Annotated in this window: 104 protein-coding genes, 3 pseudogenes and 1 riboswitch (1 of these 108 cut by a window edge); of the genes and pseudogenes, 55 read left to right on the top strand and 52 right to left on the bottom strand. The window is 72.8% G+C overall.

What is annotated here, in order from left to right; genetic code table 11:
- Positions 1-119: 119 nt before the first annotated feature.
- Positions 120-1121 (top strand): pyridoxal-phosphate dependent enzyme, encoded by a 1002-nt coding sequence (locus ACN9M0_RS02020; protein ID WP_426402995.1) that lies wholly within the window; start codon positions 120-122, stop codon positions 1119-1121.
- Positions 1122-1157: 36 nt separating this feature from the next.
- On the opposite strand, the gene ACN9M0_RS02015 is transcribed toward ACN9M0_RS02020, so the two are convergent.
- A complete protein-coding gene (locus ACN9M0_RS02015) occupies positions 1158-2126 on the bottom strand; it encodes a helix-turn-helix transcriptional regulator (RefSeq protein WP_366037805.1) in 969 nt (322 codons plus the stop codon).
- Positions 2127-2653: 527 nt separating this feature from the next.
- Between ACN9M0_RS02015 and ACN9M0_RS02010 the strand changes: the two genes are divergently transcribed.
- The 5 genes from ACN9M0_RS02010 (at position 2654) to ACN9M0_RS01990 (ending at position 12430) form a co-directional block, all read left to right on the top strand.
- The gene (locus ACN9M0_RS02010) at positions 2654-3706 is read left to right on the top strand and encodes a substrate-binding domain-containing protein (RefSeq protein ID WP_399695282.1); all 1053 of its coding nucleotides are present in this window, start codon (positions 2654-2656) and stop codon (positions 3704-3706) included.
- Between the two features lie 230 nt (positions 3707-3936).
- A complete protein-coding gene (locus tag ACN9M0_RS02005) occupies positions 3937-5517 on the top strand; it encodes a sugar ABC transporter ATP-binding protein (RefSeq protein WP_426402994.1) in 1581 nt (526 codons plus the stop codon).
- On the top strand, positions 5514-6554 hold the full coding sequence (locus ACN9M0_RS02000; RefSeq protein ID WP_366037802.1) for an ABC transporter permease: 1041 nt from the start codon (positions 5514-5516) through the stop codon (positions 6552-6554). The genes ACN9M0_RS02005 and ACN9M0_RS02000 overlap by 4 nt, the downstream gene beginning before the upstream one ends.
- Positions 6555-6602: 48 nt before the next feature.
- Complete coding sequence (locus tag ACN9M0_RS01995) at positions 6603-9938, top strand: glycoside hydrolase family 2 TIM barrel-domain containing protein (RefSeq protein ID WP_426402993.1); 3336 nt, start codon at positions 6603-6605, stop codon at positions 9936-9938.
- Positions 9939-10027: 89 nt separating this feature from the next.
- Positions 10028-12430 (top strand): ricin-type beta-trefoil lectin domain protein, encoded by a 2403-nt coding sequence (locus ACN9M0_RS01990; protein ID WP_366037800.1) that lies wholly within the window; start codon positions 10028-10030, stop codon positions 12428-12430.
- A gap of 503 nt (positions 12431-12933) precedes the next feature.
- Here ACN9M0_RS01990 and ACN9M0_RS01985 read toward each other — a convergent pair.
- The gene (locus tag ACN9M0_RS01985; protein WP_399695276.1) at positions 12934-14988 is read right to left on the bottom strand and encodes an NPCBM/NEW2 domain-containing protein; all 2055 of its coding nucleotides are present in this window, start codon (positions 14986-14988) and stop codon (positions 12934-12936) included.
- Positions 14989-16204: 1216 nt separating this feature from the next.
- Between ACN9M0_RS01985 and ACN9M0_RS01980 the strand changes: the two are divergent.
- The 4 genes and pseudogenes from ACN9M0_RS01980 to ACN9M0_RS01965 all read left to right on the top strand — a co-directional run.
- Positions 16205-16261: pseudogene (locus ACN9M0_RS01980) on the top strand (hypothetical protein); the annotation flags it as partial.
- 462 nt (positions 16262-16723) lie between these two features.
- Positions 16724-16924, top strand: coding sequence for a DUF5988 family protein (locus ACN9M0_RS01975; protein ID WP_366037799.1), 201 nt, complete (start codon positions 16724-16726; stop codon positions 16922-16924).
- 100 nt (positions 16925-17024) lie between these two features.
- The gene (locus ACN9M0_RS01970; protein WP_426402992.1) at positions 17025-17300 is read left to right on the top strand and encodes a DNA polymerase thumb domain-containing protein; all 276 of its coding nucleotides are present in this window, start codon (positions 17025-17027) and stop codon (positions 17298-17300) included.
- Positions 17301-17794: 494 nt separating this feature from the next.
- Positions 17795-19453, top strand: coding sequence for a phytoene desaturase family protein (locus ACN9M0_RS01965; protein ID WP_426402991.1), 1659 nt, complete (start codon positions 17795-17797; stop codon positions 19451-19453).
- Between the two features lie 204 nt (positions 19454-19657).
- Here the strand turns inward: ACN9M0_RS01965 and ACN9M0_RS01960 are convergent, their stop codons facing one another.
- The 3 genes from ACN9M0_RS01960 to ACN9M0_RS01950 form a co-directional block, all read right to left on the bottom strand.
- On the bottom strand, positions 19658-20389 hold the full coding sequence (locus ACN9M0_RS01960) for a flavodoxin family protein (RefSeq protein WP_366037796.1): 732 nt from the start codon (positions 20387-20389) through the stop codon (positions 19658-19660).
- 237 nt (positions 20390-20626) lie between these two features.
- Positions 20627-20890 (bottom strand): DUF6296 family protein, encoded by a 264-nt coding sequence (locus tag ACN9M0_RS01955; protein ID WP_366037795.1) that lies wholly within the window; start codon positions 20888-20890, stop codon positions 20627-20629.
- A 10-nt stretch (positions 20891-20900) separates the two neighbouring features.
- Positions 20901-21734 carry an N-formylglutamate amidohydrolase gene (locus ACN9M0_RS01950; protein WP_426402990.1) on the bottom strand — a complete coding sequence of 278 codons (834 nt, stop codon included), beginning with the start codon at positions 21732-21734 and terminating at the stop codon, positions 20901-20903.
- A gap of 189 nt (positions 21735-21923) precedes the next feature.
- Between ACN9M0_RS01950 and ACN9M0_RS01945 the strand changes: the two genes are divergently transcribed.
- Both ACN9M0_RS01945 and ACN9M0_RS01940 read left to right on the top strand, forming a co-directional pair.
- The gene (locus ACN9M0_RS01945) at positions 21924-22499 is read left to right on the top strand and encodes an HPP family protein (protein WP_366037793.1); all 576 of its coding nucleotides are present in this window, start codon (positions 21924-21926) and stop codon (positions 22497-22499) included.
- Positions 22500-22721: 222 nt separating this feature from the next.
- The gene (locus ACN9M0_RS01940; RefSeq protein WP_426402989.1) at positions 22722-24215 is read left to right on the top strand and encodes a SulP family inorganic anion transporter; all 1494 of its coding nucleotides are present in this window, start codon (positions 22722-22724) and stop codon (positions 24213-24215) included.
- A 24-nt stretch (positions 24216-24239) separates the two neighbouring features.
- Here ACN9M0_RS01940 and ACN9M0_RS01935 read toward each other — a convergent pair whose 3' ends face one another.
- The gene (locus ACN9M0_RS01935) at positions 24240-24668 is read right to left on the bottom strand and encodes an ATP-binding protein (RefSeq protein ID WP_366037791.1); all 429 of its coding nucleotides are present in this window, start codon (positions 24666-24668) and stop codon (positions 24240-24242) included.
- A 208-nt stretch (positions 24669-24876) separates the two neighbouring features.
- Here ACN9M0_RS01935 and ACN9M0_RS01930 point away from each other — a divergent pair, with 208 nt between their 5' ends.
- On the top strand, positions 24877-25722 hold the full coding sequence (locus tag ACN9M0_RS01930; protein ID WP_366037818.1) for an RNA polymerase sigma factor SigF: 846 nt from the start codon (positions 24877-24879) through the stop codon (positions 25720-25722).
- A 143-nt stretch (positions 25723-25865) separates the two neighbouring features.
- On the opposite strand, the gene ehuA is transcribed toward ACN9M0_RS01930, so the two are convergent.
- The 10 genes from ehuA to ACN9M0_RS01880 all read right to left on the bottom strand — a co-directional run bounded on the left by ehuA (position 25866) and on the right by ACN9M0_RS01880 (position 34038).
- Complete coding sequence (gene ehuA / locus ACN9M0_RS01925; RefSeq protein WP_399695265.1) at positions 25866-26663, bottom strand: ectoine/hydroxyectoine ABC transporter ATP-binding protein EhuA; 798 nt, start codon at positions 26661-26663, stop codon at positions 25866-25868.
- Positions 26653-27288 carry an ectoine/hydroxyectoine ABC transporter permease subunit EhuD gene (gene ehuD / locus ACN9M0_RS01920; protein WP_366037817.1) on the bottom strand — a complete coding sequence of 212 codons (636 nt, stop codon included), beginning with the start codon at positions 27286-27288 and terminating at the stop codon, positions 26653-26655. The genes ehuA and ehuD overlap by 11 nt, the downstream gene beginning before the upstream one ends.
- Entirely contained in the window at positions 27288-27962 is a 675-nt protein-coding gene (gene ehuC / locus ACN9M0_RS01915) for an ectoine/hydroxyectoine ABC transporter permease subunit EhuC (protein ID WP_366037789.1), read from the bottom strand. Before ehuC ends, ehuD begins: the two co-directional genes overlap by 1 nt.
- Before the next feature lie 12 nt (positions 27963-27974).
- Positions 27975-28892 carry an ectoine/hydroxyectoine ABC transporter substrate-binding protein EhuB gene (ehuB, locus tag ACN9M0_RS01910; RefSeq protein ID WP_366037788.1) on the bottom strand — a complete coding sequence of 306 codons (918 nt, stop codon included), beginning with the start codon at positions 28890-28892 and terminating at the stop codon, positions 27975-27977.
- On the bottom strand, positions 28889-29785 hold the full coding sequence (gene thpD, locus ACN9M0_RS01905) for an ectoine hydroxylase (protein WP_366037787.1): 897 nt from the start codon (positions 29783-29785) through the stop codon (positions 28889-28891). Before thpD ends, ehuB begins: the two co-directional genes overlap by 4 nt.
- Before the next feature lie 53 nt (positions 29786-29838).
- A complete protein-coding gene (locus tag ACN9M0_RS01900; protein WP_426402988.1) occupies positions 29839-30261 on the bottom strand; it encodes an ectoine synthase in 423 nt (140 codons plus the stop codon).
- Positions 30262-30298: 37 nt separating this feature from the next.
- Positions 30299-31564, bottom strand: coding sequence for a diaminobutyrate--2-oxoglutarate transaminase (gene ectB / locus ACN9M0_RS01895; RefSeq protein ID WP_399695691.1), 1266 nt, complete (start codon positions 31562-31564; stop codon positions 30299-30301).
- A gap of 66 nt (positions 31565-31630) precedes the next feature.
- Complete coding sequence (gene ectA, locus ACN9M0_RS01890) at positions 31631-32161, bottom strand: diaminobutyrate acetyltransferase (RefSeq protein WP_366037784.1); 531 nt, start codon at positions 32159-32161, stop codon at positions 31631-31633.
- A gap of 331 nt (positions 32162-32492) precedes the next feature.
- Positions 32493-33296, bottom strand: a complete 804-nt coding sequence (locus ACN9M0_RS01885) for an endonuclease I family protein (RefSeq protein WP_366037783.1) — start codon at positions 33294-33296, stop codon at positions 32493-32495.
- Between the two features lie 277 nt (positions 33297-33573).
- Positions 33574-34038, bottom strand: coding sequence for an Lrp/AsnC family transcriptional regulator (locus tag ACN9M0_RS01880; RefSeq protein ID WP_366037782.1), 465 nt, complete (start codon positions 34036-34038; stop codon positions 33574-33576).
- A gap of 118 nt (positions 34039-34156) precedes the next feature.
- On the opposite strand from ACN9M0_RS01880, the gene ACN9M0_RS01875 reads away from it, so the two are divergent.
- From ACN9M0_RS01875 to ACN9M0_RS01865, 3 genes are all read left to right on the top strand, one after another.
- On the top strand, positions 34157-35278 hold the full coding sequence (locus tag ACN9M0_RS01875) for an asparaginase (protein WP_366037781.1): 1122 nt from the start codon (positions 34157-34159) through the stop codon (positions 35276-35278).
- 512 nt (positions 35279-35790) lie between these two features.
- Positions 35791-37224, top strand: coding sequence for an aspartate ammonia-lyase (locus ACN9M0_RS01870; protein ID WP_426402987.1), 1434 nt, complete (start codon positions 35791-35793; stop codon positions 37222-37224).
- Positions 37225-37367: 143 nt separating this feature from the next.
- Complete coding sequence (locus ACN9M0_RS01865; RefSeq protein WP_366037779.1) at positions 37368-39017, top strand: GMC oxidoreductase; 1650 nt, start codon at positions 37368-37370, stop codon at positions 39015-39017.
- Between the two features lie 59 nt (positions 39018-39076).
- On the opposite strand, the gene ACN9M0_RS01860 is transcribed toward ACN9M0_RS01865, so the two are convergent.
- The 3 genes from ACN9M0_RS01860 to ACN9M0_RS01850 form a co-directional block, all read right to left on the bottom strand.
- The gene (locus tag ACN9M0_RS01860; protein WP_366037778.1) at positions 39077-39565 is read right to left on the bottom strand and encodes a carboxymuconolactone decarboxylase family protein; all 489 of its coding nucleotides are present in this window, start codon (positions 39563-39565) and stop codon (positions 39077-39079) included.
- Positions 39562-40641, bottom strand: a complete 1080-nt coding sequence (locus tag ACN9M0_RS01855; protein ID WP_366037777.1) for an NAD(P)H-dependent amine dehydrogenase family protein — start codon at positions 40639-40641, stop codon at positions 39562-39564. The genes ACN9M0_RS01860 and ACN9M0_RS01855 overlap by 4 nt, the downstream gene beginning before the upstream one ends.
- Positions 40642-40722: 81 nt before the next feature.
- Positions 40723-41163 carry a GNAT family N-acetyltransferase gene (locus tag ACN9M0_RS01850; protein ID WP_366037776.1) on the bottom strand — a complete coding sequence of 147 codons (441 nt, stop codon included), beginning with the start codon at positions 41161-41163 and terminating at the stop codon, positions 40723-40725.
- Between the two features lie 155 nt (positions 41164-41318).
- On the opposite strand from ACN9M0_RS01850, the gene ACN9M0_RS01845 reads away from it, so the two are divergent.
- A complete protein-coding gene (locus ACN9M0_RS01845; protein WP_426402986.1) occupies positions 41319-42104 on the top strand; it encodes a hypothetical protein in 786 nt (261 codons plus the stop codon).
- A 13-nt stretch (positions 42105-42117) separates the two neighbouring features.
- Here the strand turns inward: ACN9M0_RS01845 and ACN9M0_RS01840 are convergent, their stop codons facing one another.
- The gene (locus tag ACN9M0_RS01840) at positions 42118-43500 is read right to left on the bottom strand and encodes an NAD(P)/FAD-dependent oxidoreductase (RefSeq protein ID WP_366037774.1); all 1383 of its coding nucleotides are present in this window, start codon (positions 43498-43500) and stop codon (positions 42118-42120) included.
- Positions 43501-43642: 142 nt separating this feature from the next.
- Here ACN9M0_RS01840 and ACN9M0_RS01835 point away from each other — a divergent pair, with 142 nt between their 5' ends.
- The gene (locus ACN9M0_RS01835; protein WP_366037773.1) at positions 43643-44215 is read left to right on the top strand and encodes an NADPH-dependent FMN reductase; all 573 of its coding nucleotides are present in this window, start codon (positions 43643-43645) and stop codon (positions 44213-44215) included.
- Positions 44216-44221: 6 nt separating this feature from the next.
- Here ACN9M0_RS01835 and ACN9M0_RS01830 read toward each other — a convergent pair whose 3' ends face one another.
- From ACN9M0_RS01830 to ACN9M0_RS01820, 3 genes are all read right to left on the bottom strand, one after another.
- Entirely contained in the window at positions 44222-45415 is a 1194-nt protein-coding gene (locus ACN9M0_RS01830; RefSeq protein ID WP_426402985.1) for a YncE family protein, read from the bottom strand.
- A gap of 186 nt (positions 45416-45601) precedes the next feature.
- A complete protein-coding gene (locus tag ACN9M0_RS01825; protein WP_366037771.1) occupies positions 45602-46183 on the bottom strand; it encodes a dienelactone hydrolase family protein in 582 nt (193 codons plus the stop codon).
- Between the two features lie 88 nt (positions 46184-46271).
- Positions 46272-46544, bottom strand: a complete 273-nt coding sequence (locus ACN9M0_RS01820) for a hypothetical protein (RefSeq protein ID WP_366037770.1) — start codon at positions 46542-46544, stop codon at positions 46272-46274.
- 191 nt (positions 46545-46735) lie between these two features.
- On the opposite strand from ACN9M0_RS01820, the gene ACN9M0_RS01815 reads away from it, so the two are divergent.
- From ACN9M0_RS01815 to ACN9M0_RS01785, 7 genes are all read left to right on the top strand, one after another.
- Entirely contained in the window at positions 46736-47944 is a 1209-nt protein-coding gene (locus tag ACN9M0_RS01815) for an RNA ligase (protein ID WP_426402984.1), read from the top strand.
- A 2-nt stretch (positions 47945-47946) separates the two neighbouring features.
- Positions 47947-48864: an AAA family ATPase gene (locus ACN9M0_RS01810; protein ID WP_366037768.1), complete on the top strand. Its 918-nt coding sequence runs from the start codon at positions 47947-47949 to the stop codon at positions 48862-48864.
- A 67-nt stretch (positions 48865-48931) separates the two neighbouring features.
- Positions 48932-49633 carry a ribonuclease H family protein gene (locus ACN9M0_RS01805; protein ID WP_366037767.1) on the top strand — a complete coding sequence of 234 codons (702 nt, stop codon included), beginning with the start codon at positions 48932-48934 and terminating at the stop codon, positions 49631-49633.
- Positions 49634-49921: 288 nt separating this feature from the next.
- Complete coding sequence (locus ACN9M0_RS01800; RefSeq protein ID WP_399695246.1) at positions 49922-50605, top strand: GNAT family N-acetyltransferase; 684 nt, start codon at positions 49922-49924, stop codon at positions 50603-50605.
- Between the two features lie 44 nt (positions 50606-50649).
- Positions 50650-51225, top strand: coding sequence for a hypothetical protein (locus ACN9M0_RS01795; protein ID WP_426402983.1), 576 nt, complete (start codon positions 50650-50652; stop codon positions 51223-51225).
- A 311-nt stretch (positions 51226-51536) separates the two neighbouring features.
- Positions 51537-52649 (top strand): enoyl-CoA hydratase/isomerase family protein, encoded by a 1113-nt coding sequence (locus ACN9M0_RS01790; RefSeq protein WP_366037764.1) that lies wholly within the window; start codon positions 51537-51539, stop codon positions 52647-52649.
- Positions 52646-53569 (top strand): glutaminase, encoded by a 924-nt coding sequence (locus ACN9M0_RS01785; RefSeq protein WP_366037763.1) that lies wholly within the window; start codon positions 52646-52648, stop codon positions 53567-53569. Before ACN9M0_RS01790 ends, ACN9M0_RS01785 begins: the two co-directional genes overlap by 4 nt.
- 25 nt (positions 53570-53594) lie before the next feature.
- Here the strand turns inward: ACN9M0_RS01785 and ACN9M0_RS01780 are convergent, their stop codons facing one another.
- Positions 53595-54203, bottom strand: coding sequence for a TetR/AcrR family transcriptional regulator (locus ACN9M0_RS01780; protein WP_366037762.1), 609 nt, complete (start codon positions 54201-54203; stop codon positions 53595-53597).
- A gap of 94 nt (positions 54204-54297) precedes the next feature.
- On the opposite strand from ACN9M0_RS01780, the gene ACN9M0_RS01775 reads away from it, so the two are divergent.
- Entirely contained in the window at positions 54298-54705 is a 408-nt protein-coding gene (locus ACN9M0_RS01775) for a DUF4345 domain-containing protein (protein WP_366037761.1), read from the top strand.
- 15 nt (positions 54706-54720) lie between these two features.
- Here the strand turns inward: ACN9M0_RS01775 and ACN9M0_RS01770 are convergent, their stop codons facing one another.
- Complete coding sequence (locus ACN9M0_RS01770) at positions 54721-55446, bottom strand: lysophospholipid acyltransferase family protein (RefSeq protein ID WP_366037760.1); 726 nt, start codon at positions 55444-55446, stop codon at positions 54721-54723.
- Positions 55447-55628: 182 nt separating this feature from the next.
- Between ACN9M0_RS01770 and ACN9M0_RS01765 the strand changes: the two genes are divergently transcribed.
- Together ACN9M0_RS01765 and secD are read left to right on the top strand one after the other, a co-directional pair.
- Positions 55629-56183 (top strand): hypothetical protein, encoded by a 555-nt coding sequence (locus tag ACN9M0_RS01765; protein ID WP_426402982.1) that lies wholly within the window; start codon positions 55629-55631, stop codon positions 56181-56183.
- A 144-nt stretch (positions 56184-56327) separates the two neighbouring features.
- A complete protein-coding gene (gene secD, locus ACN9M0_RS01760) occupies positions 56328-58610 on the top strand; it encodes a protein translocase subunit SecD (protein WP_426402981.1) in 2283 nt (760 codons plus the stop codon).
- Between the two features lie 52 nt (positions 58611-58662).
- On the opposite strand, the gene ACN9M0_RS01755 is transcribed toward secD, so the two are convergent.
- The 6 genes and pseudogenes from ACN9M0_RS01755 to ACN9M0_RS01730 all read right to left on the bottom strand — a co-directional run bounded on the left by ACN9M0_RS01755 (position 58663) and on the right by ACN9M0_RS01730 (position 62999).
- Positions 58663-59061: a DUF4440 domain-containing protein gene (locus ACN9M0_RS01755; protein ID WP_366037757.1), complete on the bottom strand. Its 399-nt coding sequence runs from the start codon at positions 59059-59061 to the stop codon at positions 58663-58665.
- A gap of 9 nt (positions 59062-59070) precedes the next feature.
- The gene (locus tag ACN9M0_RS01750) at positions 59071-59766 is read right to left on the bottom strand and encodes an ATP-binding cassette domain-containing protein (RefSeq protein ID WP_426402980.1); all 696 of its coding nucleotides are present in this window, start codon (positions 59764-59766) and stop codon (positions 59071-59073) included.
- Positions 59763-60230: an oligopeptide/dipeptide ABC transporter ATP-binding protein gene (locus tag ACN9M0_RS01745; RefSeq protein ID WP_399695689.1), complete on the bottom strand. Its 468-nt coding sequence runs from the start codon at positions 60228-60230 to the stop codon at positions 59763-59765. Before ACN9M0_RS01745 ends, ACN9M0_RS01750 begins: the two co-directional genes overlap by 4 nt.
- Positions 60231-60239: 9 nt before the next feature.
- Positions 60240-60302: pseudogene (locus tag ACN9M0_RS01740) on the bottom strand (hypothetical protein); the annotation flags it as partial.
- A complete protein-coding gene (locus ACN9M0_RS01735) occupies positions 60299-61738 on the bottom strand; it encodes an ABC transporter substrate-binding protein (RefSeq protein WP_426405268.1) in 1440 nt (479 codons plus the stop codon). The gene ACN9M0_RS01735 and the pseudogene ACN9M0_RS01740, both read right to left, overlap by 4 nt.
- Before the next feature lie 70 nt (positions 61739-61808).
- Complete coding sequence (locus tag ACN9M0_RS01730; RefSeq protein WP_426402979.1) at positions 61809-62999, bottom strand: FAD-dependent monooxygenase; 1191 nt, start codon at positions 62997-62999, stop codon at positions 61809-61811.
- Positions 63000-63076: 77 nt separating this feature from the next.
- Here ACN9M0_RS01730 and ACN9M0_RS01725 point away from each other — a divergent pair, with 77 nt between their 5' ends.
- Positions 63077-63637 (top strand): TetR/AcrR family transcriptional regulator, encoded by a 561-nt coding sequence (locus tag ACN9M0_RS01725; protein WP_366037754.1) that lies wholly within the window; start codon positions 63077-63079, stop codon positions 63635-63637.
- 33 nt (positions 63638-63670) lie between these two features.
- Here ACN9M0_RS01725 and ACN9M0_RS01720 read toward each other — a convergent pair whose 3' ends face one another.
- On the bottom strand, positions 63671-64651 hold the full coding sequence (locus ACN9M0_RS01720; protein WP_426402978.1) for a LacI family DNA-binding transcriptional regulator: 981 nt from the start codon (positions 64649-64651) through the stop codon (positions 63671-63673).
- A 268-nt stretch (positions 64652-64919) separates the two neighbouring features.
- Here ACN9M0_RS01720 and ACN9M0_RS01715 point away from each other — a divergent pair, with 268 nt between their 5' ends.
- The 4 genes from ACN9M0_RS01715 to ACN9M0_RS01700 all read left to right on the top strand — a co-directional run bounded on the left by ACN9M0_RS01715 (position 64920) and on the right by ACN9M0_RS01700 (position 72083).
- On the top strand, positions 64920-66893 hold the full coding sequence (locus tag ACN9M0_RS01715) for a ricin-type beta-trefoil lectin domain protein (RefSeq protein ID WP_426405267.1): 1974 nt from the start codon (positions 64920-64922) through the stop codon (positions 66891-66893).
- Positions 66894-66985: 92 nt separating this feature from the next.
- Positions 66986-67753: an NPP1 family protein gene (locus ACN9M0_RS01710; protein ID WP_366037751.1), complete on the top strand. Its 768-nt coding sequence runs from the start codon at positions 66986-66988 to the stop codon at positions 67751-67753.
- 96 nt (positions 67754-67849) lie between these two features.
- Complete coding sequence (locus ACN9M0_RS01705; protein ID WP_426402977.1) at positions 67850-69928, top strand: CASTOR/POLLUX-related putative ion channel; 2079 nt, start codon at positions 67850-67852, stop codon at positions 69926-69928.
- A gap of 94 nt (positions 69929-70022) precedes the next feature.
- Positions 70023-72083, top strand: coding sequence for a pectinesterase family protein (locus ACN9M0_RS01700; protein ID WP_426402976.1), 2061 nt, complete (start codon positions 70023-70025; stop codon positions 72081-72083).
- Positions 72084-72202: 119 nt separating this feature from the next.
- Here ACN9M0_RS01700 and ACN9M0_RS01695 read toward each other — a convergent pair whose 3' ends face one another.
- Complete coding sequence (locus tag ACN9M0_RS01695; RefSeq protein ID WP_366037748.1) at positions 72203-72979, bottom strand: class I SAM-dependent methyltransferase; 777 nt, start codon at positions 72977-72979, stop codon at positions 72203-72205.
- A gap of 78 nt (positions 72980-73057) precedes the next feature.
- Between ACN9M0_RS01695 and ACN9M0_RS01690 the strand changes: the two genes are divergently transcribed.
- From ACN9M0_RS01690 to ACN9M0_RS01680, 3 genes are all read left to right on the top strand, one after another.
- Entirely contained in the window at positions 73058-74041 is a 984-nt protein-coding gene (locus tag ACN9M0_RS01690) for a hypothetical protein (RefSeq protein ID WP_426402975.1), read from the top strand.
- Positions 74038-74319 carry a helix-turn-helix domain-containing protein gene (locus ACN9M0_RS01685; RefSeq protein WP_426402974.1) on the top strand — a complete coding sequence of 94 codons (282 nt, stop codon included), beginning with the start codon at positions 74038-74040 and terminating at the stop codon, positions 74317-74319. The genes ACN9M0_RS01690 and ACN9M0_RS01685 overlap by 4 nt, the downstream gene beginning before the upstream one ends.
- Before the next feature lie 158 nt (positions 74320-74477).
- Positions 74478-75677: an alpha-hydroxy-acid oxidizing protein gene (locus tag ACN9M0_RS01680; protein WP_426402973.1), complete on the top strand. Its 1200-nt coding sequence runs from the start codon at positions 74478-74480 to the stop codon at positions 75675-75677.
- On the opposite strand, the gene ACN9M0_RS01675 is transcribed toward ACN9M0_RS01680, so the two are convergent.
- Positions 75640-76917, bottom strand: a complete 1278-nt coding sequence (locus ACN9M0_RS01675; protein WP_366037745.1) for an FUSC family protein — start codon at positions 76915-76917, stop codon at positions 75640-75642. The genes ACN9M0_RS01680 and ACN9M0_RS01675 overlap by 38 nt on opposite strands.
- Positions 76918-77134: 217 nt before the next feature.
- Positions 77135-77332, bottom strand: a pseudogene (locus tag ACN9M0_RS01670) (aldo/keto reductase); the annotation flags it as partial.
- Positions 77333-77475: 143 nt separating this feature from the next.
- On the opposite strand from ACN9M0_RS01670, the gene ACN9M0_RS01665 reads away from it, so the two are divergent.
- Positions 77476-78078, top strand: a complete 603-nt coding sequence (locus ACN9M0_RS01665) for a TetR/AcrR family transcriptional regulator (protein WP_366039649.1) — start codon at positions 77476-77478, stop codon at positions 78076-78078.
- A gap of 210 nt (positions 78079-78288) precedes the next feature.
- A complete protein-coding gene (locus ACN9M0_RS01660; RefSeq protein ID WP_426402972.1) occupies positions 78289-80190 on the top strand; it encodes a CocE/NonD family hydrolase C-terminal non-catalytic domain-containing protein in 1902 nt (633 codons plus the stop codon).
- A gap of 55 nt (positions 80191-80245) precedes the next feature.
- Here the strand turns inward: ACN9M0_RS01660 and ACN9M0_RS01655 are convergent, their stop codons facing one another.
- The 3 genes from ACN9M0_RS01655 to ACN9M0_RS01645 form a co-directional block, all read right to left on the bottom strand.
- The gene (locus ACN9M0_RS01655) at positions 80246-81610 is read right to left on the bottom strand and encodes an NtaA/DmoA family FMN-dependent monooxygenase (protein WP_426402971.1); all 1365 of its coding nucleotides are present in this window, start codon (positions 81608-81610) and stop codon (positions 80246-80248) included.
- On the bottom strand, positions 81607-82728 hold the full coding sequence (locus tag ACN9M0_RS01650) for an LLM class flavin-dependent oxidoreductase (RefSeq protein ID WP_426402970.1): 1122 nt from the start codon (positions 82726-82728) through the stop codon (positions 81607-81609). The genes ACN9M0_RS01655 and ACN9M0_RS01650 overlap by 4 nt, the downstream gene beginning before the upstream one ends.
- A 114-nt stretch (positions 82729-82842) precedes the next feature.
- Entirely contained in the window at positions 82843-82962 is a 120-nt protein-coding gene (locus ACN9M0_RS01645; RefSeq protein WP_366042911.1) for a putative leader peptide, read from the bottom strand.
- A gap of 240 nt (positions 82963-83202) precedes the next feature.
- Between ACN9M0_RS01645 and ACN9M0_RS01640 the strand changes: the two genes are divergently transcribed.
- Entirely contained in the window at positions 83203-84390 is a 1188-nt protein-coding gene (locus ACN9M0_RS01640) for an alpha/beta hydrolase (RefSeq protein ID WP_426402969.1), read from the top strand.
- A gap of 18 nt (positions 84391-84408) precedes the next feature.
- On the opposite strand, the gene ACN9M0_RS01635 is transcribed toward ACN9M0_RS01640, so the two are convergent.
- The 4 genes from ACN9M0_RS01635 to ACN9M0_RS01620 all read right to left on the bottom strand — a co-directional run bounded on the left by ACN9M0_RS01635 (position 84409) and on the right by ACN9M0_RS01620 (position 87697).
- Complete coding sequence (locus ACN9M0_RS01635) at positions 84409-84993, bottom strand: nucleosidase (protein ID WP_366042263.1); 585 nt, start codon at positions 84991-84993, stop codon at positions 84409-84411.
- A 72-nt stretch (positions 84994-85065) separates the two neighbouring features.
- On the bottom strand, positions 85066-85275 hold the full coding sequence (locus tag ACN9M0_RS01630) for a DNA-binding protein (protein WP_426402968.1): 210 nt from the start codon (positions 85273-85275) through the stop codon (positions 85066-85068).
- 59 nt (positions 85276-85334) lie between these two features.
- Positions 85335-86726: a VWA domain-containing protein gene (locus tag ACN9M0_RS01625; protein WP_426402967.1), complete on the bottom strand. Its 1392-nt coding sequence runs from the start codon at positions 86724-86726 to the stop codon at positions 85335-85337.
- Positions 86727-86827: 101 nt separating this feature from the next.
- On the bottom strand, positions 86828-87697 hold the full coding sequence (locus ACN9M0_RS01620) for an AAA family ATPase (RefSeq protein ID WP_366042266.1): 870 nt from the start codon (positions 87695-87697) through the stop codon (positions 86828-86830).
- Between the two features lie 182 nt (positions 87698-87879).
- Between ACN9M0_RS01620 and ACN9M0_RS01615 the strand changes: the two genes are divergently transcribed.
- Together ACN9M0_RS01615 and ACN9M0_RS01610 are read left to right on the top strand one after the other, a co-directional pair.
- The gene (locus ACN9M0_RS01615; protein ID WP_426402966.1) at positions 87880-89070 is read left to right on the top strand and encodes a PP2C family protein-serine/threonine phosphatase; all 1191 of its coding nucleotides are present in this window, start codon (positions 87880-87882) and stop codon (positions 89068-89070) included.
- Positions 89071-89206: 136 nt separating this feature from the next.
- Positions 89207-89572 carry a luciferase family protein gene (locus ACN9M0_RS01610; protein WP_245727810.1) on the top strand — a complete coding sequence of 122 codons (366 nt, stop codon included), beginning with the start codon at positions 89207-89209 and terminating at the stop codon, positions 89570-89572.
- A gap of 22 nt (positions 89573-89594) precedes the next feature.
- Here ACN9M0_RS01610 and ACN9M0_RS01605 read toward each other — a convergent pair whose 3' ends face one another.
- Positions 89595-90086 carry a PaaI family thioesterase gene (locus ACN9M0_RS01605; protein ID WP_366042268.1) on the bottom strand — a complete coding sequence of 164 codons (492 nt, stop codon included), beginning with the start codon at positions 90084-90086 and terminating at the stop codon, positions 89595-89597.
- A gap of 98 nt (positions 90087-90184) precedes the next feature.
- Between ACN9M0_RS01605 and ACN9M0_RS01600 the strand changes: the two genes are divergently transcribed.
- Entirely contained in the window at positions 90185-90661 is a 477-nt protein-coding gene (locus ACN9M0_RS01600; RefSeq protein WP_366042269.1) for a winged helix-turn-helix transcriptional regulator, read from the top strand.
- Positions 90662-90786: 125 nt separating this feature from the next.
- Positions 90787-91644 (top strand): YhjD/YihY/BrkB family envelope integrity protein, encoded by an 858-nt coding sequence (locus tag ACN9M0_RS01595; RefSeq protein ID WP_366042270.1) that lies wholly within the window; start codon positions 90787-90789, stop codon positions 91642-91644.
- Between the two features lie 3 nt (positions 91645-91647).
- Here the strand turns inward: ACN9M0_RS01595 and ACN9M0_RS01590 are convergent, their stop codons facing one another.
- Together ACN9M0_RS01590 and ACN9M0_RS01585 are read right to left on the bottom strand one after the other, a co-directional pair.
- On the bottom strand, positions 91648-92490 hold the full coding sequence (locus ACN9M0_RS01590; RefSeq protein ID WP_366042271.1) for an ABC transporter permease: 843 nt from the start codon (positions 92488-92490) through the stop codon (positions 91648-91650).
- Entirely contained in the window at positions 92487-93395 is a 909-nt protein-coding gene (locus ACN9M0_RS01585; RefSeq protein WP_366042272.1) for an ABC transporter ATP-binding protein, read from the bottom strand. Before ACN9M0_RS01585 ends, ACN9M0_RS01590 begins: the two co-directional genes overlap by 4 nt.
- A gap of 134 nt (positions 93396-93529) precedes the next feature.
- Between ACN9M0_RS01585 and ACN9M0_RS01580 the strand changes: the two genes are divergently transcribed.
- The 3 genes from ACN9M0_RS01580 (at position 93530) to ACN9M0_RS01570 (ending at position 96149) form a co-directional block, all read left to right on the top strand.
- Complete coding sequence (locus ACN9M0_RS01580; RefSeq protein ID WP_426402965.1) at positions 93530-94855, top strand: sensor histidine kinase; 1326 nt, start codon at positions 93530-93532, stop codon at positions 94853-94855.
- Positions 94852-95532, top strand: a complete 681-nt coding sequence (locus ACN9M0_RS01575; RefSeq protein WP_366042274.1) for a response regulator transcription factor — start codon at positions 94852-94854, stop codon at positions 95530-95532. The genes ACN9M0_RS01580 and ACN9M0_RS01575 overlap by 4 nt, the downstream gene beginning before the upstream one ends.
- Before the next feature lie 113 nt (positions 95533-95645).
- The gene (locus ACN9M0_RS01570) at positions 95646-96149 is read left to right on the top strand and encodes an NUDIX domain-containing protein (RefSeq protein WP_366042275.1); all 504 of its coding nucleotides are present in this window, start codon (positions 95646-95648) and stop codon (positions 96147-96149) included.
- A gap of 37 nt (positions 96150-96186) precedes the next feature.
- On the opposite strand, the gene ACN9M0_RS01565 is transcribed toward ACN9M0_RS01570, so the two are convergent.
- Entirely contained in the window at positions 96187-96711 is a 525-nt protein-coding gene (locus tag ACN9M0_RS01565; protein WP_426402964.1) for an AMIN-like domain-containing (lipo)protein, read from the bottom strand.
- Between the two features lie 109 nt (positions 96712-96820).
- Between ACN9M0_RS01565 and ACN9M0_RS01560 the strand changes: the two genes are divergently transcribed.
- From ACN9M0_RS01560 to ACN9M0_RS01550, 3 genes are all read left to right on the top strand, one after another.
- Positions 96821-97462 (top strand): DUF6629 family protein, encoded by a 642-nt coding sequence (locus ACN9M0_RS01560; protein WP_426402963.1) that lies wholly within the window; start codon positions 96821-96823, stop codon positions 97460-97462.
- 30 nt (positions 97463-97492) lie between these two features.
- Positions 97493-97708, top strand: a complete 216-nt coding sequence (locus tag ACN9M0_RS01555; RefSeq protein ID WP_366042278.1) for a hypothetical protein — start codon at positions 97493-97495, stop codon at positions 97706-97708.
- Positions 97709-97832: 124 nt separating this feature from the next.
- Positions 97833-98330, top strand: a complete 498-nt coding sequence (locus ACN9M0_RS01550; protein ID WP_366042279.1) for a peptidylprolyl isomerase — start codon at positions 97833-97835, stop codon at positions 98328-98330.
- Positions 98331-98482: 152 nt separating this feature from the next.
- On the opposite strand, the gene ACN9M0_RS01545 is transcribed toward ACN9M0_RS01550, so the two are convergent.
- The 3 genes from ACN9M0_RS01545 to ACN9M0_RS01535 form a co-directional block, all read right to left on the bottom strand.
- Positions 98483-99319 carry an SDR family oxidoreductase gene (locus ACN9M0_RS01545; RefSeq protein ID WP_426402962.1) on the bottom strand — a complete coding sequence of 279 codons (837 nt, stop codon included), beginning with the start codon at positions 99317-99319 and terminating at the stop codon, positions 98483-98485.
- A 128-nt stretch (positions 99320-99447) separates the two neighbouring features.
- Complete coding sequence (locus ACN9M0_RS01540; RefSeq protein ID WP_366042281.1) at positions 99448-99696, bottom strand: type B 50S ribosomal protein L31; 249 nt, start codon at positions 99694-99696, stop codon at positions 99448-99450.
- 157 nt (positions 99697-99853) lie between these two features.
- Positions 99854-102373: a SpoIIE family protein phosphatase gene (locus ACN9M0_RS01535; protein WP_426402961.1), complete on the bottom strand. Its 2520-nt coding sequence runs from the start codon at positions 102371-102373 to the stop codon at positions 99854-99856.
- 210 nt (positions 102374-102583) lie between these two features.
- Here ACN9M0_RS01535 and ACN9M0_RS01530 point away from each other — a divergent pair, with 210 nt between their 5' ends.
- From ACN9M0_RS01530 to ACN9M0_RS01520, 3 genes are all read left to right on the top strand, one after another.
- The gene (locus ACN9M0_RS01530; protein ID WP_426402960.1) at positions 102584-103348 is read left to right on the top strand and encodes an alpha/beta fold hydrolase; all 765 of its coding nucleotides are present in this window, start codon (positions 102584-102586) and stop codon (positions 103346-103348) included.
- Between the two features lie 34 nt (positions 103349-103382).
- Positions 103383-103541 carry a hypothetical protein gene (locus tag ACN9M0_RS01525; RefSeq protein WP_366042284.1) on the top strand — a complete coding sequence of 53 codons (159 nt, stop codon included), beginning with the start codon at positions 103383-103385 and terminating at the stop codon, positions 103539-103541.
- A gap of 112 nt (positions 103542-103653) precedes the next feature.
- On the top strand, positions 103654-104958 hold the full coding sequence (locus tag ACN9M0_RS01520; protein ID WP_366042285.1) for a phosphoribosyltransferase family protein: 1305 nt from the start codon (positions 103654-103656) through the stop codon (positions 104956-104958).
- On the opposite strand, the gene ACN9M0_RS01515 is transcribed toward ACN9M0_RS01520, so the two are convergent.
- Positions 104955-105842, bottom strand: coding sequence for a LysM peptidoglycan-binding domain-containing protein (locus ACN9M0_RS01515; protein WP_426402959.1), 888 nt, complete (start codon positions 105840-105842; stop codon positions 104955-104957). The genes ACN9M0_RS01520 and ACN9M0_RS01515 overlap by 4 nt on opposite strands.
- 2 nt (positions 105843-105844) lie before the next feature.
- A riboswitch (cyclic di-AMP (ydaO/yuaA leader) is annotated at positions 105845-106003 on the bottom strand.
- 394 nt (positions 106004-106397) lie between these two features.
- Here ACN9M0_RS01515 and ACN9M0_RS01510 point away from each other — a divergent pair.
- Positions 106398-107000 carry a DUF6197 family protein gene (locus ACN9M0_RS01510; protein WP_426402958.1) on the top strand — a complete coding sequence of 201 codons (603 nt, stop codon included), beginning with the start codon at positions 106398-106400 and terminating at the stop codon, positions 106998-107000.
- Positions 107001-107128: 128 nt separating this feature from the next.
- Here the strand turns inward: ACN9M0_RS01510 and ACN9M0_RS01505 are convergent, their stop codons facing one another.
- Entirely contained in the window at positions 107129-109153 is a 2025-nt protein-coding gene (locus ACN9M0_RS01505) for a phosphocholine-specific phospholipase C (protein ID WP_366042038.1), read from the bottom strand.
- A 157-nt stretch (positions 109154-109310) separates the two neighbouring features.
- Positions 109311-110111 (bottom strand): DeoR/GlpR family DNA-binding transcription regulator, encoded by an 801-nt coding sequence (locus ACN9M0_RS01500; RefSeq protein WP_366042037.1) that lies wholly within the window; start codon positions 110109-110111, stop codon positions 109311-109313.
- 175 nt (positions 110112-110286) lie between these two features.
- Here ACN9M0_RS01500 and ACN9M0_RS01495 point away from each other — a divergent pair, with 175 nt between their 5' ends.
- Together ACN9M0_RS01495 and ACN9M0_RS01490 are read left to right on the top strand one after the other, a co-directional pair.
- Entirely contained in the window at positions 110287-111210 is a 924-nt protein-coding gene (locus ACN9M0_RS01495; protein WP_366042036.1) for an SIS domain-containing protein, read from the top strand.
- Between the two features lie 39 nt (positions 111211-111249).
- On the top strand, positions 111250-112009 hold the 5' portion of the coding sequence (locus ACN9M0_RS01490; RefSeq protein ID WP_426402957.1) for a class II fructose-bisphosphate aldolase. 74 nt of this gene lie beyond the right edge of the window; 760 of the gene's 834 nt are visible here — the first part of the coding sequence; it begins with the start codon at positions 111250-111252; its stop codon lies off the right edge, out of view.

Genomic DNA, 112009 nt, shown 5'->3' with positions numbered 1-112009 from the left:
GGGCTACGACGGCCCGCCTGGCCGCCCCGGAGGTCCCGGGTCCTGATCTCGGCCGTGGCGTCTCCACGAGGCTTGCCGGAGGTGGAGACGTCGTCGAGCGGGTGCTCTACTGTGCCCCCATGCCAAGCCGTCCCATGCTCCACCGGAACTGGCCGGTCCTCGCCGATTCACTGCCGTACCTTCCGCTGGGAGACGGGCCGACACCGGTGCGCCTCCTGGACGAGCTCGGCTTCCGGTCCCCGGTCTGGCTGAAGGACGAGAGTGGCTACGGCAGCGGTGGCTGGGGCGGGAACAAGGTCCGCAAGCTGGAGTGGCTCCTGCCCCAGGCGCGGCGCCGGGGTTCCCGGACCATCCTCACCGTCGGCGGGCTCGGTACGAACTGGGGCCTGGCGGCCGCGCTCTACGCTCGCGAGCAGGGCCTCGACGTCGCTCTCGCGCTGATCGACCATCCGGTCGACGCGCATGTCCGGGCGCAGCTCCAGCGGCTGCGCGCCTCCGGCGCCGTGCTGCACTTTCCGCGGACCAAGACCCGGCTGGTCCTCTCGTTGCCCTGGCTGGTCGCCCGGCACACACACGGCTTCACGCCCCCGTACGTGCTCCCGGCCGGCGGGTCCTCGCCGCTGGGGACGCTGGGGTACGTCGAGTGCGGGCTCGAGCTGGCCGATCAAGTGGCGCGGGGGCTGCTGCCCGAGCCCGGCTGGATCGTGGCGGCGGTCGGATCGGGCGGTACGGCCGCCGGTCTGGCCCTCGGCCTGAGGCTTGCCGGCCTGCGGACGCGGGTGAGGGGAATCGTCGTCAACGACACCCTCCGCCTGGACAGTGCGGCGCTCGCGGGACTGGCGGGGAAGTCCGAGGCACTTCTGCGGGCGCGCGGGGCGGACCTCCCGCAGGCCGGGCTCGGCCCTGCCGACGTCGTCACGGAGCGCGGCTGGCTCGGCGCCGGTTACGCCCACCCGACCGCGCCCGGAGCGCGTGCGCTGCAGCGAGCGGCGTCCGAGGCCGGTCTGGAGCTGGAGTCGACGTACACGGCCAAGGCGCTCGCGGCGCTCATCGCCCTCGACGCGTCGGGGCGCTTCGGTGGCGAGCCGGTGGTGTTCCTCAACACCTTCGGTCCCAGGTAGTAGCGGGACGGGGGGCTATCGCGGGGGATCCTGTCCTCAGAGCCAGCCGTGACGGCTCGCCTGGACGCCGAGCTGGAAGCGGGTCCGTGCGCCCAGCAGCTCCTGGAGGCGGGTGATGCGGCGGCCCACGGTCCGTTCGCTGACGCCGAGTTCGCGGGCGATCGACTCGTCGGTGAGGCCGGCGCTGAGACAGGTGAGGAGCTGACGGGTCTCGGCCGTGGGGGGCGCACCGGTGTCGTCCGCCGTGTCGAGGGCGTTGGGCAGCGGGACGGCGATCTGCCAGTACGACTCGAAGACGCCGATCAACGCCTCCAGGAGGTCCGATCGCCGCACGACGATGTGGTGACGGCGATCCCAGTCGCCCGCCGGGGGACACACGAGGGCGAAGCGGTCGTCGCAGATGCCCATGTTCAGAGGGACGCCGGTGAAGACACGAGCCTGCTCGCCGAGGTCCATGGAGTTCTGAACGGCCTCCCGGGCGGTCCTGTCGTGCAGGACCTGGGACCCGTAGACGACCGAGGTCCTGACACCGCGTGACAGTGCCTCCCCGCAGCCCGGGGCCATCATGTTGGGGCGTGCCGACCGGCCGCTGTAGCCGATCGTCAGGGCGCGGATCTGTTCTGTGGCCTCGTCGTACAAGCGTCTGCCGATCGCGGTGCGGCCCGCCTCCGTGCGGACGATCTCGATGTAGCCGGCGCTCTCCGCGTGGTGGTCGTGCCAGAACCGGGTCAGCTCCTCGACACCGTCGCGCAGCGTGGCGAGTTCCCTGCTCCGGCTCTCCACCAGGGCGTCGAGCGCGGCGCGCGGCGGGTTGGCCACGTGGCCCGCGTCGTCCGGGGCCACCAGGCCGAGGGAGGTGAGTTCACCGATCGCCGCGGTCATGGCGTGCGGGGTCACGTGCAGGACATCCGCGAGCTCGGCCGCCGTCGTCGGGCCACGCTCGACGAGGGAGAGGTAGACGTCCTCGGCGGTCGCACTGGCGCCAATTCCTTGAAGTGAATACACATTCGAACTATTGCATGGCCGGCACGAGGGTCGTCGGGGTCCTCATGGGCGGGGTCTGTCCTCTTTCCGCCATGCCGGAATCCGACACCACGAGCTCTTCACGCGTGCGCAGGTCCCTCGCACACTCTGCGTACGGCATGACCGACCGACCGCGCCTCATCCCGGAGGAACATTCCGGCACATGAGGCTTCCGGGTGCGTTGTCGTGCGAATCCGGGCGCCCGCGTCCCCGCGTGGGTTCCTTCGTGCTGCCCGGGTCCGGGAGCAGGTGTGTCGCTGATCATGAACTCCGCCTGGAATTCGGCCTGTTGGGTGCACGCATGTTGACTCTTGAGTTGTTGTGTTCAACCATGTGCGAAGTTGATTCGCCGACGGAAGAGTGCCGCCGGTGAGGCGGGCGTCGCCTCCCGGACTCGGAAAGCGCGTGCAGGGATGACACGAGCCTTTTGAATTCGCGTGAGTTCGGCGAAGTGTCGCCGGTCGCACGCCGTCGTGTGTTTCTCGAGCCGTCTCTCAAGGAGTAATTCCATGTCCACTCATCGCAGCCGCCGACGTGCCGCAGCCGTCGCTCTGGGAACGGTCGTCACCCTGGCGCTCGGCGCGTGTTCCAGTGGCCAGGACACCGTGAAGCCGGGTGGCGACGACACGGCGAAGGTCGAGGGAAAGATCTCCCTGACGTATCTGCAGAAGCAGGGCGACCAGGAGTACTTCATCGGTGAGGCCGCGGGGGCCGAGGCGAAGGCCCAGGAGCTCGGCATCGACCTGAGAGTGGTCAACCTGGGCAACGACGCCAACAAGACGATCAGCGAGGTGCAGTCCGCCATCGCACAGAAGACGAACGGCCTGATCGTCGTCGTCCCGGATCCCGCCGTCGGCCCCCAGCTCGTCCAGACGGCCAAGGACGGCAAGGTCGCGCTGCTCACCTCCGACGACCAGATCTGCACCACCGGCCCGGATCCTGCCGCCTGCGCTCCCGACGCCCTGGTGCCTCGCATCGGGTTCAGCGGTGCCCAGATGGGTGGCGAGGTCGGCAAGCGTGCCGCCGAGGAGTTCAAGAAGGCCGGCTGGAGCGCCACTGACACGCGGACCGTTTCCGCCTGGAAGCAGGACGTCACGGTCTGCACCGATCGGGTGAAGGCGGCCGAGAAGGCCTTCCGGGACGGCGCGGGCGCGGACGTGAAGAACATCGCGGTCCCGACCGACAATACGCCGACCGGCGCTCAGGACAAGATCGCGGCAACGGTCACCGCCAACCCCGGCGTCAAGCACTGGATCGTGTGGGGCTGCAACGACGAGAACGTCCAGGGCGGTGTCACCGCACTGGAGAACGCCGGTTTCAAGGCCTCCGACGTCATCGGCGTCGGCCTCGGCGCCTACCTGGCCTGCAAGAACTGGAGCTCGGGCAAGCCGTCCGGGATGAAGGCCGCCCTCTTCATCAACGGCGCCGACGTCGGCGCCCTGGCCGTCCAGACCATGTACGACAAGCTCAAGAGCGGCAAGGACCTCCCGAAGGAGGCCTTCGCGCCGACCAAGATGGTCGACGCCGCCAACTGGAAGTCCTCCGGGGTCACGTGCAGCTGACCAGGCGCCTCACACCGGCCGGCTGATCCGACCGACCGGCTGATCTGACGCTCCTTGTCCGCCCGGCGTGGCGCTGCTCCGTGACCGCCACGCCGGCCTGCCGGCAGTCACCGCCACCGCCACTGACGTCGCAGCCCGGGCACCGCCACCGCGGCGCGCCCCGACCGGTGCGGCGCCCTCACCCCCGTTGCCACCGCCGAAGCCGACCGCTTCCAGCCTGCGAGGCCCCCATGAACGAACCCGGCGCCGCATCACCGGAGCCCACACCACCCTCCACCGACCGCCCCGGCGCGGTGATCACCGTCGAGAACGTCGTCAAGCGGTTCGGGGCCGTCCAGGCGCTCGGCGGCATCACGCTCGACTTTCCCGCAGGGCAGGTCACCGCGCTGATGGGGGAGAACGGTGCGGGCAAGTCGACCCTGCTCAAGATCCTCACCGGCGACCACCAGCCCACCGAGGGCCGTGTCCTCCTCGACGGCCAGCCGGTCGCGTTCGCCGCCCCTCAGGACGCCATGAGGGCCGGCATCCGGATCATTCCGCAGGAACCGGAGATCATCCCGCACGTCTCGGTGGCGGAGAACGTCTACGCGGGCTCCCTGCCCCGTAAGCGCGGACGCGTCCTGGACCGTGCGGAACTCCGTCGCCGCGTCTCGGCCGACCTCACCCGTCTGGGCTTCGACAAGGTCATCGACCCCGGCGCACTCGGCTCCGAACTCACCGCCGCACAACGCCAGTTGGTCGAGATCCTGCGCGCGCTGACCGGCGAGGCCAAGATCATCGCCTTCGACGAACCCACCTCCTCGCTGTCCGAGCACGAGGTGGAGGCGCTGTTCGCGCTCATCGGCCGCCTCCGCGCCCGAGGCATCGCCGTCATCTACGTCTCGCACCGGATGAAGGAGATCTTCCGGCTCGCCGACCGGGTCGCCGTGCTGCGCGACGGTGCGGTGGCCGGTGTGCTGGACGCCACGGCGACGAACGAGGAGGAGGTCGTCCGGCTCATGGTGGGCCGCGACCTCTCCTCGCTCTTCGTCCGCCAGGACGTCGCACGGGACGAGGTCGTCCTCGAACTCCACGACGTCACCACCGACGACGTGACCGGCGTCGACCTTCGGATCCGGGCCGGCGAGGTCGTGGCCCTCGCCGGACTCATCGGCGCCGGACGCTCGGAACTGGCCGGCGCGATCGCCGGAGACCTCCCGATCCGCTCCGGCAGCATCAGCATGAACGGCCGCCGCCTCTCCCTGCGCGGCCCGAAGGACGCCATCAAGGCCGGTATCGGGCTCGCCCCTGAGGAACGCAAGGCCCAGGCGCTGTTCCTCCAGCGTTCCGTCCGGGACAACACCTCACTCGTCAGCCTCGAAGGACTGCGCCGCCTCCGGTTCGTGAGAAGGCGTCAGGAGCGGGCCGTCGCCCAGGAATACACCGACCGGCTCCGGGTCCGCACGCCCTCCATCGAGCACGAGACCGGCAAACTCTCCGGTGGCAACCAGCAGAAGGTGGTCCTCGCCCGCTGGTTGGCCGGCGCGCCCCGGCTGCTGATCCTCGACGAGCCCACCCGCGGCATCGACATCGGAGCCAAGGCCGAGATCTACCAGATCATCGCGGACCTCGCCCGCAGCGGCGTCGCCCTGCTGGTGATCTCCTCCGAACTCCCTGAAGTGCTCGGCCTCGCGGACCGCATCGCCGTCATGCAGAACGGCCGGATCACCGGCGAACTGAGCCGGGCCGAAGCCACCGAGGAGGCCATCCTCGGCCTCGCTATGGCCGACGACCTCACCACCCCCGCCATCGCCCCTGGAGCAGTCCGATGACCGACACCACCGTCTCCCGTACGCCGGACCGGACGGAGGACGCTCCGGCGCCGGCCCTGTCCGGCCGCCGGTTCCGGATCGCCGCGGTCGGCGGACAGAACCTCAGCCTGACCGGTGCCCTCGTCGTGGTGCTCGCGCTGTTCGGGTCGCTCAACGACAACTACCTCAGCTGGTCGAACATGCAGGTCATCGGTGAGGCCGCGACCCTCGTCGGACTCCTCGCCGTCGTCCAGACCGTCGTCATCATCTGCGGCGCGCTGGACATCTCCGTCGGCTCCCAGGCCGGACTCGCCTCCGTCGTCAGCGCCATGGCGTTCACCTCCACGGGCTCCAGCGCCGTCGTCGGCATCGCCGCGGCCCTCGGCATCGGAGCCCTCGCCGGCGTGCTGAACGGCGTGATCATCGTCTACGGGCGGGTCAACCCGACCATCGCGACGCTCGCCGGGCTCGCCGCGTACAAGGGCATCGCCCAGCTCGTCTCGGACGGCCGCGCACAGGGCTACGTCCTCAACGACAGCGTCTTCGTCTTCCTCGGCCGTGGGAAGATCGCCGGACTGCCGGTGATGATCTGGATCCTGGCCGTCGTCGCGCTCGCGGTGCACGTCCTCCTCACGTACACGGACATCGGCCGCAACCTCTACGCCATCGGCGGCAACGACACCGCGGCCCGCCTCGCCGGCATCTCCCTCAACAAGTACCTCATCGCCGCCTACTCCCTCTGCGGCGTGGTGGCGGCCGTCGCCGGCGTCCTGCTCACCGCACGCACCGGATCGGGACAGCCCGTGTCCGGCAGCGAGGGCCTGGAACTCAAGGCCATCACCGCCGCCGCACTGGGCGGTTGCGCACTCAAGGGCGGCAAGGGCGGCATCGGCGGCACCCTCCTCGCGGTCGCCCTGCTCGGCGCCCTCGAGAACGGGCTCACCGTCCAGGGCATCAACACCTTCTGGCAGAACGTCGCCCAGGGCGCGCTGCTCGTCATCGCCGTCGCCATCCAGCAGCGCCGCAACAAGGAACGCCGCATCGGCCTCCCCACCTGAGGAGCCCGCGAACCGGCAGGAACACTCCGTCTCACAAGGAGCAGAGATTTGACGCGCAGACGTACCTTCCTCATGGCCGGAACCGCCGTCGTGGCGGGGGTGGTGGCCGGCCCGCTGGGCTCCGGGACAGCGACGGCCGTCCCCGGGACCGTCGGCGGAGCGGGAGCGGGGACCCCGGCCGGCACCCTGCCGCAGCCCACGGTCACCCTGACGCCCGTGCCGGACACCGTCGCGGGGGTGCGCGAGCCGGTGCTGAGCCTCAACGGCAGCTGGTCGATCGCCGTCGAACCGCCCGCGGAGTTCTGGCGCGACGACGTCGACTCCTCGGGCTGGCCGCGGATCGAGGTGCCCGGAGAGCCCGCCATGCAGGGCGTGGACGTGCCGCAGGACAAGGAGTTCGCGTACCGGACCAAGGTCCCGGTGCCCGCCGACTTCGCCGGGCAGCGGATCGTCCTGCGTTTCGACGGGGTGTACAGCGACGCCCGCCTCTGGATCAACGGTGTTCACGTCCGGGACCACCGCGGCGGGTTCACCAGCTGGCAGGCGGACATCACCGACCACGTCACCCCGGGGACGGACGCCTGGGTCACCGTGGGCGTCACCGACCGCTGGCAGGACCTGTCGTACGAGACCTTCTACGCTCGCCACCGCATCGGCGGCATCCTCGGCGACGTACGGCTGATCGCCGTGCCGGCCGGACACCTGACGAGCGTCCACGTGTCGACGACCTTCGACACGCGCTACCGCGACGCGGTGCTGGGGCTCCGGCTGACGCCGGCGGGCGGCGGCACACTGCCGGTACGGCTTGTCCTGAGGAACCCGACGGGGGCCGAGGTGCTCAGCCGCTCCCTCACCCTCGACGGGGCGACGCACGTCGACCTCGAGGTCGCCGCCCCGCTCAAATGGGACGCCGAACACCCGAACCTCTACACCTTGGAGCTGACGGCGGGGCCCGAAGGCGCCGGGTCCACCGTGACGCGCAAGGTGGGCTTCCGCCAGATCAGGGTCGACGGCAAGCGACTCCTCGTCAACGGCCGCGAGGTGAAGCTCCGCGGCGTCGCCCACCACCAGGTCAGCCCGACCATGGGCCGGGGGGCCACCGGGCGGTGGGACGAGCAGGACGTGCGCCTGTTCAAGGAGGCCAACGTCAACCTCATCCGCACCTCCCACTACCCGCCCACCGAGGCCCTCCTGGACGCCGCCGACCGGTACGGGATGTACGTGGAGGAGGAGACCGCGGTCTGCTGGGTGAACCAGCAGGGCCACGACAACCTCCTCGACGACCCGGCGTTCAAGCAGGACTGGCTCGGCCAGCTCGCCGAGATGGTGGAGCGGGACCGCGACCACGCCTGCGTCCTCATCTGGTCCATGGGCAACGAGAACATCGGCTGGGGCGCCAACCCACAGGCCCAGTGGGACTACCTGAAGGCCGCCGACCCCTCGCGGCCCGCCGTCTACAGCCACGCCGAGACGTACTCCACCGGCGCGAACTATGACATCTTCACGGCCCACTACCCCGACGTGAAGGGCCAGTTGGGCGGCGAGACGGCCAAGCCGTCGCTCTACGACGAGTACGCCCACCTGCCCGCGTACAACGTCGACGACCTCAAGAACGACCCGGGCGTCCGCACCTTCTGGGGCGAGACGATCTCCCGGTTCTGGCCCAAGGTCCACGACACCTACGGAGTCGCCGGCGGCGCGATCTGGGGCGGCGTCGACGAGGTGTTCCCGCTCCCCGGAGAGGTCTCCGGCACCGCCGAATGGGGCCTCGTCGACATCTGGCGGCGGCAGAAGCCGGAGTACTGGCTGGCGAAGAAGGCGTACTCGCCCGTCCGGGTGCCCGACGCGCCGCTGCTCGGGCAGAAGGCCCGTACCCCCCTCACCGTGCCGGTCTCCAACTGGTTCGACTTCACCGATCTCTCCGAACTGACCGTCCGGTGGCGGGTGGGCGACGCCCAGGGCACGATGCCCGGCATCGACCTCAAGCCGGGAGCGAGCGGCAAGCTCAGCATCCCGTACCGCTCCTGGACCGAGGGCGAGGTGCTCAAGCTCGACTTCGTCGACGACCGGGACCGGCTGGTCGACTCCTATGCCCTGCCGATCGGTCCCGTGGCCGCACCGGCACTGCCCCGCCCGGCCGGCCCGGCGCCCGCCATAGAGGAGAGCGACACCGGCATCACGCTGACCGGCGCCGGCTTCTCCGTCGCCTTCAGCAAGACGACCGGCCTGATCACCCGGGCCGAGTACGGCGGCACGGCCGTGCTCACCGACGGCCCGCACTTGCACGTCCGAGGCGGATCGGTGCCGGCATGGACGTTCGGCTCGATCAGCGCGCGCCGGACGGACGCGAGCACCACCGTCGTCACGATCTCGGGCAGCCATGGCGCGAGCCCTGTCGTCTTCGACGTCACGGTCGACGGAACCGGACTGCTCACCACGACGTACACCATCGCCAAGGCACTGTCCGAGCAGCCAGGAAGCGGCTACAAGGAACTCGGCGTGCGCTTCGGCGCCCCCGACGCGGCCGACCGCATCGACTGGCGCGCCGGCTCGCTGTGGTCGGTGTACCCGGACGACCACATCGGCCGCCCCGTGGGCACCGCGCTCGCGGTGCCGCAGCACGCGGGATCCGTCTACCGCGAGCGGCCCGGATGGAGCTGGTCGCAGGACACGCACTCGTACTTCCTCTACGGGAAGGACGACGCCGGCCGGGAGAGCAACGACTTCCGCGCCCTGCGCTCCGCCGTCCACACCTACGCGCTGACCCGCCCGGACGGCACCGGCGTGCGCGTCGAGTCCGACGGGAGCGTCGCGGCCCGGGTCGACCGGACCCCGCCCCGGTGGATCGACGACAGCGACCCGAGCATCACGTACCAGGGCGCATGGACGCACGCGCGTGGCGAGGGGTGGACGCACGACGACTTCGGGGACACCGAGTCCTTCTCGTTCACCGCGGGTGACTGGTGCGAGTTCACCTTCGCCGGCACCGGCGTCGAGTGGCTCGGAGGCCACGGCCCCAACCTCGGTCTGATCGACGTGTTCGTCGACGGCCGACTCGACGTCACCGTCGACCAGTACGCGCCCGCCAAGCAGTACCAGCAGGTCGTCTACCGCAGGACCGGCCTCGGCGAGGGGCAGCACACCATCCGCCTGGTCGTCACCGGAGGGAAGAACCCCTCCTCGTCCGGCATCCTTCCGCTCGTGGACGCCTTCCGACCCCTGTCGGCCACCGCGGCGACGCGGGCTCTGTTCGTCGACACGCAGTGGAACTATCCGGACTTCGGCTACGGCGGCGGTGACTACTACAGGCCGGCGGTGCGGGTCACCGACGGTACGACAGGGACGGTGTCGCTGCGGCTGGGCACGTTCGCGACGACCACCTGACGTGCGGGGCCGAAGGGCCCCCTTCCTCTTCCCCGCAGGTCTTTCGGCGCCAGGAGTCCTCCAGGCGCCGCCATCCAGAAGGAGTCCACATGACCCGGGCACCCGTGCGCGTTCGCCGCACGCTCGCCGCGTTGCTGGGCCTGTCGCTGGGCGTGCTCAGCGGCCTGGTCGCTCCCACCGCCGCGCAGGCCGCGCCCCCGCCCCCGCCCGCGTCCACGACGTCGATCACGGTCAACGGAACCAAGCCGGGGCTGACCTTCGACGGCGTCGGCGCGATCTCCGGCGGCGGCGGAAACTCCCGCCTCCTGGCCGACTACCCGGAGCCGCAGCGGAGCGAGTTGCTCGACTACCTCTACAAGCCCGGCTACGGCGCTTCCCTCCAGCTGCTGAAGCTGGAGATAGGCGGCGACACCAACTCCACGGACGGCGCCGAACCCAGCCACATGCACACGGCCGGCACCGTCGACTGCGACCAGGGCTACGAGTGGTGGATGGCCGAGCAGGCCAAGGCCCGCAACCCCGGCATCAAACTGGCCGCGCTGTCCTGGGGCGCCCCCGGCTGGATCGGCGGTGGCAACTTCTGGTCCCAGGACACCATCGACTACCTGATGTCCTGGATGGACTGCGCAGACCGGCACGGCCTGACGATCGACTACCTCGGCGGCTGGAACGAGCGCGGATACGACAAGACCTGGTACCGCAACCTCAAGGCCTCGCTGACCGCACGGGGCTACGGTGCCACCAAGATCGTGGCCGCGGACAGCGACTGGGGCGTGGCCGACGCCATGGCCCAGGACCAGGCCTTCAAGGACGCCGTCGACGTCGTCGGCGTGCACTACCCGTGCGGCTACCTCGGCGCCTACACCGACTGCCCCAGCACCACGACCGCCCAGCGTCTGGGCAAGCCGCTGTGGGCCAGCGAGAACGGTTCCCAGGACGCCCACACCGGCGCTGCCGCCGTGGCGCGGTCGATCAACCGCGGTTACCTCGACGGAAAGATGACCGCCTACTTCAACTGGCCGGTGATCGCGGCCCTCTACCCGAACCTCTTCTTCTCCACCGACGGCATGTCCGTCGCCAACCAGCCCTGGTCCGGTAACTACAGCATCGGCAAGACCACATGGGTGACCGCGCACACCACGCAGTTCACCCGGCCGGGCTGGCGCTACATCGACTCGGCGGGCGGCTACCTGGGCGGCAAGCGCGCCAACGGCAGTTTCGTGACGCTGAAGTCGACGAACGGCACCGACTACAGCACGGTCATCGAGACGATGGACGCCACCGCCCTCCAGACCGCCTCCTTCTCCGTCACCGGAGGCCTGTCCACCGGCCTGGTCCACGTCTGGGACACCGACGTCAGGTCGGACGACTCCTCGCGCTGGTTCGTCCGGCAGCAGGACGTCATCCCGAGCGGCGGAAAGTACACACTCACCCTTCAGCCCGGCCACGTCTACACCGTGACCACCACGACCGGCCAGGGCAGGGGCACCGCGACCGCGCCGGCCCGCCGGGCGCTCGACCTGCCGTACGCCGACGGCTTCGAGACCCCCGCCACCACCACCTCGCCGAAGTACTTCACCGACATGAACGGCGCCTTCCAGACCGTCTCCTGCGGCGCCGGCCGACCGGGCACCTGCCTGCGGCAGATGGCCCCCACGTCGCCGATCCGGTGGACCGACGAGCCGTACAACGCCCCGTACACGATCATGGGCGACGGCACATGGAGCAACTACACCGTCAAGGTCGACACCCTCTTCGAGCAGTCGGGAAGCGTCGAACTCCTCGGCCGCGTCAACCAGCAGGGCAGGAACAACAACGGCCTGAACGCCTATCACCTGCGGGTCAGCGACACCGGAGCCTGGTCCATCGACAAGAGCGACACCCACTGGAACTTCACGACCCTGGCCGGCGGCACCACGGGTGCGCTCGGCACCGGCAGCTGGCACACCGTCGCCTTCACTCTTGAGGGCTCGACCCTCACCGCGGCGGTGGACGGCGTGGTTCTCGGCAGCGCCACCGACTTCGGCTACACCAACGGCCAGGCCGGTCTCGGCGTCACCGGCTACCGCACCGACCAGTTCGACGACTTCGCCCTGACCCCGGGCACGGTCACGACCCACCAGGGCCCGGTCACCTCCGGTCTGACCGGCAAGTGCGCCGAGGCCTCCGGCGACGCCGGCGGCACTCCGGTACGGCTCTGGGACTGCGACGGCGGCAGCACACAGGCGTGGACCTGGTCGAACGGCACCCTCACCCACCACGGAAAGTGCGTGGACGTCGCGGGGCAGGGCACCACCGACGGCACGGCGGTGATCCTGTGGGACTGCACGGGCGGAGCGAACCAGCAGTGGGAGCCGCAGCCCGACGGCAGCCTGAAGGGCATCCAGTCGGGGCGCTGCCTCGACGTCCCGGGAGGCTCGACCGCCAATGGCACCGAGCTGGTGATCTGGGAGTGCGACGGCGGAGCCGACCAGCGGTGGACGCTCCCCTAGAGTCCTGAGTCGGGGATGCGTCGTGGGCATGGTGTGAGCCGTCCTGGACCGGAGATCCCGCCGGTGGTGCTGTCCGACGCCGAGCGGGCGATGTTCCAGTCGGGGGTGCGTCGTCGTTCGAGTGCCCAGTCGCCGGCACTGCGGTCGCGGATCGTCCGGTTCGAGGACGGCGAGCGCGGCCGGGGCGACGGTACTCACCGCCGCCCCGGCCAGGCTCATGGCTTCGCTCCCAGGAGATAGCGGAAGGACCGGCTCGCCCATGCCGGCGTCTCGGCAGCAGCGAGGGGTACGGCACGGCTCCTCCTTGGCGGCGCCCGTCCCTGCCGTGCGGCAGGGACGGGCGTACTGATCCTCCGTGACACATCGAACGCTTCGGCGTGGCACCGGACGGTGGCTGTTCCAGAACCACGACGGGGGCGACTTCATCGACGCAGTCGCCTAGGGCACGACGTGGGCTCGGGCGATCGGCGGGTGCGGAGCCACGCACTCCCACTCCTCGTCCGTCAGCAGCCCAGCTTCGCGTCCGCCCAGTCGGCGTGGTCGTAGCCGATGCCGTCCCCGCCGTCCGTGACCACCAGACGCACGGTCCGCGCACCCGTGATGTCGGCCTTGAGCGGCTGTGCGGGAGCGGCGTTCGTGAGGACGTCGGTCGACGCGACCTTACGGCCGTCGGTCCAGATCTCGAAGGCGACCGTTCCATGGGCGCCGGACTCGTCGTCGAGGCCGACCTGGGCACTCACGGTCGTGCAGGCGCCGCCGGTGTAGAACTCGACGTCGCTGTGGGCGTGCGCTCCGAGCCCCTTGGCGAAGACCGTGCCGTCGATGGTGAGCGGGCCGCCGTCACCGGCCCCGTTCTCGCCGTTGGCGGTGTCGCGTTCCACCGGTCCCCAGCCGTTGGCGGCCGTGAGCCAGGGGAGGTCGCTCAGGTACGACGTCCCGGTGGGCGGTCCCACCACCACATGGGCCAGGACGGGTAGTACGGACCGTGCGGTGACGCCCAGTGGCGAGCGGTGGTCGGCGGTCAGCATGAGGGTGTACGCCCCGGTGGGCGTGCCCGCCGGCGCCGTGAGCCGCCACGTGGTTGCCAGCGAGGCGCCCGTCGGAACCGTACCCTCGGTGCGGGGCGTGGCCGCCTCGATCCGCCAGCCGGCCGGACCGGTGAGCGTCACGGAGAGGTCCTGCGCGGGGGTACGGCCGAGGTCGGTGACCGTGGTGGTCAACTCCGCGGTCCTGCCGGCCTCGAGGAGCGGAGCGGCGTCGAGAGCGGTTTCGACCGCCGGCGGGTACGACGCCCATTTGTCGTCGACGGCGAGGCGCAGCAGCACCGTCCCGTGGGCGGGAACGGTCGCGGAGACGGTGCCGGCGGTGTTGGCGGTGGCGTGCTGCCACAGGTCGCGCACGGTGTAGGCGTCGGCCTCCTGCAGGCCTGCCGCGCGCGCCGTGGTGCTGACGCGCTGGGCGGAGTCCGTCTCGTTGAACAGGGCGACGGCGCGGCTGCCGTCAGCGAGCTCCTTGACGACGACCCAGCGGCCCGACGAAGAGGACACGACGGTGCCCTGCTTGCCGAGGGGGTCCTGGTCGACGGCGATGACCTCGCGGTTGGCGAGGATCTCGAAGGCGGCCGGGGTCGCCTTGCGCAGGTCGGATCCTATGAGCAGCGGTGCGGCCATCATCGACCACATCGAGAAGTGGGAGCGGTACTCGGTGTCCGTCATGCCGCCGTTGCCGACCTCCAGCATGTCGGGGTCGTTCCAGTGGCCGGGGCCCGCGTACCGGGAGAGCGGCAGGTTCTGCTTCATGATCGACAGCATGGTGCTCCAGCTGTCGTTGATGTCGTAGGTGGTGCGCCAGAGCTGGCCCACGTCGCCGGCCCACTCCCAGGGCTTGTTCTCGCCCCACTCGCAGATGCTGTAGACGATCGGCCGGCCGGTGGCTCTGAGAGCGTCGCGCATCGTGAGGTAGCGTTCCTTGGCGTCCACGCCTTGGTTGTTGCAGTTGTCGTACTTCAGGTAGTCGACGCCCCAGTCGGCGAACTGGCGTGCGTCGCTGTACTCATGGCCGAGCGCGCCGGGGAAGCCGTTGGCGTCGCAGGTCTTGGTGCCGGCGCTGGTGTAGATGCCGAACTTCAGTCCCTTGGAGTGGACGTAGTCGGCGACGGCCTTGATGCCGTGGGGGAAACGGACCGGGTCGGGCACCAGCTTGCCGTCGGCGTCGCGCTTGGGCAGGGCCCAGCAGTCGTCGATGTTGACGTACCGGTATCCGGCGTCCTTGAGGCCCTTCTCGACGAACAGGTCGGCGACCCCCTTGACCATGGCCTCGTCGAACTCGGCACGGCAGTGGGTGGAGTTCCAGTTGTTGAACCCCATGGGCGGGGTCAAAGCGAGTCCGTCGCCCGGCACGGGGACGGTGGGGGTCGGGGCTGGGCCCGTGGCGGCAGCAGGGGTGTCGGCGGTGGCCGGGCTGGCGAGCCCTGCGGCCCCCAGCAGCGCGACGGCGGCCAGCGCCGTCAGGGCCCCTCGGGCCCTGGTGGTGCGGGTGGGAAGGGAACGCATCGTCATGTGCCTCCGTACTCCTCGCATGATGGAAGTCATGCGCACGTCATGGATGAGCGTTTACGGTATGACGTGTGTGACTATGTTGGAAGAAGGGCGGGGGCAGTTGTCGGGAAGTAGTCAAACCCCTTTGGGATGTGCCCAGTTTCCCTGTGGCGTCTAGGTCGCATGTTGGGTTGTGTTGGGTTGCGGCGCAGTCGGATGCGGTGGAAGTGCGTGGCAGGGCACAAGTGGACCCTCGTGTACGCGGTCCAGCGGGCCCGGGGCGCCGGGGGTCACGTCGCTGAACGGTTCCTTCTCGACGGCGCCGAGGTGTCTTCCCCGTACGTGTCTCACAGGGCAGCCTCCTGCCCGCGGTGCGGACACCACTGGCTCGGACGCCTCACCGACCGCACGCCGCGGCCCGGCGAGTCCCACCGCCTTCACCTGGTGTGACCGCCCTGCCGCCGACAGCAGGAAGCCGCCGGCGGCTTCGATGCCGTTGTTCGGGCCACCGGCAGCGGTCGACGGCCCAGCCGATGGCCCGCGAAGGAAGCCCGCCCCTTGCTGCGCTCGATCCCCGCTGACTTCGACGGTGCCTGCAGCCCTGGCGTGGCCACGCTGGTCCGACGGCGTCAGGAGAGGGGAGGTGGGGGTGGCATCGGTCGTGGTCCCGGTTCCTGATCCGGTTCCGGTGGAGGGGGCGGTGGCTCCGGCTCGGGCGAGTGGGGGTCGGTCGGGGTGGGGCGTGTCGGCGGCGCCGGGTACGGGGCCGGGCTCGGCGGACGAGGATGGCTGGGCAGGCGTCCGCGCGGGGCCGCGTCGCCCTCGGACAGGTTCATGACCGGACTTTCCATGGGGCTGATCCAGCGGTCAGTGCCGGTGGCACCAGCGGCGGTCGAGCTCCGGATCGGCTCGCGATTCGTGCTCGATCGCCGCCAGGCCCGTTGCTCGTGAGGTGACAGACCAGGCCCGTCCATGACTGACCTCGCCTCCTCGTGTCGCGATCGGCTCGATACCGCGGCTACCCGCCGCCGTGCGCCTCAGACACCCCGGCGGCGGCAGGGGGATCGGGGATCCCGCTTGTCCGAAGACCGGCCGGGTATGCGTACGGCGAGCCCTGAAATGCTGGAGGAGTGCGATGAACCAGCTCATCGACATGATCATGAATCGGCAGCCTGCGAGGGTGGGTTCCCTGACATCGCCGACGGAAGCGCGCGGGTGATGCGGGACGCGGACATTGGTGGTGGACCATGCCGTGGACGTCATACGTGAGCACGCGCTGCGCCGTCTGCCCGTCACTGACGACGGCCACCTTCTGGGCATCGTGACCCTGGGGGAGCTGCCGTCGAGCGCGAGCCCGAGTCGTCACTCGCATTTCCTCGGCACCAACCAACACACGACGTACTCCCTCAGAGGAAGGAGACGATCATGGGCACACCTCCGAACGATCCGGTACCGCCGAGTCCTACTCCGGCCCCAGGTCCAGGCCCCGGTCCCCAACCGGGACCGGTACCCGGCCCGGTGCCTTCCCCGGGCGGCCCGGATCCCGTCCCGCCGGCCCCGCCCCAGCCCGAGCCCGACCCCCAGCCGTCGCCGGGCCCGCGACCGGAGCCCCACCCCCAGCCGGGTCCGCTGCCCGGCCCCGTACCGGCCCCGGAACCGGTCACCTGACACGCGGTCGCTCGCGCTGACCGCCGCGGACGGGGCAGCTCACCGCGGCGGCGCTGCGGTGAGCGCCGAGGTCGGCGAGACTGGTGCCATGACGCACAAGGTACTTCTGGAGGGCGGGCCGGACGACCTTCCCGAGCGGACCGTCCCGGTCGAGACTCCCGGCGAGGACCTGAAGATCCCGCATCGAGGCGGGTACGAGCACTTCAGGGAGACCGAGCGCCGACAGGACACCACGGAGGGGACCCTTCGGGTGTACGAGTGGTGGGAGCGTACGGAAATCGCCGGGTAGGCGGGCCGGGCCGCCCTGGGCGAACCACACCCGTGCGGCGCACCCTGGCCACCGGATGGGCGAGCCTGCCCTGACCGGTTCTCACCGGTAGATCGTGATCTTGCTGGTCGGGTCCCGGATCCCGGGCGCGTTGATCCCCGTCTCGATAGGTCGGTCCGATGCGCTTGCTCTCTCAGCCGGACTGGTCGCCGCACGAGCCCTCGGCCGACTCGGCATCACCACCATCGGCGACGTCGCCGACACCCCACTCCCCACCCTCCAGCGGATCCTCGGCGCCGCCGCCGGTCGCCGGGCCCACGAACGCGCCCGCGGCATCGACGACCGGCCGATCGTCCCCGCCGCCGCACCGAAATCGCTGCCCGCACCCGCACCCTGACAGCGACGAGGTCGACCGCCCTCGTCCGGCCCTCGAACTGCTGAACCGGCACCGGCTGCTGCGTCGTCGGCATGCCGTGCTCAACGAGCGCCAGGAGCAAGAGCCCCCCGGGCGCCGGCCCGACATCGAGCATCAGGGCCACGAGCACGCCGCCGGCCCCGCGGCGGCTGCCCATCGCGTGCCGAGCCCGGCCCGCCCGGTCGCACGTCTGGACGGCCATCCGGCAGCAGTCGAACACCAAGATGGAGTACGCGAACGCCGACTGCGCTCCGGACCCGTTCAGGTGACGGCAGGCGGACGGCCACAACCCCGGCCCCGCCCGCGCGTTCCACCGGATGCCCTCTCCTCCCTCCCCCTGGAGCAGCACCCGTGCGGATCCGTCCCGTTCCCCCCGCCGGCCCGGTCCCCGTGTCGATCACGCCACCTGGCGCCGGGGGCTCGGCCCCGGGCATCGGGGTTCCCGGTATGGAAGACCTTCGGCGTAGGCGGTGGCCGTGACGCGTGGTGTGCTGGTGGGACGGCCGCTGGCGACGGGCCGGGTGGCCGACGCGTACGACGCGGTGGTGATCGGGTCCGGGGCCGGCGGGCTGACCACGGCGGTCTGTCTGGCCCGGCAGGGACGGCGGGTGGCGGTGTTCGAGCAGCACTACACCGCAGGCGGCTACACGCACGCCTACCGGCGGCGCGGCTGGGAGTGGGACGTCGGCATCCACTACGTCGGCCAGCTGGCGCGGCGCGAGCCGGTCCGGGTGCTGTCGGACTATCTGACCGGCGGCGCTCTGCGATGGGCCCCGCTCGGGGACCCGTTCGACGAGTACCGGCTGGCGGGTGAGGTGTACGGGGCGCCTGTCGGGTTCGCTGCCTACCGGGCCGGTCTGATCGCGCGCTTCCCGGCCGAGCGGGCGGGGATCGAGGAACTGTTCCGACTGGTCGAGCGGTGCCGGGCGGTGCTGCCCGTGCTCGCGCTGGGACGCCTGTCCGGCCCGGTGGTACGGCGGCTGGCCCGCCTGCTGCGGTCGGCAGCCGTCCCGGACGAGGCGATGCGGCCCGCCCGGGAAGTGGTGGCGGGTCTGATCCGCGACGAACGGTTGCGGCAGGCGGTGCTGACCCAGAGCGCGCTGCTGTTGGCCGACTCCACCGCCCGGCTGCCGTTCTTCCTCCTCGCGGTGCTGTTCGAGCACTTCCGGACCGGTGCCTGGTACCCGGTGGGGGGCAGCGCCGCCATCGCCCGCGCGATGCTCGACCCGATCCGTGCCGCCGGCGGAGAGGTCTTCGTACGGGCGCGGGTCGCCCGGATCGAGCTGGAAGGAACGCGGGCGACGGGCGTGGTGCTGGCGGACGGGACCCGCGTGCGCGCCCCGGTGGTGGTCAGCGGGGCAGGCGCCCACCACACCTACCGCACCCTGCTGCCCGGCTCGCCCGCCGCCGGCACGGACCGGTTGGAGGGGATGCGACGCGGGTTCCCGTTCGTGGTTCTCTTCCTCGGTCTCGACGGCGACCCGGAGGAACTGGGACTGCCCCGGCACAACATGATGGTCACCGACGGCGACTGCGACGCCTTCTTCGACGGCGCCGGCGGGCCCACCAGCGGCCACTTCTTCTCCTTCTCCTGCGCCAAGGACCCGACCTGGACCGCGCGGCACCCCGGCCGTTCGACGGGCGAGATCCTGACCTACGTCCGGCCGGAGCTGTTCGAGCCCTTCCGCGGCTCACGCTGGCGGCACCGGGACCCGGCCTACCTCGCTCTCAAGGCCGAACTCACCGCCCAGCTCCTCGACGAGCTCTACCGTCAACTGCCCCGTACCAGAGGGCGGGTGGCCTATCACGAACTCGGCACCCCCCTGACCGCCGAGCACTTCACCGGCTGGCCCGGCGGCAGCCTCTACGGGCTCGCCAAGGACGTCGCCGCCTTCGGCGACGGCCGCACCGCCGGCCTCGCGGACTGGCTGCGCCCGCGCACCGAGGTCAAGGGCCTGTTCCTCTCGGGCCAGGACTGTCTGGCAGGCGGGTTCCTCGGCGCGGTCACCGGCGGCCTGCTCGCCGCCCACGAGGCCCTCGACCGCGCCGGCCGGACCCGCCTGTGGACAGGACTCCTCAAACACGGCATCCGACCACCCGCGTCCCCGTACCAAACCAGGCCCGGGTGTGAGTAGTTGAGGTACGGGTGTGTGTCGCGCGGATCAGCGGCCCGCGGGTGGGGCACGTCGCCCGGCTGGAGGGCGGCGGGGGGAACCGGGCGAACTCGGTTCAGGCAGGACGCCAGGTTGAGGCCGCTGTCGTCGCGGGTGCTGCCGCACGACGGACCTGCTTGATCCGGAGCTGACTTCCACCGGACCTCCGACCCGTCCGGCCCGCACTCAACGGTGTTCGGGGTTCTCGAAGTCGAACCGGCAGCCGGCGTCCCACTCGGAGCGCTGGTTTCCATGGGCGGGGATGCCACCGGTGTCCTTGAGCATCCTCGCCAGGTGGAGCTGGTTCCAGGTCATGAAGGTCGCGTTGCGGTTCGTGAAGTCGTTGTCCGGCCCGCCGGAGCCGGGGTCGAGGTACGACGGGCCCGGGCCGGCCTCGCCGACCCAGCCCGCGTCCGCCTGCGGCGGAATGACGTATCCGAGGTGCTGGAGGCTGTAGAGGACGTTCATCGCGCAGTGCTTGGCACCGTCCTCGTTGCCGGTGATCAGGCAGCCGCCCACACGACCGTAGTAGGCGTACTGGCCGCGCTCGTTGAGGATCGAGGAGCAGGCGTACAGACGCTCGATCACCTTCTTCATGACCGAGGAGTTGTCTCCCAGCCACACCGGCCCCGCCAGGGTCAGGATGTCGGCGGCCATCACCTGCGAGTAGATCACCGGCCACTCGTCCGTCTCCCACCCGTGCTCCGTCATGTCCGGCCAGACACCGGTCGCGATGTCGATGTCCACCGCCCTGAGCACCTCGACCTGCACGCCCTGGCGCTCCATGATTCCGGTGCTGATGTCGATCAGCCCCTGCGTGTGGCTGCGCTCTGGGGAACGTTTCAGGGTGCAGTTGATGACCAGGGCGCGCAGGTCGGCGTACGACGTGGTTGAGTCCGGCACGAAATCCTCCTCCATACGCTCCGGGAGTCCGGACGTGAGGGCACCGGAGATCTCCCCGTACAGCTCACCAGGCCTTCGCCCCGGGCGCTCGTGGAGCTGGGCCGGTTGCCTGACAGCCCGCCCTCCGGTCCACCGGTCAAGGCCGGCTGCTCGTGCGGGGCCGTGCGGCCACCGCGCCGGACCGTCCGGACGGTGATCGACTCCCGAAGCGACCGAAGACGTGAGGCCCCGGGGCGGCCCCGGGGCGCGGCGTCAGACCGGTGAACCGGGGGGATCCGCCGGGTCGGCGTCGGGGAGCGGGCGGGCCCGCACGTTCTGGGCGGGTTGCTGGTGGCCGCCCGAGGCGAGGATGCGCACCTCGTCCCGGTCGCTGATCTCGGCCCGGATGATGCCCGTGGCGTCGCTGTAGACCGGATGGCCCCCGGGCCCCGTGAGCTGCGAGCGTTCCACGATCACGACGTCCTGGGCCGAGCCCGTGCTGTCGGAGAACACCAGCTCGTATCGGAGTGGGTTCATTTCCCCGATTTTACGCCGATCGGACACGGCCACCCGTCGGGGCCACCGCGTCGACCAGGGCGGCCAGGGCCATCCCGAGCGCCTCGGCGCCCGGGCCCGCCGGCCCGCCCGGCTCGCTCATGTAGAGGTCGCGGCGGATCTCGACCATCAGCGCGCTCACCCGCGGATCCCGGCCGTAGTGCGCCAGCGGCACGTACGTCCCGGCGAAGGGACTGTCCGTCCCGACGCCGCCGAACCCGCCGAACGCCTCCCGCGCCGCGTCGAGCAGTGCGGGCGGGGTGTGGAAGGCGTCCGTGCCGAGGCAGACGGGCGGGCGCGGGCCGTCGCCGTGCAGTTCGTACGGCAGCGGCCCGGTCGGGTACGAGTGGACGTCGACGATCACCACCCGTCCGGCCACCGCGAGACGCTCGGCGACGGCCTCCGTCATGGCCCGCGCGTACGGGGCGAAGTACCGGTCGAGCAGCGGCGCCGGGTCGAAACCGGCCGGCCGCAGCTCCGCGCGGTGGGTGGTGCGGGTGTACACCGCGCCCATCCCGACGGACAGCATCTCCTCGCGCTCGTCCGGGAAGCGCTCGGGGTCGACGACGAGCCGCGAGAGCCCGTTGACGAACCGCCAGGGCGTCGTGCCGGCCGCCGCCGCGGCCACGGCGGCGATCTCCGCCGTGTGGGAGTCCGTGATGTGGTCCAGTTCACGGTCCAGCTCCCCATCGTCGAGCAGGATGCCGTCGCGCACGTCCGGTGGCACCGCTCGGGAGGAGTGCGGCACATGGAGGAGGACGGGGGAATCCGGGGCTCCGGGGAGGAGGCGGAAGCGGGGCGGGGTGTCGGAGGAGGTGTCGGTCATAGGGAGATCCTGCCTCCGACCCCGCCCGCGCCGTGGCGAAACCGCTGGTTACAGTGGTGTGAGGTCGCGCCGCCGCACCAGGCTCAGGCGTGAGACCGGGCCGACTGTCGACCACAGGGACCCGTACGACCACCCCCCCCGTCCCTGTTCCCTCCGGCCCACGGCCGCCTGCCCGGAAACCTCGCACCCATGAGCACCGACGCCGCTCTGCGTCCCGACACCGCCTCCGACCCGACCTCCGCGACCCCTGCCCGTCAGGGCCCGCGCCGGCCGTGGATCGCCGGCCGCGCCCCGGCCCGGCCCGCGCCCGGCGCCGCCTTCCACAGCGTCAGCGCCGCGACCGCCGCCCTGCTCGGCCTCGTCGCCCTCGGTGCCCTCATCCACGAGCCGGTGCTGATACCCCCGCTGGCCGCCAGCGCCGCGCTCGTGCACTGCGCCCCCGCGCTGCCCCTGGCCCAGCCCCGGAGCGTGATCGTCGGCCACCTCCTCGGCGCCGCCGCCGGATACGCCGTGTCCGCCGTCGCCACGCACGGCAGTGCCTGGGCCGCCGCCCTCGCCGCCGGAGTCACCCTGGCGCTGACCACCCTGGCCCGCACCCCGCACTCGCCGGCCTGCGCGACCGCCGTCGTCATCGTGCTCCAGGCCCCCGCGCCCGGCCGGTTCGTCCCCCTCCTCTTCGGGGCCACGGTGCTCCTCGTGCTGACCGCGTTCGCCGCCTCCCGCATCCGCCGCGCGGCACCGCGATACCCCGCCTACTGGTGGTGACCACCGGAGCCCCGGAACCCCCGCGCCCCCGGCATGGCGACCGTACGCCCTCCGGCTGATCGCGTGTGCGGGCGCCTGCGACCCGGTGCGCCCCGGTGATCCGCACCTCCGGGCGCCTTCCCCGGGGGTGATCGCGTCACGTTCCGGCCGGTTCCGGACGGAAACCACCGGTGGGCGCCGGTCCGTCCGGAAACGGCGCCGCGAGGGCGTATGACCCCGGGTATGGCCTCCTCCTTTCCGTACCTCCGGCAGGACTTCGCCGCCTCCCTCGTCGTCTTCCTCGTCGCGCTGCCCCTCTCCATCGGCGTGGCCGTCGCCTCCGGCGTCCCCGCCGAGCTCGGTCTCGTCACCGGCATCGTCGGCGGTGCCGTCACCGGCCTCATGCGGGGCAGCAGCATCCAGGTCTCCGGCCCGGCCGCCGGTCTCACCGTCCTCGTCCTGGACGCGGTCCGGACCCTGGGTCCGGCCGGGCTCGGCGCCGTCGTGCTCCTTGCGGGGCTGCTCCAGGTCGCCCTGGGCCTGCTGCGCTGGGGCCGCTGGTTCCGGGCCATCTCCCTCTCCGTCGTCGAGGGCATGCTCGCCGGGATCGGCCTCGTGATCGTCGCCGGCCAGCTCTACGCCGCGGCCGGACTCGACGCCCCCGCCTCCGGCCCGGCCCGGCTCGCGGGACTGCCGGCCGCCCTGGGGCGCGCGGTGACCGCCGGCGCCACCCTCGTCCCGCTCGCCGTCGCCGCCGCCACGGTCCTCGTCATCGTCGGCTGGCGGCATCTGCCCCGCGGGGTGCGGGCCGTCCCCGGCGCGCTCGTCGCCGTCCTCCTGGCGGCACTCGCGACCGCCCTGTTCGACCTGCCGGTCGCGACCGTCCGCGTGAGCGGGGCACTGGACGCCGTGCGGCTGCCGGGAGCGGACAGCCTCACCGCCCTCACCGACCTCGCCCTGGTCGGCACCGTCCTCGCCTTCGCTCTGATCGCCTCCGCGGAGTCCCTGTTCAGCGCGGCGGCCGTCGACCGGCTGCACGACGGACCGCCCACCGACTACGACAGGGAACTGCTCGCCCAGGGCTTCGGCAACGCGCTCTGCGGACTGCTCGGGGCGCTCCCCATGACCGCCGTCATCGTCCGCAGCTCGGCCAACGTCCAGGCAGGCGCCAGGACCAAGGCATCCCGCGTGCTCCACGGACTGTGGCTGCTGCTCTTCGCCGCCCTGCTGCCCGGCACCCTGGAGTACGTGCCGCTCGCGGCGCTCGCCGGGATCCTCGTCCACGCGGGCTGGAAGCTGATCCCCTTCAGGGGCCTCGTCACCCTGTGGCGCGGCCACCGCGGCGAGGCGCTCGTCCTGGTGGTGACGGCCCTGGCGATCGTCACCGTGAACATGCTCGAAGGCGTCCTGATCGGACTCGTCCTCTCCGTCGCCAAGGCGGCCTGGGACGCCTCCCACCTCCGTGTCGACCACACCGACGAGGGCGAGGGACCGGTGCGCGTCGGCCTGTCGGGGACCGTGACCTTCCTGCGGCTGCCGAAGATCCTCGACACCCTCGAATCCCTGCCGCGCGACCGCCCGGTCGTCCTGGACCTCTCCGGGCTCCACCACCTCGACCACGCCTGCCGGGCCGCGCTCGAGTCCTGGGCCGACCGCCACCGCACGACCGGCGGACCCGCCTCCGTCCACCTCCACGGGCCGCCGGAGCGGCGCCCCGCCCGCCCGGCGGACGCCTGAGGGTCCGAGCCGCCGCCGTACGCCTCAGCGGTCGACCGTCACCGCCGCGTGGACGGTCTTGCCGTCCGGCCGGGTGTCCACCGTCACCTCACGGCACAGGCGCAGCACGATCGGCCAGCCGAAGCCGCCGGGGCGCAGGTCCTCGGGGAGCGCGCGGTGCGGCGGCTCCCCGCTGGAGTCGGCCACGGACACGGTCACCCGGTCGCTGCCGACGGCGATCCCGAAGGAGGTGACCCCGCCCCCGTGGCGCTGCGCGTTCGTGACCAGCTCCGAGGTGACGAGCAGCAGGTCGTCGACCTGCGAGGGCCGCAGGGGGCCGATGGCCGTGAGCGTGTGGCGGACCAGCTGCCGCGCCTGAGCCGGCGTGAGGAGCGGTGACGAACGGGTCCTCCCCGCGGCGCGCAGAGCCGCCGGTGGCGACGTGCGGGACCGGGCTTCGCTCCGGCTGTTCATCGCGGGCCCCTTCCTTCCCGATGCGACCAGGGGTGACGGGATACGCTTGCCCGGTCACGCCGGAGTGATGCCTTTTCGCCCGCCCCGAAGGCGGCACGGGCCCGTGAGGAGTGCGTCAGCGCGGAGCGGGTACGCGAACCGGGACCGCCGAACGGACAGTGAGCTGGAGGAGGTTGTCCCCGTGCGGACCGAGGTGGCCAAGGAGACGATGACGTATGTGACGGGCGGCACGGCTGAGGACCTGCCCGTTCTCGAGGCTCCCCACGAGGTCGCGCCCCAGGACGCGCGCGCCCTGTCGAGAGTCTTCCTCCGTGAACTCGCGGCACGGGAGGAGGGCACGGCGGGGCACCAGTACGTCCGGAACACCCTGATAGAGATGAACATGACGCTCGTTCGGTACGCGGCCGGCCGGTTCCGGGCGCGGTCCGACGAGATGGAGGACATCGTCCAGGTCGGCATGATCGGCCTGATCAAGGCGATCGACCGCTTCGACCCGGCCCGCGAGGTGGAGTTCACCACCTTCGCGGTGCCGTGCATCGTGGGCGAGATCAAGCGGTTCTTCCGCGACACCAGTTGGGCGGTCCACGTCCCCCGACGGCTCCAGGAAGCGCGCCTCGAACTGGCGAAGGCCACCGACGAACTGAGCTCGCGGCTCGGCCGGGCGCCCCGGGTCGCGGAACTCGCGCCGGTCATGGAGCTGTCCGAGGACCAGGTGGTCGAGGCCCAGCTGGCCGCGAACGGCTACCACTCGATGTCCCTGGACGCCGCGATCGGCGGCGGTGAGGACGAGAACGAGGACCCGGCCCTGGCCGACCTCATCGGCGAGGAGGACCCGGCGCTCGAACTGTTCGAGGACTTCCACGCCCTCGCCCCGCTCGTGGTGGCCCTCGACGAGCGCGACCGGCTGCTGCTGCACCTGCGCTTCGTCGAGGAGCTGACCCAGACGCAGATCGGCGAACGCATCGGCGTGACCCAGATGCACGTCTCGCGGCTCCTGGCCCGGAGCCTGAACCGGCTCCGGGAGGGCATGGTCGGGACGGGCGCCTGCGGTTGAGGGGAAGGGCACGCCCGGGCGAACCGGAGCGCGCCCCACCCCTCGCGGGCCGGCCCCCGGTCGGAGCGCGCCTCCCCGCGGGCCGGCCCCGGCCGGAGCGCGACCTCCCTACGGACCGGCCCGCGGTCCGACCGTGCCCCTCTTCACCGGACCGAGCTGAGGAACGCGCGCGTGCGTTCGTGCGCGGGCGCCTCCAGGAGATCGCCGGCCGGGCCCGACTCCACGATCCGGCCCCGGTCGAACATCAGGATCCGGTCGGAGACGTCCCGTGCGAAGCCCATCTCGTGCGTCACGCACAGGAGGGTGATGTCGGTGGAGCGGGCGATGTCCCGCAGCACGTCGAGGACCTCCGCCACCAGCTCCGGATCGAGCGCGGACGTCACCTCGTCGAGGAGCAGGATCTCGGGCCGCATCGCGAGGGCGCGGGCGATGGCCACGCGCTGCTGCTGGCCGCCCGAGAGCCGGGTCGGCCGCGCACCGGCCTTGTCGCCGAGCCCGACCAGATCGAGCAGCTCCCGCGCCCTGCGGCGCGCCTCCTCCCGGCTCTCGCCGAGCACGTGGACGGGCGCCTCGACGACGTTCTCGAGCACGCTCATGTGCGGGAAGAGGTTGAACTGCTGGAAGACCATGCCGATCCGGCGCCGCCGCGCCGCCAGATGGCGTTCGCTCGCCGGCACCAGCTTCCCTCCCGCGCCTCCCGGCATGTGCGAGAAGGGCTCCCCGTCCACGAGGATGAGGCCGTCGGTGACCCGCTCCAGCGTCATGAGCAGCCGGAGGATCGTGGTCTTCCCCGAGCCGCTCGGGCCGATCAGCGTCACGCGCTCCCCGCGTCCGACCTCCAGGTCGAGGCCGTCGAGCACGGTGTGGTCGCCGTACCGCTTCGTGACCCGGTCGAAGCGGACCGCCGGGTGGGCCGGGTCCTGCCGGTCCTCAGTGGGCAAGGCGTGCCTCCAGTCGTCGTACCAGCACGGACGTGGGCCAGCTCGCGAGCAGGAACACCGCGGCGGCCAGGGTGAAGCTCTCCAGATAGGCGAAGTGCGTACTGCCGAAGGTGTTCGCCTCGTGGACCATCTCGTGGACGGTGATCACCGACAGCAGGGGCGTCTCCTTGAACATGGACACCGCGTAGTTGCCGAGGGGCGGCAGCACGTTGCGTACGGCCTGCGGCAGCACCACCGCCCGCCACACCCGCCGGCGCGGCAGCGAAAGGGCCGTGCAGGCCTCCCACTGCCCCTTCGGCACGGCGTCGATGCCCGTCCGGTACACCTCGGAGAGATACGTGGCGTAGTGCACGCCCAGCACCAGGACACCGAGCACCGGCGCGTCGAGCGCGGGCACCAGGACCCAGGCCGCGAACAGCTGCACCAGGAGCGGCGTCGAGCGCACGAACGAGGCCGCCCCGCGCAGCGGAAGCGCCAGCCACCCGGGGCCCGCCCGCTGGACGAGCGCGAGCGCGAGCCCAAGGACCATGGCGACGGCGAACGCCGGGACGGTCGCCAGGACGGTGACGCCGAACCCCTCCAGTACGGCGGGCAACGCGGCCCGGGCCGCCTCCCCGTCCCACATCACGTACCGCCTTCCTGCCCGAGCCGGGCCTTCGCCGCCCGCTCCAGGGCGTTCATGAGGAGGCTCAGCACGACGGCCATGCCGAAGTAGAGCCCGAGGAGCAGCAGGTACGAGGCAGCCGTCGCGCCCGTCGCGGACCGCAGCTGGTCGATCTGGAACGTGAGGTCGGGCACCGTGACCAGCGAGAGCAGCGGCGTCGCCTTCAACAGCTGAACGAGCAGGTTCTTGAACGGCGCGACCATCAGGGCGTGCGCCTGAGGCAGGACGACCCGCCGCAGCCGCAGACCCCGCCCCATGCCGAGCGCGATGCCCGCCTCGGTCTGGGCACGGGGGACCGCCGCCACCGCGCCCCGCACCACCTCGGCGCCGTACGCCCCGTAGTTGAGGCCGAGCGCGAGCACCGCGCAGGCGAGCGGTTCCAGCCGGAAGCCGACCATCGGCAGAGCGAAGAACAGCCAGAACAGCTGCACGTACAGCGAGGTCCCCCGGAAGAACTCCACGACGAACCGCGCCCCGCCCCGCACCGGCAGCCGCGCCGACCGGGACAGCAGCCCGAGGACGTACGCCAGGAGCAGGGCGAGCGCGGCGCCGAGCACCGTGGCCTCCGCGGTGACCAGGAGCCCCTCGGCGAGCCGGGGCAGCGCGCTCCGGAGCTCGGGCAGGAAGTCAGCCACGCCCGGCACCCCTCACGCGGCACACAGGTCGGCGGTCCGCAGCGAGCGGGGCGGCACCTCGCGGGCGGTGAAGCCGTAGCGCCCGACGAGCCCGACGAACCGCTCGGGGGAACCGGTGATCTTCAGGAGCTCGCGGTCGAAGGCGTCCCGGAGCCCGGTCGCCCCCGGCCGGAACACGGCCCCGCCCGCGCCGAGTTGCTTCACGCCGCCGACCTCCGGGACGAACGCCTCACCCACCTCCACCGCCGCGCCCCCGTTCGTGCGGGCGAGCCAGCGCAGGGAGATGGCGGTCAGCGCGAAGGCGTCGATCCGGCCGGCGAGGAGGGCGTCGAGTCCGTCCTGCTGCTTGGCGAGCGTCTTCACCGACCCGTCCGGCACTCCGGCCGCCTTCGCGTAGGACGCCTCCACCGCCGCGGTCAGCACGCCGACGGTGGCGCCCTTCGCCGCGCAGGACTCCAGGTCGCTCACCCCCTTCGGGTTGCCCTTGCGGACCATGAGGGCGGTGGGGGAGACGAACTCCGGCTCGGAGAAGATCACCTTGGCGCAGCGCTCCGGCGTGATCGACATCCCCGCGCTCACCACGTCGAACCGGCCGGCGAGCAGTCCGGGGATCAGCGCCCCGAACTCCGTGAGCGTCGGGCGGAGTTCCCGCACCCCGAGCGCGGTGAATATCTCGCGGTGCAGCGTCGGGGCCTCGCCGGCGAGCTCGCCGCCGTCCTGGAAGCCGTACGGCGCCTCACCGGCGAACCCCACCCGCACGAAGCCCTGTTCCCGCAGGTTCGCGAGGAGCTTCCCGTCGCCCGCGGGCGCTCCCGTGCCCGCCTCGGTGCGGGTGCACGCGGTCAGCGGGCCCGCCGCGAGCGCGAGGCCGCCGAGGAATGTCGCCCTGGTGAGGAAGCGGCGGCGGTCGAGCGGCGCGGCACCGCTCATGACCGGTCCCACGGGCGCGCGGCGACGAAGGAGGGGCGCCGGACCGGGGCCGCGAAGGGGGCCTCGGGCGCGTTCTCGACGCTGTTGAAGACGAGGAACACATTGCTCCGGGGGTACGGGGTGATGTTGTCGCCCGAGCCGTGCAGGGCGTTGCAGTCGAACCAGGTGGCCGATCCCGCCGGACCCGTGAAGTGCCGGATGCCGCAGGCGTCGGCGAAGGTGGTGAGCGCCTCGTGGGACGGTGTCCCGGCGTCCTGCATCCGCAGCGACTGCTTGTAGTTGTCCTTGGGCGTCTCGCCCGCGCAGCCCAGGAAGGTGCGGTGCGAGCCCGGCATGATCATCAGACTGCCGTTGGTGGTGTGGTTCGGGGTGAGCGCGATCGAGACCGAGACGGTCCGCATCCGGGGCAGACCGTCCTCGGCGTGCCACGTCTCGAAGTCGGAGTGCCAGTAGAAGCCGCTGGCGCCGAAGCCGGGCTTGACGTTGACCCGCGACTGGTGGACGTACACGTCGGAGCCCAGGATCTGGCGGGCCCGCCCGACGATCCGCGGGTCCTCGGCGAGCCGGCCGAAGACCTCGCTGATCCGGTGCACCTCGAAGACGGAGCGGATCTCCTGGGAGCGGGGCTCGACGACGGCCCGCTCGTCCGCCCGTACGGCGGGGTCGGCGACGAGCCGGTCCAGCTCGGTGCGGAGCTGGTCGACCTCGTCAGGGGTGACGATCTCGTCCACCGTGATGAAGCCGTCGCGGTCGTACTCCTCCAGCTCCCTGGCCCAGAAGGGGCCGGGCGTGCCGGGTTCGGACCACACGACGGGGTCCTTGCGGCCGATGAGTTCCTCCCGGGGGCCGCGGGTGGGGTAGAGGTCGACGGGACGGGTGGGTGCGGTGGCCATGGGGCGGGGTGCCTTCCTTTCGCGTACGGAGTCGTCGTGGTTCCGGGCCGGTGTCAGGCCTGGCCGGCCTCGGACTCGGATTCGGGTTCGGTGAGGAGCGGGTAGACGCCGTTCTCGTCGTGGTCCTCGCGTCCGGTCACCGGCGGGTTGAAGACGCACAGGCAGCGGAAGTCCCGCTTGACCTTGAGGGTGTGGCGCTCGTGCCCGTCGAGCAGGTACATCGTTCCGGGCAGGATCGTGTGCGTGAGCCCCGTCTCGTGGTCGGTCAGCTCGGCCTCGCCGGCGGTGCAGACGACGGCCTCGACGTGGTGGGCGTACCACATGGAGGTCTCGGTGCCGGCGTACAGCACCGTCTCGTGCAGGGAGAAGCCGACCCGCTCGCGGGCGAGGACGATGCGCTTGCTCTCCCAGGTCCCGGACGCGGAGCGGACGTGCCGCTCGGTGTTCTCCAGCTCGTCGAAGGTACGGACGATCATGGGTGGTGGCCTTTCGGGTGGATCTGCCGGTGCGGTCTCAGGCGGTGTGGCGTACGGAGCGGGTCAGCATGCCGAGGCCCTCGTCGAGTTCGTCGTCCGTCGCGGTCAGCGGCGGCAGCAGCTTGACCACCTCGCCGCGCGGCCCCGACGTCTCCAGGAGCAGACCGATCTCGAAGGCCCGCCGGCACACGGCCTCGGCGCGCTCCTCGTCGGCGAACTCCAGGCCCCACACGAGGCCGCGCCCGCGCACCGCCAGGGCATTGCGGCCGTCGTCGTCGCGCAGGTCGAGCAGGGCGCGCTCGATCCGGTCGGCGCGGCTCAGGGTGCGCTCGCGCAGGGCGCCGTCCCGCCAGTAGGCGTCGAGGGCGGCCGTGGCGGTGACGAAGGCGGGGTTGTTCCCGCGGAAGGTGCCGTTGTGCTCACCGGGCTCCCACAGGTCGAGCTCGGGGCGGAAGAGGCAGAGGGACATGGGCAGGCCGTAGCCGCTGATGGACTTGGACAGGGTGACGATGTCGGGCGTGATGCCCGCCTCCTCGAAGGAGAAGAAGTCGCCGGTGCGTCCGCAGCCCATCTGGATGTCGTCGACGATGAGGAGCATGTCGTGCCGGCGGCAGAGGTCGGCGAGACCGCGCAGCCACTCGGCCCGTGCGACGTTGATGCCGCCCTCGCCCTGGACGGTCTCGACGATCACGGCCGCGGGGTGGTCGAGGCCGGAGCCGGAGTCGTCCAGGAGCCGCTCGAACCAGAGGAAGTCGGTGAGCTGCCCGTCGAGGTAGTCGTCGAAGGGCATCCGGGCGGCGTGGTGCAGCGGGACGCCCGCTCCGGCGCGCTTGGCGGCGTTTCCGGTGACGGCGAGCGAGCCGAGCGACATGCCGTGGAAGGCGTTGGTGAAGGAGACGACCGTCTGGCGGCCCGTGACCTTGCGGGCGAGTTTGAGGGCGGCCTCCACCGCGTTGGTGCCGGTGGGGCCGGGGAACATCACCTTGTAGGGCAGGGCGCGGGGTTCCAGGACCGTCGCGCGGAAGGTCTCCAGGAAGGCGCGTTTGGCGGTCGTCGACATGTCGAGGCCGTGGGTGATCCCGTCGTCGGCCAGGTAGTCGAGGAGGGCGCGCTTGAGCACCGGGTTGTTGTGGCCGTAGTTGAGCGAGCCCGCCCCGGCGAAGAAGTCGAGGTAGGGGCGGCCGTCCTCGTCGTACAGTCGGCTCCCGCTGGCGCGCTCGAAGACGACCGGCCAGGCACGGCAGTAGCTGCGGACCTCGGATTCGACGGTCTCGAAGACGGAGGGGGCGGCGATGTCGGTCAGGGTCACGGAGTCTCTTCTCCAGGGTGTGGTGCGGGGGAGTGGTGCGGGCTCGGAACGTCCGGGGTCTCAGGACGCCGGGGGCGCGAGGGGGCCGATGCGGTACAGCACCTCGGCCTCGTGCCCCGCCACGGGGAAGGAGGCGGACGGGAACAGGACCTCGCGTGTGAGGTCCGCCCCGTGCCGGCGGGCATAGGACCGGAACATCCGGTCGGACGCCAGGTTCCCCGGCGTGACGGTCGCCTCCACCCGGTCGAGTCCGTGCTCGTCCGCCACGCGGGCGGACAGAGCGTCGAGCAGGGTCCCGGCTACCCCGGTTCCGCGGTGCGAACCCTCCACGGCGACCTGCCAGACGAAGAGCGTCCCGGGCGCGTCGGGCCGCAGGTATCCGGTGACGAAGCCGACCGGTCGTCCGGAGGCGTCACGGGCGACGGCGGTCGTGTCGGCGAAGTCGCGGCACCACAGCAGATAGCTGTAGGGCGAGTTGAGGTCGAGTTCTCCCGAGCCGCGCGCGATCCGCCAGAGCTCGGCGCCGTCCGCGATCTCGGCCGGGCCGACGGAGACGTCGCCGACCGGGGATGTCAGGGGGGCAGTGGTCATGGGCGCCGAAGCTACCGACCGGACAGCGGAACTTCCTGGGGCGGAGTACTTGTTCGGGGCGGTGCGGGCGTGATAGGTGCGTCGGCGGCCTCCGCGGCGGGAATCCACTCCCGAGCACGCGGCAAATTCGATCAAAAGTGGGCAAGGTAACCGTTTGTTACGGATGAATAACGTCTCGGGATTGTCAGAGGCGGTCTCTCAAAAACGTGAGAACATCTGGGATTTCGCGTTTGAAGGCTCGGGAAGCGGTCAGACGTAGAGGCCGACATGGCGGGAGCCGGGCCGGGTGCGGTGAGCCCGGCCCGGCTCCGTCACGTCCGAGGTGCTCGGACTACCAGATCGCCTCGATCCACTCCGGGTGGTCGATGAACGGGTTCCGGTTGTGCTGGTAGGTGTTGTAGATGACGTCGTTGCGGCGCTCCTCGAAAGCGCTCGGCGGGTCCTGCTCGTTCCACTGCTTCAGGACCGAGAGGCGGCCGTGGAAGGGCACGCTGCCGTTCGTGCTCGACTCGTTGGGCTCCAGGTCCGGCCAGCCGTCGTCGCCCTCGTAGCGGACGGCCATGTAGAGGATCATGCGGGCCACGTCGCCCTTGTCCGCGTCGCGCGGCTCGAAGGAGTCGCTGTCCGTGTAGCTCCCGGGCGCGCCGCTGACCGCGCTGCCGCCGTTGTCCCAGTCCTTGTTGCCGCGCGTGCTGTTGACCTGCACGTCACAGGCGCGCAGGTGGTGCAGGTCGGTGCCGGGGCCGGCCGAGGTGCCGAAGTTGCCGTGGGACTGGGCCCAGGTGTGCTCGCGGTTCCAGTCGCCCACGGAGCCCCCGTTGAGGGACTTGCTGCGCGAGACGCCGCTGTAGAGCAGGATCACGTTGTTGGTGTTGCTCGGGTCCTGGTCGGTCGTCTTCAGCGCGGTCCAGACGGCGTCGTACGAGATCTTGCTCTGGCTGCTGATGATGGTGTGCAGCGAGGACTTGAGGCTCGTGCCGGTCTTGCCTATCGCGTTCTTGTAGTACGTGGTGTCGTACGCGGTGGTCGTGGCGCTCGCGGGAGTCGCGGTGACCGTGGGGAGCGTGACGCCGACGAGGGTGGCGGCGACGGCCGTCGCCCACACCTTCCAGCTGCCGGTCCGCACAACGGACATGGGGGGCCCTTTCCCGGGGACGGCACGCGCGGGACGACGGGCGACGGCTCAACGCCACCGTTGTCTACGCGTGTTGACTTCGTGTCATCGGGAGAGTGGCACACGTCAGGTACCTGTCATGTAACGAGGAGGAGGCTGTTCCATGACGTTCTCGCATATGGCGCAACCGAATCCGGCCCCGGAGGTAAAGGAAGGGCTTCAGGTGCCTGAGGGGCTTCCGAGGCTTCCGTGCCCGTCGTGCCCGAGGCGTCCGAGGGGCCGTGGCGCCCGAGGTGGCTCAGGCGCCCCGGAGGTCCACCGGCATCCCCTTCGGCTCCTTGATCCGCTTCATGATGATCTGCGAGTTCACCTCGGTGACCCCGGTCAGCGTCGTCAGCCGCTCGATCCACAGCCGCTCGTACGCCGCGAGGTCCGCCACCGCGATCCGCAGCAGGCAGCCGGGGCTCCCGAACAGGCGGTACGCCTCGATCACGTCCGGCACGTCCTGGAGCGCCTCCTCGAAGGCCTCCACCGTCTCCCGGTCCCGCCGCACCTCCACCGAGACCAGGACCTCGAAGCCGCGCCCCACCGCCTCCGGATCGATGATCGCCCGGTAGCCCTGGATCACCCCGTCCTGCTCCAGCTGGCGCACCCGGCGCAGACAGGGGGAGGGGCTCAGCCCGACCCGCTGGGCCAGCTCCTGGTTGCTCAGCCGGCCGTCGTTCTGGAGCTCGCGCAAGATATGGAGATCGATTCGGTCCATGGCACAACTATCTACCACGATGAAACATTTCTGCAGCTGATTTCGCAATCGCCTTGCGCGCCTTCTGCCCTATCTTTGCGGCGCAGGGCGAATTCGGTACGGAGTAAGGACGGCAGGCATGAAGCGGACGAACGACGGGGGAGCGCGCCGGATCGTCGTGATCAGCACCGGTGGCACGATCGCCAGCCGCTGGCAGGGCACCGGCTACGCCGCCGACGCCTCCGGTGACGACGTCCTCGCCACCGCCCCCCTCCCCGAGGGCGTCACCGTCGAGGTCGTCGACCTGTTCAACGTGAACAGCTCCCGCATGACCTCGGCCCACCAGCTCGCCCTCCTGCGCACCGTCCAGGAGACCTTCGCCGACCCCGGCGTCGACGGCATCGTGGTCACCCACGGCACCGACACCCTGGAGGAGACGGCCTTCCTCCTCGACCTCCACCACGCCGACTCCCGCCCGGTCGTCCTGACCGGCGCCCAGCGTCCCTTCGGCACCGGCGACGGCGACGGCCCCGGCAACCTCTACGACGCGCTCCAGGTCGCCGCCACCGTCCGCGACCTCGGCGTCCTCGTCGTCTTCGACGGACGCGTCCACGCGGCGCGGGGCACCGTGAAGACCCAGACGCTCGCCGCCGACGCCTTCTCCGACCCCTCCGCCGAGCGCCTCGGCCGCGTGGGGTTCTCCCGCGTCGACATCGAGCGGCAGCCGGAGCGGCCCGCCCCGCTGCCCCTGCCCGCCGCCGCGCGCACCGCGACCCCCGGGGCCACCGGCCCCGGCGTCACCCCGCTGCCCCGGGTCGACATCATCACCCACCACTCCGACGGCGACCCGTTCCTCCTGAACGCGGCCGTCTCCGCCGGCGCCCGGGGCATCGTCCTCGTCGCGACCGGCGCGGGCAACGCCACCCCCGAGATCGCCGCCGCCGTCGCTGACGCGGTCGCCCAGGGAGTCCTCGTCGCCGTGACCACCCGCGTCCCCGCGGGACCGCTCGCCGAGATATACACCGGCGGCGGCGCGGTCGACCTGGTCGCCGCCGGGGCCCTGCTCACCGGCACCCTCCGGGCCGGCCAGGCCCGGATCGCCGTCTTCTCCACGCTCCTCGCCGAAGGCGCCTCCGGCGTGGGCGACCCCGTCCGCAGCACCGCCCTTCTGCGCCGCCTCCTCGAAGGACCGGTCCGCGCCGAACCGGCCCTGGCCACCGGCCACTCCCGCTCGGCCTCGGCCGTCGCCGCCCGGGCGTAGAGCCCGAACGCCGGTTCCCGGCCCACCTGCCGGCCAGGGCCCGACGGCCGGATCAGCATCCGACCTCCGGATCAGGATCCGACCTCCGGATCAGGATCCGACCTCCGGATCAGGATCCGACCTCCGGATCAGGATCCGACCTCCGGATCAGGATCCGACCTCCGGATCAGCATCCGACCTCCGGATCAGGATCCGACCGGCTCTGACCGGCACACCCCACAGCCCCGGCTCGCGGACGGCGCCCCCCCCGCCCGCCCGCGAGCCGGAATCAACCTCCCGCACCGGCGCGACGCGCCAGCCGGGCCGGCCCGGCGGCTTCGCCGTGCCCGGAACAGGCCGCAGAGGCCCGCACGCACGCGCACGCGTGCGCACCGGCCGGCTTCGAGGCCGAGACCGGACTCGCTCTCGCGGCCCGCACGCGCACGCGTGGACACCGGACCGGCGCCCCCCCCGGCTCCCCCCTGCCTCCTCCCGTAACCCACCCTCCCTCCTCTCCCCAAGGACGGCTCCTGATGGTTCCCGCACCGGCCCCGCACGACGGTCCCCTCCGCCGCGAACACGATCTGCTCGGCGACCGGGACGTCCCCGCCGACGCCTACTGGGGCGTCCACACCCTGCGCGCCACCGAGAACTTCGCCATCACCGGCACGCCCATCTCGGTCTACCCCCTCCTCATCGACGCGCTCGCCGCCGTCAAGGAGGCCGCCGCCCGCGCCAACGAGGAGCTCGGCCTGCTCCCCGCCGACAAGGCCGCCGCCATCGCCGCCGCCTGCCGGGAGATCCGTACGGGACAGCTCCACGACCAGTTCGTCGTGGACGTCGTCCAGGGCGGGGCGGGCACCTCCACCAACATGAACGCCAACGAGGTCGTCGCCAACCGGGCCCTGGAGCTCCTCGGCCACGCCAAGGGCGACTACGACCGGCTCCACCCCAACGAGGACGTCAACCTCGGCCAGTCCACCAACGACGTCTACCCGACCGCGATCCGCATCGCCGCGATCGGGGCGGCCTGTGAGCTCCTGAAGGCCATGGCCGTCCTCCAGGACGCCTTCGCCGCCAAGGCCCTGGAGTTCCGCGAGGTCGTGAAGATGGGCCGCACCCAGCTCCAGGACGCGGTGCCCATGACGCTGGGCCAGGAGTTCTCCACGTACGCCGTGATGCTGGAGGAGGACCGCAGTCGGCTCGCCGAGGCGATCGAGCTCATCCACGAGATCAACCTCGGGGCCACCGCCATCGGCACCGGCCTCAACGCCGCCCCCGGCTACGCCGAGACCGCCCGCCGCAACCTCGCCGAACTGACCGGCCTGCCGCTCGTCACCTCCGCCAACCTCATCGAGGCCACCCAGGACTGCGGCGCCTTCGTCCAGCTCTCCGGCGTCCTCAAGCGCATCGCGGTCAAGCTCTCCAAGACCTGCAACGACCTGCGGCTGCTCTCCTCGGGGCCGCGCGCGGGCCTCGGCGAGATCAACCTGCCGCCGGTGCAGGCCGGTTCCAGCATCATGCCGGGCAAGGTCAACCCGGTGATCCCCGAGGTGGTCAACCAGGTCGCCTTCGAGGTGATCGGCAACGACATCACCATCACCATGGCGGCCGAGGCGGGACAGCTCCAGCTCAACGCCTTCGAGCCGGTCATCTTCCACGCCCTCTCGAAGAGCGTCCTCTCCCTCCGCGCCGCCTGCCTCACCCTCGCGGAGCGCTGCGTCACCGGCATCACCGCCAACACCGAGGCGCTCCGGGCGGCCGTGGAGAACTCCATCGGTCTCGCCACCGCGCTCAACCCGCACCTCGGCTACACCGCCGCCACGGCCATCGCGCAGGAGGCGCTCGCCACCGGCCGCGGGGTCGTCGAACTCACCGTGGAGAAGGGCCTGCTGCCCGCCCACCGGCTCGCCGAACTCCTCACCCCCGAACGCCTCACCGGCACTCCGGGCCCGGCCCTCGCCTGACACGGCGCCCGGTACGGGTGGCGGGCCCCGCGCCCGTCACCCACCAGGAGCTTCGGCCGGAAGTTACCCGGCAGTTTCTCGTGACTTCCTCGGCGGGCGGTCGTAGAACTTGTTCCCATTCACTCGCGAGTGAGGAAGATCACATGAGTGAACATCCCTTGTCCGCCCAGGGAGATCGCGGGGTCAGCCGCCGCAGATTCATCGCGGGAACAGGTTCTGTTCTGGGCGCCGCCGCCCTCGCCGGAACGATCACGCCCCCCGCCCGCGCCGAGGTCCCCGGCCTGAACTGCACCCCCATCCCCGACGGCTCCCAGGTGCGCGCCCTCGTCATCGGCACCGGCTACGGCGGCTCCGTGGCCGCCCTCCGGCTCGCCCGCGCCGGCGTCGACGTCCACATGATCGAGATGGGCATGGCCTGGGACGCCCCCGGGCCGGACGGCAAGATCTTCGCCAACACCACCAAGCCGGACTACCGTTCCTTCTGGCTGCGCACGCGCACCAAGCAGCCGCTGAGCCAGTTCCTCGGCTTCCCGCTCGACAAGGACGTGCCCGTCCACACCGGCATCCTCGACGCCGAGGACTTCGCCGGCATCACGGTCTACCAGGGGCGCGGTGTCGGCGGCGGCTCCCTCGTCAACGGCGGCATGGCCGTCACCCCGGTCCGGGAGCGCTTCCCGGCGATCCTCCCGACGGTCGACCCGGCCGAGATGTACTCCACGTACTACCCGCGCGCCAACGCGGGCCTCGGCGTCACCTCGGTGGACGTCAACTGGTGGGAGAACCAGGCGTGTTACCAGTACGCCCGGGTCGGTCGCAAGCACGCCGAGCGCTCCGGCTTCCCCTTCGTCTTCGTGCCCAACGTCTACGACTGGGACTACATGAAGCAGGAGGCCGCCGGGACCGTCCAGAAGTCCGCCCTGGAAGGCGAGGTCATCTACGGCAACAACGCCGGAAAGAAGAGCCTCCAGAAGACCTACCTCGCCCAGGCCGCCGCGACCGGCCGGGTGAACGTCTCGCCCCTCCACCGGGTGACCTCCGTCAGCCCGGCCGCCGCGGGCGGCTACACCGTCGTCATCGACCAGATCGACACCACCGGCGCCACCCTCGTCACCAAGACCGTCCGCGCCGACCGGGTGTTCTTCGCCGCGGGCAGCGTCGGCACCAGCAAGCTCCTGACCCGCCTCAAGGCGACCGGCGCGCTGCCCGCGCTGAACGAGCACATCGGCAAGGGCTGGGGCGACAACGGCAACGTCATGTGCGGGCGTGCCAACCACATGTGGGACCCCACCGGAACGCTCCAGTCCTCCATGCCCACCGCGGGCATCGACAACTGGGACTCCGGCGGAGCCTTCGCCGAGGTCGCCCCGCTGCCCACCGGCATCGAGACCTACGCCTCGTTCTACCTCTCCATCACGCGCACCCCGCGCCGCGCCGAGTTCACCTGGAACCCGACCACCGGCAAGGTCGACCTGAGCTGGGACCGGGCCTGGAAGCAGACCTCCATCGACATGGCCAAGTCCATCTTCGACAAGATCAACAGCAAGGAGGGGACGATCTACCGGACCGACCTCTTCGGCGCCTACAAGATCTGGGGCGACCACCTCACCTACCATCCGCTCGGCGGCGCCGTCCTCGGCCAGGCCACCGACAACTACGGCCGGCTCCACGGCTACTCCGGCCTCTACGCCATCGACGGCTCCCTGATCCCCGGCAACACCAGCGTCAACCCGTTCGTCACCATCACGGCCCTCGCCGAACGCAACATCGAACGGATCGTCGCCGAGGACTTCTGATCGCCGGCACGTACGAGAGGGGCCGGCCGGAATCCCGGCCGGCCCCTCATCGCTACCTCTCAGTGCGTCGGCAGCACGCACACCGCGTCGAGCCCGAGCACCCGGTTGAGCCGCCCGAACGCCAGCCACGACCCCAGGCTCATGGTCAGCTCCACGATCTCCGCCTGGCTGTACCGCGCCGTCATCCGCGCCCAGAACTCCTCGTCCAGGCCGTGATGGTCGAGCGCGTACCGCTCGGCGTACTCGGCCGCGAGCCGCGTCCGCTCGTCGAAGGCCTCCGAGACCTCCGTCTCGCGCCAGGCCGCGACGAGCTCGTCGAAGCCCTCCTCGACCTTCACCCCGTCCCGGTCGGTACGCCAGTCCAGACAGAAGCCGCAGCCGTTGATCTGCGCGATCCGCAGCCGCGCCGCCTCGAACTCGCGCAGTCCCAGGGTCGTGTGGGCGTACACCGACAGCGAGAAGTTCGCCGCCGCCGTCCCGATCTCCGGGACCATGTCGCCCCACACGTACCCGATCGGCTCCTGGCCCTCGGGAATGTCGATGATCATCGTGGTCTCCTTCCGAGCTTCCCGACCGCCGGCCGCAGCGGCACGTCCAGCGCGTCGTACAGTCCCGGCTCCGCCGCCACGAGCCAGTCGATCGCCCCGACGAGCCGTCCCACCGCCGTGGCGTTCCCGCCCGCCGAGCGGTTCTCCCCCTCGTCGGCCGCCGCCACCGTCACCTCGATCCGGGGACTCCCCTCGACGATCACCCGGTGCGCACCCACCCCGTCCGGCGGCACCGGCCAGTCCGGCGCGCACGAGGGATGGATCCGGGTGACGTGCTCGATCACGATGCGGGGCTCCCCGCCGACGATCCCCTGCACCTCGAAGCGGATCGCGCCCTGCGTCCCCTCCTCGAAGACGCCCATCGTCCGCGTCTTCACCGTGGACTCCAGCGGGCGCCGCTCCATCGTCTCGCGGATCTCGTCGAGCTCGGCCCCGAGCGCCCGGGCCATGAGGCGTATCTGCCCGCCCCAGATCATCGTCGGCACCGAGGGCCACAGCATGGGCGGCTCGTACTCCATCGGCCGGCCCATCCCCACCAGCTCCCGGACCGACTCCTCCTGCTCGTACGTCGAGTAGTCGAAGATCTCCTGACAGCGGATCACGTCCACCGTGGCCGCGAGGCCGCTCACGAGCAGGGGCAGCACGTCGTTGCCCCAGCCCGGGTCGACGCCCGACACGAAGAGCGAACCGCCCCCCTCGGCGACCGCCGCGAGCACCGGATCCCGGAACTCGGGCGGCGCGTTGCGCTGGTCGTACAGCGGATACAGCGCGGGCGTCACCACCACCGCGCCCGCCGCCACCGCCCGCGCCACATCGGCGAGCGCCCCGTCGGGCCGGGTGTCGCCGGAGGCCGCGTACACCACCGCCCCCGGCCGCCCGTCCAGCACCGCGCCGACGTCGTCGCCGGCCATCACCCCGAGATCGCGCCCGAGCCCCGCGAGCCGGCCCGCGTCACGGCCCACCTTGGCCGGATCGGACACCAGCACGGCCGCGAGTTCGAGAGCCGGATGGGCGTCCACGGCGCGAATGGCCGCGCGTCCGACATTTCCGGTACCCCACACCACCGTCCGAATCATGCGCGGAGGGTAGCGCCGGGCCCCGAAGGTTCCCAGACCCGCGACGCAATGTTCTGACGGATAGTCAGAAACTGTGTCCCGTCAGGCCAGCCGCAGCGCCACGAACGGAATCGTGTCGCCCGGCAGCACGTACCGCTCCACCTCCACGAAGCCGCGCGCGAGCGCGAACCGCAGCCCCTCCTCGTTCGAGGCGAGCACCACCGTCTCCACGCCCTCGTCGCTCAGCGTCCGCGCGTGCGCCAGCCCCCGCTCGTACAGCGCGGTCCCGAAACCCCGCCCCCGGTACCCGGGCAGCGTCCGCGCGATCACGGTCGCCGCCGGAGTCTCCCCGTCCGGCGGACGCACCGTCGAACAGCCCACGGCCACGTCCCCGAGATAGGCCACGTCCAGCCGGTTCCGGCCCGCGCGCTCCCGCACCTCCTCCGGGGACAGCACCGCCGTCGGGATGATCGTGTTGTGCACGGCCCGCCAGTCGGCGAGCTGCTCCTCGGTCCGCGCCCGTTCGATACGAAGATCACTCATCCCCGCAGGAAAGCGCGGCCGGCCCGACAGGTCAACCTCTTTCCCGCCCACCCGGTGACACGGCCGTACGGGTGAGGGCGCGGTCGCGGCGGCAGCGCCGCCCGGCGAACGGGTACGGATCGCTGCACTGCCCCCGGCCAGGAGGATGCCGTCCCATGCCCGTCCGCAAGGGCGCCCCCGCGCTGCTGAGCGCCGGCACACTGTGCGCGGCCCTGTTGCTCACCGGCTGCGCGAGCCCCACGCCACCCGCGCCCGCCCCGCCCGCCCCCACGACCGCTCCCACCTCGGGCGACAGCCGCCCCGCCGCGGCCGTGGCCGCCAACGACCTCGCCTCCGCCCCGGTGCCCGCACCCCGGATCCCGGGCATCGGCCCCGCCACCCAGGCCCTCGTGCCCGACGGCACCACCCAGGCCCTCGTCGTCACCGGCGCCACCGCCGACTCCAACACCTCCATCGCCACCCTGTACCGGCGCGACCCCGCCCGCGGCTGGACCGAGGCCGCAGGACCGTGGCCCACCCACAACGCCCTCGAAGGCTGGACCGACGACCACACGGCCGGCGACCTGCGTTCTCCCATCGGGGTCTTCCGGATCGGTGACGCGGGCGGTCTGCTGCCCGACCCCGGTACCCGGCTCCCGTACGACGAGGACGAGGAGTTCGCCATCAGCGGCACCGGTCTCTCCGGCGAGCCCCTCGAAGGGTCCTTCGACCATGTGATCGCCATCGACTACAACCGCGTGCCCGGCCGCACCCCGCTCGACAAGGAACGCCCCCTCGGAGACGAGAAGGGCGGCGGCGTCTGGATCCACGTCGACCACGGCGGGCCCACCCAGGCCTGCATCGCCCTGGAACGGGAGACGATGCGGCACCTCCTGCGCGCCCTCGACCCGGCCGCCGAGCCCGTCGTGATCATGGGCCCGGCGCCCGAAATCGGCGAGTGAGGGACGGGCGGCGTCAGTTCCCGCCGCCCGTGCCCACCGCCCCGCGGAACGAGCCCGTGTGTTCCCGGACCTGCTCCGGCGTCAGATACGCGTCCGTGTACTCGAAGTCCCGGAGCGTCCCCGCCTTCGAGGCCAGGAACCCGGTCCGTACGTAGTCGTCACCCGCGAAGGCGTTGAGCATCCAGTTGGTCATCACCCGGGCCTTGGCCACATTGGTCCGCAGCGCCGCCCAGTGGTAGCCGCGGGCCACGGCCTGGGCGGGCGCCCCGTGCAGCTCCACGCCGAGCGGCTTGGACACTCCGTCCATACCGCCGAGGTCCACCACGAGCCCCAGGTCCTTGTGCGTGTACGGATGGGTCGGCTCGCCCCGCAGGGTGGCGACCAGGTTGTCGGCGACGGCCTTGCCCTGCCGCATCGCGTGCTGCGCGGTCGGCGGGCAGATCGCCCCCTCCTCGCCCTTGGCGAGATCGGGGACCGCCGCCGCGTCGCCCAGCGCCCACACCCCGTCGAGCCCCGGCACGTCCATCTCGGCCGAGACGACGAGCCGGCCCCGGAGGGTCTCCGCGCCGAGCGTGCCGATCAGCGGACTCGCGGCCACGCCGGCCGTCCAGATCAGCGTCCGGCTCGGCAGCACCCGCCCGTCCGTGAGCGTCACGGCCTCCTCGTCCACGGAGGCCACCGACACGCCGAGCGACACCTCGATGCCCCGCTTCGTCAGGATGTCCATGGCGGCGGAGCCCAGCTTGTCGCCCAGCTCGGGCATCAGCTTCGGCGCGATGTCCACCAGATGCCACTTGATGAGGTCGGGGTCGAGCCGGGGGTACCGCTTGACCGCGTTGCGCGTGAGCAGCTGGAGGCAGGCCGCCGTCTCCGTCCCCGCGTAGCCGCCGCCGACCACGACGAACCGCAGCCGCGCGGCCCGTTCCTCGTCGTCGTTGCTCGCGTCCGCCAGGTCCAGCTGGGCGATGACGTGGTCGCGGATGTACACGGCCTCGGCGAGCGTCTTCATCCCGCGCGCGTGCTCGGCGAGCCCGGGGATGTCGAAGCTGCGGGTCACGCTGCCGGGTGCGAGGACGAGGTGGTCGTACGGCTCCGTCACGTACTCGCCGGAGATCGTCCGCACCACGCAGACCTTCGCCGCCGTGTCGATCCCGACCACACCGCCCGGGACGATCCGGGTCCGGTGCCGCTGGCTGCGCCGCAGTGACAGCGCGACCGACTGCGGGGTGAGCACGCCCGCGGCAACCTGGGGGAGCAGTGGCAGGTACAGCTGGTACGAGAACGGTGAGAGGAGCGTGATGAGCGCCTCCCGTTCGGTGAGCCGCCGTTCGAGCCGCCGTACGCAGCCCACTCCGGCGAAACCGGCGCCCACCACGAGGATCCTCGGTCGCGTCACGCTGTCCGCCCTTCCGTATCCGTATGAGCGTTGATTCACCCTTTTTATCGTGATTGGTGACGTATCGCTCTTCGGGTTACGTTGCGGAAGGCCCCTCGGAAGGCCGGCGGAACTACTCCCAGCGGAAGGCGGAACAGCGCGCATGACCACGTACCAGGTCGGCTACTTCGTCGGCAGCCTCTCGGCGAAGTCCATCAACCGGATCCTGTCCCGGGCCCTGATCCGCGTCGCGCCCCCCGGCCTCGAGTTCCGGGAGATCCCGATCAAGGACCTCCCGCTCTACAACCACGACTTCGACGCCGACTACCCGCCCGAGGGCAAGGCGCTCAAGGAGTCCATCGCGGCCGTCGACGCCGTCCTCTTCGTGACCCCGGAGTACAACCGGTCCATCCCGGGCGGTCTCAAGAACGCCATCGACTGGGCCAGCCGCCCCTGGGGCACCAACTCCTTCACGCACAAGCCGTCCGCCGTCATCGGCACCTCGCCCGGCAAGATCGGCACCGCCGTCGCCCAGCAGAGCCTCCGTTCGGTGCTCAGCTTCTGCAACTCCCCGCAGATGAACGCCCCGGAGGCGTACATCCAGTTCACCCCGGGGCTGTTCGGCGAGGACGGAGAGGTCACCGACCCGACGACCCATGCGTTCCTGAGCGACTTCATGGCCGACTTCAAGGCCTTCGTGGAGCGCGTCCTCACCGTCCTGCCCCCGCAGCGCTGAGGTCCGTCAGAGGACCACGATCCCGAGCGGCCGGGAGCCCGCGGGAAGACGGTGGGTGTCGCCCGTGCCGAGGTCGATCACGGTCAGCCCGTCCCAGTACCCGTCCCGGGTGAAGCCGCCCGTCACATAGGCGGTCCGGCCGTCCCGGGACACGGCCACGCTCTCGTGCGGGCCGTCCAGCGGGTAGACCCGCTCGGCCCCGCCGGGCGTGCGCACCGTCAGGGAGGGGCCCTCGTCCACGTCCGGGTCGATCGGCCCGGTGCCCACGGTGAGGAGCGTCCCGTCGGCGGTCACGGTGGCGCCGTGCTGATGGGTGTTGGCGGTCATCGGTTCGATCGTCGTCCGGCCGGTCCTGGGGTCGACCACCGCGAGCCGCTCGCCCTCGAAGGGCAGCAGCAGCTTCCCGTCCGCGGGACGCACGGCCGTGTAGTGCGGCTTGAGCCAGGAACCGAGCCCGCCCTCCGTGCCGTACGGGGCGACCTCGATCCGGCGCGGCTCCAGGGTCCCCGCCGCCACGACCGTGACGTCGAAGGAGTCGTGGTTCGTCGCGTACACCTCGGTGCCGTCCCGTGACACGTCCACGTCGAACGGGCGCCGGCCGACCGGGACGGTGCCCGTGACCCGCAGCGCGGCCGCGTCGATGACCTCCAGGGTGCCGTTCCCGCCGGGCACGTTGACCCCGACGTACACCCGCCGCCCGTCCGGGGCGAGCGCGATGCCCATGCCGCCGCCGCGGTACTCGCCCGTGGTCACCGGGCCGGTGTCCGTGCGGTACGGGATCAGGGCGAGGCGTTCCCGGCTCGCCGTGTCCACGACGGCCACGCCCTCCGCGGTCGCCACCCAGGCCCGCCCGTCCGCGCCGACGGCCAGACCGTACGGCGCGGTGCCCACCTTCACGGAACCGGTGGCGCCCCGCGCGGGGTCGACGAAGGTGACCGTGTCGGAGCCGAAGTCGGTGACGAGCAGGGTCCCCGGGACGACCTTGCCGTCCGGGTCCGGCGTCACGGTGACGGGGGCGCCGGGGGTGGGAGATCCGGCGGTCGGCGATCCGGCCGTGGAGGAGGTCCCGGCGGGTGCCGTCGTGCCGGTGGCGGCGGCCGTCCCTCCGGACCCCTGGGCGCAGCCCGCAAGCAGCACCACCGCCACCGCGCCAGGCACGAGCACCCGGGCGGCACGGGACGAACGGCGGAACTTCGGCATGACGGACTCCTCGGTGCGGCGACCGCGCGGACGGCCCCGCGGGCGTCCGCGCCCTGCCCCGATCCTCCGCCCGCACCCGGCCCCGCCCGGTCCGCCGCCCGGCCCCACCCGGACAGCGGGACGGACGACCCGGGGGTCCACCGATCGGTTGACCCGGCCCCACCGGGGAGCCGGGCCTCGTGAGGCTCACCCCTCGAGGGCGTCCAGGAAGCACAGCACCCGCTCGGCGCACAGCGCGGCGGCCTCCGGCACGTACTCCTTCGTGCCGGGCTCCGCGAACAGGTGGGCCGTCCCCGGGTACAGGAACAGCTCCCGGTCCCCGGCGCCCGCCACCAGCTCGCGCGCCGCCACCAGGTCGCCGTCGCCGACGAAGAACGGATCGGCGTCCGTGCCGTGCACCTGCACGGGCACGCCCTCCGGCCAGGCCGCGCCGAACGAATCGACCGGGACGCACGCACTGAACAGCAGGGCACCGGCCGCCCCGGGCCGGGTCTGCGCCAGCTTCTGCGCGGGCAGCACGCCGAGCGAGAACCCGGCGTACACGATCTCCTCGGGCAGCCCCTCGGCCGCCCGCTCGCCCCGCGCCACGAGCGTGTCGAAGCCGACCTCCTGGGCGTACCCGACCCCGGCCTCCAGGTCCTCGAACGTACGCCCCTCGTACAGATCGGGAACGTGCACCGTGTGCCCGGCCCGCCGCAGTCCGTCGGCGAACGCGCCGACGCCCTCCGTCAGCCCGAGTGCGTGGTGGAAGAGCAGTACCTCGGCCATGTCGCCATCCCCTGGGTCACCGAACGATCACTTCGGAGGCAGCATGACGTACGGCACTGACAACGGCCCTGGACCTACGTCGGTGAGGTCAGAGCATCGGCCGGTGCGGGACGACGGCGCCCGCCTGGCCCATCATGCCCGCCGGTCCGCCGACGCCCATCGGGCCGCCGACACCGGGGTGCGGGGCACCGGCGTGCACGACGGCGCCCTGCGGACCGGGGATCCCCTGCGGAGGCATCTGGATCACACGGCTCAGATCCCGCAGAACCTCCTCGGCGACCTGGCGCACATCACCGGGAACGTCCCCCCGCTCCCGTATGAGCTCGGCATAGATCGGTGCCGTGCCGTCCGCGTGGTTCATGGGGCTCGCTTCCTCGGTCTGCGCCGGTCCGTCACCGACGGGCAGACGGCGAGTCTACGGGGCCCCACCGACACGCCCGGGACAGGGGAGCCCGCTCGGCGCCACCGCCGGTCTGCCCCCACCGCGAAAATCGGTGTCCTCCCCGGCCTTCCCGCCCGAGAATGGATCATCGAACACACGGGAGGGACCCCATGAGCCAGGCGACCCTGACTCTGCACGACCTGATGCCGGCCGACGAGCTCGCCGCCGCTCTCGCGGACGGGCACGTCACCCGCAAACACCACCCCGAGCTGCCGCTGTCGATCTACACGTACACGCGCGCGTGCCAGTACGGCCAGCACTGGAACCGGGCCACGACGCGGTGCCGCGGGCTCGTCGCCGACGACGCCACCGGGCGGATCGTCGCGCTCCCCCTCCCCAAGTTCTTCAACCTCTCCGAACACGCCACCGGACGCCCCTACGCGCCCCCGCTGCCCGACGAACCCTTCGAGGTGTACGACAAGGTCGACGGCAGCCTCGCCGTGGTCTTCCACTACGCCGACCGCTGGCACGTCGCCTCCAAGGGCTCCTTCACCAGCGGCCAGGCCGCCTGGGCCCGCCGCCGCCTCGACGCCGCCGACACCACGGGCCTGACCCCCGGCGTCACCTACCTCGCCGAGATGGTCTACCCGGGCAACCGCATCGTCGTGAACTACGGCGAGCGCCGCGACCTCGTGCTGCTCGCCGCCCACGGCCCGCACGGCACCGAGCTCCCCCTCGCCGACGCCGCCGCCGGATGGCACCCCATCGGCTCCGTGGTCCGCACCTGGCCCGCCATGGGCGTCGACGAGCTCGTCGCCCTGACCGAGTCGAACACCCTGCCCGGCGGCCGCCCGGCCACCGGCACCGACGCCGAGGGCTTCGTCCTGCGCTTCGCCTCCGGCCTGCGCGCCAAGGCCAAGCTCAGCGAGTACGTGCGCCTGCACAAGGTGCTCACCGGAGTCACCGAGCGGGACATCTGGCGCAGCCACGGCATCCAGCGCTTCGCCGGCGTCCCGGCCGGCGAGCTGGCCAAGGGCCTCGGCTGCGCCGTCACCGACGTCGAGGCCGACGGCGGGAAGCCCCTCGACGCCCTCCTGGAGCAGGTCCCGGACGAGTTCGACGCCTGGGTGCGCGAGGTGATCACCCGGCTCGACACGGCCGCGGCGGAACGCGAGCGGTCCGTCGACGAGGCGTACGCCGGCCTCGCCCACCTCGCCGGCGACCGGGCGGCCTTCGCCCGCGCCGCCGCGGGCCTCACCGACCGGGCCCTGCGCGCCGCCCTCTTCCTGCGCCTCGACGGGCGCCCCACCGACCTCCTCGGCTGGCGCGCGCTGCGCCCCGAGGCCACCGATCCCTTCGCCCACGACGAGGAGAACTGACCGTGCCCGTCGTCCACCTCATGACCGGCCTCCCGGCCTCCGGGAAGACGACCGCCGCCCGCGCCCTCCAGGCCGCCGCCGAGGGGCGCATGCGCCGCGTCAACCTCGACGACCTCCGGGCCATGCTCGACCTCCCCGCGACCGAGCGCGGCCGCTCCCGCACGCACGAGCAGACCGTGCTCGGCATCCAGGACGCCGCCGTCCGCGCCGCCGTCGACGACGGCTTCGACGTCGTCGTCGACAACACGCATCTGACCCCGCACATCCCGAAGCGGCTGAAGGCCGCCGTGGGAGGCCTCGCCACCTTCGCCGTCCACGACTTCACCGAGGTCCCCGTCGAGGAGTGCGTGCGCCGCGACGCCGCCCGCGACCGGCCCGTCGGCGAGGAGATCATCCGCATCCTCGCCGACAAGCACGCCAAGGCCACCCGGGGCGGCTGGCGGCTCACCGCGGACTGGCTCAACGACCGCCCCACCGTCGGAGAGGCCTACGTCCCCGACCCGAGCCTCCCCACCGCCGTCATGTGCGACATCGACGGCACCCTCGCCCTGCGCGTCGACCGCGGCCCGTACGACTTCACGCGCTGCGACCGCGACCTGCTCAACGTCTCGGTGCGGGACGCCCTGCGGGCCTTCCGGCACACCGAGCGGGACCGGATCGTGCTCCTCTCCGGGCGCAGCGAGGACCATCGCGCCCTCACCGAGACCTGGCTCGCGCACCACGAGGTGCCGTACGACGAACTGTGGATGCGCGCCTCCGGCGACGGCCGCGGCGACGACCTCGTCAAGGCGGAGCTCTTCGACGCCCATGTGCGCCACCGCTACGCGGTCCGGGTCTCCCTGGACGACCGCGACCGCGTCGTCGCCCTCTGGCGTCGGATGGGCCTCCCCACCTGGCAGGTCAACTACGGGGCCTTCTGACCCGGCCCCGGCCGGGCGGCTACGGGGGTGGGACCGCCCACCCCCGTAGCCGTGTCAGGATCGTGGGATGGTGGAGAAGATCATCGCGGCGTGCGACGGCGCGTCGAAGGGAAACCCCGGCCCCGCGGCCTGGGCATGGGTCATCGGCCGCGCCGACGGAGCGATCGACCGCTGGGAGGCGGGCCCCCTCGGCCGCGCGACCAACAACGTGGCCGAACTCACGGCCCTCGAACGCCTCCTGGAGGCCCTCGACCCGGCCGTGCCCGCCGAGGTCCGCATGGACTCGCAGTACGCCATGAAGGCCGTCACGACCTGGCTCCCCGGCTGGCGCCGCAAGGGCTGGAAGACCGCCGCGGGCACCCCCGTCGCCAACAAGGACCTGGTCGTACGGATCGACGCGCTGCTCACCGGCCGCGAGGTCGACTTCGTGTACGTCCCCGCGCACCAGGTGGACGGCGACCCGCTCAACGACGTCGCCGACCGTGCGGCCAGTCACTCCGCCCGCACCCAGGAGCCCCTCGCCTCGGAGGGCGGGTCCGAGCTGCCCCCGGCGGAGCCCGCCACGCGCGCCTCCACGCCCCGGACGCGCTCCTCTGCGCCCCGTACGGGATCCACGGGCGCCGGTGGGGGTTCCGCCCGCAGGACTCGCCCGTCCGGCGGCACCCTGAACGCGAAATTCCCGGGCCGCTGCCGCTGTGGTCGTGCCTACGACAAGGGCGAGACCATCGCGAAGAACTCCGACGGCTGGGGCCATCCCACCTGCGTCTGAACCGACGGGCCGTCCGACTGGCGGGCGGCCCCGTCCGCCCCGTGAGACCGGTTGAACGGGGCGCGCGGCAGGCTTCACCCGAGCGTGGACGCAGGTTCTTCCGGGGTTCTGTTCTCGGAGCGGTTGTGGCTGCATACTGATCCTCCTCGCACCCGGTGGCGAACCGTTTTACCTGCTCATTTGTCGTTCTCACGACGCAATCGGCACCGGGCGAGAACCTCCCTCCTGCTGCCGCCGCGGACTCTCCGCGGCGGGAGTCGTCCCTGCCCGTGAAAGACCCGAGGTTCCGTGCCAGTACCTGTTCTCCTGACCGGGCGCTCCGTGCGCCTGGAGCCGCTGGCGATGCGGCACGCCGAAGCCCTCGCCCGGGCCGGCGGGGCGGACCGATCGGCCTACGCCTTCACCCCCGTACCCGACGGCTTCGATTCGGCCCTCGACTACATCGCCCGCGCCCTCACCGATCAGGCGGCAGGCCGATGCCTGCCCTTCGCCCTGGTCAGTACGGCCGACGAGCGAGTCATCGGCTCGACCCGATTCCTCGAACTCGACTACTGGCGGGGCCCGCTGATCTGGCCGCCCGTCCCCGGCAGGCCCCACGGCGATCCCCTGACCGCCGTCCCGGACGCCGCCGAGATCGGGAACACCTGGATCGCCGGCGACGCCCGGGGCACCGGAATCAACACCGAGGCCAAATACCTCATGCTCCGGCACGCCTTCGAAGCCTGGGGCGTCCGCCGCGTCACCATGCGCGCCGACGCCCGCAACACCCGTTCCAGAATCGCCATCGAGCGCCTCGGAGCGACGTGCGAGGGCATCCGCCGGGCCCACTCCCGGGGTCTCGACGGCGCCGTCCGCGACACGGCCTTCTACTCGATCCTCGACGAGGAATGGCCCACGGTCCGGGACATCATCGAACTGCGCCTCTCCACCCCCCGCCAGGTACGCGTCCCCCAGGACCTGCTGCCCGCCTGACGGACCCGGAGGCGCCCGAGCGGCCGGTGGCGCATGGTGGCCTCGTGACCACGTTTCGTGAACAGCGAGGTACGTCCATGCGCCACCCCCTCTCCCTCACCGCCGCCAGGACCCTTCTGGCGGCCGTGCTCGCGGCGACCGCCACGACGGCGGCCACGGCCCCCGCCACAGCCGCCGAGGTCGTCGTGGACGACTTCGACACCACCCGGACCGACACGTTCACGGCACCCCTCGAAGGCTGCCTCCCCGCCGATCTCCTCGGCACGGCCACCGTCACCGAACACTCCACCGGCCGAGTCGTACGCACCCCGGCGGCCACGGTGATCAAGGGCCTCGACGCCTACGACTTCCGCATGACCTTCCCCGACGGCCGGTACGTGCGCAGCGGTGTCGACGATGAACGCTTCTCCGTCGTCCTCACGAACCCCGGCCGCGTCACGGTCGCCTCGACGGCCTCCCGGGACGAGCGCACCATCTACGCGCCCGACGGCACCCCGATCGGAACGCTCTCCATCCGGGAGACCTACGACGTCGTCTTCCGCGACACCAACGGCAACGGCGAGCCCGACCCCGGCGAGATCACCACGGAACGCCACCGCTTCCGTCTCACCTGCGGTTGATCCGGCGCTCGCGTCCCCGCCCGACCGGTGGTTCCATGGAAGTGACGGGAAGGACTCGGCGTGAGGACGCGGAGTAGCGGTCGTAACCGGGCCGCGCACCGTGCAATCAGGATCCGCGAGAAGCGGATGGGTCCTTCCCGCCCTCCGCCCCGAACAGCCCGCCCCCGTCGCCCCCTTCGGCCGCCGCGCCCGCCCCGTCGCCCCACGAGCGGCGGGGCGCCCTTCGAGCGGCGCGCCCCGCCCGTCGGTCCTCCGGGCAGCCCCCGGTACGGTGGCCGGGACAACGAAGTCGTGCCACCCGAAGGGACCGAGTGACCGTGGCGACCGGAACCCCCGACGTACTCCTCCGGACGGAAGGCCGGGCCGGGTTCATCACCCTGAACCGGCCCCGCGCCATCAACGCGCTCACCCACGCCATGGTCATCGCCGTCGACGGCGCGCTCACGGAGTGGGAGCAGGACCCGGCCGTCACCACCGTCGTCATCGAAGGCGCGGGGGAGCGAGGACTCTGCGCCGGCGGTGACATCCGCGCCATCCACGACGACGCGCGCGCCGCGGGCTCCGCCTCCGCGGCCTTCTGGCGGGACGAGTACCGGCTCAACGCCCGCATCTCCCGCTACCCGAAGCCGTACGTCGCCCTCATGGACGGCATCGTGATGGGCGGCGGCGTCGGCGTCTCCGCGCACGGCTCCGTCCGCGTCGTCACCGAGCGCTCCCGGGTCGCCATGCCCGAGACCGGCATCGGCTTCGTCCCCGACGTCGGCGGCACCTACCTCCTCGGTCGCGCTCCCGGCGAACTCGGTACCCACCTCGCCCTCACCGGCGTCCCCGTCGGCGCCGCCGACGCGATCCTCACGGGCCTCGCCGACGCCTTCGTCCCCTCCGCCGAACTGCCCGCCCTGGCCCGCGACCTGACGGACCTGCCGGCCGAGGAGGCCCTCGCCCGCCACACCGGCACGGCGCCGGCGGGCGTCCTCGCCGAGCAGCGGGAGTGGATCGACGCCTGCTACGCCGCCCCGACCGTCGAGGAGATCGTCGAGCGCCTCTTCGACACCGGCGAGCCCGCCGCCAAGGAGACGGCCGAGACCCTCCTCTCGCGGTCCCCGGCCGCCCTCAAGGCGACCCTGGCCGCGCTGCGCCGCTCGCGCGCCCTCGCCACCCTGGAGGAGGTCCTCGATCTGGAGTACCGCGTTTCCTGCGCCGCCCTCACCACCCCCGACCTCGTCGAGGGCATCCGCGCCCAGGTCGTCGACAAGGACCGCGACCCCACCTGGACCCCGGCCACTCTCCGCGAGGTCACCGAGGCCGACGTCGCCCGCTACTTCGCGGCGCCGCCGGGCGGCGACCTCGGCCTGGCCGCCGCGGCCGCCGGACCCACCGACGCCGCCGACGCCGCCGGCCGGGGACCGCGGGACGGCGCGTGACCGCGAACACCTCCTTCCAGCCCGTCCTCGACCGCATCGCCGAGGAGCTCGCGGAACTCACCGACCGGGGCACCCCGGCCGACTACATCCCCGCCCTCGCGGCGGGTGACCCGCGCGACTTCGGCATGGCCGTGGCGGAACTCGACGGCACGGTCTACGGAGTGGGGGACTGGCAGCGCCCCTTCTCCACGCAGTCCGTGACCAAGGTCTTCACCCTCGCGCTCGCCCTCGCCGGAGAGGGCGACGCGCTCTGGGCCCACGTCGGCCGCGAACCCTCCGGCGACCCGTTCAACTCCCTCGTCCAGCTGGAGTACGAGCACGGAATCCCGCGCAACCCGTTCATCAACGCCGGAGCCCTCGTCGTCACCGACCGGCTGCACCGCCTGACCGGCGACGCCTCCGGAAGCCTGCTCGCCTTCCTGCGCGCCGAGAGCGGCAACCCGGACCTCGCCTTCGACGCCGACGTCGCCTCCTCCGAAGCGGCCCACGGCGACCGCAACGCGGCCCTGGCCCACTTCATGGCCTCCTACGGCAACATCACGGGCCCCGTCCCGGACCTGCTGCGCGAGTACTTCCGGCAGTGCTCCCTGGAGGCCTCCTGCGCCGATCTCGCCCTCGCCACCGGCTTCCTGGCCCGGCACGGGCTACGCGCCGACGGCAGCCGCCTGCTGACCCGCAGCCAGGCCAAGCAGGTCAACGCCGTGATGCTCACCTGCGGCACCTACGACGCGGCCGGTGACTTCGCCTACCGTGTAGGGCTCCCCGGCAAAAGCGGCGTCGGCGGAGCGGTCGTCGCCGTCGTCCCGGGCCGCTGCACGCTGTGCGTGTGGAGCCCGGGTCTGGACAGCCGGGGCAACTCGGTGGCGGGCGTGACCGCCCTCGACCGCTTCACGACCATCACGGGCCTGTCGGTCTTCTGACGAGCGCCGCCGGTCCGCCCGGGGGTCAGCGGCGCCAGTCGGGGGCCGGGTCCTCGTCCAGGAGGGGCCGGAGGGCGCCCACGACCGCACCGATGGACACGTCGCGCAGCTCGGTGCGCGTACAGGTCTCGTGGGTCAGCCAGTCCACGGACATCACCTGTACGAAGACCAGCCAGCTCTTCAGGACCCCCGACACCGCCGCCCGGGTCCGGTCGTCGGCGAGCGGCAGCACACCGAGCAGGCGCTCGCGCAGGGCGTCGAGTTCGTCGTTGATGATCGTCTGTACGAGGCGGTCGCCGGCCAGGACGCGGTTCGCCGCGAGCACGGTGTTGCGGTTCTCCGCGAAGTACGCGAAGTGCGCGTCCAGTCCCTGCGTCAGCTGCTCGACCAGGGTGTCGGCGGGGTCGAACCGCGTGTCCGCGAGGAGCTGCGCGGAGACCTCCTGGTAGAGCGCGGCGAAGAGATCGCGCTTGTTGGGGAAGTGCTGGTAGAGCAGCGCGCGGGAGACCCCGGCCCGCTCGGCGACCTCCTCCATCAGCACCTCGTCGTACGGCAGCGCCGCGAAGAGACGCGCGGCGACGTCCAGGAGCTGGGCGCGGCGTTCGGCGGGGCTGAGGCGTCTGCGGGGAGGCACTCCGCCATGTTACTTGACATGCGTCTAGTAAGCGGCCGTAGTCTGATGCGCACACCGCTACTAGATGCGTGTCTACTTGATGGGGGTCGCGGACATGACCAGAGCCAAGGCACTGCGAGGACTCGCCCTGACCATGGGGTACGCCTGCGTGGCGATCGGCCTCCTCCACGTCCTGCTCGGCAACGCCGCGATCCCGGACGCCGCTTCGGCCGGTGCGACGGTCGACAGCCTCGGCCGGTTCTTCGGCGCGATCTTCGCCGGCTACGGCCTCGCCTGGCTCTGGGCGGCCAGACGGTCACCGATCCCCGCCGCGGCCGTGCGCGGCCTCACCGCCGTGTTCCTGCTGGGAGCCCTCGGACGGCTCCTCTCCCTCGCGGTCGAAGGGCGGCCGCACTGGTTCCAGTTGGCGCTGGCCGCGCTCGAACTCGTGCTCTCCCCGCTGCTGTTCTGGCTGGCGGACGCGGACGAGCGGGCCGAGGTCCGTCCTGTGCGGACCACCTGACGACGCCGCGGCGTATCAGCCCCGGCGCCGGGCCGACCACCGCCGCCACCCCGTACGGGGCGCGGCGGCCCGCGCCTCCCCGTCGAGGGCGGCCGGTTCGCCCAGAGCCCCCGCCGCCGTCCGCCAGGCCTCCGTCACGGCCCCGTGCGCGAGCGCCGTCGCGGCGGCCACGTCGGCGGGCAGCCGCAGCGGCGTACCGATGTGGACGTGCAGGCCGGGCCTGCGGACGGGGGCGGTGAGCACTCCGGCGAGCTGCTTCGCCCGCCCGCCCGACGTGATCCGCCGGGCCCCGGCCTGGCCGATCGGCACGACCGGCGCCCCGGTCGCCCGGGCCAGCCGCGCCAGGCCGGTACGGAACATCTCCGGCGGGTTCTCGGCGGCGTCCCGGCGCGGCGGGATGCGCCCCTCCGCGTACAGCATCACGTGCCGCCCCGACGCGAGGGCGACCGCCGCGTGGTCCAGGGCCGCCGCGGCGCGCGCCGAGTTGCGGTGCACGGGGACGTGGCCCTCGCGGGTCAGCGCCCGCCCGAGGACCGGGACCCGCCAGAGGCCCGAGGTGGCGAGCAGGACCGGCTCGACGGCCAGTCGCCCGCGGAGCGCGGCGAGCACGAGCGCCGGGTCGGCGAGCGACGTGTGGTTCACGACGAGGATGCTGCCCGGCTCGACACGGGCCCCGGGATCCGAGGTGACGGTCAGCCGCCCGAAGAACGGGACGACGTGGGCGGCGATACGGCTGAGCACGGGAGGCCCCCTGGATACGAGTCGGACGGTGACGGAACCATCGTCCGGTGACCCCGCGACCCGGACATGAGCATCCGTACTCAACCTCCGTCCGTACCCGGTACTCGGTCGTACCGCGCCCCGTCTACGCTGAGCCTGACTGACGATCACGAGGCAACGGGCGCGACCAGGGGAGGGGCACGGTGGGGAGTTCCGCACGGCGTCTCGCGAACCTCCTGCCCGCGATGCTCTGCGCGCTCTGGTCCCTGCTGCTCGTCCCGGCGTCCGCCGCACCCGCGCAGAGCGTCGCGGCGGCGAGTGCCGCTACCGCCGCACCCGTGCGTGGCTTCCCGGCGGCGAGCGCTGCCACTGCCGCACCCGTGTGCGGTTTCCCGGCGGCGAGTGCCGCTACCGCCGCACCCGTGCGTGGCCTCCCGGCGGCGAGTGCCGCTACCGGAGCACCCGTGCGTGGCTTCCCGGCGGCGAGCACCGCCCACCCGACCTTCCATCAGCCCGCCCCGCGCGCCACCACGCCCGAGCCGCATCTCGCGCCCGCCGCGATCGTGGGCCTCCCGGCCGCCGTCGAGAACCCCGTGCGGTTCCCGGCGGCGCCCGCGGCCCCGGCCGCCGCGCCCGCCGACCTCTCCGTACCCGCGCGCGGTCTCCTCGAAGGCGACCCGCGCCGCGAGCGGGCGCCGCCCGGCGGCCCCCACGGCCCGCGCGAGTCGCGCGGCCCACCCTCCACCCGGCACAGCTGACGTCCTTCCGCGTCGCCGTCCGGGTCCTCGGCATGTCCACGGACCGGTCCTCGACGCGTATCCGACCGTACGTCCGGCACGGCCGGCCGGCGCTCCCTCCCCGAGGCGGCGCCCGCCGCGCCGTGCGTTCCCCGTGGAGTACCCATGTCCTCTCGTGCCTCGCTCCGGCGCGCGCTCCTCGCGCTCGTCGTCGTCGCGCTCTCCCTCTGGATCACCCTGACCACCCCGCCCCGCCTCGGACTCGACCTGCGCGGCGGGACCCGCATCGTCCTGCAGACCGAGGACGGACCGACCACACGTGCCGACGCGGCCGCCACCGACCGCGCCCTGGAGGTGCTCCGCAAGCGCGTCGACGGCCTCGGCGTCGCGGAGCCTTCCCTCGCCCGCTCCGGCGAGCGGCGCATCGTCGTGGAACTCCCCGGCCTGCGCGACCCGCGCCACGCGGCCGAGACCATCGGCCGCACGGCGCAGCTCACCTTCCACGCCGTCACCGGCGCGGCCGAGGGGCCGGCCGGCGCGGCCGGCGCCGACGGGACGCGCGTCCTGGCCGACCCCGACGCACCCGGCCGCTTCCTCGCCCTCGCCGCGCCCGCCCTCTCCGGCGACGGCGTCGAGGGCGCCGAGGCCGTCCTCGACACCGCGACCGGCCGGGGCTGGACCGTCGACCTCTCCTTCCACGGCCGCGCCGCGGACGGCTGGGCGCGGCTGACCGGCGAAGCCGCGTGCGCCGCCCCGGCGGACCCGTCGCGTCGCGTCGCGATCGTGCTCGACGACCGGATCGTCGCCGCGCCCGGCATGCAGGCGGGCGTGGCCTGCGGGCCGGGCATCGGTGGCGGCGCCGCGCAGATCACCGGTGGCTTCTCCGCGCAGGAGGCACGCGACCTCGCGGCGCTCGTCCAGGGCGGCGCGCTGCCCGTGCCGGTGACGACGGTCGAGCAGAGCACGGTGGGTCCGACGCTCGGCGCCGAGGCGATCCGGGCCAGTGCCCTGGCCGCCGTCATCGGCCTTGCCTGCACGGGACTCTTCGTGAGCGTGGTCTACCGGCTCCTCGGTGTCCTCGCCACGATCGCCCTCCTGCTGTACGGGCTGATCTCGTACGCCGCCGTCGTCGCCCTCGGCGCCACCCTCACCCTGCCCGGCCTGGCCGGCTTCGTCCTCGCCGTCGGCATCGCCGTCGACGCGAACGTCCTGGTCTTCGAGCGGGCCAGGGAGGAGTACGCGGCGCTCGGCCGGGCCGCCGCGCGGGATCCACGGCGCCCGGTCGCGACGGCGTTCGGCAAGGTGTGGAGCGTCGTCGCGGACTCCCACATCACCACCCTGCTCGCCGCCGGCCTGCTGTTCGTCTTCGCCACCGGCCCCGTCAAGGGCTTCGGCGTCACGCTGGCCATCGGCGTCCTCGCCTCGCTGATCACCGCCATGGTGATCACCCGGCTGCTCGCCGAGCTGACGCTGGGCCTGCCCGTCGTCCGCAGGCGGCCGGCGGTGACGGGCATCGCCGCGCTCGGCCGGCTGCGGACCCGGCTGACCCGCCGCGTGCCGCGCCTGACGGCCCACCGGCGCCGCTGGCTCACCGGCTGCGCGGGGCTGCTGCTCGTGGCCCTCGCCGGAATCGGCGTGCGGGGCGTGGAGTTCGGGGTCGAGTTCACCGGCGGCCGGGTCGTCCAGTACACGGCCGGGCGTCCGCTGGACGCCGACACGGCCCGTACGGCCGTCGCGGACGCCGGCTTCCCCGACGCCGTCGTGCAGACCACCGGCGACGGCGATGTCTCGGTACGCGTGCGGGAGACCGGGGACGGCGAGCAGCGGGAGATCAAGGAGGCCCTCACCCGCGTCGCGGGCCCGGTGGAGGTGGCGCGCGACGACCTGATCGGCCCGAGCCTGGGCGGAGAGCTCCGTGCCCACGCCCTCCTCGCGCTCGGTCTGGCGGTGGCGGCGCAGCTCCTGTACCTGACGGTGCGGTTCCGCTGGACGTACGCGGCCGCGGCGGTGGCGGCGATGGCACAGGACGTGCTGCTGGTCCTCGGCCTGTTCGCGTGGCTGGGCAAGCCGGTGGACAGCGTGTTCCTGGCGGCGCTGCTCACCGTCGTCGGCTACTCGGTCAACGACTCCGTGGTCGTCCTCGACCGGCTGCGGGAACTGCGGCGCCGGGGCGGGGGCGTGCCGCTCGCGGACCTCGCCGACCGGGCGGTCGCCCAGACCCTGCCCCGTACGGTCAACACGGGGATGGGGGCGCTCTTCGTCCTGGTGGCGCTCGCGGTCCTGGGCGGCGACTCGCTCACGGACTTCTCCGTCGCGCTGCTCGCGGGCGTCGTCCTGGGCATGGCGTCGACGGTGTTCACGGCGATGCCGCTGGCCGTCACCCTGGAGGCCCGTCACCCGGCGCCGGCGGTCACCGCGCCGCGCCGGCGCGCGGGCGCCGTGGTGTGACGGAGGTGGCCCGTCGCCCTCCTCGTAAGGGGGTGACGGGCCACCGTCCCGGTCAGGGGTTGTCGAACCAGGAGAGGGCCGCGATCCGCCAGCCGTCCGGCGTGCGGACGAACTGCATCGTCTTGGTGCCCTCGCCGTCGTAGGGCTTCCCGTCGAAGACCCCGGACTTGCGGTAGGTGCCGAACCGCGAGGCGATGTCGCCCTCGATCCGCGTCTCCTCGGAGGTCTCCCACTCGGAGAACTCGACGAGCCGCCCGTCGGTGAGCAGCCGCTCGCGCGGCACGACGAACTCCTCCACGGAGTACGCGGTGAACGTGGGCGCGGTGCAGACGATGACCCCTTGCGGCAGGACGAGCCGCCGGATCCGGTCCACGTCGGGCGCCTTGCCGCCCCGGTTGTCGAACGCGCCGTAGAACTCGGCGGTCACCCGGTCAATCTCGGTCTTGGACATGACACGACCCTACGCCTCGTCCCGCAGCCCCTCGGCGTCGAGCCGTCCCTCCCGCAGGGTGAGGACGCGGTGGCAGACGTGCCGCACGGTCGCCGTGTCGTGGGAGATGAACAACATGCCGATGCCCAGGGCGTCCTGAAGGTCCATCAGCAGGTTCAGGACGCCCGCTCGCACCGAGGGGTCGAGGGCCGAGGTCGGCTCGTCGAGCACGACGAGCTCCGGCCGGGTCGCCAGGGCGCGGGCGATCCCCACCCGCTGGCACTGCCCGCCGGACAGCTCGCCCGGGAGCCGCCCCCCGAGCGCCGGGTCCAGGCCCACGCGTCCGAGGAGCTCGGCGACCCGGGCGGGCCCGTCCGATGCCGACCACAGCCCGTGCAGCCGCAGCGGCTCGGCGAGCTGCTCGCGGATCCGGCGCCGGGGGGAGAGGGCGCCGTGCGGATCCTGGAACACCGGCTGGAACCGGCGCCGCAGGGGCCGGACCTCCCGCTCCCGCAGTGCCGTCAGCTCGACCCCGTCGAAGCGGACCGAACCGGCGTCGGGACGCAGCAGCCCCAGCGCGGCCGCGGCCGTCGTCGACTTGCCGCACCCCGACGGGCCCACGAGTCCGACGGTCTCCCCGGCCGCCACCGTGAACGACACCCCGTCCAGGACCGTCCGCGCACCGCGCCGGACGACGAGGCCGCGCACCTCCAGCAGCCCGCTCACGCCGCCACCTCCCGCGGGTGATGGCAGGCGACGAATCGGTCCTCGTATGCCCTGATCTCCGGCTCCTCGCCTCGGCACCGCCCGTCGGCACGCGGACACCGGGGGGCGAAGGCGCACCCCTCCGCAGGGGGCTGCGGAGGGCCGTCGAACGCGGGCAGCCGGGAGCGGTGCGGCAGCCCGGCCGTCGGCAGCGAGGCGAGCAGACCACGGGTGTACGGGGCGACCGGACGGCCCAACACCGCCTCTGCCGCACCGAGTTCGACGATCCGTCCGGCGTACGTCACGGCCACCCGGTCGGCGTGCCGGCGTACGGCCTCCAGATCGTGGCTCACGAGCAGCAGCGCCGCCCCCGCCACCGCGCACCGCTCCCGCAGCAGCGCGAGAACCTGGTCCCGACGCTCCGGATCGAGCGCGGTGGTCGGCTCGTCGGCCACCACCAGGTCCGGCCCGTTGACCAGCGCCATCGCGATCACGGCACGTTGCCGCATCCCGCCCGACAGCGCGTGCGGATACGCGGACGCCGCCTCGCCGGTCAGGCCGACCTCCGCGAGGGCCCGCCGCGCGATCGCGCGGGCCGCACTCCGCCGGTGGTGAGCACGGCGGCCTCCGCCGCTACGACGGCCCGGCGGCGTGCCTCGCCGGCCGGCGCCGCCGACGCGGTGGCGAGCGCACGGTCGGCGGCCGGGTCGGTGAGCTGCGAGAGGTTGAAGGAGCCGTCGCTCGCGAAGTCGCTGTACAGGTAGGCGACGGGGTCGCCGGAGTCCAGGACGGTGGCCCGTGAGAGGACGAAGGCGTCGAACTTCCCGGCCAGCGCGTCCGCTTCGATGGCGGCGTACTCCCGCACGTCGAGGCGCACGGTGAACCCCGCCTTCTCCAGTTGCTGTTGGAGCAGCTGCGCGGCCTCGGGCAGCTCGGCCCGGTCGGTGAACGTGCCGATCGTGATCGCGGCGCCCTTCGGGTCGGCCGCGGGGGTGCGCCGCACCGGCTCGCGCAGCGGCGCCGCCCACGGCAGGGCGGGGCCGAGCAGCCCCGTGGCGAGGTCGGCCCGGCCCTCGTACACCCCGGCGACGAGTCCGCGCGCGTCGACGGCGGCCCGGGCGGCGGCCCGGACGCCCGCGTCCTTGAACGGGCCGCTGCGCGTGTTCAGATAGAGGGTGTTGGTGCGCGGCATCGGGACCTCGGTGATCAGCTCCGGGTCGAGGAGCCCGGCCTGTGCGACGGGGACCGCCTCGACGACGTCGGCCTCGCCGGTGCGCAGCGCGGCGGCCCGCGCGGTGCCGTCGGGGACGTACCGGACGTCGATGCCGGTGGCCCTGGCGCGCCCGCCCCAGTACCGCGCGTACCGGTCGAGGGTCGCCGACGCGGTCCCGTCGGCCCGGACGAGGACGAACGGACCCGTCCCGGCCCCGACGGGGTTCACCGTCCGCCCCGTGTACGCCTTGGCGGCGAGGACCGCCAGCTGCGGCGAGCTGAGCCGCTGCGGTACGAGGGGGTCGGCGACGCCCGTGGTGACGGTGACCGCGCGGGGGCCGGCGGCGCGGACGGTGAGGTCGACTCCGTCGAGGATGCGGGGCTTCGGCGAGGCCCGTACGGCGGTGGTGAGGGAGCGGACGACGGCATCGGCGGTCAGGGGCGTCCCGTCGTGGAAGGTCACCCCCTCGCGCAGCGCGAACGTCCAGCTCCGCCCGGACTGCCGCCACTCGGTGGCCAGCGAAGGGACGGCGTTCCCGTCCCGGTCGAGCCGCACCAGGGTCTCGGCCGTCGACCAGCGCGAGAGCTTGAAGGCGTCGTCGGACAGCGGGGAGAGCCCGGACCGGGGCGGCTGCATCATCGCGACCCGTATCCGACCGTCGTCGGCCCCGCCTCCAGCACCGCTTCCGGCGAAGCATCCGCCGAGCAGAGCGGTCGTGGCGGCCACGGCGACGACGGACAGGGGGCCGCGCCGGGAGAGGCGCGGGAGGTGCGGGGGCAGGCGGAACACAGGGGTCCTCAGGGGAGCGACGTACGGGGACGCCCCGACCCTAGCATCATGACAATCATTTTCAATAAGGGCGCCGGGCGACTTCGGAGTGCGAGACGAGGCTCGGCGGCGTCCAGGCGGCGTGTCGCAGGATGGCGCGCAGGGCCACACGGTCCGGTGCGACCCGCAGGGCCGTGTTGCGTACGGCCACGGCGACCGGATGCGAGAGCTGCTGGCCCATCCGGCCGGCCCGGCGCGCCGCACGGGCGACGGACTGGCTGCGCGGCCGCCGCTCGGCGTCGTACCGGGCCAGCGCCGAGTCGACGCCGGACGTGGTGGCGAGCGCGGCGGCCAGTGACACCGCGTCCTCCAGGGCCTGGCAGGCGCCCTGACCCAGGTTCGGGGTCATGGCATGGGCCGCGTCGCCGAGCAGGGCGACCCGGCCGGCGACGAACGACGGCAGGGGAGCGGCCAGTTCGTGGATGTCGTGGTGCAGCACGGCGTCGGGGCGGGTCGCCGCGAGGAGCGCGGGGATCGGCTCGTGCCAGTCCCGGAAGCGGCGGCGCAGCACCTCCAGGGCGTTCGGATGACGCACCCCCGGCGGGGAGTTGAGGACGGCGTGCCATTCGGCCCGCCCGTCGAGGAAGGCGATGTGCCCGAACTCGGCGCCTCTGCCCCAGGTCAGCTCGAAGTCGGACTCCAGCGGCACGGGGGAGTCGGTGACGGCGCGGAGGACGGTGGACCCGCTGTACGCCGGACCAGGGTGGCCGGGGAACAGCTGGGTGCGAAGTGCGCTGTTCACGCCGTCGGCGGCCACCACCAGGTCCGCTTCCCGTACCCCGTCCCCGGCGAGCACCCCCACCCGGCCCGGAGCGGTCAGGTCCAAGGACGTCACCTTGGCCCCGGTGGTGAGACACCCGGCGGGCAGGGCGGCGCGCAGCGACCGGTGCAGCGCGGCGCGCGGGATCCCGACGATGGGGGTCCCGAGCGCTCGCTCCAGGGCGGCTCCGTCCATCCGGGCCAGCCGGCCGCCGCCCGGGACGCGGGTGCCCCCGGTGTACTGGGGGCGGGCGGCCTCCCGTACCTCCTTGCCGACACCGAGGGCGTCCAGGGCGCGGATGCCGTTGGCGTGGAGGGAGATTCCCGCTCCCGCGTCGCCGAGCGCGGCGGCACGTTCGAGGACGGTCACCCTCCACCCGATCCGCCGCAGTCCGATCGCGGCCGCCAGGCCCCCGATGCCGCCACCGACCACCAGTGCGCTCCCGCCATCCATGCCGGGCACCCCTCTCCACGTTCTTCTACGGATGTAGAAGAACGTACTCCTCCTCTCTACAGGTGTAGAAAAGGGGGATGTCCACCACCGCCCGGCGTGCCCTGCTCGCCGACACCGCCATCGACGTCCTCGCCGAGCACGGCATGCGCGGGCTCACCCACCGCGCGGTGGACCGGGCCGCCGGCCTGCCGCCCGGGACCACGTCCGCGTACCACCGCACCCGTACGTCGCTCCTGACCGCCCTCGTGCTCCGCCTCGTCGCCCGCGACCAGGCGGAGATCGAAGAGGCGGGCCGAGGGGCAGGGGCGCCGCGTGACGCCGAGGAACTGACCGCCGGGCTCGCCGCGTTCACCGAGCGTCGGCTCACGGGCGAAGGGCGCCGCCGCTCCCTCGCGCGCTACGCGTGCGCGCTGGAGAGCGTGCACCACCCCGAGCTGCGGGAGATCCTCGTACCCCGCGACAACGCGGCCCGGCAGTCCGTCGAGGACCTCCTGACCGCCCACGGCGTCACGGACGCACGCGAGCGCACCGTCACCCTCCTCCGCTGCGTGGACGGCCTGGTCTTCGACCGCCTGGTGAACGGCGGAACCGTCCCCGCCGAGGAGATCCGCCGCCTCGTGACGGCCGCCCTGCACTGAGCCGCGCGCCCTCGGCCGTGGCTCCGCGGCGCCTCACGCGCCCGGCGCCGAACCGCGTACCACCAACTCCGTGGGAAGGACGAGGGGTTCGTCGGGGAGCCGCTCGCCCCCGAGTCCAGCGAGCAGCATGCGGGCGGCGGCGCGGCCCATCTCGCGCATCGGCTGGCGTACCGTCGTGAGCGGCGGCTCGGTGTGCCGGGCCATCGGGAGGTCGTCGAAGCCGACGACGGCGACGTCCTCGGGGACGCGCAGGCCCGCCTCGCGCAGGGCCCGTAGCGCGCCCGCCGCGATCAGGTCGTTGTGGGCGAAGACGCAGTCGAAGGCGCGTCCCCCGGCGAGCGTCCGCTCCACGGCTGCCCTGCCGGTCGCCTCGGTGAACTCGCCCTCGACGACGAGACCCGTGGGCAGGACCTCGCGGAAGCCGTCCAGGCGTTCGCGTACGCAGCCGAAGTCGTGGCGGCCCGTGACGACGAGGGGTCGTGAGCGGCCCGAGGCCCTGAGATGCGCGGCGGCCGCCGCGCCGCCGGCGCGGTTCGTCGTCGCGACGGAGGGGAACGCCGGCCGGTGGCCGCGGTCGTCGACGAGGATGACGGGCAGACCGCGCCGGTGCAGGGCCGTGAGGGTGTCGAGGGTGTTCTCCGGCTCGACGACGAGCAGCCCGTCGAAGGCGCGGGCGGAGACCTGATCAGTGAAGTGGCGGACCGAATCGGCTCCCCGGTGACAGGTGTACAGCAGGAGGCCGTACCCGGCGGCCTCGACCGTGTCCGCGACGCCCTGGAGGACCTCGCCCATCCAGGGCCAGGTGAGCGAGGGCGTCAGCATGCCGACCGTACGGCTCGCGCCGCGGGCCAGACCGACCGCACCGGAGCTGGGCACATAGCCCAGTCCGGCGATCACTTCACGAACACGGGCGGCCGTGCAGGGGTCGACCTCCGCCCCGGCGTTGAGGACCCGGGAGACAGTCGTCTTGCTGACCCCCGCCTGACGTGCGACATCGGCGATCGTGACACGCACCGGAGACCTCCGCGTCGGGATACGACATCGCTGTCGGAACCGGTTCCGGCGGCGTGCGGAGAGTCAAGCGCCGGACGAACCCGCCGTCAAGAGTTCACGACGACACTGCCTTAATCCCAACTTCCAGGACCCTGAGGCAGGTTGTGCGTTCAGGTTCTGAATGCGCGGAGTCTTGACGGACCGCACGCTCCGGCAGTTCACTCACGGCTCGGAACGCAACTCGGTCCGCGCGGACCCCCACTCCCACACCGCCGAGAAGGGCACCGACATGTTCCGACCGTCACGCACGACACGGCTCCCGTCACGCACGACCACGCTCCCGACAGGCAGTGCACCGCTTCCGACCCACAGGACACCGCCCCCGAGGCACCGGGTGCCACGCGCCGGCCGGCTGACGGGAGCGGTCCTCGCCGGCGCGCTCGCCACCGCCGGGTTCACCGGGCTCTCCGCCGCCCCGGCGCAGGCCGCCGGTGAACGGGTCGACGTCTGGCTCACCACCACCGACGACGCCGGCGGTCGTCACGTCACCCGCGGCCTCCAGCAGCAGGCTCCGCTCGCCTTCCAGGCGGGGAACGGCGGGAGCGGCACGAACATCACCGTCGACGAGGGCACCCGCTACCAGACCTTCACCGGCGGCGGCGCCTCGTTCACCGACACCGCGGCCTGGCTGATGAAGGGTTCCGGGGCCCTCAGCCAGGCGACGCGGGACGCCACGATGAAGAAGCTGTTCTCGCCGACCGAGGGCATCGGCCTCTCCTTCGTCCGCAACCCGATGGGCGGCTCGGACCTGGCGCGGTTCGGCTACACCTACGACGACATGCCGGCCGGAAGTACGGACCCCGCCCTCGCCGGGTTCTCCCTCGCGCACGACCTCCAGGACGTCCTCCCACTGACCCGGCAGGCCCGGCAGCTGAACCCGCGGCTCACCCTCGTCGCCTCCCCGTGGACCGCACCCGCCTGGATGAAGGACAGCGGCCAGCTGAACGGCGGCTGGCTCAAAGCCGAGTACTACGGAACGTACGCCGACTACTTCGTGAAGTACCTCCAGGGCTGGCGCGACCAGGGCGTCCCCGTCGACTACGTCACCGCGCAGAACGAGCCGACCTGCTGCTCCGGCTATCCGTCGATGAGCTGGAACGGTGCGGGGCTCGCGTACTTCACCAAGAACGAACTCCTGCCGAAGCTCCAGAACGCGGGCCTCGCCACCAAGGTCCTCGCCCACGACTGGAACTGGGACACCTACGACGCCTACGCGGCTCCGACGGTGGACGACGCGGCGGTCCGCAGCCACCCGAACTTCGGCGGTGTCGCCTGGCACGGGTACGGCGGCGACGTCGCCGAGCAGACGGAGGTCCACCAGCGCTATCCGCAGCTCGACGCCTTCCAGACCGAGCACTCCGGCGGCACCTGGATCGCCGACCAGCAGCGCGAGGACATGATGAACATCATCGACTACACCCGGAACTGGGCGAAGTCGGTGACCAAGTGGTCCCTCGCCGTCGACCAGAACCGGGGGCCGCACAACGGCGGTTGCGGCACCTGCGACGGCCTCATCACCGTCCACGACGGCGACGCGCGCCACGGCCAGGTCGACTACACCGTCGAGTACTACACCATGGGCCACCTCACGAAGTTCGTGACGCCCGGTGCCGAGCGGATCGCCTCCACCGCCAGCACGGCCGTGCCGAACGTGGCCTGGCGCAACCCCGACGGTTCGAAGGCGCTCATCGCGTACAACGGCTCCGCGAACGCGCAGACGATGACCGTCGACTGGGGCGCGCAGCGGTACACGTACTCCCTCCCCGGCAGGACCTCCGCCACCTTCACCTGGACGGGCACCCCGTCCCCGGAGCAGGACAGGAACGGCGTCCTGCGGGGCCTCGACGGCAAGTGCCTCGACGTGGCCGGCGGCTCCGGAGCCGACGGAACGCCGGTCCAGCTGTGGGACTGCAACGGCACCGCCGCCCAGCGCTGGACGCTCCGCGCCGACGGATCCGTGCAGGCGCTCGGCAAGTGCCTGGACGTGAGCGGCGGTTCGACGTCCGACGGGGCGAAGGTCCAGCTCTACGGCTGCAACGGTTCGGGCGCGCAGCGCTGGCGGTACGAGGAGGGATCGGCCGACCTGGTGAACGTCCCGGCCGACAAGTGCCTGGACGCCACCGGGAACACGTCGGCCAACGGGACGCGGGCACAGATCTGGTCCTGCACGGGGGCGGCGAACCAGAAGTGGCGACTGGGTTGAAAGCTGCCCGAGGGACTCCAGGCCGCTCCTTCTCTGAGATGCTCATGCCAATGCATTCGCCCGGACCACGCCGCCCGACCCAGGGGGACACAGTGAAGACACGGTCGTACGCCACCAGGGGCACGCTCGCCCTCGCCGGCGCCCTCGCGCTGGTGATCGCCCTGCCGAGCAGCGCGCTCGCCGCACCGCCCACCGCCCTGCCCGCCAACGCCGACGGCCTGGAGCAGACCTTCCAGCCGGCGTACGACTACGACACGGACGGCTGCTACCCCACCCCCGCGATCGGCCCCGACGGCACGCTCAACGGCGGCCTCAACCCGTCCGGCGCGCTCAACGGCCAGTGCCGGGACGCCTCGGACCTCACCAACACCAACGGCTACGCGCGCGCGAAGTGCAACAACGGCTGGTGCGCGATCATCTACGGCCTCTACTTCGAGAAGGACCAGGCCGTGGCCGGCAGCAGCCTCGGCGGACACCGCCACGACTGGGAGCACGTCGTGGTGTGGGTGCAGAACGGCCAGGCCCAGTACGTCTCCACGTCCGCCCACGGCAACTTCGACATCTACGGCCGGGACCGGATCCGCTGGGACGGCACCCACCCGAAGGTCGTCTACCACAAGGACGGCATCGGCACCCACTGCTTCCGCCCCGCGAACTCCAACGACGAGCCGCCCGAGAACCACCAGCACACCTGGCAGTTCCCGAGCCTCGTCGGCTGGAACGGCTACCCCGCGGGCATCCGCGAGAAGCTCAGCCAGGCCGACTTCGGCAGTGCGGTCTTCGGTCTCAAGGACGCGAACTTCGCCGCGCACCTGGCCAAGGCGAAGCCGGCCGGCATCCCCTTCGACCCGTACGCCTGAGTCGGTCGCCCTTCCCCTCGCCGCCGACTGATCACGAAGGGATGAACATGCCGCGATGCCGCCCCGCCGCCGACGCCGGGGCGGCACGCTACTGACGTGCGAAAAGAAGACAAACAGGTCGTTCCCGGGCAGCGGGACGCCGCACAGGGAACCGGGCCCGGCCGAACCGGACACCGACCGGCCGCCGCCACCCGTCCCACGTACCGGCCCTCCTCCACCTCCCGATCCTCAGACCGGCTTCCCTCCGCCTCCCGGCCCCGATACCGGCTTCCCTCCGTCTCCCTGACCCGCTCCGCCGAGGAACGCTTCCGCTACTGGTTCGACACCACCCTCACCCGTGGCATCGCCGCGCTCTGCGGCTGGCTGGCCCTCGCCTGCCTGGCGCTCGTCGTCCCCGTCAGCGCCGTCCTCGCCTGGACCGACCAGCACACCCCCGCCTCCCTCGGGGCAAGGATCGCGGCGGTGTGGCGCAACACCGGACAGACCATGCGCCTGGGCGGCGAGGTCGGCCCACCGCTGCGCGTCGGCCTGTCCGTACTCCTCGCCCTCATCGCGCTCTTCTACGTCTCCACCCTGGTCAGCCTCATCACCACCGGCCTCACCGACCGCCTCATCGCCCTCAACCGAGGTCACGCCAGGATCCTGGAGAGCGGACACACCGTCGTACTCGGCTGGTCCGAACAGATCCCCACCGTCGTCTCCGAACTGGTCGCCGCCCGCACCGACCGGCGCCGCCGCGTCATCGCGGTCCTCGCCGACCGCGACAAACCAGCCATGGACGAGGACCTCCACGCGACCGTCGGCGCCACGGGCCGCACCAGGATCGTCTGCCGCAGCGGTCGCCCCACCGATCCCGCCGCACTCGCGCGCGTGAGCCCTGCGACCGCGCACTGCGTCCTCGTCCTGCCCCGCGACGACCCCCGCGACGACACGGAGGTCGTCAAGACCCTGCTCTCCCTCTCGGCAACCGTGGGGGAGGCGGATCCCGTGCGCGTCGTCGCCGCCGTACGCGACGACCGCTACCTCACCGCGGCCCGGCTGGCCGGCGGCTCCCGGGCCACCGTCCTCGACATGGACGACATCGCCGCCCGCCTCCTCGTCGACTGCGCACGACAACCCGGCCTCTCCCTCGTGCACCAGGAGCTCCTCGACTTCGCCGGGCACGAGTTCCACACCGTCCGGGAACCGGGGCTGTCGGGCCGCACCTTCGACGAGGCCGCCCGCGCCTGCCCCGTATCGACCGCCGTCGGCATCGTCCGCGGCGACGGCACCCTCACGCTCAACCCGCTCCGCTCCACGCGGATCCACGCCGACGACACCCTTCTCGTGATCGCCGAGGACGAACGGTCGACCCGCTTCTCCGCCACCCCCACCCCGTACGACCCGACGTCGCTCACGCACACACCGTCCGGGACCCCCGCACTGCCCGAACGCGTCCTCCTGCTCGGCTGGAACCGCCGGGCACCGCGGATCGCCGCCCAGTTGGCGAGCCGCACACCGCCCGGCTCGGCCCTCGACGTGGTCGCGGAGCCGCGCACCGCCACCCTCACCGGCATCCGCTCCGTCACCGAAGCGGTCGGCGCACACATGACGGTCCTTCACCGGCCCGGCGATCCCACTTTGCGCGCGACCACGGACGCGCTGGACCTCGCCGGATACGACGCAGTGATCGTGCTCGGCCCCGACCGCCGGCCCGGGCACGCCGACCCGGACGACCGGACGCTCGTCACCCTCCTCCACCTGCGGGCCGGAGAACGGGCGGGCGGCCGGCGCGTCCCCGTCGTCACCGAGATGACCGACGACCGCAACCGGCTCATCGCACCGCCGGGCCCCGGCGCGGACTTCGTCGTCAGCGGCAGGCTCATCGGACTCCTGATGACCCAGATCTCCCAGAACCCCCACCTCACCGCCGTGTTCGAGGAACTCCTCGGCGCGGACGGCAACACCCTCCACCTCCACCCGGCGGACCACTACGTCAGGACCGGCCGCGCCACCTCCTTCGCCTCCGTCGCCGCCTCGGCGGCCCGCCAGGGCGCCTGCGCCATCGGCTACCGCTCCGACAGCCGTGCCACCACCGCCCCCGACCACGGTCTGCGCCTCAACCCGCCGAAGGCCCACGTCCGTCACTGGCACCCGGACGACCAGGTCGTCGTGATCGCGCGGCAGCGCGTCTGACGCCACGGCAACCTTCCCCGCCGCGGCGGCGACTACGGGGTGCCCGCCCGTTCCGGTGCGGGCGGCACCCCCCACGTACGGAAGGAAGCACGACGTGAGCGAGACCCGCAGCAAGGCGAGGCACCGCAGGCGCGGAAAGGCCCTGGTGATCGGTGCCCCGGCCGTCCTCGCGGCGGCCGGGGTCCTGGCCTACGGGACGGCCTTCGACCTCTTCGGCGCGGACGCGCGACCCCAGGCGGGTGCCGCGGCGGCACCGCAGTGGGCGCGTGCCGTCGCCGACGGCTTCGCGTCGGTCGACGCGCTCGGCCAGAAGGGCACGTACGGCGGACGCGACGGCGCGACCGTCACCGTACGCAACCTCGCCGACCTCGAGAAGTACGCCACGGCGCCGGAGCCGTACGTCATCGTCGTGGCCGGGACGATCACGATGAACCCCGTGGGCAAGGAGATCAAGGTCGCCTCCGACAAGACGATCGTCGGCTCGGGCACCTCGGGCCACATCGTCGGCGGCGGTTTCTTCCTCGGCCCCGGCGTCCACAACGTCATCATCCGGAACCTGACGATCAGAGACGCGTACCAGGGCGTCTGGAACGACAAGGAGCACGACTTCGACGCCGTCCAGATGGACGGCGCACACCACGTGTGGATCGACCACAACGACCTGCGGCACATGGCCGACGGGCTCATCGACAGCCGCAAGGACACCACCTACGTCACGGTCTCCTGGAACCGGCTGAGCAACAACAACAAGACCTTCGGCATCGGCTGGACGGAGAACGTCACGGCCGACCTCACCCTCCACCACAACTGGTTCCGCGAGACCGAACAGCGCAACCCGTCCACCGACAACGTCGCCCACGCGCACCTCTACAACAACTACCTCCAGGACGACCCCGGCACCGCCATCACCTCGTCCTACGGCAACTACGCCCGCGGAAAGACCCGCATGCTCCTGGAGAACAGCTACTTCCAGGGCATGAACAACCCGGTCATCAAGGACGCGGGCGCCTCCCTCGTCCAGCGGGGCAACATCTTCTCCGGCACCGGCGGCCGCAACGAGAGCGGCGGCACGGCCTTCGACCCGAGGACGTACTACCCCTACACCCCGGACCCGGCGGCCGACGTGCCCGCCCTCCTCAAGTCCGGTGCGGGACCCCGCAGTTCCCTCGGCACCGTCGCGACGGCCGCGGCCTCGGCCACGACCCTGACCGTCGCCAAGGACGGCAGCGGCCAGTACACGAGCGTCCAGCGGGCCGTCGACGCCGTACCGGCCGGCAACACCTCCCGCGTCGTGATCCGCGTCAAACCCGGCGTCTACCGCGAGACCGTCAAGGTGCCGTCGAACAAGCCCCACGTCACGATCGAAGGCACCGGCGCCAGCCGCAAGGACACCCTGATCGTCGAGGGCCACGCCTCCGGCACGCCCAGGCCGGACGGCTCGGGCACGTACGGCACCGGCGGCAGCGCCACCGTCGCCGTCGAGGCCGACGACTTCCAGGCCCGCGACCTGAGCATCTCCAACGACTTCGACGAGGCCCGGAACCAGAACATCAGCGGACACCAGGCGGTGGCCCTGCGCACCGCCGCCGACCGGATCCTCCTCGACGGCCTCATCGTGAGCGGCGACCAGGACACCCTGCTCCTCGACACCGCCGCCCGGGACAGGACCGGCCGCGTGTACCTCACGAACTCCTACGTCATCGGCAACGTCGACTTCGTCTTCGGGCGGGCCACGGCCGTCATCGACCGGTCCGTCCTCACCTTGAAGAAGCGCTGGGACGGCAGCTCCGCCGGATACGTCACGGCGCCGAGCACCCCCGCCGGACGCGACGGCTTCCTCATCACCCGCTCCACGGTGAACGGCGACGTCACCGCCGGAAGCTTCTTCCTCGGACGCCCCTGGCACGCGGGCGGCGACGCGACGCTCGACCCCCAGACCACGGTCCGCGACAGCACGCTCAGCGCCGCCGTCAGGGCCACGCCCTGGACGGACATGGGCGGCTTCTCCTGGAAGGGCGACCGCTTCGCCGAGTACCGCAACACCGGCCCCGGCGCCGGACCCGCCGGAAGCGAGCGGCCGCACCTGACGGACGCCCAGGCCACCGCCCAGGACACCGCGCACTGGCTCGGCGACTGGACCCCCATGGCGGGCTGACAGGCCGTCGGCCTTTCGCAGACCGTACGTCAGCCCATCGCGGGGCCGTGATTCGGCTCCTCGCGGGCCGTACGTCAGTCCTTCACAGTTCTATACGTCAGCCCCTCAGGGGCCGTACGTCAGCCCTTCGAGCCCCGTACGGAAGGCTTGCGCGCCTCGATCAGGGTCCGCGCGGAGTGGGCCACGAACGGCCCCTCCGCGCGGATCCGCGCGTCAAGTTCGCGCAACCGGGGCAGCTGCCCCTCGACCGTGAACCCCGGCACGATCCAGATCACCTTGCGCAGGAACCAGACGACCGCGCCGATGTCGTGGAACTCCATGCGCAGCCGCTCGGTGCGCACGTCCACCACATCCAGCCCGGCCGCACGCGCCCCGGCGGCCTCGTCGTCGGGGTGACGCCCCCGGGCCGCCTCGGGCTGCGGCCCGAGGAACCACTCGACGAGCTCCCACACACTGGCGGGGCCGACGTGCTGGGCGAAGTAGGTGCCGCCCGGTCGCAGGACGCGGGCGATCTCCGCCCACCACACGGTTGCCGGATGCCGGCTGGTGACGAGGTCGAACGCGGCGTCACCGAACGGCAGCGGCGGCTCGTCGGGATCCGCGACGACGACCACGCCCCGGGGGTGGAGCCGCGCGGTGGCCCGGGCGATGTTCGGCGGCCACGACTCGGTCGCCGCCATCGTCGGCGGGAGCACCGGGACCCCGCCCAGGACCTCCCCGCCGCCCGTCTGGATGTCGAGTCCGGCCGAGGCGGTCGCCAGCCGCTCGCCGAGGAGCCGGTGGTAGCCCCAGGAGGGCCGCTCCTCGCTCGCCCGTCCGTCGAGCCAGGAGAAGTCCCAGCCGTCGACCGAGGCCGCGGAGGCTTCCGCGACGAGCTCTTCGAAGGTGCGTGTCATCCGCTCATGATCGCGGAGCCGCCGGGGCACCGCACCCCTGTTTCGACCCGCCCCTCCGGGCTGGCGACAATGACCCGCATGGACGAGGACCACCGGGCCGCGCGGACCGAGCTCCTGGCCGGGCTGCGGCTCGACCGGGTGGCCGCGGGGGCGGCCGCGACCGTCGGCGAGCTGCCCGCTTACCGGGTCCTGGACGAGGGGGAGACGGTCCGGGAACTCCTGGTCGTCATGGAGACGGCGCTCGCCGCACTGGCGGAGGGCCGCGCGCCCTCGGAGCGGGAGCGCGCGGAGTTCACGGACTTCGGTGCCCGCCGGGCCGACCAGGGCGTCCCCCTCGAACCGCTCCTGGAGGCCTTCCGCCTCACCTCCCGCCACGCCTTCGACGCCCTGTACGCGGCGGCCGGCCGGTACGGCGAGTCCGCCGTCGCCCTCGCGCTGACCCGGGACTTCTGGCTCTGCTGCGACCATGTGTCGGCGGCGGTCGTCGACGGCCACCGGCGGCGCGAGACGCAGCGGCTGCGGGGCGGCCGGGAACAGCGCGCTCTGCTGCTCGGCCAGTTGCTGAGCGGTGAACTTCCGCCCGAGTCGCTGCCGACGACCACCCGGCTCCTCGGCCTGCACCCGGGCGAGGACTACCTCGCCTTCCACCTCGCCCCCGTCCCCACGCAGGAGGTGGCTGCCGTCGAAGGCATGCTGCGCGAGCAGGTGGCCGCGCTGCTCGTCGAACCCGCGGGCGGGAGCTTCGCCAGTCTCGCCGAACCCGAGGCCGGTCGAGTCGGCGGTCTCGCCGATCCCGAGGCCGGCCGAGTCAACGCCGGTCTCGCCGAACCCGAGGCCGGGCGCTTCGCCGGTCTCGCCGAGTCCGGAAAGCTCTCCTCTCTGCGCCTGCCGGTCGGCCTCGGCCCCGCCCTGCCGCCGGCCCGCGCGCACGAGTCCTACCGCCGGGCCCGCCGGGCCGCTGAACTCGCCGCAGCGTTCGGACTCCGCCGCCCGGTGGCCGACGGCGAGCTTCCGCTGCACGCCGCCGTCCTCGCCCTCCCGGCACCGGTGAACAGCTCGTGATCCGCTGCTTCGGCCACACGAGCGGAAGCCGCCGCGCGACCCTCGTCCGCACCCTGGACGCCTACCTCAGGGCCGACGCGAACGCCGAAGCGGCGGCGGCCGCCCTGTACGTCCACCCGAACACGCTCCGGTACCGGCTGCGTACCTTCACCCGGGTCACGGGGCTCGACCTCGGCCGGGCCGAGGACACGATGCAGGTCTGGTGGGCACTGCGGCACCTGGAGGCGGCGGCGGCCGGGCCCGGGGGAGCGGCCGGCCGCGGAGGGGCACCCGGCTGACGCCCTTGCGCCACCGGCGTACTTGTCGGGTGCGACAAATCCGGGCCTCCCCTTCTTGGGGCCCGCTCCATGGCCACGCGCGCGCGTGAAGGGCACGGTGGTGGAGACCAGCGGGCGAGCCGAGCGCCCCGACGAGGCCCCGGAAGGGACGACGCCCCATGCCCCAGAAGTACGGCGACTACCAGACCGAGATCTATTTCAACGGGCTCTTCGGCGTCACCCCCACCCTGCCGATGACCTTCGCCGAACTGGAGACGAAGGCGAGGGCGGCCCTGCCGCCCTCGCTCTGGTCGTACGTGGCCGGCGGCGCGGGCGACGAGTACACCCAGGAGGCCAACGCCGCGGCCTTCCGGCAGTGGGGGCTCGTGCCGCGCATGATGGTCGGCGCCGCCGAACGCGACCTGTCCGTCGATCTCTTCGGCCTGAAGCTGCCGTCCCCGCTCTTCATGGCGCCCGTCGGAGTGATCGGGCTCTGCGCCCAGGACGGGCACGGCGACCTCGCGACGGCCCGTGCCGCCGCCCGTACCGGCGTACCCATGATCGCCTCCACGCTCACCGTCGACCCCATGGAACAGGTCGCCACCGCGTACGGGGACACCCCCGGCTTCTTCCAGCTGTACACCCCCACCGACCGCGCCCTCGCGGAGAGCCTGGTCCACCGGGCCGAGGCGGCCGGCTTCCGGGGCATCGTCGTCACCCTCGACACCTGGATCACCGGCTGGCGCCCCCGCGACCTCGCCGCCAGCAACTTCCCGCAGCTGCGCGGACACTGCCTGGCCAACTACACCTCCGACCCCGTCTTCCGGGCCCGCCTCGCCAAGGCCCCCGAGGAGGACCCGCGCGCCGCCGTCGTGGAATGGGCGGGGATCTTCGGCAAGCCGCTCGTCTGGGACGACCTCGCCTGGCTGCGCTCCCTCACCGACCTGCCGATCCTCCTCAAGGGCATCTGCCACCCCGAGGACGTCCGCCGCGCCCGGGACGGCGGCGTCGACGGCATCTACTGCTCCAACCACGGCGGACGCCAGGCGAACGGCGGTCTGCCCGCCCTCGACGCCCTTCCCGGCGTGGTCGCCGCCGCCGAGGGCCTGCCCGTGCTCTTCGACTCCGGCGTGCGGACCGGCGCCGACATCGTGAAGGCCCTCGCCCTCGGTGCCACGGCGGTCGGCGTCGGCCGCCCGTACGCGTACGGCCTCGCCCTCGGCGGTGAGGACGGCGTCGTCCACGTCCTGCGCTCGCTCCTCGCCGAGACCGACCTGATCATGGCCGTCGACGGCTACCCGACCCTGGCCGACCTCCGTGCGGAGGGAGCCCTGCGGCCCGTCACGACGTACGGCGCGCCCGGGCCGCGAGGGAGGTGACGCGGCGGCGCCGCTCCTCACGCGCCCGCGTGTGCCGGTCCAGCTCCTCCATGAGACGGCGACCGCGGTGATCCGGATCGAGCTCGTCGAGGACCCGGTCGATCTCGGCGAGCAGCGCGCCGTAGAACTGCCAGCGCTCCGGATCGTGCGCCGCCTCGCTCCACAGCAGCCCGGCGGCGTGGTCACGGGAGGCGCGGGCCGCGCCGAGCTCCTCGCCGAGCCGCACCTCCGCCGTCTCCGCGCCCGCGCTCGAATGCGAGGTGACCAGGTCGGCGAAGCTCACGAGGGTGTCCGCGAGGTGCCGAAGCGTCTCCCTCAGGGCGAGTCCCGTCTCCCGTCGTACGAGCGCGGCGCCGCGCTGTTCCTTCGCGAGGTCCGTCAGGGAGCGGCTGAGGACGCGCAGCACGACGGCGCAGATCTCCAGGGTGTCGAGGCCCGTGCGCAGCACGATCCGGTGCAGCAGCCCCTCCTTGACCCGCGGGTTGAGACGGAGGCTGTCCTCCGCCTGCCGGAGCGCCGCGTCGACGTCGGCGACGTCGTTGTCGAGGCGCCGCGCCTCGTGCAGCCGCGCCGCGGCCCGCTCCACGGGAGCGGGCGAGGCGGCGTCCGGGACGGTGGTCGGTTCGGGCCGGACGTCGGGGTCGGCTAGTTCCTCGCCGATGTCCAGGAGCAGCCGGCGCATCCGCCGGGCCAGGTCCACGATCGAGTCCCCGGCGGTGTCCACCCAGACCGGTGGGACGAGCACCACGTTGAAGAGCAGGCCCACGACCGCGCCGATCAGCGTCTCCAGGACGCGGTCCCACGCCGTGTCGGCGACCTGGGTGACACCGAGGACCAGCATCGCGCTGATCGCCACCTCGGGGACGAACTCCTCGACCCGGACGAAGCGGCCCACCACCAGCGACGCCAGGATGACCAGCGCGAGGCTCCACCAGGTGAGGCCGACGAGCGCGCTGAACGCGATCGCGATGAGCACGCCCACCACGACGGAGTTCACCCGCCGGAGGCTCGTCGTGAGCGTCGAGTACAACGTCACCTGGACGACGAGCAGCGCGGTGAGCGGCGCGGTCAGCGGCGCCGGTTCGGCACTGAGCTGGAGGGCGACGACGTACGAGAGCGTCGCCGCGGCGGTGGAACGCAGCGACTGCACCACGAACGGGTCCCGGCCCCAGCGCCGCCACCACCTCCATCGGCGCCAGGGGCGCGGAAGGACGTGCGGGACGGAGCGGTGCGGCGGCATGGCGTACTCCTCCTCCGGTGGTCGGCGGACCTGCCCGCCGGTGGTCGGTGGGCCCGCCCTCCGTCGGGCGAGGACCTGTGGGCGCCTGCCCGTCCCGACGCCGTCGAATCGCGATGCTCCGTGGTGCAGCCCGCCGTGGCGCGCCGACGCGCCGGAGACTCCGGCGAATGCTCGCATCCGGCGTCCGGCGTCCGGCGTCCGGCGTCCGGCGAGCGGCTCAGTCCAGGACGTCGGGGTCCGGTCCGGTGCGCAGCCCACAGTCGAGGCCCGCGATCGCCCGCATGTCCTCGGCGGAGAGGGTGAAGTCGAAGACGTCGATGTTCTCCCGGATACGGGCGGGGGTGACGGACTTCGGGATGACGACGTTCCCGAGCTGGAGGTGCCAGCGCAGCACCACCTGCGCGGCGGACTTCCCGCATGAGGGTCTCCCGGTGCGGGGGGCGTACGGACATCCCGTATTCGTTAAACGGTGATTTAAGGAATCATCCGTGGCGCGGTCAAGACCCCAGCCTGTATCTTTTGGTTTCGATTTAGCTCATGAGACGGTGGAGGGGCCCGATGGCGCGGAACAAGGACCAGGAGGCCCGGCGCGCACAGCTGGGCGAGGCGGCGGCACGGGCCCTGCTCAACCGGGGGCTCGCAGGACTCCGGCTGAGGGACGTCGCCGAGGAGGCCGGGGTGACGCCGGCAGCCGTCCTGTACTACTACGAGGACCTCGACGCCCTGATGTACGAGACCTTCCAGCAGGCCATGGAACGGTTCTGCCAGGAGCGCGAGGCGGCCGCCGAGCGGCACCCCGACGCCCGCGAGCGACTGGCGACCTGCATCGCGTCCGGCGTGGCGTCGGGCCCCCAGGACCGGCTGCCCCGACTGCTGTTCGAGTACTGGCCCCGCACGCTCCGCGACCCGAAGGCCGCCGCCCTCGACAGCGTCCTGACCGAACGCCAGATCGGCGTCTACCAGGGGATCCTCGTCCTCGGCGAGGCCCAGGGCCACTTCACCCTGACGGACCCGGCCCGTCTCGTCGCCGCCAACTTCGTGGCGATGGAGGACGGCTACCAGATGGACGTGCTCGCCGGCCGCCGCTCACCCCGGGAAGTGATCACCGCCCTGCACTCCTACGCCCGCGCCGCGACCGGGTACCTGCCGGAGTCGGTTTAGGGCCTGTCCGGCGGATCGGCGTCGGACACCCGCTGGGGGCGCCGGCCGGATCCTTCCAAACCTCGTGCCCGGGGCGGCTTGTGTCGTTGCCGCCCGGTTGCGCATCACGTGCGCCGTTCGTGCGCTCTGGTAGCCCCGTTCCCGGTACGTGAGGCTTGCGACGTCCGTCGTACGGACGGCCAGCAGCCCAGTCGAGAGGAACGGGTGCACGTGACCCAGGACAACCCCTTCGCCAACGGATCGTCCGAGGAATTCCCCGGCTTCCCGGGCATCACGGCGGGCCTCACCGCCGCCGAGGCCTCCCGCGTCGCCGGCCGCGGCCTCTGGGCCTCCGGCGGAACCGTCGACCCCGACGTCGTCCGGTTCGCCCAGACCCTGACCACCGCCCTCCTGAACGGAAACGGTGGCGAGGGTGGCTCCGAGGCCCTGCTCCCCGCGGCGCTGTCCGCACACGTAGAGGAAGTACGCGGCCTGGCCCTCCCCGCGTACCACCGCATCGAGGCCACGGACGGCATCCGCCTCTCCGCCCTCAGCCTCCGGCAGCTCGGCCCCGGCCCGCACCCGCTGGTGGTCGTCCCGGCCGGCTGGACCCCCTTCGGCTGGCCGCTGTTCCTCTGGTCGTACCTCGCCCTCGCGCGCAGGGGCTACCACGTCCTCGCCTACACGCCCCGCGGCCTCGGCATCCCCGGACTGCCCTCCACCTCCGAGGGCTTCGTCGACGTCGCGGGACCCCACGACTGGGCCGACGGCTCCGCCGTCATCGACTTCGCGACCGAGCACCTCGCCCCGAGCGTGATCGGCTTCCTCGGCGAGTCCTACGGCTCCGGCATCAGCCAGCTCGTCGCCGCCCACGACGACCGCGTCGCCGCCGTCGTCGCCCTCAGCACCTGGGGCAACCTCGCCACCAGCCTGTACGACCACGACACCCGCCACCTCGCGGCCGTGAAAGCCCTCCTGGCGCTCACCGGCGGCCCGGTGGAGACCAAGTTCGACGAGGCGAACCAGGAGGTCCTGGCCGACTTCCTGGCCGACCGGAACCTCGAAAGGGTCGTCGAGTGGGGCCGGCTGCGCGCCCCCGAGTCGTACCTCCACCTCACCAACGACAACGAGACCCCCACCTTCCTCTCCAACACCTGGCACGAGGGGCTCTTCGCCGTCAACCAGCTCCTGGACACCTTCGAGGGCCTGGAGGTCCCCAAGCGGCTCAACCTCTGGATCGGCGACCACGCCGCGCCCGAGGGCCCGGGGCTCATCGGCACGGAACCGGGCAAGGCCAACCTCCCCATGGCCGAGGCGTACGCCTGGCTCGACCACCACCTCAAGGGCGAACACAACGGGGTGGAGGACTGGGAACAGGTCTGCGGCCAGGTGATGTTCACCTATGTCACCGAACCCGTCACCGACCCCGGCACCGGCGAGCCGACCGGCGAGAACCGGATCGTCGAAGAGGCGTTCCGCGAGAGCCGCGCCGACTGGAGCCGGGTCACCACCGGCGTCGAGGTCTTCGGCCTCACCGGCGACGGCGCGGGCGGCACCGACGGCCTGCTGCTCCCCGCGGGCGAGACGACGGCTCCGTCCGAGGTCACCGGCTGGCGCCGCGCGTTCCTCGCGGGCGTGGACACCGAGGCCACCGTCATGGACGCGCTCATGAAGACCGGCCAGGCGGAACGGGCCGGCAACCCCAAGACCTACGACACCCGCAAGATCGACCGGCGGCACGCCCTCGCCTGGACCACCGCACCCCTCACCGCCCCGGAAGGGAGGGGAACGGCCGGCCGCCGGATCCGGGGCATCCCGCGGCTGCGCCTCACGGTGCGCTCCACGGCCGCCTCCGCCTGCCTCGTCGCCCACCTCTTCGACGTCGCCGAGGACGACACGGCCCGGATCATCACCCACGAGCCGCTCAACGTGTACGGGCTGACGCCCGACCAGGACCGCACCGTGACGTGGCGGCTCCAGGCCGCCGCGTACGACATCGCCGCCGGGCACCGGCTGATGCTGGTCGTCGACAGCAAGGACCCGCTGTACGGGGACGCCTCCGTCACCTGGACGCAGACCGTCGTCACCTCCCCGGACGGCGCGCAGGCCTTCCTGGAACTGCCCCTGGGCTGAGGGCCGTACGGCGCGGTCGGGCACCCGGGTTCCCCGGGTGCCCGACCGCGCGGTGTCACCCGACCGGCGCGAGCCCCAGATGCTCCCGGAGCGTCGTCCCCGTGTACGCCGTCCGGTACGCGCCCCGTTCCTGGAGCTCCGGCACGAGCAGCTCGACGATGTCGTCGAGTCCGTCCGGCACCAGGTACGGCGAGATGTTGAAGCCGTCGACGGCCCCGTGCCGGGCGAACCGGACGAACTTCTCGGCCAGACCCGCCGGGGTGCCGACGTGCCCGCGCTGCGGACCGAGCTCGATGACCGTCTCGCGCAGCGACCAGCCGTTGGCCCCGGCCTTCGCCCGCCACTCGGCCACCACCTCCCGCGGGTCGTCCACCCACCGGGTCCCGAACCTCCCCTTGTCCTGCGCGACCACCGGATCCTCGGCCGGCAGCGGCCCGTCCGCGTCCCGACCGGACAGGTCGAAGCCCCACAGCCGGCTCGCGATGCCGAGGGCCACCGCGGGCGTGACCTGTTCGAGCCGGACCCAGCGGGCCTTCTCCTCCGCCTCCTTCTCGGTGGCCCCGATGACGATCTCCGTGCCCGGCAGGATCCGCAGGGCGTCCTCGGGCCGCCCGGCCGCCCGCAGCCGGCCCCGGACGTCCTCGGCGAAGGCCAGCGCGTCGTCGAAGTCCGTACCGTGTGCGGAGAAGACCACGTCCGCGTTGCGGGCCGCGAAGTCCCGGCCCTCGGCCGAGTCGCCCGCCTGGAAGATCACCGGATGCCCCTGCGCGCTGCGCGGCAGCGTCGGCGCCAGATCGACGTCGAAGTGGCCGGTCCGCGACCGTACGCGGCCCACCGCACCCGGCACCGACCAGGAGCGGGCGTCGGCGGACCCTGCGACCGCGCCCTCGGCCCAGCCGTTCCACACGGCGCGCGCGACGGACAGGAACTCCTCGGCGCGCCGGTAGCGGTCGGCGTGGTCGAGGAAGCCGCCCCGGCGGAAGTTCTCGCCGGTCCAGGCGTTGTGGGTGGTGACCACGTTCCAGCCGGCCCGCCCGCCCGAGAGCAGGTCGAGACCGGCGAGCCGGCGGGCGAGGTCGCCCGGCTCGTTGAAGGTGGTGTTGGACGTGGAGACCAGCCCGATCCGCTCGGTCGCGGCGGCGAGCGCCGACAGCTGCGTGATCGAGTCCGGGCGGCCGGCGACGTCCAGCTCGTGGATGCCGCCCTCCGACTCGCGCAGCCGCAGGCCGTCCCCGAGGAAGAACGCGTCGAAGAGCCCGCGCTCGGCGGTCCTCGCCACCCGCAGGAAGGACGCCGGATCGATCTGGGAGCCGCTGGACGGGTCCGACCAGATCGTCCAGTGGTTGACGCCCTGGAAGAACACCCCGAAGTGCAGCTGGGCGTCCGGGCGCGGCACGTCGTTCACATCGGCGCGGGTCATCGGCTCTCCTCCCGGACGCGCGCGGCGGCACCGTCGGTCGTGAAGCGGCTGAGGGGCCGGGGGAGGCCCAGGGAGGTGCGCAGGGTGGTGCCCGGCAGCGGGCGGGCGGCGAGGCGGCGCACGAACAGCTCGGGCAGCACGAGCCGGGAGAGCACCGCCAGGTCCTCGTCGAGGACGAGCGGTCGCAGCCGCACCCCGTCGACCCGGCCGCCGAGCTCCGCCAGCAGGTCCACCAGACCGGCCGCCGGGCCGGCGTACCGCAGCCGATCCGGGTCTGCCTCCCACGGGGCGTACCGCTCCAGGTCGGCGATGCGCTCCCGGGCCGTCTCGCCCGGGGTGTCGAGGGCGACCTCGATCTCGGCGAAGGCGAGCGGCGCGCCGGCGGCCTCGGCCGCCTCGGCCGCCTCGGTCGGCGTGGCTCCGCCGACCAGTGCCACATCCACGAGGCCGGCCGGGACGAGACCCGGCCGGGCGAGGACCACGGGCCGGCCCTGCGGCGGGCGCGGAACGATCGACGGGCCCTTCACGGAGTACGTCTCCCCCGTGAAGTCCACGGCGTGCAACCGCGACCGGTCCAGATAGCGGCTGGTCGCCACCGACCGGATCACCGCGTCGTCCTCCCACGAGTCCCACAGGTCCCGTACGACACGGAGGCCGTCACGGGCCTCGCGGGCGAGCGACTCGGCGCCCTCGACGGCCGGCCGCCCCCAGGCGCGCGCGGCGGCCGGATCCTCCTCGACGTCCACCACCCAGCCGGCCCGGCCCGCCGAGACGTGGTCGAGCGAGGCGAGCTGGGAGGAGACGTGGAACGGCTCGGCGTACGTGGTCGCCACGACCGGCGCCACACCGAGGACGCTCGTCGACGCGGCCACGAACGCGGCCCGTTCGACCGCGCCGATCCGGCCCACGGGACCGGAGTCGCTCCCGTCGCCCGGCGGCAGGATCGAGTCCTCCAGGGTGACCAGGGTGAACCCGGCGTTCTCGGCGGCGGCCGCCACCCGGGCGAGCCGACGCGGGGTCAGCAGTTCGCCGGGGGAGTGCGCGGCACGGCGCCACGCGGCCGGATGGGCACCGTCGCCGTCGATCTCGACGGCCAGGTGCAGGGCAGGGCGGGGCATGGGAGTCCTTCCGAACGACAGGGACGCGCGACGGCACGGCAGCGGTGCGGGGCACGGCTGCCCGGGGCCGGGCGACGGGACGTCACGGGACGCGCGGACCCACGCGGGGCGGGGTCAGGCGCGAGGGGAAGGACAGATGGCCGAGGAGGTGCGGCAGAGGTCGACGTGCCGGCGGCAGACGAGGCGGGCACGCGAACGGGCGGGGACGTGCGCCGTGGTGATCGCTGCGAGCACGTGCGCCTCCCCCCGGTTCCGGTCCCGTCCACGTGCGCGGACGGCGACACCTCACCATAGGCAGGCGGCCTTCCGCACTGTCAAGGTCGTCCCGACGGCCGGGACGTCAGGACGGGGCGGGGGGAGCGGAGTTGGGGCCGACAGCCCAGCTCGGCCGGGTCCCGTGTCAGACCCTGGGCTGACCGAAGGTGGGCCCGTGGACGGACGCGCGGGGTTGCCGCCGGCGCCTAGCGTTCCCGCATGATCCGATTCACCAGGGCGGCCGCGGCCGCCGTTCTCGTCTGTTCCCTCGCCTTACCGGCCGGTGTCGCCACGGCGGCGGCCGGCCCGCACACGGCGACCGCCGGCACCGCCTCCTCCGTGGCGCCCCCGCAGGCGGCACGCCCCGCGACGCTGCCGGCCCCCACCGGGCCGTACGCCGTCGGCAGCGCGGTCCTGCCGCTGGTCGACCACGCCCGTACCGACCCCTGGGTGCCCACCGCCGACGGCCGCGCGCTCATGGTCACGCTGCACTACCCGGCCGCCCACCCCGGCGGCGGCCGCCCCGCCCCGTACGCCACCCGGGAGGAGGCGCGGCTGCTCGCCGAACAGCTGTCGCCCGACGTCTCCGGCGACGTGCTCGCCCGCACGCGCACCCACAGCAGGACCGACGTCCGGCCCGCGCCCGGCCGGCACCCCCTGGTGCTGCTCTCGCCGGGCTTCAGCGTCTCCCGCTGGACGCTCACGCATCTCGCCGAGGACCTCGCCTCACGCGGCTACGTCGTCGCCTCCGTCGACCACGCCTACGAGTCGTACGGCATCAGCCTCCCCGGCGGCCGCACCCTCACCTGCGTCGCCTGCACGGCCCTCGACGAGGGCGGCGTGCACGGCAGTGTGGTCACGTCGACCCGCGCCGCCGACATGCGGTACGTCCTGGACCGGCTCACCGGACCCGCGTCCGTCCGGCCGTACGCCGACATGATCGACGCGCGCCGCGTCGGCATGGCCGGCCACTCCATCGGCGGGGCGAGCGCGGCCACCGCGATGGCGGCCGACCCGCGCATCGACGCCGGGATCAACATGGACGGCTCCTTCTGGGAGGACCTCCCGGCGGAGGGCCTGCGGGGCCGCCCGTTCCTGATGCTCGGGACCCACGACATGCATCAGCCGGGCGGGCGAGACACCAGCTGGGACCGGACGTGGACCGCGCTCGACGGCTGGAAGCGCTGGATCACGGTCGCCGGATCCGAGCACTTCACCTTCTCCGACGGCCCCGTGATCACCCGTCACTTCGGCCTGCCCCAGCCGGAGCTGCCCACCGACCGGGCCGTCGCCGTCACCCGGACCTACGTCGCGGCCTTCTTCGACCAGCACCTGCGCGGCATCCCGCGCCCGGTCCTGGACGGCCCGACGCCCGCGAACCCGGAGGTCCACTTCCAGCACCGCTGAGACACACCCGGACGGGGGTCAGGCGCGGTACGGGGTGTTCGCCTCCGCCCAGTCGGCCAGTGCCCGCGCGCACTCGGCGACCGATTCGCGCCAGGTGCGCGCGGCACCGTCACCGGCCTCGTCGCTGACGTGCTTCACGATGCGCAGCGGCACCCCGGCCAGCTCCGCGGCCGTCGCGAGCGCGTACCCCTCCATGTCGACCAGCGGCGCCCGCTCCGCGAGCCGGGCCCGGGCCGCCTCGTCCGAGATGAAGGCGTCCCCGGTGGCCAGGACCACGTCACCGCCGTCCGGCAGCGTCAGCGGCGCGCCGTACGTCTCGCCCGTCAGCGTCGCGAGGAGGCCGCCGTCGAGGTCGTGCTGGAGCACCGTGCCGACGATGTGCGTCCCGGTCCAGCCCGGCCGCAACGCCCCGGCGGTCCCCAGGTTCACGATCCCGGACGGCCGAGGGCCCCGGGCGAGGACGGTCGCGAGCGCGGTGGCCGCGTTCACCTTGCCCATGCCGGTGAGCAGGACGGGCAGCTCCGTGTCGAGGAACTGCGCCTCCTCCTTGACGGCGAGGACGAGCAGGGGACGGTCGGCCGTGATCTCTCCCAAGAGTTCCATGGAGGCCACGCTAGTTCGAGGGCCCGCCTGTCGTACAACCGGGCGGGAGTCGGCCCAGGTACGGCGCGGGGCTCAGCCCAGTGACTGTCCTTGCTCCGCCAGCGCCTCGCCCAGCACGCGCAGGGCCTTCGGGCCCACGCCGTGCAGGGCGGCGAGCTCGGACGCGGGTACGTCGGCGAGCTGGGCGAGCCGCGTGTACCCGGCCGCGACGAGCGCGCGGGTCGCTGGCGCGCCGATGCCGCGCGGGAGGTCCGTCTCGGGTGCGTCCGATGCGTCTGCCATGGACCGATCGTGCCACGCGGGGGAGCGCGAGGCCGCTCGACGCCTCCCCGGGCCCGTTCTCACACCGGCAGCAGCCGCCCGATCAACGCCCCCAGCTGACGGGCGTTGCGGCACGGGCGCATCTCCACGAGTTCGGCGTAGGCGGGGGCCACCGAATCGCCCGTGCCCCACAGCGAGGGCTGCTCGGGATTGAGCCAGTGGACCCGGCGCGCGCGGGCCGCGACGAGCCGGAGCGCCGCGAGGTTCGGGTCGGCGCCGTTCGTGCGGGCGTCGCCGAGGACGAAGACCACCGTGCGCGGACCGATCGCCTCCGCGTACCGCTCGGCGAACTCCCCGAGTGCCGTCCCGTAGTCGCTCTGTCCGTGCCAGCCGGTCAGCTCCGCCTCCGCGAGGATGCGGTCGCCGAGCCCCGCCGGGTCCGCCGCGCCCCGCGCGATCAGCCCGGTCACCTCGTCCACCCTGTTGACGAAGGCGAAGACCCGCACCCGGCTGAACTGGTCGTGCAAGGCCTGCACGAGCAGCATCGTGAACTGCGCGAAACCGGCCACCGAACCCGACACGTCGCACAGCAGGACCAGCTCGGGACGACGGGGCCGACGCCGTCGCAGGACCGGGCGCACCGGCACGCCCCCGGTCGACAGCGACCCGCGGAGCGTCCGTCGCAGGTCGATCTCCCCGCGCGCCGCCCAGCGCCGCCGCGCCGCGAGCCGGGTGGCCAGCTTCCGCGCCAGCGGCCGTACGGTACGCCGCAACTCGTCCAGCTGCGCCCGCCCTGCCAGCAGGAAGTCCACGCTGTCCGCCGTCCCCGCGACCGCCCGGCGCGCGACCAGGTCACGGCCCTGCCGCTCGGCCACGCGCCGCCGGGCCTCGGTTCGCACGCGCTCCCGGAACGCCTCGATCCGCCGCCGGATCTCGTCGTCGAGCAGCCGCTCGGTGAACTCGGGGTCCCCGGCCGCCGCCCGCAGCCGGTCCCGCACCCGGGCGAGCAGCGTCTCGGGGCGCAGCCGGGAGAGCGTCTGGTACGAGGACCAGCCGTCCGACTCCGGTCCCGAGCCGAACCCGCCGAACCCGCCCACCGCCTCGGCGGCCAGCCGGTCGAGCGCGGCGCCGTCACCGGCGGTGAGGGCCTCCGCGAGCCGGTCCCGGAGCGCCGCGAGGTCCGCGGCGGTGTTCTCGTACGCCTCGGCCGATCCGGGAGCGCCGCCGAGCGGGAAGTAGAGGTCGAAGACCTGGTCGAACACCGTGCGCCGGCCCTCGCCGTGCAGCAACGTCGCCGCCAGCGCCTCCCTGACCCGCTCCCGGTCGGTGAAGCCGACCGCTTCGAGCGCGAGGCCCGCGTCCACGGTCTCCCCGGTGCCGATCCCGAACCCGTGCGCGCGCAGCGCCGCGACGAGCCCGGTGAGCCGCACCGCGGCCCCGGCCTTCGCAGCGGTCCCGGCTGCGTCTGTCACGCCCGCCGTGTCCGCGGTGCCCGCCGTGCCCGCTGCGTCCGCCGTGCCCGCCGTGCCCGCCGTGCCCGCCGTGCCCGCCGGGCCCGCCGTGCCCGCCGGGCTCACACCGCGTCCAGGTCGAGCTTGGCCGCCGCCTTCACGATGTCGTCCTGGTGCTTGAGGAGGACGCCGAGGGTCTCGCGTACGACCCGCTCGTCCAGCCGGTCCGCACCGAGCGCGAGGAGCGTGCGGGCCCAGTCGATCGTCTCCGACACGGACGGCACCTTGCGCAGGTCCATCGCCCGCAGCGCCCCCACGACCCGCACGACGGACGTGGCGAGCGCGGCGTCGAGGCCGGGCACCTTGAGGGTGACGATCCGGCGTTCCAGCTCCTCCTCGGGGAAACCGATGTGCAGGAAGAGGCAGCGCCGGCGCAGCGCCTCGGAGAGCTCGCGGCTCGCGTTCGACGTGAGCACGGTGAACGGCCGGCGCGTCGCCGTGATCGTGCCCAGCTCGGGCACGGTCACCTGGAAGTCGCTGAGCACCTCCAGGAGCAGCCCCTCCACCTCGACGTCGGCCTTGTCGGTCTCGTCGATGAGGAGCACCGTCGGCTGCTCGGAACGGATGGCGGTGAGCAGCGGCCGGGGGAGCAGGAACTCCTCGCCGAAGATGTCCGTGCGCGTCTCGTCCCAGGACTCGCCGCGCCCGGCGGTGATCCGCAGCAGCTGCTTGGCGTGGTTCCACTCGTACAGCGCGCGGGACTCGTCGACCCCCTCGTAGCACTGCAGCCGGACCAGGCGCGCCCCCGTGACCTCGGTGACGGCCTTGGCGAGCTCCGTCTTGCCGACGCCGGCAGGGCCCTCGACGAGCAGGGGCTTGCCCAGCCGGTCGGCGAGGAAGACGGTGGTGGCGACGGCCGGCGACGCCAGGTAGCCGGTCGTGGCGAGCCGTTCGGCGACGTCGTCGACGGAGGTGAAGAATCCGGTCGTCATGGCTGTCCCCCGGGGAAGCGGAATCTCGTACTGGCCAGTAGCCTCAGCTGTACTTGATCAGATCAGGCACCACCGCACAACCGTCCCGCGCGGGCTCCGTGCCGCGCGCGAGGCGGCGGGCGCTGGTGCAATGGGGGGGACCGGGTACGCCACCCGGAGGCCCGCACGGCGGTGGAGGTGTCGTGGCGGAACGGGACGAGGCCCTCCTGACCAGGGCACGGGCCCTGGAGCAGGCGATCGGCGAGATCGGCACGACGCTCGACGAGACGACCACCTGCCGTGAACTCGCGGCCTTTCTCGCCCGCCACCTGCACGCCTCCGTCACGGTCGACCTGCTCGACGATCCGGGAGGCCCGGTCCGGCGCGCGGCGTCGGCGGGAGCGGCGGACGGCGGTGTCCGCCGTGCGGCGTCGGCAAGAGCGGCGGACAGCGCTGGGGTCGGTGCCCCCGGTCCGGCCGGTCGCGGCGAGGACCTCGGCGGCAGTCACGACCCCAGCCTCGCCGTCCCCCTCGCCGTCCACGGCGAGGATCCCCTCGGGACGGCGATCGTCACGCGCCCCGGTGGCCCCGGCTTCTCGGCCGACGAGGTCGCGGTCCTCCGGCACACGGCCCGGCTCGCCGCCCGGCACCTCGGTCACGCCCGTCGCCTCGCCGCCACCGAGGACACCGCCCTGCACCTCCAGCGCGCCCTCGTCGCCGAACCCGGCCGGCCGCACCCCAACCTGGAGATCGCGGGCGGCTACCTCCCCGCGGGCCCCCGCGCCCTCGTCGGCGGCGACTGGTTCGAGACCGTACGGCTCCACTTCGGCCGCAGCCTCCTCGTGGTCGGCGACGTCATGGGCCACGGGCTCGACGCGGCCGTGGACATGAACGCCTACCGCACGGTGCTCCGCGAGGTCGCCGCGACCGATCTGCCGCCGCACCGGGTGTTGCGGCATCTCGACTCGGTGGTCGCCGAGGACGAGGCCCGCCGCCCCGCCACCTGTCTGCTCGTCCGGGTCGACCCGGCCCGTGGTGCCGCCACCTTCGCCAACGCCGGGCACATGCCGCCCGCCGTGTTCGGCGCGGACGGCTCCGCGGAGATCGTCGACCTTCCGGTGGGGCCACCGCTCGGCACCGGCGTCGGGGGCTACGAACCCACCACCCGCTCGCTCGCCCCGGGCGAGACCCTGCTGATCTTCACCGACGGTCTGGTCGAACGGCGCGGGGAGGACATCGACGTCTCGCTCGCCCGCCTCGCCGCGCTCCGGCTCACCGCGGGCTCCGGCCCCGAGCAGATCGTCGAGGAAGTGCTCCGTCGCCTCGACGCGCACCACGCGGAGGACGACGTGGCCGTCCTCGCGGCCCGCATCCGCGCCCGCCCGGGATCGTGACACAGAGTCACACGCTCCCCACGCGTCGCGGTGACGCACGGTCACACCGCCCCCGCCGACGACCTGTTTCACCCCTCGACGGGATTCTTCCGGCAGGACGCTTGTGCGTGGCCCCGGCGCCCGGCACGCTCCTCGTATGAACACGGCCAGGCATGCCAGTGAACGTCTGATGAGCTGGCCCTCGCTGACCCCCGGCCGCGCCCATTGCGGCGCCGAGCTCGGACTGGGCACCGGGACGCAGGAGATCGTCCACTTCCACGGCGAACACGAGGCGGACGTCCACCTCACCCGCGCCATGGTCGCGAAGCTGCGCCCGGCCCTCCTCGGGTCGAGCGCGGTTCGGCTGCGGGCCGGATCGGGCTGGGTGACGGTCCGTCTGGACATGGGCTCGGACATCGACCTGCTCGCCACTCTGGTGAGCGCCGCCCTCCAGGCCAACGGCGTCCCCGACGTCGCCCCGGACGGCTGCACCCGCACCCGCCCGGTCCCCGGCACCCGCTGACCCCGGTCGGGACCCCGTGTCCTTACGAGGTCACCGGGAAGAGCATGCAGGTGCTCGTCGCGTGACCGAGGAGCCGGTCCTCCGCGTCGTACAGGCCCGCCTCCGCGAGTGCGGTGCGGCGCCCCTGCGAGAGCACCGTGCCGACGGCCCGGATCTTGCCCGTGTCCATCGTGACCGGGCGGAGGAAGCGGGTCGACAGGTCGAGCGAGGTGTACGCCATGCCCTGCGGGAGCGTGCTGTGCACCGCGCAGCCCGCGGCCGAGTCGAGCAACGTCGCGTAGACCCCGCCGTGCACGCTCCCGATCGGGTTGTAGTGCTCCTCGCCCGGTTCGAGCGCGAACACCGCGCGCCCCGGCTCGACCTCCTCCAGGGTGAATCCGAGCAGCGCGGCGATCGGCGGCCCGGGCAGCCGGCCCGCCACCATCTCCCGCAGGAAGTCGATGCCCGTCATCGACATCGCGGCGCGCGCGGTGGCCCCGGCGTCCTCCCACTCGACCGTGCGTGACCGCCCCATCACCGTTCCATTCCGTCGACCCTCTGACTTTGTACGGCGAAGCTAGCTTCCGTGTCCGCTGACTGTCAACGACAGAGTCAGGTGGCTACAGTGGGCGGATGAACTGGCTGGAGACGGATACGGAGAACTGCCCGGTCCGCCGTGCCCTGGACGTCGTGGGCGAGAAATGGAGCCTGCTCATCCTGCGGGAGGCCTTCAACGGCGTCCGCCGGTACGACGAGTTCCGCCACCACCTCGGCCTCTCGGAAGCCGTCCTCGCCGACCGCCTCCGCAAGCTGGTCGCGGCCGGAGTCCTGCGCAGCGAGCCGTACCGCGAACCCGGCGCCCGCACCCGCCACGAGTACCGCCTCACCCGCAAGGGCGTCGACCTCTGGCCCGTGCTCCTCGCCCTCAAGCAGTGGGGCGACACCCACGCCGCCGAACCCGAGGGCCCCGTCCTCGACATCCGGCACACCGACTGCGGCGCCCCCGTCCGCGTCGTCGTCCAGTGCGAGGGTGACGAACTGGCCGTCCTCACGCCCCGCGACGTCACCGTCCGCCCGGGCCCGGCCGCCCGCCCGCGCCACGCCGGCTGACGCTCCACCAGACCCGCGCGCATCCGCCCGCGCCCGCATCCGCGGGCCGGCCCCCACACCCGTCCGCCACCCGTTCGGCCGCACCCTTGAGATGTCCCGGCGCCCGGCCGGGTACCTCACCAGGCATGCCCTCCTCACCCGGTCCGCCGCGCGACGGTGCCCCCGCCGAACACGGCCACTGGTTCGTACGACTCCACGCGCGCGTCCTCACCTCCTCCGTCGGCCTCGCCTGGAGCCGCGGCCGCGCCATGGAACTCATGCACCGCGCCATGGGCTTCGCGGCGCTCAGCCTGCTCACCCTCGTCCCCCTGCTCATCGTCGTCGCCGCGGCCGACCTCGCCAGCGGCCAGGGCTTCGCCCGCTGGCTGGTGCAGGGCCTCGGCGTCACCGACGTCTCCCAGGAGGAGGTCGAACAGCTCTTCGGCCAGCCGGGACAGGCCCTGCAACGCACCACGGCCTTCGGCCTCGCGGCCCTCGCCGCCTTCGGTGTCACCTTCGGATCCGCCGTACAGACCGGGTACGAGCGGGTCTGGGACCTCCCCACCGCCCGCTGGCACACCATGTGGCGGCACGTCGTCTGGCTCGCCGTCCTCGTCGCGTCCCTCCTCCTCTTCGTCGCCTTCCCCACACCCGAGAACGCTCCGGCGGGCGTCACCACCCTCGTCGCCCTCGGCGACGTCCTCGGGGCCTTCCTCTTCTTCTGGTGGTCCCAGCGCTTCCTGCTCTGCGGCCGCATCCGCTGGCGCGCCCTCGCCCCCGGCGCCGTGCTCACCGCGCTCGGCCTCTTCGGACTGCGGATCTTCTCGCAGCTCGTCTTCTCCCCGCTGATCGCCTCGAACGCCGTGACGTACGGCCAGTTCGGCACCGTCCTCGTCCTCCAGTCCTGGCTCGTCGGCGTCGGCTTCGTCGTGTACGGAGGCGCCCTCGTCGGGCGCCTCGTCCACGAACACCTCGTCCGCCGCCGGCTGCGGCGCCCCCTGTGACCCCTACTGGTCCCGGCGCCGCACCGCGAGCACCGTCACCGCCGCCCCGCCCAGCACCCACAGCGCGTACACGAGCCACGCGCCGCCCGTCGACCAGGGGAACAGCTGTCCGACGGGCGGTCCCGCGTCCCCGAGCCGCTGCCAGGCGTGCAGCGGTGTCGCGTGGGCGAGCACCGCCGTCAGACGACGCCGGTCCGTGAGCACCGCGGGCAGCAGCAGGAGCACGACCACCGCGCCGACGATCGAGGTCGCGCTCTTCCGCAGCAGCGCGCCGAGCGCCATCCCGGTCACCGCGCACACCGGGGCGAGGAGGGCCGAGGACACGACGATCTGCATCGCTCCCGGGTGGGTGATCGGAAGCCCCAAGCCCCGGGCCGACAGCACCGCCTGCGTCGACCAGAACGAAGCGCCCGCGACGACCGCCCCGAAGAGGGTCTGCACCACGGTGACGACGAGCACCTTCGCGGCCATGAGCGCGCCCCGGGCCGGCACCGCCGTGAACGTCGTACGGATCAGCCCGCTGCCGTACTCGTTGACCACGGCGACCGCCCCCATGGCGCCGGAGGCGAGGATCAGGATCAGCGCCGAGTTGTACGTGAAGGCGTCCCACAGCGCCATGTCGTTCGCCGCGAACTCGGCCCGGCTCGCCGCGTCGTACTGGAGCCAGTAGCGGTAGTGGTCCCACGCGGTGCCGAGGTTGAAGGCGACCACGGCGAGCGCGCCGAGCAGCAGCGACCAGCCGGTCGAGCGCAGCGACCACAGCTTCAGCCACTCCGACCCCACCAGGTCACGGAACCGGGCACGGGGCTCCACCACGGTGGCCACGGGAAGATCGAGGGTCGTCATCGGGCGTCTCCTGCCAGGTACTCGACGCTGTCGGCGGTCAGTTCCATGAACGCCTCCTCCAGGGAGGCCGTACGGGTGGTCAGCTGGTCCAGCAGGACCCGGTGCTCCAGGGCGAGCTCGCCGATGCGGGCCGCCGAGAGCCCGGTCACCGTCAGCAGACCGGCCTCGGTCTCGACCTCCGCCCCTTCCCGGAGCAGCAGCGCCGTGAGGCCCGCCAGGTCCGGCGTGCCGACCGTCACGCTCAGGCGTCTGCCCCGCGCGGCGAAATCGGCCAGGCTCTCCGCCGCGATCAGCGCGCCCCGGCCGATGACCACCAGCTCGTCCGCCGTGTGCTCCATCTCCGTCATCAGATGACTCGACACGAACACCGTGCGGCCCTCCGCCGCGAGCCGCCGGAACAGGCCCCGCACCCACTTCACGCCCTCCGGGTCGAGGCCGTTCAGCGGCTCGTCGAACAGCAGCACCGGCGGGTCGCCGAGCAGGGCGCCGGCGATGCCGAGCCGCTGCCGCATGCCCAGCGAGTACCCGCCGATGCGGCGCCTCGCCGCCCCCGCCAGACCGACCTCCTCCAGGACCTCGTCGACCCGGGACAGCGGGATGCGGTTGCTGCGCGCCAGGACCGCCAGATGCGCCCGGGCGGTCCGGCCGCCGTGCACGTCCCCGGCGTCGAGGAGCGCGCCGACGTGCCGCAGTCCGCGCGGCCGGTCCGCGAAGGGACGGCCGTCGACCGTCACCGACCCGCTCGTCGGTGTGTGCAGTCCGAGGACCATCCGCAAGGTGGTGCTCTTGCCCGAGCCGTTGGGGCCGAGGAATCCGGTGACCCGGCCCGGCCGGACGGTGAAGGTGAGCGCGTCGACGGCGGTCGTGGCGCCGTAGCGTTTGGTGAGTTCACTGACTTCGATCATGGGCACCACCGTGCCGTGCGGGCCCCGCTCCGGGCATCGGACCAGCACGGACAATCGACGGCGGGCCCTGTCACCCCAGGTCGTACACCCTCGGTCCGATGCCCGTCGCAGGGGCCGCCGTTTACGATCACCGCATGTCCGCCACCCCGTCAGCACCGTTCCTCAGAAGGGTCACACCCGGCGGGTGGGCCGCGCTCGCCTGGCTCGCGGGCATGCTCTTCACCGCTCTCCAGCGCACGCGGCTGCCCGGTCAGGAGAGCGCGGAGGTGTTCCCCGGTGTGGTCTTCCTCCGCTGGGACGGCATCGTCATGCTGGTCGTCGCCACCGGTCTCGCGCTGCGCGGCAGCGCGCTCCTGACCCGCCGCCCGACGGCCGCCCTCGTGTACCTCCTCGCCGCCGCGATCGTCGCCTGCACCCCGCTCGGCGTCATGGCCATCCCCTTCGCCCAGTACCTCTCGGTCGATGTCGCCCTGTACGTCATCGCCGCCACCGGGCCGCCCCGCGAGGCGAACCGCGCTCTCAGGCGGTCCCTCGGCGTACTCGCCGGCTACCTGGCGGTCCGCCTCCTCGCCGGCTGGAACATCAGCACCGCCGTCGAACTGGCCGTGGCCCTCACCGCCGTCGTCGCCTGGCTGCTCGGCCGCTCCGAGCGGCAGACCAAGGCGCACGCCGAACAGACCCGCGTCCGGGTCGCCGAGCAGGCCGTCACCACCGAACGCCTCCGGATAGCCCGCGAGATGCACGACACGGTCGCCCACAGCATCGGCATCGTCGCCCTCCAGGCCGGCGCCGCCCGGCGCGTCATCGCCACCCAGCCCGAGGCAGCCCGCCAGGCCCTCGCCGAGATCGAGACGGCGAGCCGCGAGACCCTCGCCGGCCTGCGCCGGATGGTCGGCGCCCTGCGTACGGCGGATCCGGAAGCCGAGGCGGAGGAACCGCCCGAGGAGGCCCCGACCACCACCGGCCGTACGACGGCGGACATCGGCCGCACCGCGGCCGCCACCGGCCGCACCGAGACCTCCGCCGAAGTCCGGGGACTCCCCGAGATGCCCGGCCTCGCCGCCCTCGACCGGCTCGCCGAACTCACCGGGAACGCCGGCGTCCGGGTCGCCGTCCGCAGGGTCGGAGCCCCGTGCCCGCTGCCTCCGGACATCGACCTCTCCGCCTTCCGGATCGTCCAGGAGTCCGTCACCAACGTCGTACGGCACTCGGGCGCCGACTCCTGCACGGTGACCGTCGACCACCGCGACCCCGAGGTCCTCGCCGTCGCCGTCGAGGACCGCGGCCCCGTCCCCGGCCACGCGCGCGTGAGCCCCGGCCCGGGATCCGGATACGGGCTGACCGGGATGCGGGAGCGCGTCGCCGTGCTGCACGGAGAGTTCACCGCGGGACCCCGCCCCGGCGGCGGCTTCCGCGTCAGCGCCCGCCTTCCCCTGCCCACAGGAGCCACCACCCGATGAGTCAGACCACCGCCCAGCAGCCGGTCCGCGTCGTCCTCGCCGACGACCAGCCCCTGGTGCGCACCGCGCTCCAGATGGTCATCACCGACACCACGGACCTCGTCGTGGTCGGCGAGGCCGCGAACGGCGCCGAGGCCGTCCGTCTCGTCGAGGAGACCGGCGCCGACGTCGTCGTCATGGACCTGCGGATGCCCGGCACGGACGGCATCGAGGCCACCCGGATCATCACCCAGGGCGCCTCGGGCGCACGGGTCGTCGTCCTCACCACGTTCGACGACGACGACCACGTGTACGCGGCGCTCCACGCGGGCGCGTCCGGATTCCTCGTCAAGGACATGGCCCTGGACGACATCCTCGCCGCCGTCCGCGTCGTCGCCTCCGGCGACGCCCTCATCGCACCCAGCGTCACCCGGCGCCTCATCAAGGAGTTCACCGACCGCCCCAGGACCGAGCCCGCCGCACCGCGCCGCCGCGCCGACGGGATCACCGACCGCGAGCGCGAGGTCCTCACCCTCGTCGGGCGCGGCCTCTCCAACACCGAGATCGCCGCCGAACTCCACATCAGCATCGCCACCGCGAAGACCTATCTCACCCGGCTGCTCGCCAAGCTGGACGCCCGCGACCGCGTGCAGCTCGTGATCATCGCGTACGAGGCGGGTCTGGTCTCCGCCGCCTGACGGCTCCGGCGGTGCTCACACGATCCGGTGATCCACTCGCGAGGCGCCGGCCGGGCCGCCCGGGCCCGCTTGGATGGAGGCGACCCATCCGGTCCGTCGAGAGAGAGCCGCCCATGGCGAACACCTGGCTGCCGCCCGCCGAGTACGTCGACACGCTGCCGAGAGCGACGGCGTACGCCTGCCTCTACTTCACCGACACCGCAGGCCGCCCCTTCCAGCTCAGGGCCGCCTATCACACCGAGCCGTGGCAGTGGCCCGGGGGCAACATGGACCCGGGGGAGACCCCCTGGGAGACGGCGGTGCGCGAATGCCACGAGGAGACCGGGCTCGTCTTCACCGGCGAGCCGCGCCTCCTCGCCGCCCACTTCGTCACGCACCGGGGCGAGGACTGGCCGGCCAACCACATCGGGTTCATCTTCGACGGGGGAGAGCTGACGGACGAGCAGATCGCCGCCGTCGTCCTCGATCCGGAGGAGCACAGCGAGTACCGCCTGCGGACCCTGGACGAGTGGGAGCGCGAGATGAACCCGCGCGAGTTCGCCCGCCTCGCCGAGATCGACCGGGCGCGAAGGACCGGGTCGACCGTGTACGTGGAGACCGGCCCCGGCGGAGCGTGAGTGTGGGGCCCGTCCACCAGGACGGGCCCCACCCGGTTCAGGCCCGGCAGCCCACCATCGGGTGGGCGATGTCGACGACGAAGCGCTCCGGCGAGTGCAGCCGGAAGGTCTTGTACTCGGGCTTCTTGTCGAAGGCGGCTCCGATGGTGACAACGCCCTCGAAGTCGCCGGTCAGGGCGACCCCCTTGAGCGCGGGCAGGTAGATCTTCAGCAGCCGGGGGCCGTGATACACGGACCGGCCGGCGTCGTCGTGGGCGGCGGCGGGGGAGAGCTTGATCTCCAGGAAGTGCTTCCCCGCCAGCGGGACCCTGTTCCCCGATCCGTCGTAGCGCAGCGAGCGGACCTGATGGACGGTGACCGGGGGCATGGCGCCCTTCACGTCGATCACGAGCCGGTCGAAGGTGGCGTGCCCACCCCAGCGGGCGTTGACGACCAGCGCCGTGGCCGGGGTCGAGCCGTTCAGCGTCGGGGCGTTGGCGGCGCCTGCCGGGACCGTGGCGCCGATTCCGGCGGTGAGGAGGATTCCCGCGGCGACGGCCGCGAGGCTGTGACGGTGATGCATGACGTCCCCCAATTTCTCCTGCTCCGGGGACAGTGGTGTCACTGACAGAGACAACCACCACAATCGTATGGTTCCACCCGTTCTGGTGGATATAGGGTAAAAGTTCGTTATGTGCTGGAGTGTGAGCGCCGACCTCTGGGCGGGCCTCGGTATCGGCGCCGTCGGCGTGGCCTCCGTCGTCTCCGTACGCCGCCCCGGGGACGCGCCGCTCGCCGCCCTGCCCTTGCTGCTCGGTGCGCACCAGATCGTGGAGGCCGCCGTCTGGCACGCCGGCGGCGGCACCGGGCCCGCCACCCTCGCCTGGGCCGTGATCGCCCTCCCGCTGCTGCCCCTCTGGGTGTCCCTCGGCGTCCTGACCGCCGCCCACCGCGCCGACCGGCCGCGCCTGCTCGTGCCGCTCGCCGCCGGCCTCGCGACCGCCCCGGTCCTCGCGTACCGGATCGCCACCCGCCCCGTCTCGGCCGAGATCCGCGGCCACACCCTCGGTTACGCCGTCGACCTGCCGTACGCGCCGCTCGTCCTCATCGGATACCTGCTCGCCACCGTCGGCGCCCTGCTCCTCGCCCGCGACCGGCTCCTGCGGCTCCTCGGAGTCCTCACCGGCCTGGGAGCGGCCTTCTGCGTCCTCCTGTGGCGCACCGAGTTCGTCTCCACCTGGTGCGCCCTCGCGGCGGTCGCCTCGCTGCTGCTGCTCGGCTGGATCCGTGGACGGCGGCCGGCCGTGGGAGGATCCGAGCCCGTCCGGCCGTAACCCGATGGCCTCTCAGCAGTTGACCAGGGCATGAAGAAGCGCAGCATGCTCGCCATCGCCTCCCTCGCCGCAGGCGTCGTCACCGCCCTCATCACGCCGCCGCCGCAGGCCAGCGCCGCCGAGAACCCGCTGGGCGGCGCCACCGGCCTCCTCCAGGAGGACCAGGCCGCGAACGCCCTCCACGAGACCGTCCAGGGCGCCGAGGGTGCCCTCCAGAACCAGCAGGGCGGCGGCGGGCTGCTCTGACCCCGCGTCGCAGGTGGCGACGGGTGCCCCGCGTTCCCGACGGAGCGCGGGGCACCGGCACGCCGTGACCCGGTAGGAGGTGGCCCGTGCGCGCGCCGTGCGCGAGTAATGACAGGATGTCCCCATGAGCGACAACGTTTACTTCGAGATCAACATCAACGGCGAGTCCGCGGGCCGCATCACCTTCAAGCTGTTCGACGACGTCGTCCCGAAGACGGCCAAGAACTTCCGCGAGCTCTGCACCGGCGAGCACGGCTTCGGCTACGCCGGTTCCCCGTTCCACCGCGTCATCCCGCAGTTCATGCTCCAGGGCGGTGACTTCACCCGCGGCAACGGCACCGGCGGCAAGAGCATCTACGGCGAGAAGTTCGCGGACGAGAACTTCACGCTGAAGCACGACCGGCCGTACCTGCTGTCGATGGCGAACGCGGGCAAGAACACCAACGGCTCGCAGTTCTTCATCACCACGATCGTCACCGACTGGCTCGACGGCAAGCACGTCGTCTTCGGCGAGGTCGTCGAGGGCCAGGACCTGGTCAAGAAGATCGAGGGCCTGGGCTCCCAGTCCGGCGCCACCAAGGCCAAGATCGAGATCGCCGAGTCCGGCATCGTGAAGGCCTGATCGCCTTCCCGACCTGAGCGGAGGGCCCCGCGCCCTCGCTCGCCCACCCGGTCGAGGCGGGGAGCGCGTTCCATCGGACGCGCGTCCCCGCCTTCGCCGTGTCTCCTGACTTCCGGTTCCTCTCAGGCGTACTCGGGCGTCTTCAGGCGTCCTCAGGCGAAGGCGGGCGCGTTTCGCTCCGCCCACACCGAGAAGGGCCGCGGCGCCCGACCGAGGACCCGCTCCACGTCGGGGCTCACCCGCTGCTCGTCCGCGCGGGGGTCGCCCATCACCGACAGCATCCCGTCGACGGCGTCCTCCGGCAGGAACCGCAGCAGCTGCGACCGGGCCTCGCCCGCGCTCTGCGGCACGAACTCCACCGGAGCGTCCAGCGCCTCGGCGAGCGCCCGCACCTGCTCGCGCGGCGAGACCGCGACCGGGCCGGTCAGTACGTACGTCCGTCCGGCGTGCGCCGGGTCGCGCAGCGCGGCGGCCGCGACCCCGGCGATGTCCGCCGGGTCCACGACGGGCAGCGCCACGTCGGCGAACGGGGCCGCGACGGTACGGGCGGACCGCACCTGCTCGGCCCAGAGGAAGGCGTTGGACGCGAAGCCGCCGGGCCGCAGCACCGTCCACTCGACGCCGGACTCCCGTACGGCCGCCTCGAAGGCGCGCAGGATGTCGTGCGACACCGAGTCGGTCCGCGTCCCCACCAGTTGCGAGGACTGGAAAACGATCCGCCGCACCCCACCGGCCACCGCCGCCGCCACGATCTCGCGCGGACGCAGCTCGTCCCCGAGCCCGGCGACGAGCAGATACACCGCCTCGGCACCCTCGAACAGCCCCTTGAGGCCGTCGAGATCGGCCAGGTCGCCCTGGCGGTGCGTCACTCCGGCGGGGAGGCCCCCGGCCGGACGGCGGCTCACCGCCGTGACCTCCTCGCCGGCCGCGGCCAGCATCTCCACCAGCGGTCGTCCGACATTACCGGTCGCTCCGGTCACCACGATCACAGCTGTTCCCCTCCAGGGAGTCCTTGGCGGAGCGCGAGCGCCCCGCCGTCTTCGTGACCTCATCCTGGAAGGCGAACTGGCCATCTCCTGGCCAGTTTCACGGAAGGATTCTCAGGTGCCCGGGAGCTTCACTCCTCGTCGCCGAAGCGGCGCTGGAACTTGGCGATCCGGCCCTCGGAGTCCACCGTCCGCGCCGTCCCCGTGTAGAACGGGTGGCTCTCGGAGGAGATCTCGACGTCGATCACGGGGTACGTCTCACCGTCGTCCCACTCGATGGTCCGGTCGCTGGTCGCCGTGGACCTGGTCAGAAACGCGTACCCCGCCGAGCGGTCACGGAACACCACGGGGCCGTACTCGGGCTGCTTGTCCTGCTGCACGTGTCCTCCTCGGGCTGCCGCCCTGGCTCGTCCGGCCTGATCGGCACGGCACCCCCAGCCTCCCCGCGCCCACGGCCTCCGACCAGCGCCACGGGCCCGACCGGGTGACGGGACCCCCGGTGCTCCTCGTCCTGTCCGACGCCGAGGTCCAGCCGCCCTACGCCCAGCGCGCCGCAAGGAGCAGCGCGATGTCGTCCGGCCTGGAGGTGGCCTGCCGGGCCTCCCGGATCAGTCGGTCGGCCGTCTCCGCGAGCGCGAGCGAACCCGTCGCGGCGAAGGCACGGCGCAGCCGCTCGATCCCCTCGTCGATGTCGCGGCCCGGCCGCTCGATCAGACCGTCCGTGAAGAGCGCGAGGGCGGCCCCGGGCGCCAGCCGCAGCCGCGTCACCGGGTACGAGGCCCGGTCGTCGACCCCCAGGACCATTCCGCCCGCCAGCTCCACCTGCTGCGTCGTCCCGTCCGGTCGGCGCAGCAGCGGCTGCGGATGCCCCGCCCGCACCGCACGCGCGTCACCCGTCTCCGGGTCGAGCAGCACGTAGCAGCAGCTCGCGAACTGCCCCGGGTCCAGATCGATCAGGAGCCGGTTGGTGCCCCGCATCACGTCCTGCGGCCGATGGCCCCCCAGGGCGAACGCCCGGACGGCGCTGCGCAGCTGCCCCATGGTCGCCGCGGCCGCCACACCGTGCCCCTGCACGTCGCCGATCACCAGCGCGAGCCGCCCGCGGTCCGTCTCGATCACGTCGTACCAGTCGCCGCCCACGTCCATGCCCAGCGTGCCCGGCAGATAGCGGCCCACCGTGTCCACGCCGTCCCGCACCGGCAGCCGGTGCGGGAGCAGCGCGTCCTGCAGCCCCCGCGCGACCGCCGACTCCGTGTCGTACCGCTGCGCCCGCTCCAGGGCCTGGGCGATCAGCCCCGCGAGCGCCGTGAGGACGGTCCGCTCCTCCGGACTGAAGCCCCGCGGAGTGTCGAAGCCGAGGATGCACGAGCCCACGGGGCGACCCGAGGCGATCAGCGGAAGGAAGGCCCGCGCACCCGAGTTCGTGTCCAACGGGAGGTCCGGATACCTCCGCCCCATCTGCTCCATGGACTCGAAGAAGAGCGGCCTGCCGGTCGTCAGGGTCTCCACGCCCGGCACCCGGGCGTCCAGGGCCACTCCGTCGAAGGGCTCGAGGAATCCGGGCGGGAAGCCCGTCTCCCAGGCGAGGTAGAGACGCCGGTCGCTCAGCAGGTAGATCGCCAGCTGCCGGCCACCGAACGCCGGCAGCAGCTCCTCCGTCACCACCGCCGAGACCTGGCGCGCCGTCACCGCCTCGGAGAGCGCGATCGCCAGGGCCACCGGCCGGTAGAGCGCCGCCGCCCGGTCGCCGGGCGCGGACAGGACGTCGTCCGTCCGACGGGTGTGCGCGGCGTCCGGCGCGAGCTGTGCCGGATCCTCCTCCGGGACCAGCACCATGGTCACGCCGTCCCGGCCGGGGTGCAGCGAGACTGACAGCCAGCGGCCCCGCTCCGGTCGGGCCAGGAAGCGCACCGGTTCGCCGGAGAGGAGGGCGGCGCGCAGCTGCTCCTCGTGGAACGGGTGCCCGAACCAGGGGAGCGCCTCCCACAGCGGCCGCCCCGCCAGGGCCCCGCGCGGCCGGCCGAGCAGGCGCTCCGTGCGCTCGTTGACGTACGTGACACGGCCGAGCCGGTCGATCGCCAGGATCGCCCGCGGCAGCCGGTCCGTGGCGTCCGAGCCGACCAGCCCCGTACCGAGGTCCACCAGCGTGCCTTCGAGCCGCCCGCCACCCGGGGGCCCCGTCCCCGGCGCGGTCCGCCGGGCCCGCGCGGACACCTCGAGGAGGTGCAGGCCGCCGTCCGGGCCCTTCAGGCGGAGCCTGCGGACCGACGGCCGTCCGTCCGCCCCGGTCGCCTGCCGGGCCGCCGCCCACAGCGCGTAGCCGTCCTCGGGATCGAGGAGGGACGTCAGCACCTCGATCGAGCAGGGCGAGGCGACTCCCGCCCCGAGGATGGCGAGGAGTCCGTCGTCCAGCGTGACCGTGCCCGTGTCCAGGTCCCAGTCGAAGGAACCGAACCGGACCGGCGGCCCCGAACCCGTGGACAGCTGCACACACACCGGGTCGCCGGGCCACTCGACCTCCGTCCCCTGCCGGGCCAGGTCGGCCAGGGTCTCGCCGAGGCGGAGCGCGCCCCGCGTCATCCGGCTCCGGTCCCGCGCGTCCACCGGCACGCCCGGGGTCGGCGCCCGCAGCGCCACGAGCACGCCGAAGCGCTCACGGCCGGCGACCACCGGCGCGTACAGCGAGGCGAACGGGAACGGCAGGCTCGCCACCAGCTGGGGGAACCGCCGCATGGCCTCCTCGACGTCGGCGAGGTGGACGGACTGCCCCGAGCGGTGCACCTCGGCGACGGGGAAGGGCCGGTTCGCGTGCATGCGCCACCACGGACGGAACAACGACCCCGGCAGCCCCACCAGAACCGCGAGCCGCAGCAGACCGGGAGTTCCGGAACGCAGGTACACCCCGCCCGCGTACCCGCCGACCTCCTCCACCGCGGCGAGCGCCGACTCCGCGAGTGCCCAGGTCAGTGCGCCGGAAGCCGGCCCGTCGCCGGCTCCCGTTCCGGCCGGACGCCTGCCGCCCGCCGGGCCGGGGCCGGACGCGCCGTGCGAGGTCACACAGCCAGCATGCCCCCGACACGAAAGCACCCGCATCCCGGACCTGCCCTCCCGCCTGGTGTCCGGACCCTGGTGGGCCGCGGATCCCGTACCGACACGCTCCCGCGCGCCCCGGGCGGCGCTGTTGACCCCACGCGTCCGGGCCGTCACACTCGGTCGTCGACCGCCGCCTTCGGCGCGCGGCGGCACGACTCGCGAGCAGGGGGCACGATGACGGGCCAGGTTCTTCCGTACGACGTTCACGGCGAGGGCCCCGGGAGGGCCCTCGTGCTCCACAACTGGTTCGGCGACCGCACCAGCTTCGCTCCGCTGCGCGCCCACCTGGACGAAGCCGTCGGCACGTACGCCTTCCTCGACTGCCGGGGCTACGGCGAGGCCCTCGGACACGCGGGCGCCTACACGATGGAGGAGGTCGCGGCCGACGCCCTCGCGGTCGCCGACGACCTCGGCTGGGACTCCTTCTCCGTCATCGGCCACTCGATGGGCGGCAAGGCGGCCCAGCTGATGCTGCTCGACGCCCCCGGCCGGATCCGCTCGATCATCGGCGTCTCACCGGTCTCCGCCGCCGGTTTCCCGCTCGACGGGGACACCTGGGAGCTCTTCGCCGGCGCCGCCGACGAACCGGCCAACCGGCGCGCGATCATCGACAACACCACCGGCGGCCGCTACGACGACGCCTGGCTGAGCGCACTCGTCGACCGGTCCCTCACCCGCTCCTCCGCGACGGCCTTCCGCGCCTACCTGGACTCCTGGTCCCGCACCGACTTCCACGAGCGCGTCCGCGACAACCCCACCCCCGTCCTGCTGGTCGTCGGCGCCCACGACCCCGCGCTCGGCACCGAGGCGATGGAGGCCACCTGGCTGCGCTGGTACCCCAACGCGCGCCTCGAAGTGCTCAAGGACGCCGGCCACTACGCCCCCGAGGAGACCCCGCAGGCCCTCGCCGAGGCCATCGAGGCCTTCCTCGGCGCCTGAGGCCGCCGGCTGCTTCACCTTCGAGGCCCTTCAGGTGATCGACCTCGGCGCGACGTACGACGTGGCCGGCGCCTCCGGCACCCGACTGGGCAGCTTCCGGAAGAACTTCGGGGCCTCCTTGCCGCGGAGCACCTGGCACCTGAGCCGGGAGGGCGAGCAGCGGGAGGCCTCCGGGCAGGAGCGGCCCCGCTGAACGTGCCGATCCGTCGACCCCGGCGGCCCGTCTACCCTGGAGAGACGGGCAGGGGGCGGGGCACACCGTTCCTCCCCGGGCCCGAGCCGCGCAGGCGGAAGGGCGGCCGACCATGTTCTTCAGCGATCGCACGGACGCGGGGCGGCAGCTCGCCGCCCGGCTCGACCACCTCAAGGGCCATGACGTCGTGGTCCTCGGGCTCCCCCGAGGTGGCGTGCCGGTGGCGGCGGAGGTCGCCGACGCCCTCGACGCACCGCTCGACATCTGTCTCGTACGGAAGCTCGGGGTGCCCCACCAGCCGGAGCTCGCGATGGGGGCGCTCGGGGAGGGCGGCGTGCGGGTGCTCAACGAGCGGGTGCTCAGTGAGACCCGGGTGGACGACCGCGCTCTCGCCGCCGTGGAGGAGCGGGAGCACGCCGAGCTCGAGCAGCGCTCCCTCCGCTACCGCGGCAGCCGGCCGTCCGTGCCCCTCGACGGGCGGACGGTCGTCGTCGTCGACGACGGGCTGGCCACGGGCGCCACGGCACTGGCGGCCTGCCGGGTGGTCCGCGCCCGGGGCGCCGCCCGGATCGTCCTCGCGGTGCCGGTGGCACCGCGGGGCTGGACGGCGCGGCTCGGCGGTGAGGCGGACGAGACCGTCAGCGTGCACGCACCGGATCTGTTCTTCGCGATCGGGCAGTTCTACCAGGACTTCTCGCAGACCCCGGACGCCGAGGTCATCGCCTGTCTGGACCGGAGCAGAGCCGCACGCGACCCCGTCGTGCAGGACACGGACGTGCGGATCCCGATCACCGGCGTCACCCTCGCCGGACGGCTCGCGGTCCCCGAGAACGCTGCCGGCATCGTCCTGTTCGCCCATGGCAGCGGCAGCAGCCGGCACAGCCCCCGGAACCGGGCGGTCGCCGCGGCGCTCAACCGGGCGGGCCTGGGGACGCTGCTCTTCGACCTGCTGACCGAGACGGAGGCGACGGACCGGGCGCACGTCTTCGACACCCCGCTCCTCGCCGGGCGGCTCGCCGGTGCCACGGATTGGCTGGCGGGACGTCCCGAGAGCACCGGACTCCCGCTCGGTTACTTCGGCGCGAGCACGGGAGCGGCCGCCGCGCTGTGGGCGGCGGGCGATCCCGCGTCCCCGGTGAGCGCCGTCGTCTCACGCGGTGGCCGGCCGGACCTCGCGGCCGACCACCTGGCCCGGGTGCGCGCCCCGACGCTCCTGGTGGTGGGCGGCGCGGACGCGCTGGTCCTGGACCTCAACCGGCGGGCCCTGGCGCTGCTGCGCTGTGAGAACCGGCTCGCCGTGGTGGGAGGCGCCGGGCACCTCTTCGAGGAGCCGGGCGCCCTGGAGGAGGTGGCGGACCTCGCCACCTCCTGGTTCACCGAGCACTTCCGGGAGCACGCCCGGCGTGAGGGGGACTAGTACGCGCTGTCGACGTTGTCGATGGAGCCGTAGCGGTCGGCCGCGTAGTTGCAGGCGGCGGTGATGTTGGCCACCGGGTCGAACAGGTCCATGGACGTGCCGGGCACGTGGTAGGCCAGGAAGGTCGGCTCGATGACCTGGAGCAGACCCTTCGAGGGGGTGCCGGCGGCCGCGTTGGAGTCCCAGAGGTTGATGGCCTGGGGGTTTCCGGAGGACTCGCGCATGACGTTGCGGAGGATCCCGTCGTAGGAACCGGGGATGCCGCGCTGGCCCATGATGGCCAGCGACTCCCGGATCCAGCCGTCGAGGTTGTCGGCGTAGTTCGTGGCGGCGGCCGGGGCCGCCTTCACGGCGGCGGGAGCGGCGGCGACGGCCGGAGCGGCCTGCGCGGCGGAGGCGCCCGAACCGGTGGCGACGGCAGGGGCCGCCGGCCGGCGCTCGGAGCGGCTCGCCCGCTCGGTCGTGGCGGACTTCTTCGCCTTCGCCTGCGTGGGAACGGGCTTCGCGGAATCCCGACGAATCGTCAGTTCGAGACCCGGGTGAATGAGTGACGGATTGTCACCCACGACGCTCTTGTTGGCACGGTAAAGGCTCTTCCAGCCGCCCTGAATTCCCTTCTTGTGGGCGATCAGGGAAAGCGAGTCACCACTCACCACGGTGTACGAGCGCGCGGCGGCCGGGGCCGTGGGGGCCTTGGCCGCGGCCGGCGCGGAGTGCGCGGCGAAGGACTGGACCGCGATGTCCGGGGCCGCGGACACGGGCGCGGCGCCGGCGACGGCCGGGGCGATCAGCGGCAGGGTCAGTGCGGCGCCACCCGTGCCGACCAGGGCGAGGCCGCGGGAGACGCTGCGGCGGGGACGGCGGTGCTTACCGTGAGCAGGCATGACGGTTTCCTCTCCGGCGCCTGCGGGGTGAGCTGTCGGGTTCGGACGGGAGATGTCCGGCCGCGCGCACGCGGCTGCACCCCGAGCCGTTCCGGATTCCGGACCGGCGTATTCGTGGGTCCCCCGCTCCTGCCGTCGGGTGAAAAGGGAGGTTTACCGAGCGGCGGCAGGATTGGGCGTTCCGCTCGAATGGAGGTGACCGTAGGCCAGTAATGCGACGGAGAACAAGGGGAGTGAACCCCGGGACTCGGTAAATGGATCACGGAATTAGGGGAATTCAAGATCGATGCCGTTCTGGAGGCGTCGAACTTCCTTGCCGGGTACGGGGTGGGGGAACGCTCCGCCGGGTGCGGCGTCCGGGGAAGTGAGTCGCGTCACCCGGAGGGTAATGTCCGAATATGAGGCGTAATTCCATTGGTGCTTAAATGGGTAGATAATTCATGTGATGCGGTGTTCGTCGCCACGTGGAGGGGCGACTCACCCTGTGGGGGTAAAAGTCGCAAAACCGACATTTGTCTTGAAAGATGGAGGGAGTCGACCCCAGGAGCCACTCGCATGTCGCCCTCCACCTCCTTGCTCAGCCCCGATTCCCTCGACCAGGAGGCCGCCGCCCTCTACGAGAGCGCCACCTGGCAGCGGATCGTCACCGACTGGACCACCCGTGACGATCCGGCGCCGGAAAGAGGGAGCTGGCGCGAGCTGCTCAGCGTGCCGGTGGACCGGCTCGTGGCCGACGCGCTCGCCGCCCTGCCGCCGAACCTCCCCGCCGAGCGCCGTCTCCCCGGCCGCCTCGGAGCCGTACTGCCGGACCGGCTGCACGCCTGGCGCCGCATCGGTCAGGCCGAGCTGCGCCCCTCGGTCCATCTCGGGTACGCGCGCGAGGTGCTGACCGAGTGGGGCTGGCAGAACGCCCCGTACAAGCTGCGTGACGTACGAGGCGCCCGGTGTGTCTGCGGCGCCCTGCTCGCCGCCCACCGCCTCGGCTACGGCAGCGCGGACACCATGAACGAGGCGGCCGCGTGGATCATGACCGAGCTGCGGTCGCAGGGGTGGCACGGGTTGATCGGGCCGTGGAACCGGGCCCCCGGGCGGACGGCCGCCGACGCGGTGGGCCTCCTCGACGCCACGCTCCGCCGCGCCGCCCACGCCGGCCGCTGACACCACGCCCGCGTGCCGGGCGGCGACCGGAGGGCCGCCGCTCGGCACGCGGGGGAGGGGAACAGCCACTGACGCCCGGGCCGTGGGGGAGGGCTCGGCCGCCGGCCCCGGCCCGCGGGAGACGGGGATCAGCCGCTGACGCTCGGGGCTCCGGTCTCGATGTGGCCGGTGTACCGGCGCGACCAGGTGCCGTCGATGTCGGCCAGGATCGTGAAGTCGTACCAGCCGCCGTTGTAGGCCACCGCGTTGAAGAAGTCCTCGCGGCTGGAGTTCGCGGGCACCGCGTACGTCCACGGACCGTCCGAGCGGTAGGCGTTCGAGCGGATCGTGAAGGTGACGGGACCGGCCGAGGCGTTCGTCATCTTGAACCACAGGGCCGTCTTGCCCGTCCCCGCGTCGGGTGCGAACCGGGCCGCCACCTCGACGGCCTTGCCGGCTTTGGACGCGTCCCCGATGAACCGGCGCAGGAAGCGGTTGGGCCCCATCATCGAGATGTCGTACTTCCCCGAGCCCGACCCCAGACCGATGTTGAAGTAGTCGGAGGCCGTGCCGCCGGGGTCGACGGTGTACTGCCAGGCGGCCGTGTCCCGGTACTGGTGCGGGTGGATCGAGAAGTGCGCCGACCGCTTGGCCTCCGCGCCCTGGTTGGTCATCGAGAACCAGGCCAGGATCTTGCCCGCGGCACCGAACTCGAAGCGGTCGAGGTTGCCGTTCACCTGGTACGGCAGGGCGCGCGCCGGGCGGGTGCCGGACTCCTGCGCGGGCAGGGCGTTGTTCTGGGGAGCCGGGTTCGGCAGCGGGCCGCAGGTGGCCTGCCCGATCACCTTCGCCGTGGAGGGAAGGCCGGCGGGCACTCCGTACACCGGGTTGGCGAAGTCGAAGACCCCGGTCAGATCGCCCGTCACCTTCCGCCGCCAGGCGCTGATGTTGGGACAGGTGGCCGGGGTGCCGAGGGCGGCCGTCCAGGTCTCCATGAAGCGCAGCACGGAGGTGTGGTCGAAGACCTCGGAGCTCACCCAGCCACCCCGCGTCCACGGGGACATGACAATCATGGGGACGCGGAAGCCCAGGCCGATCGGCACGCCGTCGAGGTACTCGCCCGCGGTGCCCGGAGGGGCGACCGGCGGCGGCACGTGGTCGAAGAAGCCGTCGTTCTCGTCGTAGTTGAGGAACAGCACCGTCGAGTCGAACACCTCGGCGTCGGCGGCCAGCGCGCGGTAGACGAGGTCGACGAAGTGCGCGCCGTCCCCCGGGGGAGCGTAGGGGTGCTCCGAGAAGGCCTCGCTCGCGACCACCCACGACACCTGCGGCAGGGTGCCCGCGAGGACGTCGGCGCGGATCGCCGCGGCGATGTCGTCCGGCGTCGAGCCGGCCACCTTGGGGACCGAGCCCATGCCCCGGTCGTACAGCGGGTCGCCGGGCCGCGCGTCGGTGAACTTCTTGAAGTACGCGAGGCCGTTGTCGCCGTAGTTGTCCTGCGCGTTCTGGTAGACCTTCCAGCTCACCCCGGCGCGCTGGAGCGCCTCGGCGTATGTCTCCCAGGTGAGGCCCGACTCGTCGCCCCCGTCCTTGCTGGAGGCGTCGATCTTCCCGCTCCACAGGAAGGTGCGGTTGGGACCGGTGGCGCTCAGGGTCGAGCAGAAGTACGCGTCGCAGACCGTGTACTGGTCGGCGAGCGCGTGGTGGAAGGGGATGTCCGCACGGTCGAGGTGGCCGAGCGATCGGGTGTTGCCCACGCCCGTGACCCAGTTGTCCATCCGACCCTTGTTCCAGGCCGCGTGCTGCGAGGTCCAGCTGTGCGGCAGGTCGCCGTTGCACTGCGCGAGGGTCTCGCCGTCGACGCCGCCGGCGGGCGGGGTGTCGCTGAGCTTCCAGGGGTACTGGCGGCCGCCCCAGTTGGGCTGGTTGAACGTGCCCCAGCCGCCGGGCAGGTTGCCCGCGGCGCGGTCGCCGAACCCCCGCACGCCCTTCAGGGTGCCGAAGTAGTGGTCGAAGCTGCGGTTCTCCTGCATGAGGATCACCACGTGCCGGACGTCCGTGAGGGTGCCGGTCGCGGCGCTCGCGGCGGCGGACGCCCGGCCCGGCGGCAGCGCGGCCCCCGCCATGAGCCCCGCGCCGATTCCGACGAACCCCCTGCGGCTGATGGGAATCATGCCCCGCCTCTCCTGTCACGGTGTGCCCCAGCGGCACGTCGGAGACATGATGGGGGAGGCGAGCTTAAAGGTATACAGCTGCGCGGTAATTACTGCATGAACACACAAAGGCCGAGCGATACAAGGCCTTTGATTGGTCCGCTATCAGACCAATGCGTCAGACAGTGAGGACCTTCACCCCTGCTTCGGTGAGCTGCGCAACCGCCTCCGGGGCGATGCCGCTGTCGGTCACGAGCACGTCGATCCGGTCCAGACCACAGATCCTCGCGAACGCCCTGCGGCCCATCTTCGACGAGTCGGTCACCACGACGACCCGGCTCGCCCGCTCCGCGAACAGCCGGCTGATGCTCGCCTCGTCCTCCTGGTGCGCCATCACGCCGAGCTCGGCGTCCACTCCGTCGACACCGAGCACCACGACGTCGAGCACGACCTCGTTGAGCACCCCGACCGTCAGCGGACCCACCAGCTCATAGGTCTGGGGGCGGGCGACGCCGCCGGTGGTGACGATCTTGATCTGCGGGCGCACCGCCAGTTCGCCCGCGATGTTGAGCGCGTTGGTGACCACGGTCAGCGCCGGCCCGGCCGCCGCCCCCGGGGTCTCGGCGCGGCCGCTCGCGAACCGCAGTGCGAAGGCCCGTGCGACCTCCGTCGTCGTCGTGCCCCCGTTGAGTCCCACGACCTCGCCGGGCGCGACCAGATCGGCCACCGCCTCAGCGATCCGCCGCTTCTCCGCCGCGTGGCGCGTCGACTTGTACCGCAGCGGAAGCTCGTACGAGACGCCGTGCGCGACCGCTCCGCCCCGCGTCCGCACCAGCAGCTGCTGCTCGGCGAGCTCGTCGAGGTCCCGGCGGATCGTGGCGGCGGAGACGACGAGCGCGGTCGCCGCCTCCTCCACCTCCAGCTTCCCCGAGGCCGCCAGCAGCTCCAGGAGCGTGTTCCACCGCTCGTGCTTGGACATGAGTCCCTCCCTCCACCGGGGTCGCGCCCGCATGCCCACCCCGCTCGTGCGCGCGTCTGATTCTAGCCGCCGGAGGGCGCGGGATCTGGAAAGGGGATGCATGTTTCTGCTTGAATGGGCATGTCTTCAAGCATCTTCCATCATCATCGCGCACTCTTCTTGCAAGGAGATCGTCATGACCACCACCCGCACCGCCGTGGAGATCGCCTCCCAGCCGGCGACCTGGCGCCAGGCGGCCCGCACCCTTTCCCAGCACGTCGCGGCCCTGCCCCGACGCGGCGAGCGGGTCGCGGTGATCGGCTGCGGAACCTCCTGGTTCATGGCGCTCGCCTACGCGGAGCTGCGCGAGTCCGGCGGACACGGGGAGACCGACGCCTTCGCGGCCTCCGAGTTCCCCTACGGCCGCCGCTACGACCGGGTCGTCGCCATCACCCGCTCCGGCACCACCAGCGAGGTCCTCGCCGTCCTGTCCCGGCTGCGCGGCACGATCCCCACCGGCGCGATCACCGCGGACCCCACCACACCGGTCATGGACCTCGCCGACGAAGTCGCCGTCCTCGACTTCGCCGACGAGGAGTCCGTCGTCCAGACCCGCTTCGCGACCACCGTGCTCGCCCTTTTCCGCGCGCACCTGGAGACCGAGGACGCCCTCCCGCAAGGACTGGCCACCGTCGAGGAGGCCGCACGCGACGCCGAGCAGGCCCTCACCTCCCCGCTCGACGAGAGCGTGCGCACGGCGGAGCAATTCACCTTCCTCGGCACCGGCTGGACCTACGGACTCGCCCTGGAGGCCGGCCTGAAGATGCGCGAGGCGGCCGGCGCCTGGACCGAGGCGTACCCGGCCATGGAGTACCGCCACGGCCCCATCAGCATCACCGGCCCCGGCCGGGTGACGTGGGGCTTCGGCGCCCTGCCCGCCGGACTCGCGGACGAGGTGCGCAAGGTCGGCGGCACCCTCGCCGAGAGCGACCTCGACCCGCTCGCCGACCTCGTCCGCGCCCAGCGCCTCGCCGTCGCCGTCGCCGAGGCCCAGGGGCTGAACCCGGACACCCCCCGGAACCTGACCCGTTCCGTCGTCCTCACCGACGTCCATGCCTGACCACCGCCCCGCACCCGCCCACCACCCGGGAGAAGCATCATGCCGCTGACGCCCACCGACGAGATCGTCCGCCGCGCCCGCGCGGCGGGCACCGGGGTGGGGGCGTTCAACGTCCTCCAGCTCGAACACGCCCAGGCCATCGTGGCCGGCGCCGAGAACGCCGACCGCCCGGTCGTCCTCCAGATCAGCGAGAACACCGTCCGCTACCACGGCGCCCTGGAGCCGGTCGCGCTCGCCTCCCTGGCCATCGCCCGCGCGGCCAAGACCCCCGTCGCCGTCCACCTCGACCACGCCGAGAACCCCGACCTCGTCCGCGAGGCCGTCGCCCTCGGCCTGGGCTCCGTCATGTTCGACGCCTCCAAGCTCCCGTACACGGAGAACGTCGCCGCGACCCGCGAAGTCGTCGAGTACTGCCACAGCCACGGCGTCTGGGTCGAGGCCGAACTCGGAGAGGTCGGCGGCAAGGGCGGCGCCCACACCCCGGGCGTGCGCACGGACCCCGAGGAGGCCCGCGCCTTCGTCGCCGCCACCGGCGTCGACGCCCTCGCCGTCGCGGTGGGCAGCGCCCACCAGATGGTGACCAGGGACGCCGTCCTCGACTTCGACCTGATCGCCCGCCTGCGTGCGGCGGTCGACACCCCGCTCGTCCTGCACGGCTCCTCGGGCGTCTCGAACCCGGACCTCACGGCGGCGATCACGGCGGGCATGACCAAGGTGAACGTCTCCACCCACCTCAACAAGGCCTTCACCGAAGCCGTCCGCGCCCACCTCGCCGAGCACCCCACGACCGTCGACCCGC

This window comes from Streptomyces sp. R-07 (genome assembly GCF_049913175.1).
Lineage (GTDB): Bacteria > Actinomycetota > Actinomycetes > Streptomycetales > Streptomycetaceae > Streptomyces.
Note: the sequence above shows the minus strand (reverse complement) of the source record. Positions and strands in the feature narration are given on the sequence as shown.

What these genes read in the sequence shown, in the direction of transcription:
- ACN9M0_RS01755 (WP_366037757.1), bottom strand. Translation starts at nt 59,061, where the DNA reads ATGTCCAAGACCGAGATTGACCGGGTGACCGCCGAGTTCTACGGCGCG.
- ACN9M0_RS01555 (WP_366042278.1), top strand. Translation starts at nt 97,493, where the DNA reads ATGAAGAAGCGCAGCATGCTCGCCATCGCCTCCCTCGCCGCAGGCGTC.
- ACN9M0_RS01655 (WP_426402971.1), bottom strand. Translation starts at nt 81,610, where the DNA reads ATGACCCGCGCCGATGTGAACGACGTGCCGCGCCCGGACGCCCAGCTG.
- ACN9M0_RS01730 (WP_426402979.1), bottom strand. Translation starts at nt 62,999, where the DNA reads ATGGATGGCGGGAGCGCACTGGTGGTCGGTGGCGGCATCGGGGGCCTG.
- ACN9M0_RS01990 (WP_366037800.1), top strand. Translation starts at nt 10,028, where the DNA reads ATGACCCGGGCACCCGTGCGCGTTCGCCGCACGCTCGCCGCGTTGCTG.
- ACN9M0_RS01600 (WP_366042269.1), top strand. Translation starts at nt 90,185, where the DNA reads ATGAACTGGCTGGAGACGGATACGGAGAACTGCCCGGTCCGCCGTGCC.
- ACN9M0_RS01950 (WP_426402990.1), bottom strand. Translation starts at nt 21,734, where the DNA reads ATGACCGACACCTCCTCCGACACCCCGCCCCGCTTCCGCCTCCTCCCC.
- ACN9M0_RS02020 (WP_426402995.1), top strand. Translation starts at nt 120, where the DNA reads ATGCCAAGCCGTCCCATGCTCCACCGGAACTGGCCGGTCCTCGCCGAT.
- ACN9M0_RS01900 (WP_426402988.1), bottom strand. Translation starts at nt 30,261, where the DNA reads ATGATCGTCCGTACCTTCGACGAGCTGGAGAACACCGAGCGGCACGTC.
- ACN9M0_RS01960 (WP_366037796.1), bottom strand. Translation starts at nt 20,389, where the DNA reads ATGGAGGAGGATTTCGTGCCGGACTCAACCACGTCGTACGCCGACCTG.
- ACN9M0_RS01775 (WP_366037761.1), top strand. Translation starts at nt 54,298, where the DNA reads ATGACCAGAGCCAAGGCACTGCGAGGACTCGCCCTGACCATGGGGTAC.
- ACN9M0_RS01515 (WP_426402959.1), bottom strand. Translation starts at nt 105,842, where the DNA reads ATGCCTGCTCACGGTAAGCACCGCCGTCCCCGCCGCAGCGTCTCCCGC.
- ACN9M0_RS01815 (WP_426402984.1), top strand. Translation starts at nt 46,736, where the DNA reads ATGAGCCAGGCGACCCTGACTCTGCACGACCTGATGCCGGCCGACGAG.
- ectA (WP_366037784.1), bottom strand. Translation starts at nt 32,161, where the DNA reads ATGACCACTGCCCCCCTGACATCCCCGGTCGGCGACGTCTCCGTCGGC.
- ACN9M0_RS01595 (WP_366042270.1), top strand. Translation starts at nt 90,787, where the DNA reads ATGCCCTCCTCACCCGGTCCGCCGCGCGACGGTGCCCCCGCCGAACAC.
- ACN9M0_RS01830 (WP_426402985.1), bottom strand. Translation starts at nt 45,415, where the DNA reads ATGCCGAAGTTCCGCCGTTCGTCCCGTGCCGCCCGGGTGCTCGTGCCT.
- ACN9M0_RS01975 (WP_366037799.1), top strand. Translation starts at nt 16,724, where the DNA reads ATGACGCACAAGGTACTTCTGGAGGGCGGGCCGGACGACCTTCCCGAG.
- ACN9M0_RS01955 (WP_366037795.1), bottom strand. Translation starts at nt 20,890, where the DNA reads ATGAACCCACTCCGATACGAGCTGGTGTTCTCCGACAGCACGGGCTCG.
- ACN9M0_RS01550 (WP_366042279.1), top strand. Translation starts at nt 97,833, where the DNA reads ATGAGCGACAACGTTTACTTCGAGATCAACATCAACGGCGAGTCCGCG.
- ACN9M0_RS01825 (WP_366037771.1), bottom strand. Translation starts at nt 46,183, where the DNA reads ATGGCCGAGGTACTGCTCTTCCACCACGCACTCGGGCTGACGGAGGGC.
- ACN9M0_RS01510 (WP_426402958.1), top strand. Translation starts at nt 106,398, where the DNA reads ATGTCGCCCTCCACCTCCTTGCTCAGCCCCGATTCCCTCGACCAGGAG.
- ehuD (WP_366037817.1), bottom strand. Translation starts at nt 27,288, where the DNA reads ATGTGGGACGGGGAGGCGGCCCGGGCCGCGTTGCCCGCCGTACTGGAG.
- ACN9M0_RS01560 (WP_426402963.1), top strand. Translation starts at nt 96,821, where the DNA reads ATGTGCTGGAGTGTGAGCGCCGACCTCTGGGCGGGCCTCGGTATCGGC.
- ACN9M0_RS01630 (WP_426402968.1), bottom strand. Translation starts at nt 85,275, where the DNA reads ATGGCAGACGCATCGGACGCACCCGAGACGGACCTCCCGCGCGGCATC.
- secD (WP_426402981.1), top strand. Translation starts at nt 56,328, where the DNA reads ATGTCCTCTCGTGCCTCGCTCCGGCGCGCGCTCCTCGCGCTCGTCGTC.
- ACN9M0_RS01565 (WP_426402964.1), bottom strand. Translation starts at nt 96,711, where the DNA reads ATGCATCACCGTCACAGCCTCGCGGCCGTCGCCGCGGGAATCCTCCTC.
- ACN9M0_RS01935 (WP_366037791.1), bottom strand. Translation starts at nt 24,668, where the DNA reads ATGAACAGCCGGAGCGAAGCCCGGTCCCGCACGTCGCCACCGGCGGCT.
- ACN9M0_RS01505 (WP_366042038.1), bottom strand. Translation starts at nt 109,153, where the DNA reads ATGATTCCCATCAGCCGCAGGGGGTTCGTCGGAATCGGCGCGGGGCTC.
- ACN9M0_RS02010 (WP_399695282.1), top strand. Translation starts at nt 2,654, where the DNA reads ATGTCCACTCATCGCAGCCGCCGACGTGCCGCAGCCGTCGCTCTGGGA.
- ACN9M0_RS01520 (WP_366042285.1), top strand. Translation starts at nt 103,654, where the DNA reads ATGTTCTTCAGCGATCGCACGGACGCGGGGCGGCAGCTCGCCGCCCGG.
- ACN9M0_RS02005 (WP_426402994.1), top strand. Translation starts at nt 3,937, where the DNA reads ATGAACGAACCCGGCGCCGCATCACCGGAGCCCACACCACCCTCCACC.
- ACN9M0_RS01570 (WP_366042275.1), top strand. Translation starts at nt 95,646, where the DNA reads ATGGCGAACACCTGGCTGCCGCCCGCCGAGTACGTCGACACGCTGCCG.
- ACN9M0_RS01495 (WP_366042036.1), top strand. Translation starts at nt 110,287, where the DNA reads ATGACCACCACCCGCACCGCCGTGGAGATCGCCTCCCAGCCGGCGACC.
- ACN9M0_RS01860 (WP_366037778.1), bottom strand. Translation starts at nt 39,565, where the DNA reads ATGATCATCGACATTCCCGAGGGCCAGGAGCCGATCGGGTACGTGTGG.
- ACN9M0_RS01930 (WP_366037818.1), top strand. Translation starts at nt 24,877, where the DNA reads ATGACGTATGTGACGGGCGGCACGGCTGAGGACCTGCCCGTTCTCGAG.
- ACN9M0_RS01590 (WP_366042271.1), bottom strand. Translation starts at nt 92,490, where the DNA reads ATGACGACCCTCGATCTTCCCGTGGCCACCGTGGTGGAGCCCCGTGCC.
- ACN9M0_RS01575 (WP_366042274.1), top strand. Translation starts at nt 94,852, where the DNA reads ATGAGTCAGACCACCGCCCAGCAGCCGGTCCGCGTCGTCCTCGCCGAC.
- ACN9M0_RS01945 (WP_366037793.1), top strand. Translation starts at nt 21,924, where the DNA reads ATGAGCACCGACGCCGCTCTGCGTCCCGACACCGCCTCCGACCCGACC.
- ACN9M0_RS01635 (WP_366042263.1), bottom strand. Translation starts at nt 84,993, where the DNA reads ATGGAACTCTTGGGAGAGATCACGGCCGACCGTCCCCTGCTCGTCCTC.
- ACN9M0_RS01880 (WP_366037782.1), bottom strand. Translation starts at nt 34,038, where the DNA reads ATGGACCGAATCGATCTCCATATCTTGCGCGAGCTCCAGAACGACGGC.
- ACN9M0_RS01885 (WP_366037783.1), bottom strand. Translation starts at nt 33,296, where the DNA reads ATGTCCGTTGTGCGGACCGGCAGCTGGAAGGTGTGGGCGACGGCCGTC.
- ACN9M0_RS01805 (WP_366037767.1), top strand. Translation starts at nt 48,932, where the DNA reads ATGGTGGAGAAGATCATCGCGGCGTGCGACGGCGCGTCGAAGGGAAAC.
- ACN9M0_RS01695 (WP_366037748.1), bottom strand. Translation starts at nt 72,979, where the DNA reads ATGACACGCACCTTCGAAGAGCTCGTCGCGGAAGCCTCCGCGGCCTCG.
- ACN9M0_RS01500 (WP_366042037.1), bottom strand. Translation starts at nt 110,111, where the DNA reads ATGTCCAAGCACGAGCGGTGGAACACGCTCCTGGAGCTGCTGGCGGCC.
- thpD (WP_366037787.1), bottom strand. Translation starts at nt 29,785, where the DNA reads ATGGCCACCGCACCCACCCGTCCCGTCGACCTCTACCCCACCCGCGGC.
- ACN9M0_RS01650 (WP_426402970.1), bottom strand. Translation starts at nt 82,728, where the DNA reads ATGCCCCGCCCTGCCCTGCACCTGGCCGTCGAGATCGACGGCGACGGT.
- ACN9M0_RS01855 (WP_366037777.1), bottom strand. Translation starts at nt 40,641, where the DNA reads ATGATTCGGACGGTGGTGTGGGGTACCGGAAATGTCGGACGCGCGGCC.
- ehuB (WP_366037788.1), bottom strand. Translation starts at nt 28,892, where the DNA reads ATGAGCGGTGCCGCGCCGCTCGACCGCCGCCGCTTCCTCACCAGGGCG.
- ACN9M0_RS01940 (WP_426402989.1), top strand. Translation starts at nt 22,722, where the DNA reads ATGGCCTCCTCCTTTCCGTACCTCCGGCAGGACTTCGCCGCCTCCCTC.
- ACN9M0_RS01745 (WP_399695689.1), bottom strand. Translation starts at nt 60,230, where the DNA reads ATGGCGCTGGTCAACGGGCCGGACCTGGTGGTGGCCGACGAGCCGACC.
- ACN9M0_RS01610 (WP_245727810.1), top strand. Translation starts at nt 89,207, where the DNA reads ATGAACACGGCCAGGCATGCCAGTGAACGTCTGATGAGCTGGCCCTCG.
- ACN9M0_RS01985 (WP_399695276.1), bottom strand. Translation starts at nt 14,988, where the DNA reads ATGACGATGCGTTCCCTTCCCACCCGCACCACCAGGGCCCGAGGGGCC.
- ACN9M0_RS01875 (WP_366037781.1), top strand. Translation starts at nt 34,157, where the DNA reads ATGAAGCGGACGAACGACGGGGGAGCGCGCCGGATCGTCGTGATCAGC.
- ACN9M0_RS01715 (WP_426405267.1), top strand. Translation starts at nt 64,920, where the DNA reads ATGTTCCGACCGTCACGCACGACACGGCTCCCGTCACGCACGACCACG.
- ACN9M0_RS02000 (WP_366037802.1), top strand. Translation starts at nt 5,514, where the DNA reads ATGACCGACACCACCGTCTCCCGTACGCCGGACCGGACGGAGGACGCT.
- ACN9M0_RS01580 (WP_426402965.1), top strand. Translation starts at nt 93,530, where the DNA reads ATGTCCGCCACCCCGTCAGCACCGTTCCTCAGAAGGGTCACACCCGGC.
- ACN9M0_RS01820 (WP_366037770.1), bottom strand. Translation starts at nt 46,544, where the DNA reads ATGAACCACGCGGACGGCACGGCACCGATCTATGCCGAGCTCATACGG.
- ACN9M0_RS01530 (WP_426402960.1), top strand. Translation starts at nt 102,584, where the DNA reads ATGACGGGCCAGGTTCTTCCGTACGACGTTCACGGCGAGGGCCCCGGG.
- ACN9M0_RS01585 (WP_366042272.1), bottom strand. Translation starts at nt 93,395, where the DNA reads ATGATCGAAGTCAGTGAACTCACCAAACGCTACGGCGCCACGACCGCC.
- ACN9M0_RS01725 (WP_366037754.1), top strand. Translation starts at nt 63,077, where the DNA reads ATGTCCACCACCGCCCGGCGTGCCCTGCTCGCCGACACCGCCATCGAC.
- ACN9M0_RS01845 (WP_426402986.1), top strand. Translation starts at nt 41,319, where the DNA reads ATGCCCGTCCGCAAGGGCGCCCCCGCGCTGCTGAGCGCCGGCACACTG.
- ACN9M0_RS01675 (WP_366037745.1), bottom strand. Translation starts at nt 76,917, where the DNA reads ATGCCGCCGCACCGCTCCGTCCCGCACGTCCTTCCGCGCCCCTGGCGC.
- ACN9M0_RS01605 (WP_366042268.1), bottom strand. Translation starts at nt 90,086, where the DNA reads ATGGGGCGGTCACGCACGGTCGAGTGGGAGGACGCCGGGGCCACCGCG.
- ACN9M0_RS01835 (WP_366037773.1), top strand. Translation starts at nt 43,643, where the DNA reads ATGACCACGTACCAGGTCGGCTACTTCGTCGGCAGCCTCTCGGCGAAG.
- ACN9M0_RS01690 (WP_426402975.1), top strand. Translation starts at nt 73,058, where the DNA reads ATGGACGAGGACCACCGGGCCGCGCGGACCGAGCTCCTGGCCGGGCTG.
- ACN9M0_RS01640 (WP_426402969.1), top strand. Translation starts at nt 83,203, where the DNA reads ATGATCCGATTCACCAGGGCGGCCGCGGCCGCCGTTCTCGTCTGTTCC.
- ACN9M0_RS01850 (WP_366037776.1), bottom strand. Translation starts at nt 41,163, where the DNA reads ATGAGTGATCTTCGTATCGAACGGGCGCGGACCGAGGAGCAGCTCGCC.
- ACN9M0_RS01870 (WP_426402987.1), top strand. Translation starts at nt 35,791, where the DNA reads ATGGTTCCCGCACCGGCCCCGCACGACGGTCCCCTCCGCCGCGAACAC.
- ACN9M0_RS01680 (WP_426402973.1), top strand. Translation starts at nt 74,478, where the DNA reads ATGCCCCAGAAGTACGGCGACTACCAGACCGAGATCTATTTCAACGGG.
- ACN9M0_RS01665 (WP_366039649.1), top strand. Translation starts at nt 77,476, where the DNA reads ATGGCGCGGAACAAGGACCAGGAGGCCCGGCGCGCACAGCTGGGCGAG.
- ACN9M0_RS01620 (WP_366042266.1), bottom strand. Translation starts at nt 87,697, where the DNA reads ATGACGACCGGATTCTTCACCTCCGTCGACGACGTCGCCGAACGGCTC.
- ACN9M0_RS01865 (WP_366037779.1), top strand. Translation starts at nt 37,368, where the DNA reads ATGAGTGAACATCCCTTGTCCGCCCAGGGAGATCGCGGGGTCAGCCGC.